General features: G+C 60.9%; 120 protein-coding genes and 6 pseudogenes (1 of these 126 running past the window's edge). 85 read left to right on the forward strand and 41 right to left on the reverse strand.

Going from position 1 to position 110368, the window contains the following annotated elements:
- Positions 1 to 51: 51 nt before the first annotated feature.
- The 8 genes from ACZIRK_RS14165 to ACZIRK_RS14200 form a co-directional block, all read right to left on the reverse strand.
- Positions 52 to 1122, reverse strand: coding sequence for a hypothetical protein (locus tag ACZIRK_RS14165; protein ID WP_463327501.1), 1071 nt, complete (start codon positions 1120 to 1122; stop codon positions 52 to 54).
- A 12-nt stretch (positions 1123 to 1134) separates the two neighbouring features.
- Entirely contained in the window at positions 1135 to 2691 is a 1557-nt protein-coding gene (locus ACZIRK_RS14170; RefSeq protein WP_474418032.1) for a hypothetical protein, read from the reverse strand.
- A gap of 51 nt (positions 2692 to 2742) precedes the next feature.
- On the reverse strand, positions 2743 to 3675 hold the full coding sequence (locus ACZIRK_RS14175) for a hypothetical protein (RefSeq protein ID WP_463327503.1): 933 nt from the start codon (positions 3673 to 3675) through the stop codon (positions 2743 to 2745).
- Between the two features lie 99 nt (positions 3676 to 3774).
- Positions 3775 to 4056: a DUF6876 family protein gene (locus ACZIRK_RS14180; protein ID WP_463327504.1), complete on the reverse strand. Its 282-nt coding sequence runs from the start codon at positions 4054 to 4056 to the stop codon at positions 3775 to 3777.
- 102 nt (positions 4057 to 4158) lie between these two features.
- Positions 4159 to 4374 (reverse strand): hypothetical protein, encoded by a 216-nt coding sequence (locus ACZIRK_RS14185; protein WP_463327505.1) that lies wholly within the window; start codon positions 4372 to 4374, stop codon positions 4159 to 4161.
- Between the two features lie 228 nt (positions 4375 to 4602).
- A complete protein-coding gene (locus ACZIRK_RS14190) occupies positions 4603 to 4995 on the reverse strand; it encodes a hypothetical protein (protein WP_463327506.1) in 393 nt (130 codons plus the stop codon).
- On the reverse strand, positions 4995 to 5294 hold the full coding sequence (locus tag ACZIRK_RS14195) for a hypothetical protein (RefSeq protein ID WP_130226992.1): 300 nt from the start codon (positions 5292 to 5294) through the stop codon (positions 4995 to 4997). Before ACZIRK_RS14195 ends, ACZIRK_RS14190 begins: the two co-directional genes overlap by 1 nt.
- Before the next feature lie 45 nt (positions 5295 to 5339).
- Positions 5340 to 5522 carry a hypothetical protein gene (locus ACZIRK_RS14200; protein WP_130226993.1) on the reverse strand — a complete coding sequence of 61 codons (183 nt, stop codon included), beginning with the start codon at positions 5520 to 5522 and terminating at the stop codon, positions 5340 to 5342.
- Between the two features lie 842 nt (positions 5523 to 6364).
- Here ACZIRK_RS14200 and ACZIRK_RS14205 point away from each other — a divergent pair.
- From ACZIRK_RS14205 to ACZIRK_RS14235, 7 genes are all read left to right on the forward strand, one after another.
- Positions 6365 to 6778, forward strand: a complete 414-nt coding sequence (locus ACZIRK_RS14205) for an SET domain-containing protein (protein ID WP_130226994.1) — start codon at positions 6365 to 6367, stop codon at positions 6776 to 6778.
- 251 nt (positions 6779 to 7029) lie between these two features.
- Positions 7030 to 7692, forward strand: a complete 663-nt coding sequence (locus ACZIRK_RS14210) for a phosphoadenosine phosphosulfate reductase domain-containing protein (RefSeq protein ID WP_463327507.1) — start codon at positions 7030 to 7032, stop codon at positions 7690 to 7692.
- A complete protein-coding gene (locus ACZIRK_RS14215; protein WP_463327508.1) occupies positions 7682 to 8377 on the forward strand; it encodes a ParB N-terminal domain-containing protein in 696 nt (231 codons plus the stop codon). The genes ACZIRK_RS14210 and ACZIRK_RS14215 overlap by 11 nt, the downstream gene beginning before the upstream one ends.
- A complete protein-coding gene (locus ACZIRK_RS14220) occupies positions 8374 to 8514 on the forward strand; it encodes a hypothetical protein (RefSeq protein WP_463327509.1) in 141 nt (46 codons plus the stop codon). The genes ACZIRK_RS14215 and ACZIRK_RS14220 overlap by 4 nt, the downstream gene beginning before the upstream one ends.
- Positions 8511 to 8708: a hypothetical protein gene (locus ACZIRK_RS14225; RefSeq protein WP_463327510.1), complete on the forward strand. Its 198-nt coding sequence runs from the start codon at positions 8511 to 8513 to the stop codon at positions 8706 to 8708. The genes ACZIRK_RS14220 and ACZIRK_RS14225 overlap by 4 nt, the downstream gene beginning before the upstream one ends.
- Positions 8705 to 9067: a hypothetical protein gene (locus ACZIRK_RS14230; protein WP_463327511.1), complete on the forward strand. Its 363-nt coding sequence runs from the start codon at positions 8705 to 8707 to the stop codon at positions 9065 to 9067. Before ACZIRK_RS14225 ends, ACZIRK_RS14230 begins: the two co-directional genes overlap by 4 nt.
- A gap of 63 nt (positions 9068 to 9130) precedes the next feature.
- On the forward strand, positions 9131 to 9484 hold the full coding sequence (locus ACZIRK_RS14235; protein WP_463327512.1) for a hypothetical protein: 354 nt from the start codon (positions 9131 to 9133) through the stop codon (positions 9482 to 9484).
- Positions 9485 to 9517: 33 nt separating this feature from the next.
- On the opposite strand, the gene ACZIRK_RS14240 is transcribed toward ACZIRK_RS14235, so the two are convergent.
- The 3 genes from ACZIRK_RS14240 to ACZIRK_RS14250 form a co-directional block, all read right to left on the reverse strand.
- A complete protein-coding gene (locus tag ACZIRK_RS14240; protein WP_474418038.1) occupies positions 9518 to 9904 on the reverse strand; it encodes a hypothetical protein in 387 nt (128 codons plus the stop codon).
- 164 nt (positions 9905 to 10068) lie between these two features.
- Positions 10069 to 10299, reverse strand: a complete 231-nt coding sequence (locus ACZIRK_RS14245; RefSeq protein WP_474418040.1) for a hypothetical protein — start codon at positions 10297 to 10299, stop codon at positions 10069 to 10071.
- On the reverse strand, positions 10296 to 10430 hold the full coding sequence (locus tag ACZIRK_RS14250) for a hypothetical protein (RefSeq protein ID WP_463327515.1): 135 nt from the start codon (positions 10428 to 10430) through the stop codon (positions 10296 to 10298). The genes ACZIRK_RS14245 and ACZIRK_RS14250 overlap by 4 nt, the downstream gene beginning before the upstream one ends.
- Before the next feature lie 76 nt (positions 10431 to 10506).
- Between ACZIRK_RS14250 and ACZIRK_RS14255 the strand changes: the two genes are divergently transcribed.
- Entirely contained in the window at positions 10507 to 10647 is a 141-nt protein-coding gene (locus ACZIRK_RS14255; protein ID WP_463327516.1) for a hypothetical protein, read from the forward strand.
- Between the two features lie 111 nt (positions 10648 to 10758).
- Here the strand turns inward: ACZIRK_RS14255 and ACZIRK_RS14260 are convergent, their stop codons facing one another.
- Complete coding sequence (locus ACZIRK_RS14260) at positions 10759 to 10998, reverse strand: DUF6894 family protein (protein ID WP_130227002.1); 240 nt, start codon at positions 10996 to 10998, stop codon at positions 10759 to 10761.
- Between the two features lie 296 nt (positions 10999 to 11294).
- On the opposite strand from ACZIRK_RS14260, the gene ACZIRK_RS14265 reads away from it, so the two are divergent.
- Genes ACZIRK_RS14265 through ACZIRK_RS14275 form a run of 3 tightly spaced genes read left to right on the forward strand, consistent with a single transcriptional unit; the run spans position 11295 to position 14546 of the window.
- Positions 11295 to 11732 (forward strand): hypothetical protein, encoded by a 438-nt coding sequence (locus tag ACZIRK_RS14265; RefSeq protein ID WP_463327517.1) that lies wholly within the window; start codon positions 11295 to 11297, stop codon positions 11730 to 11732.
- Complete coding sequence (locus tag ACZIRK_RS14270) at positions 11725 to 13158, forward strand: PBSX family phage terminase large subunit (RefSeq protein WP_463327518.1); 1434 nt, start codon at positions 11725 to 11727, stop codon at positions 13156 to 13158. The genes ACZIRK_RS14265 and ACZIRK_RS14270 overlap by 8 nt, the downstream gene beginning before the upstream one ends.
- Positions 13158 to 14546 carry a DUF4055 domain-containing protein gene (locus ACZIRK_RS14275; RefSeq protein ID WP_463327519.1) on the forward strand — a complete coding sequence of 463 codons (1389 nt, stop codon included), beginning with the start codon at positions 13158 to 13160 and terminating at the stop codon, positions 14544 to 14546. The genes ACZIRK_RS14270 and ACZIRK_RS14275 overlap by 1 nt, the downstream gene beginning before the upstream one ends.
- Positions 14547 to 14866: 320 nt before the next feature.
- Here the strand turns inward: ACZIRK_RS14275 and ACZIRK_RS14280 are convergent, their stop codons facing one another.
- Positions 14867 to 15310: a hypothetical protein gene (locus ACZIRK_RS14280; RefSeq protein WP_463327520.1), complete on the reverse strand. Its 444-nt coding sequence runs from the start codon at positions 15308 to 15310 to the stop codon at positions 14867 to 14869.
- A 1303-nt stretch (positions 15311 to 16613) separates the two neighbouring features.
- Between ACZIRK_RS14280 and ACZIRK_RS14285 the strand changes: the two genes are divergently transcribed.
- A complete protein-coding gene (locus tag ACZIRK_RS14285; RefSeq protein ID WP_455999011.1) occupies positions 16614 to 17036 on the forward strand; it encodes a hypothetical protein in 423 nt (140 codons plus the stop codon).
- A gap of 716 nt (positions 17037 to 17752) precedes the next feature.
- Here ACZIRK_RS14285 and ACZIRK_RS14290 read toward each other — a convergent pair.
- From ACZIRK_RS14290 to ACZIRK_RS14305, 4 genes and pseudogenes are all read right to left on the reverse strand, one after another.
- Positions 17753 to 18898, reverse strand: a pseudogene (locus ACZIRK_RS14290) (TAXI family TRAP transporter solute-binding subunit); the annotation flags it as partial.
- A 1-nt stretch (position 18899) separates the two neighbouring features.
- Positions 18900 to 19658: a hypothetical protein gene (locus ACZIRK_RS14295; protein ID WP_463327521.1), complete on the reverse strand. Its 759-nt coding sequence runs from the start codon at positions 19656 to 19658 to the stop codon at positions 18900 to 18902.
- A gap of 241 nt (positions 19659 to 19899) precedes the next feature.
- Positions 19900 to 20136 (reverse strand): annotated as a pseudogene (locus ACZIRK_RS14300) (IS66 family transposase); the annotation flags it as partial.
- A 190-nt stretch (positions 20137 to 20326) separates the two neighbouring features.
- The gene (locus ACZIRK_RS14305; protein WP_463327604.1) at positions 20327 to 21064 is read right to left on the reverse strand and encodes a Crp/Fnr family transcriptional regulator; all 738 of its coding nucleotides are present in this window, start codon (positions 21062 to 21064) and stop codon (positions 20327 to 20329) included.
- An 848-nt stretch (positions 21065 to 21912) separates the two neighbouring features.
- On the opposite strand from ACZIRK_RS14305, the gene ACZIRK_RS14310 reads away from it, so the two are divergent.
- The 18 genes from ACZIRK_RS14310 (at position 21913) to ACZIRK_RS14395 (ending at position 32955) form a co-directional block, all read left to right on the forward strand.
- Positions 21913 to 22113: a hypothetical protein gene (locus ACZIRK_RS14310; RefSeq protein WP_463327522.1), complete on the forward strand. Its 201-nt coding sequence runs from the start codon at positions 21913 to 21915 to the stop codon at positions 22111 to 22113.
- Between the two features lie 405 nt (positions 22114 to 22518).
- Positions 22519 to 22746, forward strand: coding sequence for a hypothetical protein (locus tag ACZIRK_RS14315; protein ID WP_463327523.1), 228 nt, complete (start codon positions 22519 to 22521; stop codon positions 22744 to 22746).
- Between the two features lie 966 nt (positions 22747 to 23712).
- Positions 23713 to 23898 carry a hypothetical protein gene (locus ACZIRK_RS14320; RefSeq protein ID WP_463327524.1) on the forward strand — a complete coding sequence of 62 codons (186 nt, stop codon included), beginning with the start codon at positions 23713 to 23715 and terminating at the stop codon, positions 23896 to 23898.
- Between the two features lie 169 nt (positions 23899 to 24067).
- Positions 24068 to 24673 (forward strand): hypothetical protein, encoded by a 606-nt coding sequence (locus tag ACZIRK_RS14325; protein ID WP_463327525.1) that lies wholly within the window; start codon positions 24068 to 24070, stop codon positions 24671 to 24673.
- Positions 24673 to 25002, forward strand: a complete 330-nt coding sequence (locus ACZIRK_RS14330) for a hypothetical protein (protein ID WP_463327526.1) — start codon at positions 24673 to 24675, stop codon at positions 25000 to 25002. Before ACZIRK_RS14325 ends, ACZIRK_RS14330 begins: the two co-directional genes overlap by 1 nt.
- Complete coding sequence (locus ACZIRK_RS14335; RefSeq protein WP_463327527.1) at positions 24999 to 25415, forward strand: hypothetical protein; 417 nt, start codon at positions 24999 to 25001, stop codon at positions 25413 to 25415. The genes ACZIRK_RS14330 and ACZIRK_RS14335 overlap by 4 nt, the downstream gene beginning before the upstream one ends.
- Before the next feature lie 8 nt (positions 25416 to 25423).
- Positions 25424 to 25627: a hypothetical protein gene (locus tag ACZIRK_RS14340; protein WP_463327528.1), complete on the forward strand. Its 204-nt coding sequence runs from the start codon at positions 25424 to 25426 to the stop codon at positions 25625 to 25627.
- Positions 25615 to 26922, forward strand: a complete 1308-nt coding sequence (locus ACZIRK_RS14345) for an SGNH/GDSL hydrolase family protein (protein ID WP_463327529.1) — start codon at positions 25615 to 25617, stop codon at positions 26920 to 26922. The genes ACZIRK_RS14340 and ACZIRK_RS14345 overlap by 13 nt, the downstream gene beginning before the upstream one ends.
- A gap of 89 nt (positions 26923 to 27011) precedes the next feature.
- On the forward strand, positions 27012 to 27227 hold the full coding sequence (locus tag ACZIRK_RS14350) for a hypothetical protein (protein ID WP_130228281.1): 216 nt from the start codon (positions 27012 to 27014) through the stop codon (positions 27225 to 27227).
- A 161-nt stretch (positions 27228 to 27388) separates the two neighbouring features.
- On the forward strand, positions 27389 to 28237 hold the full coding sequence (locus ACZIRK_RS14355; protein WP_463327530.1) for a hypothetical protein: 849 nt from the start codon (positions 27389 to 27391) through the stop codon (positions 28235 to 28237).
- 59 nt (positions 28238 to 28296) lie between these two features.
- The gene (locus tag ACZIRK_RS14360; protein ID WP_463327531.1) at positions 28297 to 29301 is read left to right on the forward strand and encodes a hypothetical protein; all 1005 of its coding nucleotides are present in this window, start codon (positions 28297 to 28299) and stop codon (positions 29299 to 29301) included.
- A gap of 55 nt (positions 29302 to 29356) precedes the next feature.
- Positions 29357 to 29680 (forward strand): hypothetical protein, encoded by a 324-nt coding sequence (locus ACZIRK_RS14365; protein WP_463327532.1) that lies wholly within the window; start codon positions 29357 to 29359, stop codon positions 29678 to 29680.
- Between the two features lie 51 nt (positions 29681 to 29731).
- A complete protein-coding gene (locus tag ACZIRK_RS14370; RefSeq protein ID WP_463327533.1) occupies positions 29732 to 30121 on the forward strand; it encodes a DUF4054 domain-containing protein in 390 nt (129 codons plus the stop codon).
- Entirely contained in the window at positions 30121 to 30498 is a 378-nt protein-coding gene (locus ACZIRK_RS14375; protein ID WP_463327534.1) for a hypothetical protein, read from the forward strand. Before ACZIRK_RS14370 ends, ACZIRK_RS14375 begins: the two co-directional genes overlap by 1 nt.
- Positions 30495 to 31301: a hypothetical protein gene (locus ACZIRK_RS14380; protein WP_130228275.1), complete on the forward strand. Its 807-nt coding sequence runs from the start codon at positions 30495 to 30497 to the stop codon at positions 31299 to 31301. The genes ACZIRK_RS14375 and ACZIRK_RS14380 overlap by 4 nt, the downstream gene beginning before the upstream one ends.
- Positions 31302 to 31901, forward strand: coding sequence for a hypothetical protein (locus ACZIRK_RS14385; RefSeq protein ID WP_463327535.1), 600 nt, complete (start codon positions 31302 to 31304; stop codon positions 31899 to 31901).
- 1 nt (position 31902) lies between these two features.
- Entirely contained in the window at positions 31903 to 32796 is an 894-nt protein-coding gene (locus tag ACZIRK_RS14390; protein WP_463327536.1) for a hypothetical protein, read from the forward strand.
- A gap of 3 nt (positions 32797 to 32799) precedes the next feature.
- Positions 32800 to 32955 (forward strand): hypothetical protein, encoded by a 156-nt coding sequence (locus ACZIRK_RS14395; RefSeq protein ID WP_463327537.1) that lies wholly within the window; start codon positions 32800 to 32802, stop codon positions 32953 to 32955.
- Between the two features lie 167 nt (positions 32956 to 33122).
- On the opposite strand, the gene ACZIRK_RS14400 is transcribed toward ACZIRK_RS14395, so the two are convergent.
- Both ACZIRK_RS14400 and ACZIRK_RS14405 read right to left on the reverse strand, forming a co-directional pair.
- Entirely contained in the window at positions 33123 to 34418 is a 1296-nt protein-coding gene (locus ACZIRK_RS14400; protein WP_463327538.1) for a serine hydrolase domain-containing protein, read from the reverse strand.
- A gap of 291 nt (positions 34419 to 34709) precedes the next feature.
- Entirely contained in the window at positions 34710 to 36479 is a 1770-nt protein-coding gene (locus tag ACZIRK_RS14405) for an adenylate/guanylate cyclase domain-containing protein (RefSeq protein WP_463327539.1), read from the reverse strand.
- Positions 36480 to 36688: 209 nt separating this feature from the next.
- On the opposite strand from ACZIRK_RS14405, the gene ACZIRK_RS14410 reads away from it, so the two are divergent.
- The 27 genes from ACZIRK_RS14410 to ACZIRK_RS14540 all read left to right on the forward strand — a co-directional run bounded on the left by ACZIRK_RS14410 (position 36689) and on the right by ACZIRK_RS14540 (position 58159).
- Positions 36689 to 36913 (forward strand): hypothetical protein, encoded by a 225-nt coding sequence (locus tag ACZIRK_RS14410; RefSeq protein WP_463327540.1) that lies wholly within the window; start codon positions 36689 to 36691, stop codon positions 36911 to 36913.
- Between the two features lie 3 nt (positions 36914 to 36916).
- Complete coding sequence (locus ACZIRK_RS14415; RefSeq protein WP_463327541.1) at positions 36917 to 37420, forward strand: GPW/gp25 family protein; 504 nt, start codon at positions 36917 to 36919, stop codon at positions 37418 to 37420.
- Positions 37421 to 38326, forward strand: a complete 906-nt coding sequence (locus ACZIRK_RS14420) for a baseplate J/gp47 family protein (RefSeq protein WP_463327542.1) — start codon at positions 37421 to 37423, stop codon at positions 38324 to 38326.
- Positions 38319 to 39584, forward strand: a complete 1266-nt coding sequence (locus tag ACZIRK_RS14425) for a phage tail protein I (RefSeq protein WP_463327543.1) — start codon at positions 38319 to 38321, stop codon at positions 39582 to 39584. The genes ACZIRK_RS14420 and ACZIRK_RS14425 overlap by 8 nt, the downstream gene beginning before the upstream one ends.
- A gap of 9 nt (positions 39585 to 39593) precedes the next feature.
- Entirely contained in the window at positions 39594 to 41945 is a 2352-nt protein-coding gene (locus ACZIRK_RS14430) for a hypothetical protein (RefSeq protein WP_463327544.1), read from the forward strand.
- Between the two features lie 28 nt (positions 41946 to 41973).
- Entirely contained in the window at positions 41974 to 42177 is a 204-nt protein-coding gene (locus ACZIRK_RS14435) for a hypothetical protein (protein WP_463327545.1), read from the forward strand.
- Entirely contained in the window at positions 42155 to 43309 is a 1155-nt protein-coding gene (locus tag ACZIRK_RS14440; RefSeq protein WP_463327546.1) for a hypothetical protein, read from the forward strand. Before ACZIRK_RS14435 ends, ACZIRK_RS14440 begins: the two co-directional genes overlap by 23 nt.
- Positions 43306 to 43971, forward strand: coding sequence for a hypothetical protein (locus tag ACZIRK_RS14445; RefSeq protein ID WP_463327547.1), 666 nt, complete (start codon positions 43306 to 43308; stop codon positions 43969 to 43971). Before ACZIRK_RS14440 ends, ACZIRK_RS14445 begins: the two co-directional genes overlap by 4 nt.
- 11 nt (positions 43972 to 43982) lie before the next feature.
- Positions 43983 to 44279, forward strand: a complete 297-nt coding sequence (locus ACZIRK_RS14450) for a hypothetical protein (RefSeq protein ID WP_463327548.1) — start codon at positions 43983 to 43985, stop codon at positions 44277 to 44279.
- Positions 44280 to 44301: 22 nt separating this feature from the next.
- Positions 44302 to 44523, forward strand: coding sequence for a hypothetical protein (locus tag ACZIRK_RS14455; RefSeq protein WP_463327549.1), 222 nt, complete (start codon positions 44302 to 44304; stop codon positions 44521 to 44523).
- 40 nt (positions 44524 to 44563) lie between these two features.
- A complete protein-coding gene (locus ACZIRK_RS14460; protein ID WP_463327550.1) occupies positions 44564 to 46321 on the forward strand; it encodes a phage tail sheath C-terminal domain-containing protein in 1758 nt (585 codons plus the stop codon).
- A 43-nt stretch (positions 46322 to 46364) separates the two neighbouring features.
- A complete protein-coding gene (locus ACZIRK_RS14465; protein ID WP_463327551.1) occupies positions 46365 to 46973 on the forward strand; it encodes a phage major tail tube protein in 609 nt (202 codons plus the stop codon).
- A complete protein-coding gene (locus tag ACZIRK_RS14470; RefSeq protein WP_463327552.1) occupies positions 46973 to 47491 on the forward strand; it encodes a hypothetical protein in 519 nt (172 codons plus the stop codon). The genes ACZIRK_RS14465 and ACZIRK_RS14470 overlap by 1 nt, the downstream gene beginning before the upstream one ends.
- Positions 47491 to 50151 (forward strand): phage tail tape measure protein, encoded by a 2661-nt coding sequence (locus ACZIRK_RS14475; protein WP_463327553.1) that lies wholly within the window; start codon positions 47491 to 47493, stop codon positions 50149 to 50151. The genes ACZIRK_RS14470 and ACZIRK_RS14475 overlap by 1 nt, the downstream gene beginning before the upstream one ends.
- On the forward strand, positions 50148 to 50606 hold the full coding sequence (locus tag ACZIRK_RS14480; RefSeq protein ID WP_463327554.1) for a phage tail protein: 459 nt from the start codon (positions 50148 to 50150) through the stop codon (positions 50604 to 50606). The genes ACZIRK_RS14475 and ACZIRK_RS14480 overlap by 4 nt, the downstream gene beginning before the upstream one ends.
- Entirely contained in the window at positions 50607 to 50864 is a 258-nt protein-coding gene (locus ACZIRK_RS14485) for a tail protein X (protein WP_130231237.1), read from the forward strand. It abuts the gene before it with no gap.
- A gap of 25 nt (positions 50865 to 50889) precedes the next feature.
- Positions 50890 to 52224: a phage late control D family protein gene (locus ACZIRK_RS14490; protein ID WP_463327555.1), complete on the forward strand. Its 1335-nt coding sequence runs from the start codon at positions 50890 to 50892 to the stop codon at positions 52222 to 52224.
- 53 nt (positions 52225 to 52277) lie between these two features.
- Entirely contained in the window at positions 52278 to 52622 is a 345-nt protein-coding gene (locus tag ACZIRK_RS14495) for a hypothetical protein (RefSeq protein WP_463327556.1), read from the forward strand.
- Between the two features lie 3 nt (positions 52623 to 52625).
- Positions 52626 to 53987, forward strand: a complete 1362-nt coding sequence (locus ACZIRK_RS14500; protein WP_463327557.1) for an NlpC/P60 family protein — start codon at positions 52626 to 52628, stop codon at positions 53985 to 53987.
- Position 53988: 1 nt separating this feature from the next.
- Positions 53989 to 54297: a hypothetical protein gene (locus ACZIRK_RS14505; protein ID WP_463327558.1), complete on the forward strand. Its 309-nt coding sequence runs from the start codon at positions 53989 to 53991 to the stop codon at positions 54295 to 54297.
- Positions 54294 to 54746: a hypothetical protein gene (locus ACZIRK_RS14510; RefSeq protein ID WP_463327559.1), complete on the forward strand. Its 453-nt coding sequence runs from the start codon at positions 54294 to 54296 to the stop codon at positions 54744 to 54746. Before ACZIRK_RS14505 ends, ACZIRK_RS14510 begins: the two co-directional genes overlap by 4 nt.
- Positions 54746 to 55129, forward strand: a complete 384-nt coding sequence (locus tag ACZIRK_RS14515; protein ID WP_463327560.1) for a hypothetical protein — start codon at positions 54746 to 54748, stop codon at positions 55127 to 55129. Before ACZIRK_RS14510 ends, ACZIRK_RS14515 begins: the two co-directional genes overlap by 1 nt.
- Positions 55126 to 55380, forward strand: a complete 255-nt coding sequence (locus ACZIRK_RS14520; protein WP_130231251.1) for a hypothetical protein — start codon at positions 55126 to 55128, stop codon at positions 55378 to 55380. The genes ACZIRK_RS14515 and ACZIRK_RS14520 overlap by 4 nt, the downstream gene beginning before the upstream one ends.
- Positions 55367 to 55696 carry a Rossmann-fold NAD(P)-binding domain-containing protein gene (locus tag ACZIRK_RS14525; protein WP_130231253.1) on the forward strand — a complete coding sequence of 110 codons (330 nt, stop codon included), beginning with the start codon at positions 55367 to 55369 and terminating at the stop codon, positions 55694 to 55696. The genes ACZIRK_RS14520 and ACZIRK_RS14525 overlap by 14 nt, the downstream gene beginning before the upstream one ends.
- Positions 55697 to 56800: 1104 nt before the next feature.
- The gene (locus tag ACZIRK_RS14530; RefSeq protein ID WP_463327561.1) at positions 56801 to 57274 is read left to right on the forward strand and encodes a hypothetical protein; all 474 of its coding nucleotides are present in this window, start codon (positions 56801 to 56803) and stop codon (positions 57272 to 57274) included.
- A 385-nt stretch (positions 57275 to 57659) separates the two neighbouring features.
- Positions 57660 to 57785: a hypothetical protein gene (locus ACZIRK_RS14535; RefSeq protein WP_283813347.1), complete on the forward strand. Its 126-nt coding sequence runs from the start codon at positions 57660 to 57662 to the stop codon at positions 57783 to 57785.
- A gap of 74 nt (positions 57786 to 57859) precedes the next feature.
- The gene (locus ACZIRK_RS14540; protein ID WP_474418056.1) at positions 57860 to 58159 is read left to right on the forward strand and encodes a hypothetical protein; all 300 of its coding nucleotides are present in this window, start codon (positions 57860 to 57862) and stop codon (positions 58157 to 58159) included.
- Between the two features lie 127 nt (positions 58160 to 58286).
- Here ACZIRK_RS14540 and ACZIRK_RS14545 read toward each other — a convergent pair whose 3' ends face one another.
- Entirely contained in the window at positions 58287 to 58658 is a 372-nt protein-coding gene (locus ACZIRK_RS14545; protein ID WP_130231265.1) for a hypothetical protein, read from the reverse strand.
- A gap of 1026 nt (positions 58659 to 59684) precedes the next feature.
- On the opposite strand from ACZIRK_RS14545, the gene ACZIRK_RS14550 reads away from it, so the two are divergent.
- The 4 genes from ACZIRK_RS14550 to ACZIRK_RS14565 all read left to right on the forward strand — a co-directional run bounded on the left by ACZIRK_RS14550 (position 59685) and on the right by ACZIRK_RS14565 (position 62834).
- Positions 59685 to 59876: a CsbD family protein gene (locus tag ACZIRK_RS14550; RefSeq protein WP_130231261.1), complete on the forward strand. Its 192-nt coding sequence runs from the start codon at positions 59685 to 59687 to the stop codon at positions 59874 to 59876.
- Between the two features lie 632 nt (positions 59877 to 60508).
- Positions 60509 to 60661 carry a hypothetical protein gene (locus ACZIRK_RS14555; protein WP_463327562.1) on the forward strand — a complete coding sequence of 51 codons (153 nt, stop codon included), beginning with the start codon at positions 60509 to 60511 and terminating at the stop codon, positions 60659 to 60661.
- An 851-nt stretch (positions 60662 to 61512) separates the two neighbouring features.
- Entirely contained in the window at positions 61513 to 61725 is a 213-nt protein-coding gene (locus tag ACZIRK_RS14560) for a hypothetical protein (protein ID WP_463327563.1), read from the forward strand.
- A 599-nt stretch (positions 61726 to 62324) separates the two neighbouring features.
- Positions 62325 to 62834 (forward strand): sterol desaturase family protein, encoded by a 510-nt coding sequence (locus ACZIRK_RS14565; protein WP_463327564.1) that lies wholly within the window; start codon positions 62325 to 62327, stop codon positions 62832 to 62834.
- A gap of 215 nt (positions 62835 to 63049) precedes the next feature.
- Here the strand turns inward: ACZIRK_RS14565 and ACZIRK_RS14570 are convergent, their stop codons facing one another.
- The 4 genes from ACZIRK_RS14570 to ACZIRK_RS14585 all read right to left on the reverse strand — a co-directional run bounded on the left by ACZIRK_RS14570 (position 63050) and on the right by ACZIRK_RS14585 (position 66564).
- Positions 63050 to 64810 carry an adenylate/guanylate cyclase domain-containing protein gene (locus tag ACZIRK_RS14570; RefSeq protein WP_463327565.1) on the reverse strand — a complete coding sequence of 587 codons (1761 nt, stop codon included), beginning with the start codon at positions 64808 to 64810 and terminating at the stop codon, positions 63050 to 63052.
- A gap of 202 nt (positions 64811 to 65012) precedes the next feature.
- Positions 65013 to 65468 (reverse strand): VOC family protein, encoded by a 456-nt coding sequence (locus ACZIRK_RS14575; RefSeq protein WP_130230800.1) that lies wholly within the window; start codon positions 65466 to 65468, stop codon positions 65013 to 65015.
- Between the two features lie 63 nt (positions 65469 to 65531).
- Positions 65532 to 66023 carry a DoxX family protein gene (locus ACZIRK_RS14580; RefSeq protein WP_463327566.1) on the reverse strand — a complete coding sequence of 164 codons (492 nt, stop codon included), beginning with the start codon at positions 66021 to 66023 and terminating at the stop codon, positions 65532 to 65534.
- 97 nt (positions 66024 to 66120) lie between these two features.
- Entirely contained in the window at positions 66121 to 66564 is a 444-nt protein-coding gene (locus tag ACZIRK_RS14585; RefSeq protein ID WP_130230804.1) for a VOC family protein, read from the reverse strand.
- 759 nt (positions 66565 to 67323) lie between these two features.
- Here ACZIRK_RS14585 and ACZIRK_RS14590 point away from each other — a divergent pair.
- Positions 67324 to 68136, forward strand: a complete 813-nt coding sequence (locus tag ACZIRK_RS14590; RefSeq protein ID WP_463327567.1) for a Crp/Fnr family transcriptional regulator — start codon at positions 67324 to 67326, stop codon at positions 68134 to 68136.
- Between the two features lie 226 nt (positions 68137 to 68362).
- Here ACZIRK_RS14590 and ACZIRK_RS14595 read toward each other — a convergent pair whose 3' ends face one another.
- The 3 genes and pseudogenes from ACZIRK_RS14595 to ligD all read right to left on the reverse strand — a co-directional run bounded on the left by ACZIRK_RS14595 (position 68363) and on the right by ligD (position 70259).
- Complete coding sequence (locus ACZIRK_RS14595) at positions 68363 to 68947, reverse strand: LOG family protein (protein WP_463327568.1); 585 nt, start codon at positions 68945 to 68947, stop codon at positions 68363 to 68365.
- A 4-nt stretch (positions 68948 to 68951) separates the two neighbouring features.
- Positions 68952 to 69137 carry a hypothetical protein gene (locus ACZIRK_RS14600; protein ID WP_463327569.1) on the reverse strand — a complete coding sequence of 62 codons (186 nt, stop codon included), beginning with the start codon at positions 69135 to 69137 and terminating at the stop codon, positions 68952 to 68954.
- 200 nt (positions 69138 to 69337) lie between these two features.
- A pseudogene (ligD, locus tag ACZIRK_RS14605) lies at positions 69338 to 70259 on the reverse strand (non-homologous end-joining DNA ligase).
- Between the two features lie 402 nt (positions 70260 to 70661).
- On the opposite strand from ligD, the gene ACZIRK_RS14610 reads away from it, so the two are divergent.
- On the forward strand, positions 70662 to 70871 hold the full coding sequence (locus ACZIRK_RS14610; protein ID WP_463327605.1) for a DUF3606 domain-containing protein: 210 nt from the start codon (positions 70662 to 70664) through the stop codon (positions 70869 to 70871).
- A 1214-nt stretch (positions 70872 to 72085) separates the two neighbouring features.
- A complete protein-coding gene (locus ACZIRK_RS14615; protein ID WP_463327570.1) occupies positions 72086 to 72265 on the forward strand; it encodes a hypothetical protein in 180 nt (59 codons plus the stop codon).
- Between the two features lie 270 nt (positions 72266 to 72535).
- Here the strand turns inward: ACZIRK_RS14615 and ACZIRK_RS14620 are convergent, their stop codons facing one another.
- On the reverse strand, positions 72536 to 72673 hold the full coding sequence (locus ACZIRK_RS14620) for a hypothetical protein (protein WP_463327571.1): 138 nt from the start codon (positions 72671 to 72673) through the stop codon (positions 72536 to 72538).
- Between ACZIRK_RS14620 and ACZIRK_RS14625 the strand changes: the two genes are divergently transcribed.
- Genes ACZIRK_RS14625 through ACZIRK_RS14635 form a run of 3 tightly spaced genes read left to right on the forward strand, consistent with a single transcriptional unit; the run spans position 72672 to position 73561 of the window.
- The gene (locus tag ACZIRK_RS14625) at positions 72672 to 72941 is read left to right on the forward strand and encodes a hypothetical protein (RefSeq protein ID WP_456647134.1); all 270 of its coding nucleotides are present in this window, start codon (positions 72672 to 72674) and stop codon (positions 72939 to 72941) included. The genes ACZIRK_RS14620 and ACZIRK_RS14625 overlap by 2 nt on opposite strands.
- Positions 72934 to 73230, forward strand: a complete 297-nt coding sequence (locus tag ACZIRK_RS14630; RefSeq protein ID WP_463327572.1) for a hypothetical protein — start codon at positions 72934 to 72936, stop codon at positions 73228 to 73230. The genes ACZIRK_RS14625 and ACZIRK_RS14630 overlap by 8 nt, the downstream gene beginning before the upstream one ends.
- A gap of 46 nt (positions 73231 to 73276) precedes the next feature.
- A complete protein-coding gene (locus tag ACZIRK_RS14635) occupies positions 73277 to 73561 on the forward strand; it encodes a DUF1488 family protein (protein ID WP_463327573.1) in 285 nt (94 codons plus the stop codon).
- A 988-nt stretch (positions 73562 to 74549) separates the two neighbouring features.
- On the opposite strand, the gene ACZIRK_RS14640 is transcribed toward ACZIRK_RS14635, so the two are convergent.
- Positions 74550 to 74831, reverse strand: coding sequence for a hypothetical protein (locus ACZIRK_RS14640; protein WP_463327574.1), 282 nt, complete (start codon positions 74829 to 74831; stop codon positions 74550 to 74552).
- A 213-nt stretch (positions 74832 to 75044) separates the two neighbouring features.
- On the opposite strand from ACZIRK_RS14640, the gene ACZIRK_RS14645 reads away from it, so the two are divergent.
- The 3 genes and pseudogenes from ACZIRK_RS14645 to ACZIRK_RS14655 all read left to right on the forward strand — a co-directional run bounded on the left by ACZIRK_RS14645 (position 75045) and on the right by ACZIRK_RS14655 (position 76786).
- Positions 75045 to 75290, forward strand: coding sequence for a hypothetical protein (locus ACZIRK_RS14645; protein ID WP_463327575.1), 246 nt, complete (start codon positions 75045 to 75047; stop codon positions 75288 to 75290).
- 699 nt (positions 75291 to 75989) lie between these two features.
- A pseudogene (locus ACZIRK_RS14650) lies at positions 75990 to 76568 on the forward strand (amidohydrolase family protein); the annotation flags it as partial.
- 29 nt (positions 76569 to 76597) lie between these two features.
- On the forward strand, positions 76598 to 76786 hold the full coding sequence (locus ACZIRK_RS14655) for an amidohydrolase family protein (protein ID WP_463327576.1): 189 nt from the start codon (positions 76598 to 76600) through the stop codon (positions 76784 to 76786).
- A 61-nt stretch (positions 76787 to 76847) separates the two neighbouring features.
- Here ACZIRK_RS14655 and ACZIRK_RS14660 read toward each other — a convergent pair.
- Positions 76848 to 77025: pseudogene (locus tag ACZIRK_RS14660) on the reverse strand (SOS response-associated peptidase); the annotation flags it as partial.
- A 110-nt stretch (positions 77026 to 77135) separates the two neighbouring features.
- Here ACZIRK_RS14660 and ACZIRK_RS14665 point away from each other — a divergent pair.
- Complete coding sequence (locus ACZIRK_RS14665; protein WP_463327577.1) at positions 77136 to 77483, forward strand: hypothetical protein; 348 nt, start codon at positions 77136 to 77138, stop codon at positions 77481 to 77483.
- 2 nt (positions 77484 to 77485) lie between these two features.
- On the opposite strand, the pseudogene ACZIRK_RS14670 reads toward ACZIRK_RS14665, so the two are convergent.
- The 3 genes and pseudogenes from ACZIRK_RS14670 to ACZIRK_RS14680 form a co-directional block, all read right to left on the reverse strand.
- Positions 77486 to 77642 (reverse strand): annotated as a pseudogene (locus ACZIRK_RS14670) (SOS response-associated peptidase); the annotation flags it as partial.
- A gap of 18 nt (positions 77643 to 77660) precedes the next feature.
- Positions 77661 to 77984 (reverse strand): hypothetical protein, encoded by a 324-nt coding sequence (locus ACZIRK_RS14675; protein ID WP_463327578.1) that lies wholly within the window; start codon positions 77982 to 77984, stop codon positions 77661 to 77663.
- A 293-nt stretch (positions 77985 to 78277) separates the two neighbouring features.
- Positions 78278 to 78691, reverse strand: a complete 414-nt coding sequence (locus ACZIRK_RS14680) for a hypothetical protein (RefSeq protein ID WP_463327579.1) — start codon at positions 78689 to 78691, stop codon at positions 78278 to 78280.
- A gap of 516 nt (positions 78692 to 79207) precedes the next feature.
- Here ACZIRK_RS14680 and ACZIRK_RS14685 point away from each other — a divergent pair.
- Positions 79208 to 79747 carry a hypothetical protein gene (locus ACZIRK_RS14685; RefSeq protein ID WP_463327580.1) on the forward strand — a complete coding sequence of 180 codons (540 nt, stop codon included), beginning with the start codon at positions 79208 to 79210 and terminating at the stop codon, positions 79745 to 79747.
- A gap of 56 nt (positions 79748 to 79803) precedes the next feature.
- Here ACZIRK_RS14685 and ACZIRK_RS14690 read toward each other — a convergent pair whose 3' ends face one another.
- From ACZIRK_RS14690 to ACZIRK_RS14705, 4 genes are all read right to left on the reverse strand, one after another.
- Positions 79804 to 80073: a hypothetical protein gene (locus tag ACZIRK_RS14690; RefSeq protein WP_463327581.1), complete on the reverse strand. Its 270-nt coding sequence runs from the start codon at positions 80071 to 80073 to the stop codon at positions 79804 to 79806.
- 13 nt (positions 80074 to 80086) lie between these two features.
- Complete coding sequence (locus tag ACZIRK_RS14695) at positions 80087 to 80635, reverse strand: hypothetical protein (RefSeq protein ID WP_463327582.1); 549 nt, start codon at positions 80633 to 80635, stop codon at positions 80087 to 80089.
- Positions 80636 to 80641: 6 nt separating this feature from the next.
- Positions 80642 to 80956 carry a hypothetical protein gene (locus tag ACZIRK_RS14700; RefSeq protein WP_463327583.1) on the reverse strand — a complete coding sequence of 105 codons (315 nt, stop codon included), beginning with the start codon at positions 80954 to 80956 and terminating at the stop codon, positions 80642 to 80644.
- A 281-nt stretch (positions 80957 to 81237) separates the two neighbouring features.
- Positions 81238 to 81543 carry a hypothetical protein gene (locus tag ACZIRK_RS14705; protein ID WP_463327584.1) on the reverse strand — a complete coding sequence of 102 codons (306 nt, stop codon included), beginning with the start codon at positions 81541 to 81543 and terminating at the stop codon, positions 81238 to 81240.
- Positions 81544 to 81710: 167 nt separating this feature from the next.
- On the opposite strand from ACZIRK_RS14705, the gene ACZIRK_RS14710 reads away from it, so the two are divergent.
- A complete protein-coding gene (locus ACZIRK_RS14710) occupies positions 81711 to 82604 on the forward strand; it encodes an exonuclease domain-containing protein (RefSeq protein WP_463327585.1) in 894 nt (297 codons plus the stop codon).
- Between the two features lie 587 nt (positions 82605 to 83191).
- Here ACZIRK_RS14710 and ACZIRK_RS14715 read toward each other — a convergent pair.
- The 3 genes from ACZIRK_RS14715 to ACZIRK_RS14725 form a co-directional block, all read right to left on the reverse strand.
- Complete coding sequence (locus tag ACZIRK_RS14715; RefSeq protein ID WP_463327586.1) at positions 83192 to 83734, reverse strand: hypothetical protein; 543 nt, start codon at positions 83732 to 83734, stop codon at positions 83192 to 83194.
- 187 nt (positions 83735 to 83921) lie between these two features.
- Entirely contained in the window at positions 83922 to 84194 is a 273-nt protein-coding gene (locus ACZIRK_RS14720) for a hypothetical protein (protein WP_463327587.1), read from the reverse strand.
- Between the two features lie 129 nt (positions 84195 to 84323).
- The gene (locus tag ACZIRK_RS14725; RefSeq protein ID WP_463327588.1) at positions 84324 to 84752 is read right to left on the reverse strand and encodes a hypothetical protein; all 429 of its coding nucleotides are present in this window, start codon (positions 84750 to 84752) and stop codon (positions 84324 to 84326) included.
- Between the two features lie 1337 nt (positions 84753 to 86089).
- On the opposite strand from ACZIRK_RS14725, the gene ACZIRK_RS14730 reads away from it, so the two are divergent.
- The 4 genes from ACZIRK_RS14730 (at position 86090) to ACZIRK_RS14745 (ending at position 99427) form a co-directional block, all read left to right on the forward strand.
- Positions 86090 to 86716, forward strand: coding sequence for a secretin and TonB N-terminal domain-containing protein (locus ACZIRK_RS14730; protein WP_207231040.1), 627 nt, complete (start codon positions 86090 to 86092; stop codon positions 86714 to 86716).
- 17 nt (positions 86717 to 86733) lie between these two features.
- Positions 86734 to 87255 (forward strand): RNA polymerase sigma factor, encoded by a 522-nt coding sequence (locus ACZIRK_RS14735; protein WP_245287283.1) that lies wholly within the window; start codon positions 86734 to 86736, stop codon positions 87253 to 87255.
- Positions 87256 to 87262: 7 nt separating this feature from the next.
- The gene (locus ACZIRK_RS14740) at positions 87263 to 88219 is read left to right on the forward strand and encodes a FecR family protein (protein ID WP_130226521.1); all 957 of its coding nucleotides are present in this window, start codon (positions 87263 to 87265) and stop codon (positions 88217 to 88219) included.
- Between the two features lie 216 nt (positions 88220 to 88435).
- On the forward strand, positions 88436 to 99427 hold the full coding sequence (locus ACZIRK_RS14745) for a filamentous haemagglutinin family protein (RefSeq protein ID WP_463327589.1): 10992 nt from the start codon (positions 88436 to 88438) through the stop codon (positions 99425 to 99427).
- Between the two features lie 66 nt (positions 99428 to 99493).
- On the opposite strand, the gene ACZIRK_RS14750 is transcribed toward ACZIRK_RS14745, so the two are convergent.
- A complete protein-coding gene (locus ACZIRK_RS14750; protein WP_463327590.1) occupies positions 99494 to 101191 on the reverse strand; it encodes an acyl-CoA dehydrogenase family protein in 1698 nt (565 codons plus the stop codon).
- A gap of 229 nt (positions 101192 to 101420) precedes the next feature.
- On the opposite strand from ACZIRK_RS14750, the gene ACZIRK_RS14755 reads away from it, so the two are divergent.
- The 8 genes from ACZIRK_RS14755 to ACZIRK_RS14790 all read left to right on the forward strand — a co-directional run.
- Entirely contained in the window at positions 101421 to 102086 is a 666-nt protein-coding gene (locus ACZIRK_RS14755) for a TetR/AcrR family transcriptional regulator (protein WP_165435268.1), read from the forward strand.
- A 300-nt stretch (positions 102087 to 102386) separates the two neighbouring features.
- A complete protein-coding gene (locus ACZIRK_RS14760) occupies positions 102387 to 103037 on the forward strand; it encodes a class II aldolase/adducin family protein (protein WP_349645088.1) in 651 nt (216 codons plus the stop codon).
- A 5-nt stretch (positions 103038 to 103042) separates the two neighbouring features.
- Positions 103043 to 103927: a Rossmann-like and DUF2520 domain-containing protein gene (locus tag ACZIRK_RS14765; protein WP_463327606.1), complete on the forward strand. Its 885-nt coding sequence runs from the start codon at positions 103043 to 103045 to the stop codon at positions 103925 to 103927.
- 553 nt (positions 103928 to 104480) lie between these two features.
- Positions 104481 to 106565 (forward strand): calcium-binding protein, encoded by a 2085-nt coding sequence (locus ACZIRK_RS14770; protein ID WP_130226527.1) that lies wholly within the window; start codon positions 104481 to 104483, stop codon positions 106563 to 106565.
- 192 nt (positions 106566 to 106757) lie between these two features.
- Positions 106758 to 108551: a type I secretion system permease/ATPase gene (locus ACZIRK_RS14775; RefSeq protein ID WP_207231041.1), complete on the forward strand. Its 1794-nt coding sequence runs from the start codon at positions 106758 to 106760 to the stop codon at positions 108549 to 108551.
- Positions 108548 to 109945 (forward strand): HlyD family type I secretion periplasmic adaptor subunit, encoded by a 1398-nt coding sequence (locus ACZIRK_RS14780; RefSeq protein WP_130226528.1) that lies wholly within the window; start codon positions 108548 to 108550, stop codon positions 109943 to 109945. The genes ACZIRK_RS14775 and ACZIRK_RS14780 overlap by 4 nt, the downstream gene beginning before the upstream one ends.
- Complete coding sequence (locus tag ACZIRK_RS14785) at positions 109942 to 110187, forward strand: molybdopterin-binding protein (RefSeq protein WP_245474762.1); 246 nt, start codon at positions 109942 to 109944, stop codon at positions 110185 to 110187. Before ACZIRK_RS14780 ends, ACZIRK_RS14785 begins: the two co-directional genes overlap by 4 nt.
- Before the next feature lie 46 nt (positions 110188 to 110233).
- Positions 110234 to 110368: the beginning of a c-type cytochrome gene (locus tag ACZIRK_RS14790; RefSeq protein WP_130226529.1), read on the forward strand. Its footprint extends 411 nt past the window's final position; the window shows 135 of its 546 coding nt (coding positions 1-135); the start codon lies at positions 110234 to 110236; the stop codon falls past the right edge of the window.

Here is a 110368-nt window from a genome sequence, read left to right on the forward strand (position 1 = left end):
TTACCCAGTCATGGCCACGGGGCGGCAACCCCGTGGCCGATTGGTTTCGTCTTAGATGTTCAGGGTGCCGAGGCGGTCGTAGATTTCCCGCATCAGGCTGTTCTCGTCATAGCCACAATCGCGCAGGATGTCGGTGACGGCATCGGCGTTGCGCTCGACGATGGTCTCCATGTCCGGGATGCGGTGACCCGCGTCCCAGATATCGTCGACATCGTCGTCGTCATGGAGTGCGGACCATCCACCCTTGTCCAACTTGGTGACCGCGGTGCCTTTATTATAGGAATAGCTCTTATAGCCGCCGCGGTAGTAGGACGAGCCATACAGGCCATCGTCCATCCACGACCAGTCGTCCGGATCGACATCGCCCGCCTTGCGCTCGAACACCAGCTTGCTCTGGTCGAGCCTGATCAAGGCATCGCGCATCTCGGCCATGAACTCGGCGTCCAGCGTTTCCTTTGACGAGTGTTGGTTGTAATAGCCGACGCACAGATTGGTGCATTCGCCGACGATGCCGGTGTAGTTGGCGCTGTCGGTGAAGGTGCCGCCGTCACTCTTGGCCAGGTGCTCGATCCCGAGGCCCGAAATCAGCGAGTCCGCGAACGCGCCCGAGCAGCATCTGGCGCCGCCCTGATGGGTGATGACATCGTGCCGGCCCTTGCGGTCGAGCGCGATCACGCACTTGATCTGCTCGAACAGTTCCGGGGTGCGCTTGGCGATGTAGCTCGAACCGGTGCCGCCAACCTCCTCCTCGCGGTGGAAGATGTAGAGTCCGGGCACCTTGGCCCGGATCAGCTCGCACATCAGCCAGACACCGGAGGTGTCATCGGCGCCCAAGCAGTTCGACTGCGACAGCATCGGCAGCTTCATCATGTAGTCGGTGGTGATGGTGACGCGCTGCTTGCCGCCACTCTTATGCACGGTGTCGGTGTGGCTGGAAAAGCAGACCGGGCCGTCGCCGATCTTGAGGATGTAGTTGCCGTAAGCATCCGCCTTCGCCCCCAAAGGGCGGATGAAGCGGTTGATGAACTTTTTCTCGCTGCGCGAGCCCGCAGGCCTTGCGTAAGTGAGCATTTCGCACAGCGTCTTAAGGTCGGCTTCGGTCTTGGTGCCTTCGAATGTCATGGTGATGTTTCCTTAAGTGTGTTCAGCGGAAGCTTCCGCGGTTGCAGGCAAGAGTTCAGCGGACGCGCCGCAGCTGCGGCACGTTTCGTCTTGGTTGGGGTGTTGGTGATTGAGCGGGAAATTCTCGCCGCATTCGGTGCAGGCAAAGCCGTAGCGGTCGAAATATTCCTGCGACCACACCTGGCCATTGGCCATATCCACCCGTTCCTCGTTCGGGTAGCGTCGGCCGGTCATGTCGCAGGTGAAGCCATTCTCGCGGAAGTTGGCGATGTACCATCTCTCGCCATTGGCCATCTCGACAGCGTCCTCGTTGTAGTAGTGCTCGCTGTCGAAGTCGCAGGTGAAGCAGTGGCTGTCGAAGTACCGCTCCGACACGACCTGGCCATTGCTCAGGGTGTAGCTGATTTCGCGGTCATTGCTGTGCCAGCGGCCATAACCCTCGCAATAGAAGCCGTAGTTATCGCGGCAATGCTCGCACCATCGGCCTTCGTTTATGACGGAGCGAAGATCGTCGTCGTCGTCGAACCAGTCGCCACAGCGGTCGCACTGGTAGCCATCGTCGTCCTCCTCCTCGTCGAAGGCGACGCTATACTCGACCGGTGAGCCGTAGCCATTGAGGTTGCAGCCTCTGAACATCTTCGGCTGCGAGCCATCATCATAAATGATCTCAAGATGGCTTCCGCGATCGACGGCCGCGAGCGAACCCATGCCGGACTCCGTCCCCTTGTCGAGGTACGGCAACACCATGGTGTTCATGGACTCGTCGAAATGCCGAACGAGTCTGGCGCCGATCGGGTCGGCGAACTCGTAGCCTTGGGCGGCCAGCAGTTCGCGCATCCGGTAATAGTCCCCGTACACGCGGCTGTGAGTCTTGTTCTTCGGAAAGACCAGTGTCCGCCCGGTGACGTGGCCGTCATGCTGGATGTAGGCGACCTTGAGATCGCCGGCCGCATATACCCGCACAGGATGGAACGGGCTGCTGAAACTGCCGCCACGTCCCCAGCCCTGGGTGCGCCGATAGTCCTCGTTCGACATGCAGGAATGGGGACCGTTGCGGTACACCTCCTCGATCTCGTCAGCGGTCTCGGCGAACAGCAGGACATTCTCCTCGTAGCGCGCCGCAAACTCGCTGGCGATTTTGGCGATCTGTTCTTTGGTGAGAATGCCGGCAAAGAATCGGGTCAGATATTTGCCGGCCTTCATCCGCGTCTGGGTGTCGGTTGCACCACGCTGCTCCGACTCCGTGAACGCGATCTTGCCCGGTTGGTCGGTCGACACATGAGCGAAGTGGTCCCGGTGGAAGTCGGCGTTGTCGCGCCACCAGCGTTCATTGATCCACGGCAGCGGCTCATAGCTGCCGTCGTCGAACCGAGCCTGCTCGCGCGCCCGCCAGTTGGTGTCGGTCTTGATCCGACGCGGCTGGTATTTCTTGCCAGTGGTGGACGACAGGATCTGCGCCCGGTTGGCAGCTGCGCGGCCGTTCGGGAATTCGATCGGCAGCAGAGTGGTTTCGTCCAGCACCGGGGCGAACACGCCCGGTGAGACCATTTCAACCAAGTGAAATGTCATCGCTTGTCCTCTTTGCTTTTGGGATTGCCCCCGGCAAGGGGCGGTGGGTGTTCAGTAGTAGCGGCCGACGTAGACCTTGTAGCTGCCCATTCTCGCCCGCCTCTTGGTGCTCTTGGCCGATGCCCAGCCGTAAGAGCCGTCCTCGTACAGCGGCTCCATCGAGATGGCGAAGTCGATGTACGGCATGACCTCCAGTTCGAGGAAACGCGCGCCGTCGAACTCCTTGCCGCTGTCAGCGGCGCGGTAGCCGGCGCGAGTCAGCATCGAGCGCAGCAACATGTGCTCCTCGCCATAGACGGAGGTGAACACCTTGCGCTCCGGCCAGCAGATCGAGCGGGCGATGATCTCGCCCTCGCGTTCGACATAGGCACAGGCCAGATCGCCGGCGCCATAGGCGCGCACCGGATGTTCTTCGGCATCGCCGTCGCCGCCATATTCGCCCAGGTCCTCGACCGGGCCTGCCATGCACGAATGCGGGCCATGGACGTAGACATGCTCGATCTCGTCCGGTGTCCTGGCCAGCTTGAGCTCGAGACCCAGTTGATCGGCAACGAACAGGTTGGCTATCCGGCTGATCTCGACCGCGCTGACGTAGTCGGACAGGTATCTCTGCAGATAGGCGCCGACCTTCATCTGGGTTTGGATGTCCTGCTCACCCTTTTCGGCACTCTCGGTGAAGGCAATCTTGCTTTCGTCCTTTTTCGAGATATGCAGGTAGTGATCGCGCGGGATGTACATGCCCCACCAAGCGCTGGTGAAGAACGGCATCTGGTATTCACCGCGATCGAAGCGATCCTGCTCGCGGGAACGCCAGTTCAGGTCGGGCACTTTGCGCGGGATCAGCTTGCGATTGAGTGTCTTGGAAAGCTCGGCGGCGAGTTTCTTGGCCATTGCGCCTTCGGCGATGGTCAATGCCGCCTTGGTGGCAGAGTCAACGAACGGCACGAACTGACCGTGCGCGGTCATTTCCACGATCTGGTACATCTATAGTCCTCTTTGCTTAGATTGGACGCCCTCGGCAAAGGGCGTGGTGCATGGGCGCACCGTCGAGCCGTCGTCGGCAAACGACGGCTCTGCGCTGCGTCAATGTTCGCTAGGAAGCAGGATCACGCCGTCTTCCACCCAGATCTCGATCTGGTCGAGCGGGAAGTCGGTGTAGGTGATCTCCTCGAAGTGCAGCAGCCGAGCAGCGCCACCATGCTCCGGCTTGCCGCCGTCATTACAGGTCAGTGCGCCGATGTTGTCCGCGACTTCGAGCTTCCAAACCTGGAATGGTTCGGCCCCGATCTTCGGATCAAGCTGCAACGTCGCGATCTTGTCGAGCAGCCAGTAGGCATTGGCTGGCGGTGGGATTGACTGCGCCAAGCGCGATCGCGATGGCGTCGGAGTGACGTTGACCCATAGAAGGTCTCCTCTTTGCTAGATGCCCTCGGCAAAGGGCGGTTTGGTTTTCGTGGTGGGGGGCGTTCAACTGGCCTTGCGCCAAGCGAACAGCCGCCGAAGCAGAGGCGGCTTTGCCGCATCGCTTGGTCGTGGCGCGCTGTGCTTGGCGAGTTCGTCGGGGCGCAGCGGCTTGTCGGTGCAGAAATCGCCGATGCCGTCGCAGTAGACGAAGTTGCACAGCCTCGTCGGGTTGACGATCGGGCAGTCGCAGTTCGGATAGCGGCACGCTTTATCGGGCATGCTTCAACTCCTGTTGGTTGGGTGATGGCTACAAAGAGGCGGCGTCGCCGCAAAAAGGCGGTCGATTGGGCCGCGGAGTATCGCAAGCGCAGGGCGTGGTATCACAGCCCCGAGCAGCGAATGCGCAACCGGCAGCGCAAGGCGGCACGCCGCCGGCTGGAACGATTGGGAAAGGTGAGGAAGGGCGATGGACGCGAAGTCCATCATGTGGGCGCGCCGCGCCGTGGCTCACTCAAGGGGGTGAGAACGAAGGTGGTGTCGCGGCCAACGAACCGCCGCATTCAACCGAAGCGGCGGCGAAGCTAGGTCAGGCTCGCGGCGGAAGCGCATGACGCCGTGCCTGTCCGGCCGGTCGCTTTCCCGTTTGAATCCGAAGCTCTCGTAATAGACATGCAGACGCTCCACCGAGCTCCAAAGCACGATGGTTGCGCCGGCGCGATCGGCGAGGTGGCATACTTCCGACAGGGCAACGGCTCCGCTGCCCTTGGTCCGGCTCCAGTTGCGAAAGTTCTGGAACAACCAGTAGGATCCTTGCCACTCAATGTCCCACTGGACCTTGAGGTCGCGGAAGTGACGCTGACGCATGTCGTAGAACGCCTTCATCAGCTGCATGTGATTCATCAGAAGTTCTCCCACAGGTAGCTGATCGCTTCGGCGAGGTTCTTGAACGTCTCGCGGCGGCCGCCGCGCAGGTCGCCTTTGTGGGCAAGCACGATCTCGGCTACGCCGGCCTTGTCGGACAGCGAGCAGAGCAGGGTGCCGTTCTTGTAGATGGCGCGGACGTGCCATCCAGTCGCGGTCTTGCCGCCGGACACGCTGCGCAGCGTGGCGCCGGTCGCGGTTTTGAAGTTGACCTTGGCGTGGTAGGGGCGAAGTTGCACGGTGATCGTGCCGAGCGAAACGCGCTCGTTGTGGATCATGGGTGTCCTCTTTGCTGGGAATGACCGCCGGCAAGCGGCCGTGAGCTAGTTCTTGGGCTTGAGATGATCTGGCAGCCGGTCGTGCTTGGCCAGGAATTCGGCCGTCATCTCATCGAAGAGTGCGGCGCGTTCCTGATCCGGGGCACCGCGGGCTTTTGCCTCGGCCAACGCCTTGCGCAGTTGCGCCAGGAATTGCTTCAGGTCTGCTTCTGTCATCGGTGGTGCCATCGTTTGCTCCTTTCTTTTTGATGGGCTTCTGCCTGATCCGCAATGCAGCTGCCTCGCGGGCGGCCTGTTGAATACGAACGGTCTCGATGCGCAGCGCCTCGAACCGTGCGGCGCGGCGCAGCCGGGCAAAACCGGGGCCGTTGGTCATTTGCTGTTCCTGTTGGGTTGGGTTGACATGGGACGTATCCCTTTGCGCCTCGCTACCGAGGCGGGCGCAGAAGGCTAAGTCCCTCCGCAAATCTGCTTCATCCCATCGGTCCGTGCTCAGCGCATCGCCGCGTCGAGGAGCAAGGTGGCCCGTTGATCGGTACGCACGTGTAGGCTGCGCCCCGGCCCGTAATGAGGGGTCGGGGTCGCGACGTTGCGAAAATGGGAATGAGAGATTTGGTGCTTAGCGTTGCAGAATCGGTTGGATTGCGGTTCGCGACTTGATGTCCTTCCCATCACTCCGGCTCTAATGTGACCGGATGCGCTATTATGGAAACCGCCGAAATGCCGTCAGGCGGGCGGGAGACTATGTGGGGGTGTCATCGTTTGCGGGGTGCGAGACCGGAAAATAGAAGGCCCTGTCGGTCTGAGTTGAATGCACTCGCCGCGATCGTACTAGGATTCGGTTGTCAAACAGCCCGGCCATTCGGCCTTGTTTTTACCCAGTGACTCCTGCGCCCGACGCCTCCGGCCCTATGGGGAGGAAATCGACTGGAGAAGGGGGATTATAGGGTAAAAATCCCCCTATAGGAAGTGGATTTATCCCCCTACGAATAAAGGGTTTTTTCTGTCCCTTCCGGTTGTGGGCCGGAACGGCGGTTGTATTTCGGAAAATCCGAAAGGGAGCTGATTCGATGGGAAAGGCGGTACCATACCGCGTGGCGCGGTCGGAAACGGGGCTCGGCCTGTTCGCGACGCGTAGAATCGAAAAGGGCGAAAAGATCGTGGAATATAGCGGCTCACGCATCCCGTACCCGTCCAAAATCCAGAACCGCTATCTGATGGAAGTCTCATCCCGGACCTCGATTGACGGCTCGGTCCGAAGCAACGTCGGCCGCTACGTCAACCATTCGTGCCGACCGAACTGCCGGCCGGTGATGAACACCAGGGGGCGCGTCTACTTCTTCGCCCTGAGGTCCATCCCCGCCGGGGAGGAAATAACCTTCGATTACGGGCGCGAGTATCTCGAGGACTATTTCGCCGGTGGCCGCAAGTGCCGCTGTGCCGCCTGCGCAAGATCAAGAGGCCGTAAACGGTCCGGTCGATGAAGGCCGCGGCAAGCGCACCCATTAAGTGCTCTTGCCGGGGCCTTCGGCAGCGACGACCCCAGATAACTCGGGCCGACGGCGCGGCTCCGCCGAGATCGGTCCGGGGCAACCTTCCCCATATGGAGGACTGACAATGGCCCGAAAGGTCACGCGAAAGACGCGGAAGGCCGCGACGCGAAAGACGACGCGGAAATCCCGAGGTGCCCGCAAGGCGGCCCGCAGGACGGGCGGCGGCGGCTAGGGTGGACTGATTGTCCATCATCGATGAGGCATTGAACGATCTGAGCAAGGCCCGTTCAATCTCAGCTAAAGCCCTCGTCGCTTATTCCGGCGGCAAGGACAGCCTGGTGGTCACAGACCTGGCGGTCCGCTCCTTCGAGAGCGTCGAGGGCTTTTTCATGTACCTCGTGCCGGGGCTCGAATGCGTCGAGCGTCAGCTGGAGGAGGGGCGCAAGCGGTTCGGGATCAAGATCCGTCTGTACCCGCACTGGATCGCGGCGAAGTACGTCCGCGAGGGTGTCTACTGCAATGACTGGCACGGCAACAACGACCTGCCGGAATGGAAACTCAACGACATCTATGCGCTGGCGATGCAGGAGGCCAAGATCCCCTTCATCCTGACCGGCGCCAAGCGGGCCGACAGCGGATGGCGCCGCCGCTTCATGACGACGAACTACAAGGAAGCCGTCCGCAACCCGATCGCCGGCTGGCACAAATACGACGTGCTTGCCTACTTGCGGGCGCGCCACATCCCCGAGCCGCCATCGAGCGGCAAGAGCGCGACCGGCATCGATCTGTCGACGCCCTCGCTGTTGTGGCTGCACGACACCTATCCCGATGACTTCAAGCGGCTGTGCGAATATTTCCCGTTCGCCGAGGCCGTGGTTTGGCGGCGCAAATTTTATGGCATCTGACAAGCAGGCGGTCGCCGATCTGAAATCCCGCGGGTTTCAATCCTTCACGATGGTCAAGGTCCATCGCTCGCGGATCAAGAATGCGCCGTACAACCCGCGCACCCTCGGCGAGGCCGAGAAGCGCAAGCTGAAATCGGTCCTGAAGAAACACGGTCTGGTGGCGCCGCTGACGTGGAATGTGCGTACCGGCAACATGGTCGGCGGCCATCAGCGCCTGTCGCAACTCGACAGCTTGATGGGCACCTCCGACTATGAACTCGATGTCGCCCAGATCGACGTCGACGACACCCGCGAGAAGGAAATCAACATCGCCCTGAACAACCCGAATGCACAGGGTGACTGGGATCTGGAGCAGCTGAACACGCTCCTGAAAGAACCGGGCCTGGACTTTGCCGGCGCAGGCTTCGACCACGCCGACGTGTTTCGGATGTTCGGCGACAGCGTGGTCGAGGCGCGCGACGATCCGCTGGACGAACTGGCTGCCAAGGTGCGCGAGGCGAGGGAGCTTTACGGCTCGATCTCCGAGCGCTCGGCTGGTCGCGACAACGACAATTTCTTCATCGTCGTGGTGTTTCGCGACGAGGCGCAGCTGACCGGCTTTCTCCAGCGGGCCAAGCTGCCGGACAACCGCTACCAGTCCGGAGAGGAGATCATGCGGCTGTGCAACATGGTGGATGACGAATGAACGTGCCGTTGAGGACCAATTTTCATTCGCCGAAGAGCTTCGATCGCGAGGCGATCAAGCGTCACGGGTTTCACGATCAGGGCATTGTTGTGGTCTCGATCCACGATCCGCGCCTGACCTGGGACCAGCGGGGGTGAGGCACAACTGGTCCGAGCCGGTCAGGCTGCTCTATTCCAGTCATCGCATGTGCCAGCGTTGCGCGCTGGTGAAGGTGACGCACAAGGAAGGCGTGGAGGTCTGGATCGAGTGGCGCAAGGCGGACGGCAGCAAGTCGACCGAGACCAGGACCCCTGCCTGCGAGGATGTTGATGCGATGTCGGAGGTGGCATGAACCGCGTTCGCTTCATCCGCGTCACCTCTGACAAGTTCACCGCTTATTTCCAGACCGATGGCGTCATCGCGCGTGCCTCCAAGGTGTTGAGCTTCATGGTCGGCTGGGAGGACGCCAAGGCGCGCAGCGTCATCAAGCGCAATGGCTGGAAGGCCAGCCAGGTCATCACCTCTGAGGGCAAGCAGGAGATGATCGAGGCGCTTGATCTGGCCTCGCCGCCCCCGACTGCGATCGAAGAGCATATCTGCCACTGCGGCAAGCGCGCATCGTTCGGTTACGGCGTTCGCCTGCGGGAGGGCAAGATCGGCACCTGGTACTGCTTCGAGCACCGTCCGGCCGATCAGTGCGCCGCGGCTTGACGTTTTAGGTGGATCGCAACCAGCCGCCCCTTTGGGGCCGCCGTTCCGAAGACGAGCCGACCCATGAAATCGCAGTCCCGATGGACGGATGGCGACACGGCACTGGCCCGGCAGCTGCTGGCCGATGCCTCCGAGGGTGAATTTCAGGCCAAGCTTGGCCGCACCCTTGCGGCGGCGAAATCGTGCCTCGAATATCTCGCACGCCTCGACACCCGCGCCGAGCGCCCTCGCGAGCGGCAGATCAGGATCGAGTCGCAGCAGGGTACAAAGCCGCGGGTGACCCCGCAGATGCTCGAGGCCGAATTGCGCCGGCGGGCCGCGCAGCCGCGCTCGTTGACGGGCCTTTTGTGCGGCGATCCGCCGCCCGGCAATTCGGCTCTCGACATCAGTGCTGGCGAAAAGCGCCGCACCGTTTGACTTCCCGGCGGTGCGGCGCATCTTCTATCATCGCTATTGGACCAAAGTCGCAATCGTCAGGTCCGCAATGACGTGCCACGCGGCGAAAATCGTCACCGATGGCACAGAGGTCATCCTTCGCTTCCATGCGCGAAGGTCGTACAACTTTCGCTGCTGCTCCCGGATAAATGGCGCTATCGCGCTGTAGCTGATCTCGGCCTGCAGGCGCCGCAGCTGCCGCAGGCTTCTCAAGACGCCGGCGCGCAGGCGCTGATAGCGCTCCTCGACCGGCAGTGAATTGAACCACAAAAAGTGCTGGATCGCTGCGAATTCGGCGGTCTTGCTGTTGTTGGTTGGGATTACTTGACGGTACTCTGCGCCGTCCTTCGTGCCATCAAGGCGTCCTTGGCCAGGTTTTGCCGGCCATATGTTCTCGGTCATCGCGTAACGTCCATATCGCAGCCCTAACCAAGGCAAACTTGCGGTCAGGTTGCGGTTTTGTTGGGATCGCATGTTACGCGAATCAAGGTTGGTGGGAGCAAGAATCCACCTGTCCAAAATGGACACTTTGCTGGTGGAATTTCCTTCCTCCCGAGAGGGAGGGTTCAGAGGTCGGCGGAAAACCGCTTCATTGCCTTGATGGAGCCGTCAATCCATTTGCGCCGGTCCTTGTCGACGATCCGATCGCTCAGGTCATAGTTTTTGTCGCGCCGCTGGACGAACTCGCATTGCTCCAGGATGGCGAGTTTGCGCAGCACGGTGGTGCGTGGCAGCCCGAGGAACAGCGCGATCTTGTGCGGTGTCATAAGCTTGTTCTCGACGTGACCGATGGTCACGGCGCACGCGACAGTACAGCCTCGACGTCGTCGAGCCGCCCCTGCGATTGAGGAAAGATGTGCTCATGCATGAGTTTTACGAGCGTGATGAGCAGATAGGTGATGTTGAGTCCGGTTTTTTGGCCAGGCACCTATAGGTGGCTCTCCCTTCGAAGGTGATTACGTCCCAGCGCTACTGATAGTTCCCGGTTCCAAGGGGAGGGCGCCATGCCGTTCAAGCGCATCAAGCGCGGCAAGGGCAGGGGCAAGTGTCGCTCGCCGTCGGGCTGCATTTTTTCTGCCGCGCTGGTGCTCGTTTATTATGCAACCGGGGGCTTCAAACGTCCCGTGCGCAGAAAACGACGATGACGGTGATACTTTCGTCGTAACTGCGCGCTGGCGCGATGATGGCTGCTATGCAAGTTCGCCGCGCCCATTGAGCGGCCGTGGCCGATGGCGCGTCAGCACGTGACCATCATGTTACCGCACCGTGAGGTGTTCGATCTCGAAGCGGAGTTTGACAACTAGGACTGGACCGATGTCGTCACGCACCTCGATTGCTAGGTTCCGGACCTCAGCGCCCGGTAGTACGTCTTTGGCAAGGTCCGCCATTGCCTCGGACGCCGCGTGCTTCACTTGATCGAACGTTCCGATCTCCAGCCCGACTTCGTCGCGAATGAAGGTCGCATCGTCTCGGGTGTCGAAGTAATAGCGGGGCATGAGGCAGCCTTACTCGTTATCCTCAGTCCAAGCCTGCTCGCCACCATCGCACCCGTGTCGCCCAGTTTGGGTCTCAGGAATCTGTGCAGCAGTTTAGAGCACTTGCGGGCTTGGGCAACTGGTCCGGCTTGTTGACGCGTCGAACGCCAATGGCGGTTTCGGCACTCCAATACCCCAAGCGCGCTCTCCGACAGGCGCGTCAAGATGATGGGCGACTGCAGCGGAGAGGCGGTCTTCTGAAATAGCGCTCCAATGGACGCGCGAACCTTGCGGCAATGCCGAGGGAAATTTTGACAATGGCGACAAAATCTACGGTGCGGAACCCAAAGGGAAATCCGTCCGGCAAAGGCGGTAAGGAACAGCGCTATACCGTCGATGAGGTCGAGCGCGCGCTTCGGAACTCGCTTGGCAACGTCTCGATCGCCGCGACCGTGCTCAAATGCGAGCGGCAGACGATCTACGAGTACATGGAGCGCTATCCCGATCGCCTGCGCCCCATTCGCGGTCAGTGCCGCGCCGACATCGCCGACATCGCGGAAGGTCATCTGCTGGTGGCGGTGCGCAGCGGTAAGGAATGGGCGGTCAGCCAGGCGCTGCGGCTGTACGGCAAGTACATCGATGTCGGCGAGAGCCTGGACATCACTTCCGACGGCGCGCCGATCGTGCAGTCGGCGCCGGCCGTGACCTTCAACGTCAGCTTCGTCAAGTCGCGCTTCAAGAAAGAGGATGCTTAACGTTGCGCCGCCAGTTCCTGCATCGCCCATTGCGATCGAACTGGAGACCTCGGAGTGCTTCGAGGACATCTTCTTCAAGAAGTCCCGCTACAAGGGGCTGTATGGTGGCCGCGGTAGCGGCAAGTCGTGGGGCTTTGCCGACGCGCTGATCCTGCGCGGCACTGCCGGCAAGAAGGTCCTGGTCAAGGACCCCAGGACCGGACAGATGGTCGAGGGCGGGCGGGGCCTTCGTATCCTGTGCGGCCGCGAAATCCAGAACTCGATCGACGAATCCGTCAAGCAGGTGATCGAGGACCGCATCGCCCATCATGGGCTGGGCTGGTTCTATCGGGTCACCAAGACCGCCATCGTCGGCCTCAACGGCACGCGCTTCACCTTCTCGGGCCTGTTTCGCAACGTCTCCAAGATCAAGTCGAAGGAAGCCATCGACGTCTTCTATTGCGACGAGGCGCAGGATCTGTCGCAGGACTCGCTCGACAAGCTGATCCCGACCATTCGTCAGCCCGGCTCCGAACTCTGGTTCGCATGGAACCCGGAGAGCGAGAACGATCCGATCGACCAGCTGCTGCGCAGCACCGAGGCGCCGGAGCCCGATCCGGAGTTGATGCAGGGCTATGACGAGTGGCAGATCGTCAAGCGCGTCAACTGGTACGACAACGACTTCTTCCCCGATGTGCTTCGGGTGGAGATGGAGAACGACCGCCGGCGCGACGTCGACAAATATCTCCATGTCTGGCTTGGCCAGTACCGCAAGGTCACCGAGGCGCGGGTGTTCAAGAATGTGCGCCTGGGCACGCGGGAGGAGTTCGCGCAGTTCTGCGAGCCGAACCAGTTCATCGACGGCAAGATCAGGATCGAGCGCTACTATTTCGGCGGCGACTTCGGTTTCGCCCAGGACCCGGCCTGCCTGATCCGCATGTTCATCCATGGCCGGACGCTGTACATCGACCGCGAGGTCTACAAGCCCGGGGTCGAAATCGACCATCTGCCGCTGTTTTTCGGCGGTGTCCGCGACAAGGATCTGCTGCGGCTTAACCGCGAGGTCGCCGAGAAAGCCTTGGCGATCGGCTATCAGGGCGTGCCGCGGTGCCGGGAATATCGGATCACACTGGATTCAGCTCGGCCCGACACCATCAGCTATCTGCAGCGCCACGGCTTTCCCAAGGCCGTCGGCGCCAAGAAGGGCGCAGGCTCAGTCGAGGACGGCATCGAATTCTTAAAGAGCTACGACATCGTCATCTCGGAGGACTGTCCGCACACCTTCAACGAGTTCGTCAGCTACTCCTACAAGATCGACAAGAAAACCAACGAAGTCCTCCCGGTCCTGCTCGACGAGGACAACCACGCCATCGACTCGGCCAGGTACGGCCTTGAGGAGACGCGCAGGGCGAAAGGCGGCTGGACCACCTCCAGAGGAATGTCTTGATGGCTGTGGACGCCAAACATCCAGAGTATGTCGAGCACCACTCGGACTGGGTGACGATGCGCGACTGCCAGGGCGGTGAGCGCACGGTCAAGGCCGAAGGCACCCGCTATCTGCCGATGCCCTCTGGCTTCAAGCTGCAGGAGGACCAGGGCCGGGAGATGTACGGCGCCTATATGATGCGCGCCCAGTACCCGGAAATCCTCGCCCCCACGATCGAGGGCATGGTCGGCATCATCCATCGCATCGAGAGCAAGATCGAGCTGCCGCAGGCGATGACGTATCTGACCGAGAAAGCCACCCGCGACGGGCTGTCCCTGGAGGCGTTGCACAAGTCGATCACCCGCGAGGTGTTGTTGATGGGCCGCTACACCGTGCTTGCGGATGCACCGAAGCAGGAGGAGGGCGGTGGCGAGCCGTATCTGGCAGGCTATACCGCCGAGAGCCTGATCAACTGGTCAAAGGAGCGCGATTTCTACGTGCTTGAAGAAGCGCGCTATGTGCGTACCGACTACAATTGGGAGAAGAAGAACTTCTATCGCGTGCTGCGGCTCGAAGACGGCCACTACACCAGCCAGGAATCGGTGGTCGAGGGCGGCCAGGAACTGCAGAGCGTGGTGACTCCGCGGGCGCAGGGCGGCCAGCCGCTCGAAGAGATTCCGCTGGTGGTGATCGGCGCGCGCAACGTGTCGGTTGCCATCGACGATCCGCCCTGCATCGGCGTAGCCCGCTCGTCACTGGCGATCTATCGTCTCGATGCCGACTATCGTCATCAGCTGTTCATGAGCGGGCAGGAGACGCTGTTCACGGTCGGCCTCGACGTGGCCTCACTGCCCAAGGTATTGGGCGCCGGCGTCACCGTGGCGCTGCCCGAGAACGGCGATGCCAAATATGTCGGCCCGGCTGGCACCGGCATCGAGGCCCACGAGCGGGCGATTGCAGCCGAGCGTGACAATGCGGTGCAGGCGGGCGCGCGTATCTTCGATTCCTCGGCCAAGGCCGCCGAGAGCGGCGAAGCCTTGCGCCTGCGCTATGCGGCGCAGACCGCGACCCTCACCAGCGTCGCCATCGCGGTGGCGCAGGGGCTGGAGAAGGCGCTGCGCTACATCGCGACGTTCCTCGGCCAGGACCCCAATCAGGTTGTGGTGACGCCGAACCTCGAATTCATCGACAACGCGCTCAGCCCTGCTGACGCCGAGGCCTTGGTGCGGATGTGGCAGGGCCGGGCGATCTCCTACGAGACCATGTACGACAACCTGCAGCGCGGCGGCATTGCCTCGGCCGAGCGCACCGCGGCCGAGGAGCGCGCGGTTATCGATGACGAGGAACCGGAGCCGGTGACGGTCGATCCGCTCGATGATGACAACAAGCAGCCGCAGCCTGCCGCCTGAGCGCCGGCGCGGCAGGATTCCTGGTCGGGTGATGCAGCGGCCGTGCCGGCAGAAGTTCCTGAGCGTGCGGCGGTGGTGGCTGTTCTGCATCTCGGCCGGTTCCGCCCGCTCTGACGACGGCAGGCCGGTGATCTTCTTTCCCCATCCGTTCGGTGACCAATGAGCGATATGACCGCGCCGTATCCGGATAGTGGGGAGCGGCTGGTCCAGGCGACGACGTATCGGCCGAGGTGGTTCTTCTCGCTCGATGACATCGACCGCGGGCGGCCCATCTCGCACCTTCCGGCAGAGCGAAAGTTTAACGGATGCACAATGGTGCGCTATGGTGACTTCTGCTGCGTATCGTCCGCGAGCGTTTTGATCGCCCGCATGAGTACCTCGTCTCTCTGTGACGTGGGATTGAGATCCTCTGATGCGCGAACGATAGTTGACCAATTCTTCGTCGCGAAAGCCCGTTCTATTGTGAGCTTGAGCGCCTCCTGACGCATCTGCTGATTCCAGAAATCGCGCGAGATTTGGTACATGACCTCGGCGTCTTGCCCCGTGTAGGAGACATTAGCCCTTGGCCTCTCCATCGCTTTCGTCATTGCATTGGAAATCCACAAAAAGCCAAGCATCGCTCCGGGCACGACAAGGATTGACAGTCCCGCGAACAAATGGACGATGAACGGCTCCGCGAGCTTCATATTCGCGGCCTTGTATAGTCCGACGACCGCGGTCAGCAGAGCCACGACTTTGATTACAAGGTCGGTCGAAAGCTCCATCTAAGCCCCCCGTATCCATCCGAATGGACGAAAGGCCACCCCCGGTTCCGGAGTGGCCTCATCCAAAGAGGAACCGTAACAGTCGGAATTACTACCGCAAGCGGCGAGCAGAAGATTCTTTGCGATTGACGCTCATCGAATCAGATTGGGGCTTTCGTGGATGTTGCCGATGACTTCCCCTTCCAACGTCGGATGCCGGCCCTTGGCGGCCGTTTGCGCGGGCGCAGGGACATGCCCGAAGATGGGTATTAGACCGGAAGTCGCTGGCTGAGGCTCAAATCGGCGCTTTTGACCCGGAACGGACATTCTGAACGTGTTGAAAGCGCCTAGAGTTTCACTAACTCGGCGGGCTGCTGATCAGCGCTGACGATGGCAATCAGTCTGACGCGCATCGCGAAGGCTATGAAATGCTGCGCTATGAAAGGCTGCACCAACTCAGGTTCGATATGGGCAGTGCTTCGTTCCATTAGATGGAACTATCGGCATCCTTCGAAGTTATGGGAAACATTTTCTCGCTCTTTTACTTAAGTAAATCGTGGGGCCCAATCGAAAGGTCGCGATATGGAACCGACCAGTCGAACATCGGACCACATCGACCATAAGACTGCCTGGTCGATCTGTGACGAGGTGGGTGATAGGTTGCAACGGTACTTATCCCTCGAAGCTTCGCCTTTGCCGCCCTACCTCGAACGTCTAGTCGATGAATTGCGCAAACGGGAACGTCATCAAATTGATGGCGTCGGCGCGCCCGCTGACCGTTTCCTTCACGCCATGCGGCGGTAAGTTGCGGCCGTCTGAGCGCGTAATGCAAAAGCCATCGCCGCTCTCAGCCCGGCGGCGGCCATTCCCTTAATCTTGTCGCTGAGGTAATCTTGTCGCTGAGGTAATCTTGTCGCTGAAGCGTCCCGGGCTTGGCGGGCCGGACGCCATGGAGCACATGCTTGTTCGGTGATAGGTCAAGCCGCGCGTGTCGCGTGTTGGCCCATCAGGGAAGTGGCGACACTCCTCATTGAGGTACGCTTACTGGGGCAGAGCGGGCTAGATTTGCTCAGTCTGAGTTTCTTCGCATTTTGACCCACAGCGGAGGTTGCGGTGAACAGATTTACTAGGCTGGGCGTACCGGACCGCTTTGCGAAGCTTCATCAGATCGGAGACTCTACCATCGCCTCTCAGGCAACGGTCGCGCGGTGTTGCACCCGAACTTCCGATTATACGATCGTGCAGCGTTATACACGGGCGCGAATCTCATATTGGCTTTGCAGGCCCGCCGCCCTAGAATTGCAGCGATCGCAGGACGGGCGAAATGCAGTATGTTTGCGACGCGCCGAAGGGTAAGACCTGGTTCCGTATCGAGACGGAAGGTGAAGCGGCGCATGAGTCGCGCCTGATGAGCCACACAGTCGAGAAATATTTCCGCAGCGAGCGCGAGAAGGCAGTCCAGTCCTGGCGTCCGGAGCGGCCCAACGCGATCGAGCGCGACATCGGCCTCGAGGCCCATGTACAGCGCGAGATGCCGATTTTCCTCACATTGCGCGACAGGGAGGGCAATGCACTGGCTACAGCGATGCTGCCACCGGGTGGCAAGGATCGCGGCGGGTTCCGGATCATCATCGTTGCCGCATCCAATGCCGATCCTTATCCTGAGCAGGACGCGGCCATCGCTGCGCTGGGAGCGCATTTCGGTCTCAGACTCGATCGCCACCGCTGCTTCCCCTACGGCCGCTAAGGAGCCTGACAAGTATCGCTGCTTGATTGGAGCGATGTCGGCTCATGGCCCCTCTGCGACATGCCTACCGCTATGATGAATGTCCGCATTCGAGGGCAAAGCGAAAAAGACGGGCTCACACTAAGTTCTTCTCAGTTTGACCCATATGAGACATTCGACGACCTGCTGCATCACCTGTCGTGCAATACCTGCAGACGCCAAAGTGGCGACTGGTATGGGGAAGCTGGCGCCGCGGAGTACTTTCGCGTTGCCTGTGATACCGCCTCCTCAATCCGCTGAAGAGCTCGAGCCGTCTGCGCATCAAGTCTGGGGCGCCGACGCCGGGCATCAGTGTGCGGCGTTTCTTGAAGGACGGTAGTCGTAACAGCGCCACGGCGCCCGCTGACGAACATCAGCTCGCGATCGGAGGGCTTCCGCTATCTGCGGACAGGCTGTCTCCCATCGAAGCCGCCAGACGGATGATCGGTAGTCGAGATGCCTTGGGTGGCGCCGGTGAACGGAGTGGCGCCGGAGAACGGGTTCCGCCAGGCGTCCTCGCTTGCTCGGTTGCAGGCGTCCGGGTCGGCAGAGCTGCGGCGGGAGCCATGGTGCTTGCACTCGGCCACCGTGCCTTGCTCGCCAAGTGTCCGCCTTGCAAGGTGCAATCGGCGGGGCGGATGGCGTGGAGGGGGAGCTCGCGTTGCGGACCGAGAGGCATGGTCCCGGTCTCGAACCTCCTTGGAGCCCACCTGTGCCTGCGCGTTCCGCCCCGCGTCCCAAGCCTGAAATTGCCGGAATAGTGCTTCCTTGTCGGCGTCCGACTGGATGTTAGCGGCAGCGGGGTTCTCTTGCAGGAATGCCTCAAAGCGTTTTAGCTTTGCCGGTTCGATGCCGTGTTTGTCGAGCCATTGCTGTGCGAGCGGCAGGCGATTCCAGCCCGCGAGCGGTGCCGGCAGGGAAACCTCCTTCCACTTGGGATGAAAGGGCGGGTTCTGCAAAGCCGCGAATTTCGTGAAGAAGGCGTCGACGAATAGAGCAAGCTTGCGACGGCGTTCAGTGTTGGGCGGCCAATTGTAGGCTGCAAGCACCGACGGCACTGCGATCGTTTGCACCGTCTCCCCCTCGGAAATCAGGTTCGGATAGTCGTTCGAAGTCAGCGTCGCCGGCAGATAATCGCTCTGCAGGGGCTTCGAATAGTCCACCGCAGCGAGATGAAAGCGGCCGTCATTGTTGAAGGTGGTGACGGACACGTACGGCTTACCGCCGACCACGATGACGGCGTCGAGCTCGCCCTTCTTCAATTTCTCCATCGCGATCCGCTGCTCGACGTAGACGAAGTTCGCCTTGATCCCGAGCCGCTCGAACACCGTCAGTGCAGTCACAAACGTGCCGCCATTGGGCAGATCGACGCTCACCGTCTTACCTTCGAGATCGTTCAGAGTCTTGATGGTCTTTGGTGCGATGACCTGCATTTCCTCATTGTAGAGCTTGGTCACATAGGTGAACTGCTTCTTGATGTCGTTGGCGAAGCCCTTCTTCTCGAGGAAGTCGAGCGTATCGGCGCGCACGATGCCAAGATCGACGCCCTTTAGGAAAAGGACGTCGGCGACGCCCTGCACCGAACCTCGACCGATGATCGGCAGGACGCGCAGATTCCCGCCGTCGTCGAGCACGGAAGCGAGGTCGGCACCGAACTGCACATAGGTGCCGCCGATCGTGCCAGTCAGCAGCGTGACCGTGTTGGCGTTCAGCGCCTTCCTGGTCGAGACCGAACCGAATTGGAAGATCGCCCTCAGGCTGTCGCTGACCTTCGTCGGATCATACTCGGTCTGTTCTGCATGGGCCGCAACGCCGGAAGCCATCAGGATCATTGCGGCAAACATTCTAAGGTGCTGACGCACGGCATCCTCCCGATAGGTGGGGATTGTTCTGAACTTGAGTGAGACGCTGTTGCGCGTCCGCCGAGCCAAAGCTGGCGGCCTTGCAGTACCAGTCGCGCGCCATCACAGGGTCGGCTGTGATAATTCGCGTATCGCGCACTCGGAGCACAGCCGGATCATAGGTCTGTGCCAGCAGGAAGGCCGCAGTTGCGTCCTGCGCATTGGCGGCGCGTTCGAGTAGCAATCGCGCCGCAGCAATGTCGCCGAACCCCAGCAGCCTCTTGGCACGTGTCATCAGCGCTGCCAAGGTTTCGGCATCGAGCGTTTTCGACGGCGCAGAGGCTTCATTCCCTGGAGGCGCGGCCGGGGCCAGACTCTGCAGCCCGGCGTGATCGGCGCTTACGACAGCCTCGCGGCTCGGTGTTTTTGATGGCGGCGCGCTCGCATTGGCGCTCGCCAGCATCATTGGGTTCGATACGCGAGCCGGATCGAATACCGCGACCAGGGTCGCGATCGCCGAAACCACCAGTCCACCAGCCACAACCTGCGTTAGGATGCTCGTCCGTTGGCTTGCCGCCAAAGGCGCAAATTCCTGCGGATCAGGTTGACCATGCAGATCGGACAGAAACAATGGAAGGGAATTATCAGAGGAGAAATCCGTTGATGGCCCGGGTGCGTGCTGCGGATCTCTGCGGGGTTCGTCGAACGCCCAAGCCTTCGAACCCAGCGACAAGCGATATGTCGTCCGTTCCATGGCGCTCATGCTTCCCTCCCTAAGCAACACCGGGGGGTCCCCGGGCGCTAACGCGCCGGGGTCATTCACACACACAGGTGCCGGCGGGTACCTGGCACATCGACGTAACCTCCCCGACGGTTGATCGTTCCTAGCAGACGGCCTGACGGCGGCGCGCTCGCAGCAGCAGAAATGCCGCCGCTGTTCAAAGATTGCTGCGCGTAAGCAGCGCTACCTGGCGTGTGCTTCCCAAACTCAACGTCGTGGCCGTCAAGTACAGCGAGCGAATCGACTCGTTCACCTTGCAGGTTTCGATCAGCGAAGCGATGATGGCGCAGTGCTCGGGGCCGTCGTCGAAGCCTGCGAAGAGCGCAATTCTTCGGTTGAGGGTGATCGGACGCATGGAGCGTTCGACGGGGTTGTTGTTGAGCTCGATACGGCCGTCATCAAGGAAGTGCGTCAGTCTCTCCCAGCGCGAGAGCGCATGGCGGATGGCATCGGCGAGCTCGGCGATGTGCTTCAGTGTTCAGCGTTCGCGAATGTCCACACTTGACCTCGAGCCGAAGTCGCTCGAATTGGTTCGAATGTTGGCAACCGCGGGTAGACCGGACGTGACGTGCGCTAGGCTTAACCGCCGCTCCTGACCCTTCTGCGACATGGGCAACTGGATTTACTGTGATGCAAAACCACGCTTCCCTTCAGGGGATACGCCCTTCATCTGGCACGGCCAATGAGATAGGTCGGGCCGTGTTTATCGCGAAGATCTTTTCGAGTTCGAGTCGCATATTGCCGTGGCATTCGCACGCCGCGGCCGCGAGCCGCAACCGGTCGATCTCGATTTGGCCTCGTCGATCAGATTTGATCGCTCCTGATGCGCGCAGATCGCGCATCAGGAGCGTCACCGTCGTTCGTCGCACACCGAGCATTTGCGACAAGGCCTCCTGGGTGAGCGGAAGAACGTCGTGGTCGATGCAGTCGCAAAAATGGAGTAGCCACCTGACCATGCGGTCTTTGACCGGATGCAGTGCATTGCAGGCCGCGCCCCGCTGAAACTGCATCAGCATCGCCCTGCCGTGCATCTGGACCGCGTGCCGGATCGCAGGGCTCCGGTTGAAAGCGGCACGAAATCGCGACGCGGGGATTTGCGAGGCGGTGCCCGCTGCACGAACGACCGCGGTAGTGGCCGAAGGTGACGACCCGAGCACCGAAAGAAGGCCAAGTGCCCCCTCGCGCCCGACGACGGCAGTGTCGACCGTCTGCCCGTCCGCCATGTCGATCATCAGCGAGACGGCGCCGCTGTGAGGGAAGAAGACATAGTCGATCTCGTCCCCCGCTCGCGCAAGGATCGCGTCCTGATCGAGCGCGACCGTCTCCAGCGCGGGCCGCAACAGATCGAGATCCGATACCGGCAGTGTTGCCAGGAGACCGTTAGGCATTCCGCCCGGACGCGTCACTGCAGATGACCCGCGGTGAGGCACTTCATTCCGGGCGGTGCGAAGCGGCGGCCTCAACATATGTTTAGATCTGCTGTCGCTACTCGCGCTGAGATCCAACTCACTTGCAAATTCGGATATTCCAACTGGATGTCGGCTCAAGCGTGAGTCCTCATCGACACGAACGGATCAATTTTAGGGGCTTGCCCGCGCCATAAGCGCGGCGAGTAAGGGAAGAGAGTCAGTGCAAACGGCAGTCTCGATGCAGTTGCAGCGCGAAAATACGCAAGCTGCAAAAGGTGCTCTTCTCCACCGGCGTTGGGTAGCACCGATCTTCGGTTCCACCCATATCGAATATGAAGGGCAGCTGGCCTTTGGCGCATTCCGGGTGTCATACAATTGTTATAATTGGACCGGTGCGTCGATCGATAGGGACGGGCGAACAGTGCTGACGGGTGGTGGACTAGCCGCTCCCCGCATTGGCACGATGGCGTTCTGATCGCCAAGAGGTAACAGATTTAGCGGCTTCCGGTTATGGCCCGTTTGAGACGCGCCGACGGATACCAAGAATGTCCGGTTATTGGGAAGACGAGAAGTAGACGGCGCCTGTTGAATTCGACGCGAATGACCCATCTCAGACAGCAGGCCGGACGCCCCCGCCTGCTGCGCCGTCTGACGTATCCTCCGATTTGAATTAAGCAGCCCCCAATTTAAACGTTAACAGTTCGGCAACGGCCGCAACCATCCGGGTTCCAAAACGTTAACTGTATCACCGCTCTTGGGCCGTCATCGGTGATGAGAACGCCAATTGCGCTCCCGCCTTTGCGCGCAATCGGGAAAGGAGCGCCGTCATGAAAAGACGCCGTTTTGATCAAACATTCCCATTGAATGAGCACTTAGAAGAACAGGCCATGCGTCTGCGTAAGGAAGCGCAGGGTACCCCGCCCGGTGTCGAGCGCGAAAAGCTAATCCGCCAGGCGCGTAAGGCCGAAGCTGCCGCTCGCATACAGGAGTGGCTGTCGTCTCCCGGCCTGCAGCCACCAAAGGGGTAAAGTCCCCCAGGGTCACATCCGAGGAGCAAAACATGACCCTACAAATCCCCGAGGTAGTTCCCGCTAGGATCGACTGGCGTGTCTTCGCGATCATGGGCAACACGATGCCGCCCTGAGATCCTGATGACGACGAGGACGAGGACGAGGACGAAGAGGAAGACGACGAAGAAGAGAACCGAACCGAGGAACCGCCGGTCGTGCGCGAGCCGGACGAAGACTAAGCAGGATGCTTTGGGATTGGCATAGCCTGAGCTTCGAGGGCGTGATCCGCGGCCCATGTGCGGCGCTGCCGCGTCCGGTGGCTTCCAAGGGCCCTTCTAATCCCGAGAGCACCGGCCAGACGTCGAATGGACGACGGTTCTCGGTGGAGCAATTTCTTGGCGTTCACTGGCGCAGGAGACGAGCATGACCCTCATATGGCTTGGTGTGCTCCTTGTTTTCGGCGGCGTGCTGCAGATGGCGTTTCGGCCGATCTGGCGAGGCCGACTAAGCGGTGGAAGGCGGCTTCGCTCCGGGCGTGACACGCTCGAACCTGAGAGACCGGGTAGCGGCTTCGAAATCAAATCCAATTGGCCTGGACTTGTGCTGGTCGCGCTCGGCGGCGCTTTCTTGCTGACTGGGGTCGCCATCTGAGTTGAAACGAACCTCGTTATCGTCTCGGGCGTTGCGCGTTATCTAGCCGGGTCTTCAGTGCTGAAGCCATGTCTCTTCCTGCCCCAGCCGACCAACTTCTCTCTTCCCGGCCCGAAGCCGACCAACTTCGCCGCCAGCGGCGAGTCTGTTATTGAGGGCAGTGCGGAGTTCGCATCAGCAATCCTTCGACCGCCGCTCGTGACCCACATCGGAAATGGTCGATAATTTTGCTGTGGTGCGCAGGCAGAGCAGTTCTCGCTTCAAAAGCGCGCTAATTCATCCTCGGCTGAGGACGAATCTCGACGATGGAAATAATTTTAGAGTATCTGATTTCTGCCGGCATAGTCGGCTTTGGCGTTTGGATCCTTGCCTCCGCCAATGCTGGATCGGACTTACACTCCATTTGGATCTCGCTCGGGTTCCTGTCTATCGCGGTTGGGTTGATTAGCCTGTACGGCGTAATTAAGCACTGACCGCTTAAGCCTCTGGCGGCCTCGCCCACGTAATTTTCGATGGCTTCACGTCGCCAACGTCGTTGCAGGGGGACTGACCCAGACCGTGCCATGCGAAAGCGCCGCCAAGCCCGACTAAAGAGTCCTTCGAGCAAGCTATCTCCTAACCGGGGCGGCTATTCTTCAAATCGCGTCGAACGGAGCGATTACCGCGTTAGTCCGCAAAGTTTTTGCGCGTCAAAAGATGCTCGATTGGAGATGCTGCTTGCTGCGGTGCATGAGTCCGGAGATGGCCCTTGGCTGCCATCACGACCGCCGAAGAGTAGGTCAGCTACCGGGTGGAAAGCGGTCCAAAATGCGCTGGCCCGCCAATTCCGAATCTGACCCTCAACGGACGTTCGGTGGCATCCTTGCTGCGTTCAGGCAAGGAGTCTCCCTAAAGGTACGTGGATGGGGAATTTAGGGTACCTCAAGGGGTATATCTTTCCGTGAACTGAATCCCATGGGAGCGTTCATGGACAGCGCGCAACGTTGCTTGGATCAGGCGGCTGAATGTCTCCGCTTGTCGAAAGCAGCAAGAAGCGAGGCCGAAGCCAAAATCTTGAAGGAACTTTCTCAAAGTTGGGCGAGGGTCGCCGGCCAGATCGATCGATACAACGCGCTCATGCGTGAACTGGCCCGCCACGTCGTCCGGGAGTAAGGCCGCCTCAGTGGGCGGCCTCTTTCATTTCGAATGTCGGCTGTTGGCCCATTGCGACATATTGCGATGCCGCACGAACTTGGTCGTCATAGGGGCAAAGCGGACGTAGTCTTCGTGCATCACGTGGCCGGTTTTATGGGTACAAGGCCATGACAGCGCGCTATCGACGATGAGTAAGCTGCACGACGGCCAGATCGACCACCACATCGGTCTCCAGCACGTCGCAGCGAGCCTCGCCAGGCAGGCGCTGGCCAAAATCGATGTGCACGACCACCGCATCGTGATGGAGCTTGGCAAGTTCGCGGCATCCGCGATGGAGCGAATTCCGGTCCAGCACCGCGACGCGGCGATCAAGACCATCGGCCAGATCAACGCCGAGGCCTATGCCGAGCTGATGGAAAGCCTGTGGCGGGAGCTGTTGGCGGTGGCGGAATACGAGGTCGAGTTCTGTACACGGATTCTGGGTGAGAGCGGCGTCGAGGCTAAGGCGGTGTTCAATCCGGACGCCTTGAAGGCGAGGCGCTTCATCCGCGGCCAGACCGTGCATCAGGCGTTCGAGAGCCAGCGCGACAACAAGTTCAGGTTCTTGCGCAAGGTGATCGTCGCGGAGGCCGAGCCGATCGCCCTGATCCGGAAAGTGCGCGGCACCGAGGCGCGGTGCTTTAAGGACGGCGCACTGGCGATGGCGCGTCATGCGACCGCCCATCTGGTGCGTTCGGCGGTCAATCACACCGCCAATGCGTCAAGGATGATGCTGTGGCGCGAACTCGATTGATGGTGACAGCGACGCTGGATTCCGACACCTGCGTCGAATGCGGTGCAAAGGACGGCACCTTCGTTGGGACTGAGGATGATGGGCCGCCGTTCCACAACGGCTGCCGCTGCGCTCTTCTGTTTCTGTTGCCGGGCGAAAAGCCGTATCGGCAGACCTTCCGGCAATGGCTGAAAGCGCAGGAGGCCGCGACCCAGGACGAGCTGCTCGGCAAGGCCAAGGGCAAACTCTATCGCGCTGGCAAGGTCAGCGTGTCCGGCTTTGTCGATGTCCGCGGCAACGAACTGACTCTCGAACAGCTCAAGCGCAAGGAGCGGCGCAAATCGACATGACGATCAGGATCGAATCCGACGGCACTCAGCACGGCACCAAGGTCATGGTGGGTGATGCCGACATCTCGCCGATCGTCACTTCTATCACATGGGCGCATAGCGGCGGAGAGCGGCCGGTGGCCACTGTTCGCCTGGGCATCCTTGATGCCGCAAGCCTGGGCGCCGGCCAAGTCAAGTACATTGCCGCCGATGGCCGCAAGATCATCTCGATCGCGTTCGAGGACGGTCTGTCTTTGACCTCCACCTTCGATCCGCGCGATGTCGGCGCGGTAAAGGTTGAGAAGGACCACATCGAACTCTTGGCGCCGGGGCCGCTCAGGTTGGACGAGGCCGCCGCGATGGCACTGTCGCGACGGCTGTATGCCGCTGCCACGGAGCTTGCGATCCGTAACGACGAGAACCTGTCGAAGTAGGAGTGGTCATGGCCAGCAAGAAGCAAGTCAAGTCGGCTGCCACCGTTGTGATCCGCGACGCCCAGGACATGACCGAGCGCGGCCGCAAAGAGGTGGCGCAATGGCTGCGTCGGCAGGCCCGCTTCCTCGAGAAGCACGCCGATCAATTGTCGCGCCGCTACCGCGCCCGGTATCTGTACCGCGAAGGGAGGCCCATACGATGGCATTGCTAGGAAAGCCGCGCGAGCGGCGCAGGCGGCGACAGGATGGGCAGGTGAGCGGCGTCTGGCCTGCAGCTCGGTTCGAACTGCTCTATGGCGAGGACGAACAGGACCATGGCGCGCCGCCTCCATCTGCGCCTCCGCGTCCCTTGCTGACCCTCAATTCCCGTTGGGTGGCCGAGGGCGACAGCATCACCGCTGGCTCCAACGGTCCGCAGTGGGCCACCTATGCCGACATCGGCTCGCGCGGCCGCTTCTTCCGCCCGCTCAATTGGAATCAGGCGACCGGCGGCCAGACCGCAGCGCAGATGGCGACGCAGATTGCTCAGGTCACCGCGCTGAACCCGAAGGTCGTCACGTTCCTGGCTGGCACCAACGACCTTGGCAGCACGTCGGACACGCCTACGGCCATCTACGCCAACATCCGCAGTTGCGTGAAAGGCTACCTCGACCGCGGCGCCCAGTACGTCGTCGTGTCGCGCGTGCTGCCGCGCAATGACACCACGTGGACAAACCTCGGCACGCAGCCGCAGCGCGAGGCCGATCGGAAGGCGCTCAACACGCTGATCGAAGGCCTGCCCGGTGATCTGTCGGCTTACAGTGGCCGCGTGGTCATCACGCCGACCCTTGAGACCACATGGAATCCGGCGACCGACTCCATCGAAGGGCTGCATCCGAATTACATCGGCGCGATCAAGCTCGGCAACTCGTTCGCGGCCGCGCTCAACAGCATCAGCGACACCTCGCTGTTCTCGGATCTGTATCTGGACCCCAGCAACGCGCTGCTCGCGGCCGACAACCCGCAACTCGCTGGCACCACAGGCGTCTTGACCGGCGCGACTGGAGAGGTCGCCACCGGATGGACCGTGTCGCAGAACGACACCATGACGGTGGCCGTCTCCAAGACCACCATGGGCGCTGCAGCTGCGCAGCGCATCCAGGTTTCGGGCACCAATGCCACCGCAGGCCGCGTGGTCAACTTCTCCAATCCGTGCCAGATCGCCGGCGCGATCGGTGACAGCTTTGAGGCGTGCATCGACTTCATCCTGGCTGCCGGCTCGAAGAATCTGCGTGGCCTCACGCTCGGTTGCGGCTCCACAGGCCTGACGCCGCTTCCCAGTTCGCCTCCGCTGTACGATGGTGCGCCCGCTCTGAACGGCACCCTTCGTACCCCTGTGATCGCCACCTTGGCGGCCGCGGTGACCTCGGTGACCGTGCAGGCAACCCTCACATTCGCTGCCGGCACGGTGGCTGCCGATGTCACCTGGTCTCGCCCGTACTTCCGCAAGGTGCCGGCCGGTCAGTGAGATAGGAGGAAAGGGGGAGGGAAATCTCCTTCTTCCATGCAGGTGTTGGCCGGATAGAATCGATCCTCGTTGTTTTCTTCGAGGATCACATGACCCATCCGGCGATCTTGAGACAAGAAACGGCGCAGGTGTATCGCGCGCTGCGATTGCGGCCACTTACGGTGAACAGCATCGTGCTGATGACCCGCCTGCATGAGATCAAGGTGATGCGGGCCTTGGTCAGGCTGTTGGAGGATGAGAGCATCACCAGCATCCATGGGCTGTATATTGCCAGCCGCGAGGAGCCGGCCTGGCAGGTACACTGAAGCCCCTGCCACCTTAAGCCCAACAAATCAAGCCGCCTTCGGGCGGCTTTTTCTTTGAATTGCGTCCGGCTCAATCGGGGTCGGGCGAACGAAGCGGCATGTCCGCAAAAAGCAAAGGCCGTCAATGACGGCACCGGCAATGCCGGACAACGGAGACCACCATGGCACTTAAGGCACTTCTGGAAACCCTCGACGATGTCGCAGAGGCGTTCCACTCGGAATACAAGCAGGTCAAGGTCAAGGGACCGGACGGTCAGGAAAAGGAGATGTTCGCGCTCGACATCGTCGAGCCACAGGCCCATCCCGACGTCCTCGCCCTCAAGACCGCGTTCGATCGGGTCAAGAACGACAAACAGCGCCTCAACACCGAATTGACCGAGGCGCGCAGGCGGCTCGAGAAAATTCCCGAAGACTTCGACCCTGACGAATATCAGCGACTGCTGGATGAAGAGGTCGAGCGCCAGAAGGACCCCAACTACAAGAAGACCGACGACGAGAAGCTGCAAGCAGCCCGCAACATGTACGAACAGCGCATCAAGACGCTGGAGACCAAGGCCGCCAACGATCTCAAGTCGAAGGACGAAATCCTCGCCAAGAAGGACAAGTTCATCAACGCCCTCCTGGTGGATGACGGCCTGACCCAGGCGTTGGTGGCTGCCGGTGTCGACAAGGCCTACCTCAAGGCGGCCAAGGCGATGCTGCGCGACAACGTCAAGGTCAAGAACGAGGGCGACAAGTATGAGGCCGTGGTCGAAACCGATCTTGGCGAGCAGGACATTCCGAAGTTCGTCATGAAATGGGTGCAGTCTGACGAGGGCAAGGCCTTCGTGACCAAGCCCTCGGGCGGCGGTGCCAATGGCAACGATTCACGCACTCTCGGCGACAACCCTTGGGACACCAAGGGCGGCAAGGTGAAGCCGAACCTCACCAAACAGCAAGAGCTGATCCGAACCAACCCGGAAAAGGCACGGCAGCTGGCACAAGCCGCTGGCGTGACCCCGGCCTGGTAAGCCCCAAGCCAACGGCAAGGCGAGCCGATTTTTTCCCTCAAGAATGAAAGGACAATCCGATGGCGGTTACTCGCCTTACCGATGTCATCTATGGGCCGTTGTTTCTGCCCACCGTGATCCAGCGCATCCAGACCCTGACCACGATCCGCACCTCGGGCATTGCGTCGTCCGACCCGCAAATTCAGACCTTTGCCAATGGTCCCGGCGACATCGTGCAGCTGCCGTTCTGGAACGACCTCACCGGACCGTCCAACGTCTCCAGTGACGATCCGGCGCAGAACGCGACCCCGAACAAGCTGAACCAGGGCCAGGACATCGCCCGCAAGATCCGCCGCAACTACGGTGTCTCGGCGGCCAATCTGGTGTCCGCACTTCTGGCGGAAGATCCGCTCGACGTGGTGGCGCAGCTGATCGCGGAATACTGGGTACGTGAGGAGCAGATCATCCTCGGCTACCAGCTGAACGGCGTGTTCGCATCGCCCTCGATGGCCGATCACGTCCTCCCAGTCGCCTCGGAAGATGCTGCAGGAAGCGGCGTGCTGCTCGATGCCGACGTCTCCTCGAACGCCCACGCACTGCTGGGCGATCAGGGCCAAAGCCTGGTCGCGGCGATGATGCACTCCCGCGTCTATTGGAATCTGCGTGCGCAGCGGGCGATCTACTTCAAGAAGGACCCGGTCACCGGGCTCGACTTCGAGTTCTGGGACGACAAGCGCATCATCGTCAACGACGCCTGCCCGCGCGTTCCCGGCACCACCAACGGCTACAAGTACTCCACGTATTTGTTTGCGCTCGGTGCGCTGGCCTATGCGGAGGCGACCGGTGGCGGTGGTCCGGCCATTCCGATCGAGTTCGACTCGGCACCCGCCGCCGGCAACGGCGAAGGCGTGCAGACCGTCTGGTATCGCAGGCACTGGGTGATGCACCCCCGCGGGGTCAAGTTCACCTCGGCCAGCATCGCCGGCGAAAGCGCCACCAACGATGAACTGGCCAATGGCGCCAACTGGTCGCGGGTCTACGACCCCAAACTGGTGCGCGTCGTCGCGGTGATCACCAACGGCTGAGGGCTGCCCGGCTAAGCCGGGCGCCCTTTCGGGTTCAACAAACAGGAGAAGTCTGATGGCTAGGAAAGCCAAGCCCCTCGATCCGCAGGCTCTGCATGAGCGTATCCGTGATGCCGAGCAGGCCTCGCGTGCCGCCGAATCCCTCGCCAACGCGCTGGGCGATCGCCAGATCCCGGACGGTGCAGTCGAGCGCTCCAAGGAGAAGGGCGATCAATTGAAGAAGCTGATGGAGTTGTCGGCGGTGGTCGACCGCGCCGGCACGCCGCCGCCGCTCGCCGGCGAGAGCGACGACGATAGCGACGAGGCCGAAACCGAAGAGCCGGAGCCGACCAAGGAAGAGCCGGTCAAGGAAAAGGCGGCCGAAAAGGCCCGCAAGTGACGAAAGCTGCCCGGTCTTGAACTGGGCAGGTTTCTTTTGAGAGGGCCGAGCATGGCGACCGACGAGGAACTGGCGCAATTCCACCTGCGCTTCAAGGCGATCACCGCCGATATGGCCGATGACGACGAGGTCAGGATGTACATCGACGATGCCCATCGCGTGGTCGATGACGACACCTCTTGGCGCGAGGCCGATCGTCCGATCGGCGTGCTGTATATGGCAGCCCATCTGGTGATGATGGCGCGTGCTGCCGACACCCAGGCCAAGCAGGGCGGCGTCCAGACCGGCGCGGTGACGTCCATCACGGTGGCCGATCGCACGGTGCAGTTCGACACTTCTTCCCAAGAGACGACCAGCGGCAGCGGTCTTTCGCAGACCATCTACGGTCAGCAGTACCTGATAATGCTGCGGCGCAATCCGGTCTTCATCATGAGGGCGTGATGCCGGGCTTCGATGATTATGCGCTGGTGCTGGAGAACGCGATCGACGGCTTCTACGGCGAGGACATCGAGCTTCGGCCCATGATCACCGGCAGCTATCTGTCGCAGCCGATCGCCGACTCTTCACGCGTGATCGTGCCGGCCAGGGGCGTTGTGGTCTCCAAGGGCGCCATGCTGCGGTCGGACTCCGGCTTCATCGCCAAGCGCCTTGAATCCGATCTGCTCTTGGAGGTGCAACCGAGCTATATGGCGGGCATTCGGGAGGGCGATCGGGTGCTGCTCAAGAAGACCGGTGGCCTGTTCGAGATCTCCTTCATCGAGCCTGCGCATTATGGCCGCCCGGTGCTGCACCTGCTCACGGTGAAAGACAACCCGTGAGCCTGATCCGCATGGTGTCGCGGATGTGTGCAGTTGCCGCCTTGATGGACCGCACCTTCGCCGAAAAACGGGTGTACGATTCCGACAACACCCCGCTGCTCGATGCGATTCAGAACGAGCGCAAGCCGTACATCACGGTCTTCACCGACAACGACACCACGGAAGGCATCTTCGGCCGCGACATCTATTGCGGCGATCACCGTATGTCGGTGGTGTTCGAGTTCGGCATCGCTAGCGCCGCAACGGTCAAGAACAAGGGTACCGTCCTCAACATTCCGCAGACCGATCAGGCGATGGAGGCCTTGGTCGACATTCTGGAAAGCCAGATTGTCGCTGCGGTCGTCTCCGATCCCACTTCGCCGTTCGGCGAGGTGTTCCGGCAGCTGGTCAACAAGATCATTCGCACTCCCTCGGTGCGCGGCGGCTCGCATGACCGTGGCACCCGCTGGGCGGCGCGGCAGTTGACGTTGATCTGTGACACCATTGCTGCTCCCGCGCCGGGCGTGGTGCTGGACGACGATCATCCGATCCGCCAGTTCATCGCCTTCGCACGCCGCGACGAGTTTGCCGCGCTCGGCATGAAGGAGGCGGCCGATCTGGTCGAGCGGGTCCTGAACGAGACCGCTTCGCCCGACTGGCGGCAGCAGCAGGCTTGGCTGGGCCTCACCGAGGCCGGCATTCGCGGCACCGGTGTTGCGCCGATGCCGGATGGCGACGAGGCGGGGCATCCCCTGACTTTGGCAGAGCCGGCGTTCGATGCCGACCTGACCTTCTTTCCGCCGCTTGAGCCGGACGATGGTTAAATGGCCATCAACGTCAGGATCGACAGCGCCGACCTCGTCAAGTTCATGCAGAACACCGAGAAGGCGCCGCAAAACATCAAGGGCATAGCTGCCAGGGCCTTGAACAAGCTCGGCGATCAGCTTCTGGATGACGTGGTCGAGGTGGTCGCGGCACAGACCGGCATGGACGATCGGGTGCTGCGCCGGGACATCGTGGTCACCAGAGCCTCTCCCGGCAACCTGTATTACTCAATCGACGCATCGGCCGCGCTGATCGAGGCGCCGGCCACGCGACCGATGCCGGGCGCCAGACGGTTCAACCGCCGTCCCGACGATTACTTTCACGCCGAGGAATTGGTCAACATCGTCACGATGGGCGACGAGGAGGTCTGCAAGATCTGCGAGGCCTTGGAGGAGGGCGGTCCCTACAAGATCGAGGAAGCACGGACCTTGCTTCCGGCCCATCCGCACTGCCGCTGCGTGGTGCAGCCCTATCGCTCACGGCGGGAATTGCCGGTGGCATTTCGGAAGGGCCAGAGCGGTGAGCTCGCCAGCGTGACCTTGGAGCGGCTGAGGGAACGGCTCCGAAACGAGATCAAGTTCAGCTTGCGGGTGTTGTGACATGGCCGCCAATGATGCCATCGACAAGATGATGGCCGAAATTGCCTCGCTGCGTCGCATCGTCGGCAACATGATCCGCCCGGCCACCGTGTATGAGGTCAAGGGCGATAAGATGCGTATGGTGCTGGGCCAGGACAAGAACGGGCAGGATGTGCTCGGGCCATGGCTCGACACCATCAACCACCGCGGCGGCGCGCGTGAACGGCGCTTCTACAAGAAGGGCCAGAACCTGACGCTGTTCTGCCCCAACGGCGACATGAGCCAGGCGATCGTCGCGCCGTTTGCCCCGAACAAGAATTTCGAGCATCCGGACCACGCCAACAAGTCGGGGCAGAACGAGGAGACCTATCAGCAGGACACCATCCGCTCCAAGACCAAGCCGGATGCGCAGGAGTTCTGGATCGCGCCGGAATCGACCGACGACGATGAGCAGCAAAGCGGATCGGCCTCGACTTCGCAGCAGAAAAAGAAAAAGCAGTTCGATCCGGACAAGGATGCCTTGGTGCTGGTGCGCACCGGCGAAATCCAGAAGGACGATGATTCCGAGGAGCAGGGCTCCCAGGCTGCGCAGCAGAAGTATCAGTCCAAGCCGAAGGGCATGTACCACGTCCGGGTCAAGAAGAAGGGCGGCCAGCTCTCCGAGGACAAGCCGCAGGAAGGCCACATCCTGTTCGAGGCCTCCGACCAGATCACCTTCAAGGTCGGCAATTCGACCATCACCATGCTCGGCAACAAGATCACCCTGACGTCCGACGAGATCGTCACCGACGGCAAGACCCTGCTCGGCGACCCGGAAGCCGACAGGCCGATCTCGGGCAAGGGCACCAAGGATACCGGCGGCTACCAGGATCAAGGTCCCGTGTCGAAGAACGTCTACATCAAATTCGGGGAATAGCTGATGAGCATGAAAACCCAGCTCTACTTACGCTTCGCAGCCCGCATCAACATGGTCTTGAGGCCGCTCGGGTTGTTGCTCATGGCGACGTTCGAGGGTGATCCGCCGGAGCCGGTGGAAGTCGTCACGCTGCATCTGCGGCGCCTGTATCGTTACTAGGGCGTGTACTCATGAACCCCTTGCGTCTGCTTTGAGGCACAAACCGGAACACATTTGCTCGGTCTGAACCTTACCGCTTTTGACCCCGTTGCGGACCTCGGCAATCCGCTACTGCACGTCGCCGCGCGGCAGCGGTCGCCTTCGGTATTCGACAAGATGCGAAGAACTCAATGTTGCGAGATATTCAGCGCTCCGTACGTCAGATTGCGCATCGCCGTGAAGTAATCGCTGACCTTTTCTGGTGCGACCTGGATCATCTGTACAGCGATCACCTTCTGCGCCGGATCAACCCAGAACTCCGTCCCCCAAACTCCACTCCAGCCAAAACTGCCGACTGACCCGCCGGGACTACTAAGGCTCGATGTTCGACTGGTGCGAATGGCAAAGCCGAGGCCAAACGTTGTCCCATGGTCTGGGCCGACACTGCGGCCCACAAAGCTAACATCGTATGGTAGCGCGTCGGCGGTCATCAGCTTCACTGTCTCAGGCGCGAGTATCCTAACTCCGTCGAGCTCACCGCCATTGAGCAACATTTGGCAGAAGCGCAAGTAGTCAAGAGCCGTCGAGGCAAGTCCGCCGCCACCTGAAACGAGCTTGCGCGGCCTTGTGATGTCAAATTGAGGAGGACGCGTCGTTGGTGCCTCGACCACGCGGCCGAGCTTTTCGCTCGGTACATAGAAGCCGGTGTCAACCATCCCGAGGGGCTTGAAAATGCGGCTCTGCAGGAATTGATCAAACTGCTGGCCGGAAGCAACTTCGACAACCCTCGCCAGAACATCTACGCCCCAGCTGTATTCCCAGACCTCACCCGGTTGGTGTGCCAGCGGCAAGCTCGAAAGACTTGTCACAAACTCGGCGAGGGAATTGTCCGGCTCGAAAGCGGCCTTAGCGTAGAGCCTGTTGATCGGCTCATCTACAAATTGCGGCGGATAGACCAAGCCGGAAGTATGACGAAGCAGGTCGCGCACGGTCATTGGTCGCTTCGGCGGTTCTAGCGCAATGTCGATCTTCCCTGACGCCGGGTTAGGCTTCGCGGTCGCGACTTGCATGGTCTTCAGCTCGGGCAGGTATTTCGCGACCGGAGCATCGAGATCGAGCTTGCCGTCGTCTACCAGCATCATGGCTGCAACACTGGTGATCGGCTTGGTCATCGACGCGATCCAGAAGATCGAGTCGGTCGTCATGGGAATGGTCTTGGCGCGATCTTGGAAGCCAATGGGTTGAAGATAAGCAAGCTTGCCCTCTTTAGCTATGGCGATGACTGCGCCCGACAGGTCCTCGCCCGAAGGGTCGACCGCATCAATCCGTTCCTGGTACCAAGAGGTAATTTGCGAAAATCCCCCTATCGAAAAGTTCTTGATCGCAGGATCGATAGGTGTCGAGAGCGCGACGGTCAAAAGAACACATCCGATTGCACTGAAGAATGCCAGGGCCTTTGTCAGGGAGTGTTGCATATGCGTCATGGCGTGCTCCCGCGAAGATAAAGTGGCTCGCTCTGCGTGCGCTTGTGGCACGTTCAGCATATCGATTTGAATGAGGTTTGCTACTGTCGTTACGGTGCGCAATGTCGCTTATTGGCCCATCAGCGAAGTGGTGGCACCTGTAATAGAGGTCCGCTTAGCGGGGCATTAGCGGACCAGATTTGCTCGCGCTGAGTTTTTCGCATTTTGACCCATAGGCGACTTTTCGGCTTCTCAGCGAATGTCCGCAGTCGGGGCGCTTGCATGAAGGCACGTATCCCGGCAATCCAAAAGTCACTCCGGAATTCCTGCTTTGCCAAGGCCATCGGCTAGCTTGGCGAGATCCTCAGGTCGGCGAAACGGAGTTAGATTTCTGAGGTTTGAGAGGCGCAAATCGGGATCACATTCGAGGACTTTGGCAATTGTCCTCCTTGCTTGTTCAGCCCGACCAGCCAGCGCACTACTGGCGGCGAAGTTGCACATGGATAACAGAAAGTTTGGATGCTCGCGCACTGATTTTTCTGCCCACAACAAAGCGGCACCATAATCGCCAGCAAGAAAATGAGCATATGCCATCGCACCCTGCATACCGAACATCGCCGGATCAATCGGGCTCTGGCGCATAGCATAAGCAGCGTGCTCCAACGCGACATCTGGCTCGCCTCTCCAGATTCTCAACCAAGCGCTGAGGTTCCATGCTTGTGCTTGGTTACGATTGACTGCGAGGGCCCGGTCCATCACATCAGCGGCATCGTCGAATTCATGGGCCATATAGGCAAGAGCATATCCGCCCATGCACAGCGCTGTGGCGTCACTTCTGTCTAGACGGGCCGCTTTCCTTGCCAGCCGCGCAGCTTCTGAACACTCATTTTCAGGATCGAGCATCCAGCCATTTGCCTTGCGCCGGACATAGCACCACGCGGCCATGCCATACGCAGAAGCCAAACCAGGATCAAGCTCTGTCGCTTTGTAAAACAGTTGAAGCGCTTCGTTATCGGCCTCTCTGGTCCACCGATGGACCCTCGCCAGACCACGCATGTAATAATCGTATGCATTTAGGTTTTCGGGCGGCTTCCGCCTGACCCTTTTAATCTCGGCGCGCTGAAGGTTCGGTGCTATTGCATTTACGACACTGGCAGTCACTTGGTCCTGGAGATCAAACATATTTTCCAGCGCGCCATCAAAACGGTCAGCCCATAGATGTACTCCAGATCCGGCATCGATCAATTGACCGGCGATTCGAATTCGGTTGTCGGCCTTCCGGACGCTACCTTCCAGTACGTACTGGACTCCTAGCTCGCGGCCGACTTGCTTCGCGTCAACGGGGCGGCCCTTGTAGGTAAAGCTTGAACTACGTGAGATCACAAACAGCCAGCGAAAGCGCGGCAGCGCCATCGTGATATCCTCCACGATGCCGTCAGCGAAGTACTCCTGCTCGGGATCTGCGCTGAGGTTCTGGAACGGCACCACGGCAATTGATGGTTTATCCGGGCGGGTTAGCATCGGTCTTTGTCTTGCTGCCGCAACGCGATCCATAACTTTAAAAACACGGACTGGCCGCGCAATATTCTTAAGGTGCTGCTCGCCCAAGTCGACGAACTCGACCGTGATTTTTCCCACAACCTGATCGTAGGCTGACGACGATATAAAGATAGCGCCTGGTTCCGCGATGCTCTCAAGCCTTGCCGCAATATTCACGCCGTCGCCAAAAATGTCATGCGGTCCGACAATCACGTCGCCAATATTGATGCCGACTCGGAGACGAAGACGCGTGTCTTCAGCGTCTCCGATTGTAAGTTTATGAATACGGGTCTGAAATAGTATCGCAGCGCGAACCGCCTCGACCGCACTCGAAAACTCCGCCAAGAACCCGTCCCCGGTGTTCTTGACGATGCGGCCGCCGTGTTCGGCAATCGCAGGCGTGACAGTGTCTTCAAGGAGCGCTGTCAGCTTTGCATGCGTAGCCTCTTCGTCATAGTGCATGAGCCGCGAATAGCCAGCCACATCGGCGGCCAATATCGCCGTCAGCCTGCGCTCGACCCGAACTGGCCGCTCATGCACCATGGCCCGCAATCCAACTCAGCACACTGTACGACGGATTAAAGAGGGTGCCAAACGCGTTTTGACGGGGGTAGCCATCCAAGCTGATGTCGGCACATGGCCCAAAGCGGCAGTCCCGGATGTCTGCTCTCGCGCCGCTGTTGGGGGCTAAGCGGACATCACCCCCGCTCTAGATTTATGAGTACACGCCCTAGCTAGTGAGGAGCACGACCATGGTGCAAAGGAAACCGGTCAACGAGTATCATGTCTACGATGACAGCTTGAAGCGGATCGCGGGCGTCGACATCATCGAGCGGGATGGGGCGCGCGTGGTGCGCTTATCCGCCGGGCAGGCTGCTTACCTGATCGACCAGGGCACCATCGGCGTGACGCCGAAGGCGCAACTGTCGGCCGCCGCAAGCAGCCTGATCAAGCAATTCCACGGTGCGAAGGCTTGAGCCTTGGCCAAGGTCGGCGAACTGTACGATCCGCGCTATGAGGCGTGGCCGGAACTGCGGCAGGAGACGCGCGTCCTGGCGCCGGTGCGCGTCGGCATCGATCGCTCGACCGGCAGGATGATCGTCGGCTGGAAGCACGTCCGGCAGAGCATGGCGATGATCTTCATGACCCGCTTTCACGAGCGGGTACTGCGGCGCTGGGTCGGCTCATTCGTCCCGCATCTACTCGGCGAGAACGCGGTGGAGCGGACCATCACCCGTTTCTATTGGGCGATCGCCGCCTCGATCGACTTGTGGGAGCCGAACTATTCGATCACCCGCATCAGGGTCTCAAAGCGCGCCGACGGCTCGGAATTGACCTCGTCCGACGAGCTTCGGACCGGCCAACTCCAGACCCGGAACGAAGGTATCTACAAGCCGCGCGGTCACTTAGGTGATCCGACCCCGGAGACCCGTCAGCCTTTCGGGCTGGTCCGCTCGGCCAGCGGCGGGTGGGAGCAAGCCTAAATGACGGCGCGCTATTCGGTCATTGACCTGTCGCAGCTCGGCACGATGTCCGTGCTCGAGACCATCGACACCGAGGCCATCATCGCCTCGCGCATGGCCCGCTTCAAGCAGGTGTGGGCCGAGAACGACCCGCCGGCTGCGGCGCAGTACGATGTCGGCGACCTCGAATTCGATCCGATCAAGATCAATCAGGAGAACTCGACCTATTTCGAGTTGATGCTGCGCGACCGCGTCAATCAGGCGGCGCGCGCCACCACGCTGGCGTTCGCCACCGGCACCGACCTCGATGCCGTCGCCTCGCGCTATCCCGGCGGGGTGCCGCGGCTCACAGGCGAGGACGACGACCGCTACCGGCATCGCATCTGGGCGTCCCCGAATCCGCTCTCGCCCCATGGCGTTGCCGAGAGCTACGAGTTCTGGGCCTTGAGCGCACTGAACGGCGCCTTGCGCGATGCGACCGTGGTCAAGATCAGGCCATCGCTCGCCGAAGATCCGGTCGTCGTCGTCACCTGCATGCTGGAGGGCGACAATCCGGTGCCGTCCACGGCGCAGCTTTTGCAAATCCGCAGCTACATCATCGACGAGAAACGGGCAGGGACCACCGACGTGATCTCGATCCGTGGGCCGATCATGCGCGACATCGCCTATCGCATTGGGCTGTATCTGTATCCGGGGCCGGATGCACCGACCATCGTCGCTGCGGTCAAGAACAGCCTGAACGCGCTGGCTGAAAATCTGCGCTGGCTCGGCGAGGACCATACCTTGATGCAGATCAACAAGGCGATTGCGCTCACCGGCGTGCATAGCGCGGTGATCGAGTCCCCAACCGAGGACGTCAGGGTCGATCCGACCGGACTAGTGCGGGTGACCTCAGTCGACGTCGAATATCGGGGCCGGCGTGAGTGATGGCTTTGGGGCGCAGCTGCTCTATCGGGCGGCCACCGGCTTTGAGCGCGCCATGGCGGATGCCGATGCCGAGCGATTGCTCGCCGTCAACGCCGAACTGATCATCGAGAACTGGGACCCGTACCTCGTTCAGACCAAGAACCTGCCCTTCCTTGCTTACGCCATGGGCGTGACGCTGTGGGAAGATGACTGTTGGAGCGAGGGGCAGAAGCGGGAATGGGTCGCCAACCAGTGGCTGTTCAAGAGCCTGCGCGGCACCGTCAGCGGCATCCGCATGGCGCTCGATGCTTCGAACTATGTGCTCGACCAGCACGTGACGCCGCCGCAGGGATTCTATGCCTCGCCGGACCTGACGCCGGCGCAGTGGAACGCCTGGATCAAGCAGATGCCGGAACTGCGGCTGACTTACGCGCAGCGCGAGGGCACGCGGGGGCTGGACGAATTCTTCCTCGATTGGGGATTTGCTGACCAGGACGCCTGTTCGATCGACGATGGCTTTGCGCTCCGCGGCCGCTATGCGGTGCTGCGGCATCTGGGAGTAGACACCCCGCTCGCGTTCGTCGATTACCGGCCCGGCTTCAAGGATGCAGAGGCGGTCGATTACGAGCGGCTGTCGACCGCAGGCAAGTCCTCGCTCGGCCTGATCGTCGAGGAAGATTATTCCGATGACGATCGTTACGTCTGTTTCGAAGAGGTCACGCCAGATCTGTACACGCTGCGCCTCGATCGCAGCTACAGCGTCGATGCTTCAGAGGTGACGCTGACCATCGTGACGCCGAGCCAGGAGCCGATCACGCCGAGCTACGAGATCAACTCTGATGTCGGCAGTGGCAACGGGATGGTGTTCACCGAGGATTATTCCGACGATCGCTATGCCGACCAGCCGGATGGCGGCGACAAGTTGCTCGCGCAGCGCATCTATCTGCTCGATCCTGCTGTTGCGGCGCCGATGACCATGGGCATCAGCTTCTCCGACGCCACCCGCGTCGGGATGCCGTCCTATACCGCCGAACTCATGGTCGATCTCTTCACCAGCGAACCGTTGCCGGCGCAGTTCATCGAGGAGACCGAGGCTGGTGAGGGCTTCGCCATCGACGAGGACCCCACGCATATCGATCGAGCGCTGCGCGCCATCAACGCCGGCAAGGCCTTGCGCGACACCGCGCTGGTGACGTTTGCCGTCAAACGACCGGTCGCCATGGGTGACTATCTCGCCGACACGACCGCGGCCACCGATTGGGTTGCGGATATACTGTAGGAGAACGCTGTGGAGAAACGAGTCCTTATCGACACGTGGCAGAAGGTCGTCCGCGATGACTTTCTGAAGTTCGGCACCTTTCCGCGTGACAGCTTCGACACGATCGTCGGCAAGCTCCTGATCCCCGATCGCGCCTTTGAAGGCTTCAACGTTGTCCAGTCGGGTCCGGCCGAGGTTACGGTCGGCTCTGGCCATCTGTTCAACAATGGCGCGGTGTACTTCAATGACACCGAAGGCGGGACCACGATCGACCTCTTGTCGCGTCTGCCTGCGGTCACCCGCCGCATCGTCGCCATCACGGTGTGGGGCCAGGAGATCGACTCCAAACTGGAGCCGCGCACCTTCCTGACCGATGCCGAGACCCGCGCCACGGTCGCTCGCGCGACTGCAACCGAGCACTGGCGCTGGGCCAACATCGGGCCAGTGAGCGGCGTCGAAGGGCCAGACCCACAGCCGCCGGCGGTCTCGGCTGACGTGGTGACGGTGGCCTATGTGACGCTGTCGACCACCGGCATCGAGTCCATCATTCGGGCCGATGAGAACCTGACGCCGACCTTGCGCCAGGCCGACAACCGGCTCAACGAGTATGACATCTGGCGCAAGGTCATCGGCACGCTGGTCGACACCCTTCGCTCGGATCTCTTGGCAGTGGCTGCCAAGCTATTCGGGCTGGCGCCCTGGGAATTCGTTCGCGCGGTGACCGCCGACGTTGCCCGCATCAAGGACAAGATCAGGCTGCCGTCGACCTATACCGCATGGGCGGCCGACCATTTCCTGACCACGGACTATTCCGACACTGCGCATCCGGACTGGCTGGCTTCGATCGAGGAAGGCGTGCGCTTCCCGGCGGCGGCTGGCTTCGACGCGCAGCTTGGCCTGCTGAATCCGCTCGATTCGTTGGTGACCAACACCAACAACGTGATCCTGCCGGCCTGGGACCCGGCGATCCGCATTTCCAACGTCGGCTTCGACGACGAATGCGCGATCGCGCAATACAACTACCAGACCGTCGACATGGTGCAGAAGATGATGGCGCGGCAGGTGACGCGCTACGGCACCCCGTTCACGGTCTGCTCCAACAGCCAGTTTTGGCAGACCGGCACCTTTGACTACGCCAACTGGACCTTCAACCGTGGTGGCGAGGTGTTCCAGGTCGAGGGCGCGGTGACGCTGGACGTCATCGGGACCGCGTGGGGCGGCTTTGCCCATAACGTCGTTCGCCTGCAACAGGTCTGGCAGGACACGGTGATGGAGCCGTATTGGGACCGCGTGGTCACCAACTATTCCGTCAACGGCGCGGTGATCGCCGAGACCTTCCCCAATTCGCAGGATGGCTGGCTGTGCCAGATCAACCTGTTCTTCTCGCGCGTGGCGGCCACCGGCGACGTCACGGTGCTGATCTGCCAGTTGACCAACGAGAGCCCGGACCCGAGCAAGATCATTGCGCGCTCCACCTTGCCGGCCGGCAGCTTGAGGACCGCCACCGGCGCCAATCCGGTCGGGACCACGTTCCGGTTCCAGCCGACCTTTCTCGGCAAGGGCCGCTACGGCATTATCGTCATGACCGCCGGCAACCATTATGTGTGGCGGCTGAAGAACACCAACTACATCGCCGGCACGTTCTTCTATTCGACCGACGGCCACTGGTTTCAGGGCGACCTGACCGAAGACCTCGCTTTCGAGGCCTACTTCTGCAAGTTCCGCTCCAACCTCACCAAGGTGCAGCTCAACCCGGTGCAGCTGCAGAACGGCATCGCGGCGATCGACATCAATGCCGACACCATCGTGCCAGACGGCACCAGCCTCTGGTATGAGGTGCAGAAGGATGGAGTATGGACCGCGCTCACCGGCGAGGGGCAGGCTGCCTCGCTGTTTGCTGGCTTGCCGCCGCTGCTGCCATTCCGGGCCTGCTTCCAGGGTTCGGACTCGACCCAGCCCGCACTCGGCGTCTCCTCCAACTCGCGCGTCACCACCTGGCGCCCGCGCTCGGACTTCCGTCACATCTCGGCGGTGCGTGGTCCGATGTCCACGATCAACAAGATCACGCTCGACGTGCGGCTGGAGTCCTGGCGCGATGCGGCCGACTATGTCGCAGCCTCGAACTTCTCCAGCAACAACCACCATCACTTCCGGTGCTTTCTGCTGCATGGCAACAACTACGCGACCATGCGGCCGGCCGACGTGGCCACCGCGGAGGTGGCGCCGGACGATCCCAACGCCGTGATCTTCCATCTAACGTACTACGGGATGGGAAACCTCACGTCCTATCGCTTCCGGATGGAGGGCACCACCGACAACGTCCTGACGACCTATCACGTCGCCGAGCGGCTCGACGTGGCGTTCGTCTATTCCGGTTCATAATCAGCAATCGCTCATCAGGAGCACAGCAATGGCAGATTTTGTCGACGACAAATACTACAGGGTCGAGCTTTTGCGAGCGGTCGACTTCGGCGGGACCATCTTCCGTCCCGAGATGTCGGTCACCGTGATGCGCGGTGGTGTCATCAATCTATTGATGCAGGACCCGAAGAACAAAGGCGCGTTCGGCACGACCACCGAGGTCAAGGACTATGGCGCAGAAGGCGCTCAGTGAGCAGTTTGCCTTTGGTCGGGACACCCCGATCATCGGCAACTTGACCAAGCTGGTGGCGGCGATCGACGCGAGGTTCGCGGCGCTCGAGCAGATGGAAGAGAAGGTCAATGCCACGCTTGACGGCGTTGTCAGCCTGGCATTGCAGCGGCTGAACGAGACCTTCACGCCACTGATCGTCGAGGCGCAGCAGCGGCTGGAGCAGTTCGGGGCCGCCTTTGGGGCGACTTCGCAGTCCACTCTCGACGTGTCGCTGGGCGTCAAGACGCTCGTGATCGATGAAGATCGTCGGGTCGGCTTCATCTATTCCGACTATGTGGCCTTGCGCGCGATCGAGAACGACGCGATCAGCATGCTGGCTCATGTCACAGATTACCAGCGCGACTCCGGCGAGTTGTCGGTCGATGTTGTGCAAATCCCGGAAAACGCTGGCGCCTCCTACACCGGATGGAAGGTCAACATCTCGGCAGCGCCCGACCTTGCGCACGCCGGCCGCACCGACAACCCGCACCATACCACGGCCGAACAGGTGGGCGCCTACACCACCACCCAGACCGATGCCGTGGTGGCCAATGCCATGGCCAGCGCGCAGGACGCGATCAACAACTACATCAACGGCCTCGGCTTCATGCGCCAGTCGCTCAACCTGAGCGATCTGGTCGACAAGGCGGCGGCGCGCGCCAATCTTGGTGCGCAAGTGGCCGGCAACTATCAGGCAGCGCTCGGTTATACGCCGGTGAACAAGGCCGGCGACACCATGTCCGGCAGCCTCACGGTCAACGGCGATCTCGCTTCGCGCCGTGCCGGCTCACCGGGCACCGGCATCTTGTATCTGGGCAACTCCGGGGCGCGCTATCTACATTTTGACGGCGCCAACTACAGTCTCCCCGGTGCTCACGTCTACTCGGCCGCCGGGCGGTTGTTGGGCACCGGCTCTGATGCCGGCCTCGTCATCAATGGACGCCTGGCCTATGCCGCCGACACTTCCGTCAACGCCAACGGCATGAGCGAGCCTTACGGCGGCGCGGTGATGACCGGCTTCGGTTGGGTCAGCGGCGTCGCGACGCAAGCACGCTTCCGTTACATGCAGCTTCAGAATCTGGCCGGCGGCTGGTGGACGATTGGATACGCATGACGACAATCATCAATCACGGCTCATGGGAACGCTACGTCCCTGACGAGTTTCCGTCGGGCGCTCCGGCGAGCACAATGTTCTGCAAGAGAGCCGATGACGGGATGGACTGGTACGCCTACACGCACCCGCCGGCCACAAACTTCGCGCCGACGTCCGTCAAGGCGACGGTCTACGACAACAGGCTCGTCGCCGTGGTCCGCGATGTGTCGCTGCTGTTTCCCCAAGGGGCGACCGTCATCGAGATCACCGACGACACCGCGACGGAAGACGTGCTGGCGGTCTATGGCGGGCAGATTTACGACCCGGTGGCCAACACGTTGTCACCACCGCCGCCGCAGGAGCCGGCGCCATTCACCAATCGCAGGCCGACGATCGTGGCGGCGGCTTTCAACATCCATGTCGCGGATTTTGACATCCCATCGATCGACGGCCTGTTCAACATCGCCGCCGCCGTCTACCTCGACGTCGGCAGCTACATGGTGTTCTTCGTCCAGCCGCAGCCCGATGCGGCCTATTACGCCGTCATCACCGGCGATGCGCCGGCCGCGCGATTGAGCGATCAGGCGCCCGAATACTTCACCATCGAAACCAAAGACGGACCGGGCGGCAACCCGATCGATCCGGCCATCCTGTCTGTCCAGATCATGAGGATCGACCAATGACGGAGCCGACTATGGGAAGACTCGTGTGTTTTTTGAATGCGCTTGGCGAGGATCGTGTGCGGGTGATCACCACCATGCCGGGCACTGCTCCCTATCTCATTCGCAACATCTTGAGCGACGGCAAGCCGTACTGGTACTGGGAGACGATCCCGCTCGGCACGGTGGTGGGTGCCGACTTCTCCAATGCGCCGCTCGGCACGGCGAACATCCAGGTCAACCAGCAGAACATCAACGCGATTACGGTAAAGCCCGAGGACGTGCTGATCTACGATCCCCCTTTGGGGTCCACGGCGCCGTCCGTCGCCTGATCGCGTGGCTTCGAGGCCTGACATGGGCAGCATTGCAACGCTCACGCAAACGCTCGAAGTCTCCGATGTCGGCGACATCGTGATCACGACCATCGAGCAGGACGCTGACGCCGGGGACTATGTCCGGGAAATCCGCGTGTTCGGGACCGCCACGACCGGCAACCCGCCGTCGCTGGTAACGCTGCGCCTTCGCTCGACGACCCGCCAGTCGTTGGAAGTGACGGCGCCGGCGAGCGAGTTCTGATCCAACACCCACATACTTTCCACACAAGGAGACCATCACGATGGGAGATCCAGTCTTTGGCGTCGTCATCCGGCCGGTTGACGAAGAAAGCAGGCCGATCATCGGCGCCGACCTGTCCACGATCGGCATTATCGGGCCGGCCGCGGACGCGGATGCCTCGGTGTACCCCCTCGACACCCCGGTGCTGGTCTACAGCAACGACACCACCAAGACCAAGAAGCTCGGCACCAAGGGCTATCTTGCAGACGGCATCACCGGCATCAATGACCAGCTTGGCGAGATGCAGTTCGCCGCCCGCGTGGTGGTGGTGCGCACCGCGGACGGCGTCGATGTCGATCCTGCCATCAAGCTGCAGAAGACCATCAACAACATCGTCGGCTCCTCGCTGGACAATACCGGCATTCATGCCTTCCTGAAGTCGGTCGGCATGCTGGGGCTGACGCCGAGGCTGATCTGCGCGCCGGGCTACACCGGCCAGTTGGCCAACTCGGTCAATACGCTCGAACTCGAGAGCGGTGGCGAGGGCTATGTTGAGGGCCAGGTCTATCCGCTCACCTTCTCGGGTGGCGGGGTCAATGCCGTGCAGGCGGTTGCAACTGCGACCGGGCAGGCTGATGGCACGCTCGGGGAGGTGATCCTGAGCCAGCCGGGCGCGTGGTATTCGACGCCGCCCGATGTGGTTGCGCCCTCGGCCGGCAAGCGCGTCACCGCGGTAGAGGTTGAGGGTGCCGGCTCGGGCTATGCGGTCAACGACATTGTCACGCTGCCGGGTGGCGTGTCGGTGGCGGTGACGACCGTTGATAATGCCGGTGCCATCACCGCGGCGGTCCTCGCGAGCCCCGGCCTGATCGCTGCGGACGCGGCGGCGCCGGCAAACCCGGTGGGGGACGTCTCCAGCACCGGCTCCGGCCATGGAGCGACGTTCGAACTGACCTGGACCGCTTATGAGGCTGCAACCTTTACCGCGACGGTCGCACAGGGCGCCAATCCGGTGTGCGCGGCGCTCAATTCGGTGCTTGATCAGCTGCTTGGCCACGCGGTGGTCGAGTCCAAGGGCAGCTCGCAGGCTGACGACGAGAACTGGCGCGAGACCATCTCTTCAAAGCGTCTGATCCCGATCTCGGGCGGTTGCAAGGTGCTCGATCCTGTGACTTCGGATGTGGTGTACCGCCCCTTGGCGCCGCGCATCATCGGGGTTGGGGTGCGGCGCGATCAGGAAAAGGGCGCACCGTTCCACTCCTGGGCCAACCAGCCGATCCAGGGTGTCGTCGGACCGGCCCGCGACATTACCTATGCGCTCACCGACGACGCCAATGAGGCGCAACAGCTGCTCAAGAACAACATCGGCGTCATGGTGCGTGGTGAACTCGGCAACGAGTTTGCGATCGCCTCGGGCGGTTTCATCTTCATCGGCACCGACAATGCCGGCGAGGACGAGTTGTGGCGGTTCTACAACATGGTTCGCGGCCGCGATTACATCCACCTCTCGCTGCTGCGTTCGATGCGGTACTACCTCGGCCGCTTCAACATCACGATCCAGACCGTGCAGGCGGTCATGAACGGCATGAAGATGCTGCTGCGTGACCTCGCTGCCGATGGCCACATTCTCGGCTACACGGTCAACTTCTCCGCCGCCAAGAACTCGTCCGACGAGATTCGCATGGGCCATCTCACCGTCGGCTTCAAGGCGGAGGAGGCGGCGCCCTTGCGCAAATTGACGATCGAGTCCGCGCGCTACCGTGAGGCGGTGGACGCGATGATCGCCGAGCTTGCCGCCCAGATGCAGCTGCAGGGCTAATTCGCCGCCGTAGCGCCTCACATCTTTCCAAGGAGAACAGCCCATGTATGTCTACACGATGGAGAGCGTCAATCTGGTCTGCGGTGACAACGACGCCGGTCAGAACCAGCCGGGCACCGCGACCTTTCTCACCTTGCGGCAACTCAAATTGCCGAACCTGGAGGAGAACTATGTCGAGCACGTCGCCGGCGGCGCGATCGCGGCGATCGAGGTGTTCACCCACATCAACCGCCTGGAAGCGACCTTCACGCTGGCCGGCTGGCAGCCGCGCGTGATGGGGCTATTGGCTCGCGGCAACGCCTCGCGTCAGGCCCAGCGCTATACCGCTCATGGCGTGATTCGCGAGCAGCGCACCGGCAAGCCGATGAAGGCGACGGGAATTCTGTGGGGGCGGCTCGGCGCCGTGAACCCGACCGCGTTCCGCCGCGGCGACCTGATGGAGCACGAGTTCTCCATCAAGGGCATCACCCACTATGAGTTGTGGATGGAGGAGAACGCATCGGCGGACGGCTCGCAGAGTTCTGTCACCCAGCTGTACTACTGGGATTTCTTCGAGAACGTGCTGATCGTCGACGGCTACAACGTGTTTGCCCAGGAGAACGCGATGATGGGCATCACCACTGATCTGACGGGTCAGGCCGAAGCCGGTTAATGAGCGTGATCGACCGGACGGGCGGGCGCAGGATTTTCCTGCTGCTGCCCTTCAAGCATGAGGGCAACTGGATCAGGTCGATCTATCTGCGCCCGATGGCGTGGGATCATACCCTGAAATGGCAGGATGGCGATTACGCCAGCGCGATGGATTTGCTGTTCGACATTGTCGAGCAGCCGGCTGAGGTCGTCAGACAAATCCGCTACCCAGATGTCGACCGGGTGATGAACCAGTTCTTCGAGATGCTGCCGCCGGACATCCGCGACCAGATCGCCGCCGGCCAGATCCCGCAGAAGGTGGTGCCGCTTCAGCACGATCCGGAAGAGTCGACGGCACCCGATCCAGAACTCGAGCCCGAGTTGCCGTTTGACGAGCCCTACGATCCGTACCGGATGCCGACCAAGGAGGAGATCGAGGCGGACATGAAGGCGCATCCGGTGCCGCCTGAATTGCAGCAGCCGTTCCCGCCAAAGCAATCGGACAGTCAAGGCAGTGGTCTCGGCTTTGAGGTCAACTGATGGCGAACGACGAATATAAGATCGTCCTGCAGGGCGAGGACCGCACCGCCCCCGCCTTCAAGTCGGCGGCGAAGAACGCGGCCGACCTGAACAAGGTGCTCCGGACCGGAGCTGCGGCTCAGGGCAAATACGGGCTCGATTTTCCGACGATTGCCGAGATGGAGCGCCGCGCGGCAACAACGCGTAGACAGGCGCGCGAGCAGGAGGCCCTGAACCGCACGGTGGATCGCGGCTCGACGTCGCTGCGCGGCATGGCCTCGCGCTACACCGCGCTCGGGTTCGCTGCGCACTCGGCCTATCAGGGCGTGATGGAGTTCGCCAAGAACGAGGAGCAGCTGCGCGTCCTGCAGGCGCGGACCGGCGCCGTGGCTACCGATGTGGCCAGACTGAGGGCAACGATGCGCGACGCCTCGCAGCAGTTCGGTGTGCCGCAAGAGCAGGTTGGTAAGACCTTCGAAGCGATCCGCGACGCCGGCTATATGAGCGAGGAGCAGGCGCGGGCGCTGGCCCCGGCCGTCACCTCAATGGCCCGGCAGTTCGGCGTGGCCGGCGATGCGCTGGGCAAGAGCCTCGGCGAGTTCATGCAGGGGCTTAAGATTGCGCCGGATCAGGGCGAGCAGGCGCTGAACATCATCGGCCGCGCCGCCAAGGAATTGCGGCTCGATCTCGATCAGCTTGGCCGCTCGGCGCCCGAACTCGGTCACCAGATGGCCGACCTTGGCGTTACCGGGACGGAGGGCTTGAGCAAGATCCTGTCCACGATCGGCCTGTTGCGGGAGAAGGGCTTTGGCGACACCGCGCAGGCGGCGCGGACGCTGGTGCGGTCCATGCAGGAGATTCATCGCGGCGGCGGCGTCGCCGGGGCGCTTGGTCTGGACGAAGAACAATGGTCCGGCATGATGAACCGCAACATCGCGGCCGGCGGCAACTTCTTCGATTTCTACATCTCGCGCATTGCTGAGGCGCGCAAGCGCGGCACGGAATGGGGCAAGCTGTTCTCCGATCCGCAGCAGCAGAAGTTCTGGAAGATGATGTTGGACTCCTCGGGCCGGTACAGGGAGCTGCAGGCCAGGGTCCGCGACGGAATGAACGACTTCTCCAATCGCTTTGTGGGCTCGGCCAACGATGCCCAGCTGGCGCTGGACCGGCTGACGACCTCGTTCGATGAACTGAAAACGACATTCGCCTCTCTCGCTGCCAGCGGGGGAGGCTTGAGCTTTCTGCGGGATGTGTCGGCCGAGCTGAAGAACATGAGCGACAGCCTTGGCAAGGCGCGGGACCTTATCGACCGGATCAATCGCGGCGAGACCTCGCTGTGGGGCGCGGTCAAGGAAATCGTTGGCGGCATGCACTTCCCGACGCCGCAGTCGGTTGCACAGGGCCTGATCAACGGCCCTCGTGGCATCATGGGCAATCCGAACTGGCAAGGTCCTCCGGTGCCGCCCGGCTTTACGCCGCCGACCTCGGTCCCGCCGCAACGCGCGACCGGCGGCCCGGTCAACCGCGGCCAGACCTATCAGGTCGGCGAGCACGGTATTGAACTGTTCACCCCATCCACCTCGGGACAGATCACGCCGCTGGATGCCGTCTCCACCATGCGCACCCTGAGCGACGTCGAACTCAACACCGAACGCTCGCTCGCGGTCCTGACCCAGATTCGCGACATGATGCGCAAGCAGGAGCAGGAGAATGAGGGTAGAGGCGGCGGTGGCGCCAGTCTGCCAGGCGGTTACGGCGGCGGTGGTGGTCCGGGTTCGCGGCCGGGCGGCGGCTATAACCCGCCGGATGGCGGCATCCCGGGCGGCGCGCGCGGCGGCGAAAGCGTTGGCGGGCAGGTGCCGCGCGCATTACGGCGTCGCGGCGCCGGTGGCAACAGCGCGGCTGGCAGCAGCGATCTCGGGATTGGCGGTGACGTCGGCGGGAATGCCAGCCTGGCCGAGCAGCGCGCGCCGCTGTGGGCCGACGTCGAGCGCGATCCCGCCACCAAGCACTTGATGTACCAGATGATGGCCACCGAGGGCGGCGGCTCCGCGACCGTCGAGGCGCTGTTCAACCGCGTGGCCATGATCAGGAAGAAGGTGCCGGGCTACAGCATCAGCGACGAACTGCGCAGCGGCTTCTACGGCCCGATCAATACCGGTAAGGCGCAGCGCACCGCCATCACGCCGGCGATGCGCCAGCGCTATGACCGAGAGATCGCAAGGGTTCTCGGCGGCAGCAACATCATCCAGGGCCGCACCGATCAGGGGACGTTCGGCGATCCAAATGCGAACGGTCCGGGCCGCGTGTTCTTCCCCGGCATGAGCCGGCGCGAAATCTACAATTTCTGGAAAGGATCGCGCCGCGGCCGGCAGTTCACCTATCAGGACTCCGCGCGCTTCGCCGAAGAGCAGAATGCGAGGGCGCCTGCCAGCGACGGCTTGAACCAGCCGGCGCTGACCCAGCGTCCGGAGATGCCGACTGAACCCCCGGCTGAACTGAATGCCGATTTGCAGAAGATCAAGGATCAGCGCGCCGAACTCGAGAAGCCGATCACCATTCGCGCCCAGCTGGACCGCGGCCAGGACAACCAGTTCCGCCGCGCCTCGATGCGCCGCGAGGTCAATCGCGAGGTCCGGGAGGCCGCGTATAATTCCTACAACGACATCGGTGCCGCATGAACACGACGCTGTATCAGTTCGGCCTGATCCAGTGGCAGGTCTGGCCGTTCAACCTCTCCGAGGTCATGCACTCGACCGCGACTGACTGGTCGCGCAAGGAGATTGCAGGCGCTCCGATCTTCCGCGAGTGGGTCGGCGAGGGCGACGAGGAAATCGAGATGCGCGGCCGGGTGTTTCCGCACTTCTTTGCCACCACCGGCCTGAACCAGGGTTCGGGCATGGGCCATCTCGACGTGCTCGACGAGATGCGCCGCTACGGCAAGTCCAACATCCTGATGCGCGGCGACGGCCTCAATCTCGGCTGGTACGTGATCGAGCATCTGTCGCGCGGCCATTCGTCGCTCGATCGCTACGGCATCGGTCGGCAGATCGAGTTCGAGGCGCGTTTTCAACGGGTGCCGGTGCCGTCGGCCGATACGTTCTATCGCGACACCACCTTCTTTGCGACGAACTAAATGGCGGTGACATCCTACGAACTGGTGACGGTGACGGGAGATTTCGTCACCGCCGACCTTCTGGTGTGGCGGCGCTACAAGACGCCAGCCTACGGGATCGTTGAAAAGCTGCTCGACGCCAACCCGCATTTGGCGAGGCTGCACAAGCAATCGCCCTTCCTGCCGGTCGGCACGCAGGTGCGCATCCCGATCGACAGCGACATTCTGCGCGGGCGTCCGCAGCCGCAGCAGATTCGCAACGTGACGCCGATCATCTGAAAGCATCGATCTTAAGGGACGACTCATGCCGCAGCAGTGGCAGCCGGCGGTCGCGCCGACCTATCGCCGCCGAGCCAACGTCAAGATCGTGATCGCCGGCAAGGACATCACGGATGCGATGGCGCCGTACCTGATCTCGGTGCAAGTGTTGCTCAAGGATTGGGGTCCGGACACCGCGAACATCGAACTCGACGACCGCAACGCGGAGTTGCCCATCCCGCGCGACGACGAGCCGGTGAAAATCTACATGGGCTGGGCCGGCAGCGGCCCGTCCTTGCCGCTCAACCAGCATGTCGAGCACATGTACAAGCTCATCATTCCCGACCAGTATGTCGATGGCTCGCCGATCAAAGAATTGCCATATCAGGCCTCGGGCTATCAGATGGTGTTCGGCGGCATCGTCAAGTCGGTCGAGAGCGGCTTTGCGCGCGCCGGCGGCGGCCGCAGGCTGTGGGTGGAGTGTACCTCCTACAACGAGAAGGGGGACGCCAAGGCGCCATCCCTGATGACGGTCGGGCAGGGGGATTCGCCTGACGGCGACGGCCAGGACGTCAGCCTCAAGGACTTCCTCGGCAACGTCATGCAGAAAAACGGGCTGACGCTGTATGCCCACGGGGTCGACGACATCAAGCGCAAGTTCTGGATTCAGGACAATGAGAGCCCGATGTCGCTCGGCCAGAGGATCGCCACTGAACTGGGGCTCAGCTTCAAGATCATCGGCAACAGCGCGCTGATCGGCCCGCGCGAGCAACTGCCGAACGGCGATCTTGCCCCCACCGTGGAGGCGGTCTGGGGCGTCAACTTGATCTCGTGGCGCATCAAGCCATTCTCCGGCCGCCCGCAATGGGCCGGCGCCAAGCAGCGCTTCTTCGACATCTGGAACGGGATGTGGAAGTCGGTCACGAAAAGCATCGGCGGATCTGTGCCGTTCGGCAGCGCCACCGCTGTTGCGATGATGCACGGCGCTGCACCCAATGAGCAGGCCGGTCAGCAGTACAATGAAGGGATGGCCGCCGACAGCCAGGAGAGCCGCGGCACCGGATGGGTCATCATCAACGGTGAGCCGGCGGCCCAACCCAACGGCAATGTCGTGATCTCGGGGGCGCGGCCCGGCGTCGATGGCCGCTACGCGATCTCGGAAGCCGAGCACAACTACACCCGTGGTGGCGGCTACACCACGCGCTGCAATCTCAAACGTCCGCAGTTGATCAGCGACGATTACTGGTCGTGGAGCAGCAAGACCCCGGAGCAGATGGTCAAGCAGCAGCTTCGCGATTTCCCGTCCGAATTGTGGGGCGACATGACCCCGGTTGAGCCGCAGTTTCCGCCAGAGGTCAGCAACCCTCCGACCTCGCCCTAGCCGCTTTCCTCAAAAACCCAAAACCGAACGTCGTTCACGCGGGAGCACCGTCGATGAAAACAGCCATCTTTGTCTTCCTGACGATCGTTGCGCTTCTGATCGTCTATCGCATGGTGAAATACTACTACCTTGCCGAGGGCTCGGTGTGGGATCGCCTGCTCGCCACCGCCAAGTATAGCGCCACCGTGCTCTGGAGCATGATCGTCGCGCTCGGTGCCTCGATCCTCGCGGGCATTTCCTATCTCGCCGAAGCACTCAACCTCCCAGACGTCAAAGCCTGGGTGACCATGCTGCCGGCGGAGTGGGTCGGCTTCGTGGTCGCCGCGATCATGGGGCTGACCGTGGTGTCGCGCCTGAGAAGCCTTCCCAACCAGCCCAATCCCGGACAGAGGGCTTGAACGATGGCGGATCGATTTCGCAGCCTGACGGGCGGCTACTTCTCGGCCAATCCGGACGACAAGTCGCTGCCGGTGACCATCCGCTTCAACAATCCCGGCGCGATCAACGGCGCGTCGTGGCAGCACTCCTATCCCGGCTATGTCGGAGAAAAGGAGACCACCCCCGGCAATCGCTCGACCATCGTGGCCTCGCCCGAAGAGGGTGTGGCGATGTGGTGGGAGTTGATGCGGCGCTACCGTTCCTCGAACGTCGTCACCATGGCGCAGATCATCAACCGCTATGGCGGCGGGCAGGACTATTCGAAGTATCTCGCGCAAGTCGGTGTCTGGACCAAGTTGCCGACGTCGACCGAGATCAAGCTCTATGGCGACGACGATGCGCTCCTGAACTTCGCCAAGGCGATGTTCCGCTACGAGGCGGGACGAACGCTGCCGTGGTCGGACGAGCAGATCCGGTTCGGCTTCGATCTGGCGCGCAGCCACGCCGCCGGCAAACCGCAGGCGGCCCCGGCACCTGCGACTATCCCGCCGCCAACCTCGCATCCTTCCGTGCTGCAGACGATTCTGTCGGCCATCGGCTCCTACTTCCTCCCGAAGGCCGCGACCGCAGCCGAGCCGCCGCTGAAGCTCACGCGGGTCATCAAGTTCGGCTCCAGCGGCGATGACGTCAAAGCGGTGCAGCGGCGGCTCATTGCGCTGGGCCACAACGACGTTGTGGTCGACGGCATCTTTGGCCCGGTCTGTCAGGCGGCCGTGCGGAAGTTTCAGACCGCCTGCAACCTCGATCCGGACGGTGAGGTCGGCGACCTGACGGTGATGGAGTTGAACAAGGGCAAGCGGCTCGGCACCGTCGACCCGCCGCTCAACCAGCCGCCCGCCACCGCGACCAAGCCCGCTTGGTACGCGCAGGCCGAGAAGTGGATCGGCTGGCACGAGACCGGTGAGAACCGTGGACTCGAGACCTTCATCAAGGGCGCCCACTGCGGTCAGGAGGGCGATCCGTGGTGTGCGATCTTCGCGAACTACTGCCTGGAGACCTCCGGCTTCAAGGGCACGAAGTCAGCTGCCGCGAGGAGTTTCGAGACTCATCCCGAGTTCACCAAGCTCAAGCTCCCGGCGCTGGGCTGCATCGTGACGATGTGGCGCGGCTCCAAGAGTTCAGGTCAGGGCCACGTGTTCCTGTACGACGGCGAGAACTCAAGCGGCGTGCGCGGCATCGGTGCCAACGAGGACGATCAGGTCCAGCGGTCGATCCATGATCGCAGCCGGATCGTCGGCTACTACTGGCCGAAGTCCGCGCCGGCGCCGAAGGAAGCGGTAATCGCGGTCGGCGACAATGCAGGGCGGGCGACTTCCGAGGTCTGACATGATCAACGACATCATCACCAGCATCGAGGATCGCTTCATCGCATCCTTCGAGTGGCTGTTCGATCCTTTGGTCTACTGGTTCGGCATCGCGCTCCTGATCCTGATCGCGTGCATCGTCATCAGCTACTTCGCCCCGTTCAAGTGGATCAGGGCGGCGCTCGGCGGGGTGCTCGTCATCACCGGGGCATTTTTGGCCGGTGGGGTCGAGATGCACAAGATCATGAACAGGAAGCTGCAGGAGGAGAAGCAGAAGCAGCGCGAAGCCGAAGCCAGGGCGAACGACGGTGGTGGGTGGTTTAAGTGGTGAAAGACAGGAAAAGGGTGATCAAGCGCGTGTTGCTAATGCTGTGGAACACGGCGGCGCTGATCGCGCTCTCTCTTGATGCCGGCTATCTCATTCTCCTCGCCTTTGCCGGCAGCGGCCCGGTTTGGATGGCATCCAATCTTCGTGTCGGCTCGACCCGCGTGCCGGTTCACGGCAGCATCACCTATACGATCGATATAGAGGCGCGGGAAAGCTGCCCCGGCCAGGTGGTCCAGGTGATGGTCCTGCTCGACAGCGATCCGCCAGCAACCGTGACCTTCCGCCGTCCGGTGGTGCTTCCCGGCGTTTCGCGAGACGACGTTGCCGTAAGCATTCAGCTGCCCGATGCCGTGCATCCGGGTCGTTGGCGCTTCACCGCCAGCATCGAGAGCAACTGCGCGACCCGCCAGCAGCTTGATGACCTCGCAGCGTTCGACGTGGAGGTCTATTGATGGGTTTTTGGGTACAACTCGCCGATGCGCTCGGAGCGGACCGCTACAGTCAGCACGCGATCTGCCTGACCAACGATCCGGTGATCGTTTTTCTGTCGGTCTCGGCCGACCTTGTGACCGCCGGATCTTACTTCGCCATCGGCTTGTCGCTGCTCTACTACCGGACGCGCACGGTTGAGTTCTCGGCGCTGGCACGGGGCCTGTATGGTGCGTTCATCTTTTTGTGCGGTCTGTCTCATGCCTCGGAGGTGTTGACCATGTTCAGCGGCGTCTACAGACTCGACGTGGCGATCTCGGCGGCCATGGCGATCGTATCTGCTCTGACAGCGGTGCTGACATTGGGAGAAGCCCGCGGCACCTCACTGTCGGAATCAGAAACTTGATTGCATTTTATATCGATAAGCCGACCCTATTCATGGTGGCAGCCGTGATTACGATTGCGGCCATCAGCGCTGTGCTGGTGGTGCGCTATGCGCAATCGAGCCTCGTGTATCAGATCAAAGGCGACATCGACACCGAGGTGCGGGTTCGACGGTCTCGTCTGCACGAGGAGCATGAGCAGTCCATGAAGGACTCGAAGGTGGGTCGCCACCGCAATAACCCGCCCGAGACCAGCAATAATGGATACTTCTAATGCGCTGTCCTCGCTCGGGACGGCCGTGGCCACGGTCACCGTCACGATCATTTCCGGGGCGTTCATGTACTTCGCCGGCCGGCCCAAGGCGAGAGCGGACGTGCAGGCGATGTTGAACGATGGCTTCAACAAGCTGATCACCGACCTGCAGGACGAGCGCAACCAGTTGCGCGAGATCATCAAGCAACAGGGTGAGCACATCACCTTGCTGGAGGGCGACGTGCGCAATCTGCAGCAGGCGAACGATAGTCTGAAGCACTTCATCGAGGCGCACGGGCTGACACCGCCTCGCGGCAGGATCAGATCATCATATTAGAAGGGTCTCAGAACAGCCCTTTCGAGGCTCCCCGAAAGGGACCTTTCACCCCGTCGGTCCAGTGGGCCGGCGGGGTCTTTTTTGCGTTTTTGGGCTGTGTACCCATAAATGATCACGTCGGCTTACCCCCGAAGAGCGGCGCAAAAGCGGACATGCAACTTTTGACGAGATGGGTCAACAGGCGACATAGGGCGAAACCCGAAGTGCGAACCGCTTAATGCGTCAACTGATTTCGATATCTGGAGCTGCGGTCGTACGGGGCGGTAACATTATAACATTACGTGTCGGATCGGCTTTTGAGTTTGCGCCCCTTGGCGGCGTTGCCTTTCGCACCATTTTAAGTGGGCCGGGAACCACATGCATATGGAGCATGCTGATGGCCACTTGCACCGAGAAACACCATGAGAACCACCCTCATCGCCATGGCCCGAATTGCGGACACACCGCGGTTCGCCATGACGGCCATGTGGACTATCTTCACGATGGTCATCTTCACCATATGCACGAGGATCATGTGGACGAACATGTCATCCCGATCGATGCGGCAAATCCCGTGAACTGCACCCCTCACGTCCACTGCTCACACACTCACGGTCCAGGCTGCGGACATGAACAGGTGCCGCATGGAGACCATGTCGATTACCTCGTAGACGGCAGGTTGCACCGTCCACACGGTGATCATTGCGATGATCATGGGCCTCTGCAGTTAGCCTGAGGACGCCAAGGACTACCCATCGAGCCGCATGAGCGCAATCGGCGATCTGCCCAAAACGACCTGACCGGGGCCCGCTGGGGATCGGTATGTCTCAGTTGCGGCCTACCGTTTCCGCGTTACCTCCGGAAGCTGACAGTTTGAAAGCCGCGGTGGACTCCGCATTTGGGCCAGTAGGCGACATCGCGGCGACGCGCTGAGAGGCCGACACTGGGGTGGCCTCAAGCGTGATCCTGCCGAGGGAACGGCGGGTCCGAGTATTTGGGCCCTATAAATCCCGACATGAGAATCAAATAGGTACCAAGCCGGACCTAAACTTTTTAGAGCGGTCGGAACGAACTCGTTCTGAGGCGGTTTAGCGTGAATGATGCGTCGCTTCAGAGGAGCTGAGCATGAAGAAAAGCATTCTTGTTGGTCTTGCTATCCTCACTGTCTCCACTTCTGCCGCTTCGGCATGGACTCATCAAAGCTACCGGAATAGCCACCGGCCTCACTATGGTTCCGCCTACGGCGCGACCAGGGCCGCCCAACGCGAAGCCATGACCAACCGCGCTTACAACGCTTACAACAACGGCTATTATGGTCCGAGTTATGCGCGTTCAGGCCTCTGGCCGGCCGATGCAGCCGGCGCAGCGATTGGAACGGCCGGCGCCATCGCTGCTGGCGCGGTCAATACCGCAGGCGCCATTGCAACGGCACCATTTCGGCCGGCCAATTCCTACGGCTATTACCCGGCTAATTCCTACGCCATGGCTCCGGGCGGTGTGAGCAGCAAGGACCACGCGCAGTACATGAAAAATCTGCGCGAGTCGGGGTATGATCGGAAGAGCGACTTCAACGCGAACGGGACCATAAAGACGCAATAGCGCCAAGTCTCGTCGAGCACCGAAACTAGCGATGCCAAGAATAAAAAGCCCGGAGGCGGAAGGCCTCCGGGCAGCGGGCTTTGCGTGCGCAAAGCCTTTGCCGATGCTGCGCCTTGTCATAGGCGCGGCTGGCAAGCGCGGCGTCAAGAAACGGCAACAGGCTCAAAGCGTCGGCAGCTATCGGTGACCTCACAAGCAACTGGCTCCCGTATCCTCGGCTGGTACGTAGCACTTCAAGCAATCGATGTCTCTTGGGTCAAAATGCGACTTTGCCTCGGCCGCCGAGCATGTCCATTTCGAACTTGGAATCAGACATACGGCCAACCCTAAAGTGGTCTTGACGTCACAGATCGGATTACCGAAGAGATCGAAGCCAAAGCGCGAGATGGCGATCGGTCTCGTCGGCAACAATCTGCTCAACGAGAACATCCGCAACTCCGTCTCCTACACCAAGGACCAGGTGCTGCTACCGGACATCGGCGTGCGCGCGTTCGCGAACCTGAAGTTTTGAGCCGAAAGGCCGAAAGGAGAACTATCGCTCACAGCCGGAAGACTCTCAAGATGAGTGGCAGAGGTGGCGCAGCAATGGCCGGTCGCTTGCCCGGTATCGGCGCCGAGACCGGGCCCCCGAATGCTGCGGAACTCGCGAACTGCGGCTGGCTCGTCGAGGTTCACTTGGTCGGAGAACGCGAGCCCGATCCCAGGTTCTTCGCTGTTGGAACACACGACGCCGGTGAGGCGGAAGAGGCGATCCTGCGCTTTCCGGGTCTCGTGCGCGAAGACAAGAGAATCGCGCGGCGACGCCTTACCGATGAGGAGATCGCGTGTCTCGGACTGAGAGCGGGTGGCGTGAGGCCGTATATTTTAGGGCCTAGCTGGGAATGATCACCGCAAGGCAGTCGCCAAAGCGGGCTTCCGGCAGTGGGGGGCATCGAACGCTGAGTAGAAATCCGCTACTCAATGGATTTCCGGGAAATGCCACCTCCCGAGGTGACGCAAATGACGATTGCGATCAGTCGTCGTCGTGGCCGTAATAACTTCTCTGGAGCCGGTAATGTTTACCCGTAGAGATGAACTCCTGTCGCAGGCAACTGGTACCGGTGCAAAACCGTGCCTGCTTGTCACAATGCAGATGTTCGAAGTGCAGCTTGATCAGCCGTGAATTGTCGAAAAAGGTTGCAAAGTAATGAGCGGCCGTCGCATTTCCGCACATGCGGGTGATGGCACTTCGAACCTCGGGCGGCAAACGATCGATACGTTCCGAATTCCAGGGATCTTCGTGCCCTACGGGACTGCCGCGAGCGAACGTCAGTGGCTGATTGGCAAGCAAGGGCAGCAGAATTACGGCCGCGATTGGCGAACGGCGTAGGTAACGCACCGACATGCCAGCAACCCCATCCATAGTGGAAGATTTGGCATCGCAGTCGCCGAGGCAAAGAGTATCAGAAGTGCCAGCCAGCGCCAGTGGTGATGAATTGTTCAGAGTATGTGCGGCGCATTAAATTGATCAACTTCCTTGACGTTCGAGGTCAGTTCTGGGTCAGATTCGGAATTGGCGGGCCAGCGCATTTGGGCCGATTTCCGCCCGGTAGCTGACCTACTCTTCGGCGGTCGCGATGGCAGCCAAGGGCCAGTTTCGGAAGCCGACACTCGTTCGATCACACGATCGGAAAGCGAGATCGATTTGAGACGTGATCTCGGCTTTTCGAGCTGTGCGCAACATAGGAGCGATGGCCGACACGGATCTATCCAAAGCAGCCAAGCGGCAGCCCAACTGATTTGTGGTAGCCGCCCGGCAGTGCCGAGGGTCCCGTTCAGCGGGGCGTCGGCTTCTTGCCGCTCTTCTTGCCGTAGTTGGGCGAATTGATGCCCCTGCAAACGCGATCAGAGCACCCATAGAACTTGCCGTCCATTTTGCTCGCGTATGAGCTAGACGAAAGCATTGGTGCTGAAATCGAAAGAGCAAGGATTGCCAGAGCTATCGGCGCTAAAAGACTTAATGAAATCCACTTCATTTGATTTCCCCGGTTGGTTGAGACCATCGGCCAGAATACGACGGCGAAAGCATCCTAAGGCACAATGATGGGTTGTTGGAAGCGGTCAGAATTCGTTTCGGCGGCAAGCCGCCCCTCGGACTTGTTTGGCCAGCGATGGACCAATGGCACCAAGCAGCCTCAAACGCGCGATCAGGCTTGATGTCTCAGTTGGGTCAGGTTCGGAATTGGCGGACCAGCACAGCTTGGACCGCTTTCGACCCGGTAGCTGACCTACTCCTCGCGTTCGCGATGGCAGCCAAGGGCCCAATTCAGAAGTCTTCGTGTGCAGGGCCGGACCCGTGCTTGTTCTCCGAGGAACCACTGCGTAACTCTTTCGTTGTGCTGGTCTTCCGCACAGCAAAAGGAACACGGCCATGGATCGCGAACATGTGAAGGGCGCTGCCGACAAGGCAAAAGGCGCCATCAAAGAAGGTGCCGGTAAGCTCACTGGCGACAAGGAGATGGAAACCGAAGGCAAGATCGACAAGGCGAAGGGATCCGCACACAACGCCGCCGGAGATGTGAAGGATGCAGCGCGGGACGCCGCTGGCGCCCTCAAAAAATAAGCACAAGAGGGAAGACCAAGAACTAGCCGCCTCCGGGCGGCCTTTTCTTTTGCCACAGGGCGGTCGGGCTGAGTGACGAAGTCTGCCTTACCTCTAAGAACCGACCTTTAGCTTGGACGTGCCGCTATGCCCTTTTCGGGGCAGGAAGTGGCATTCCAAACGAAAGACGCCGCCAACTGCGGAAAGATCGGTAGATGAACGGCTCGGGAAACCGACGGATGCGACTGGAGGCGGCGAGGTATGTCGCCTTTAGGACCATTCACGGAAGTGCACTTCAACGGTCTGAGTTTAGCTGCCCCTCTCGCGCATTGGCTTTGAACCCCGTCTCAACCCGCGACGTCAAACCTAGGCTTATAAAGGAGCTCGACGTAGTCCGGTCTACCTTCCACATCGGACGTTGCAGCGCTCGCGGCAGATCGACGCAAAGGGCCAACACCGGTCATTCCGCAACCGCGTAGATGAGTGCTGCCCTCACCAGGAAGCGAGGCGGCGCATCGGGTGGAGGTACAAACGCCGCAAGCCATTTGAAGCGCCTCGCCTTTACGTTTTCGGTACACAGGCTTGACCTTGACGCCCGCGCATCGCAGGTTTTGGGCGCGGCTCGCGCGCCCAACGGGCAGGATCGATCTCTCATGGCATTCGTGCAGTTCACGCAACCGGAAGATCAGCCCATCGTCATCAACACGGATAGGATCGTGACCGCCACACCACTGCCCGACGGACAAGGCACGCGCATCACCCTTCAACAACGGTGGCCATCAGGACGTGAAGCAACTCATCGCTGACGTGCTGCGGCAGTTGAACATAAGCGCGTAGGCTCAGGACATCGCCGCCTGGGCGAACCATTCCGCCGATCAAGTGAGATCGTGCACTTTCTTGAGTGCTGCCCAATGTCGCAGATGGGTCATTGAACAAAGCAAAACGGCCTCAGTGTGCGCACATCTGAGGCCGTTTGAGACCTCCCGCCGGGCATTGGGCAAAATGTCGACCGGTCGGTGGCTTGGCTTTCGGAGATAGAATCGCCGATTGCCGAGGATCAAGACCAGCCCAAGGTGAATCGTTCCGTCCCAATCTGAAATATTTAGCGTCCTGATCGCACCGCGGATGGCGCGCTGGCTCCTGTTTTGACCCTTGAATCGCTCTGTAACCACTAATTCGGCAACCGAACACGAATTAACTGGCTATTTGGTTCGATCGGGATCCACATGGCTCCATCACCGTCGCACCACGGGCATCCACCGGTGACAGAGAGTGTTGCGCTCCCGCCTATTCGAGGGGAGGCATCATATGCCCCAATCTCAACGCATGTCGTCCGCCATTCCGCCGGTTGCATTTGGGCGCCCCGCCTGTCCGAAGTGCAAGGCCGAGATGATGCTTACCAGCATCGAGCCAGCACGCCCAGGCGTCGACTTGCATACGTTTAAATGTGCTGTCTGCAATCACGTAGTTACGGCCCTGGCCGCGTATGAAGATCCTATGAAGTCCAAGGCTCTTGGACGCTGGCTTCAAGGCGATTTGCACTCGCCAACGTAACACAAAAGGGCAAATTAGGCCTCGAATTCCCGGGAAACTCCGGTGCGACTTTCGACCCACCGACAAAAAATTGCGTAGTGAGCAAACGCAAAAGGAGGAGGAAATGAGGGATTACACATACGAACGTCAGGTGCCCACCGCTGCCGTGCGTAAGGCACGAAAGGCCTTCAAGGAGGCGGACGTCAAGGTAGCGATGGCCGAGTATGAACGCACGCAAAAGGCGTTCCATGCAATCCGCGAGCGGTTAAAGGCGGAGCGATTGGCTCGCGACGCCGAAGCAGCGCGGAAGCTCAAAACCTCGGTCAAATCTGAGTAGCTCCTCGAACCTGTTAGGCTGAAATATCTTGCCGTACTCGTCGGTGATCTGCACCTGCCATCCGGCCCTAACTAGGTGCGAGCTTTCGCAACCGCCAGCATTGGACTGGCGTGGCTCGCAACGAGGTTTCCCGTCCTCGCCTCGCATGAATGCTGAACGTCATCGCATCCTCAAAAGAGAAAGGCCGGCGGGCGTTACGCCGCTCTGCGGGACTATTAGCTGCAAGCACTGATGGCCCGGCACCGCCTGGTCATACGTTGGTCGGTATCTGCCCCTCAGCGAAAGCCAGCATAGATGCGTGCGCTCGACACCCGTCCCTCTCACCATCGCGTCACTTTGACCGTGCGCCGGTGACTTCCGGTCTTCCCCAATAAGCGGACAATCCAGGAGCCGGTCGGCATGTCTCAAAGGTGCCAGATCCCGAGCTGCGCCCCGTGTAGACGCGTAAACGACGGCCGGATTGAACCGCCAGGAGCGGGGGGTTACGACGCTTTGCGTTAAGGGCCTAAAAATAGCTGACTACGAGCGCCGTCCCATGCGCCAATCGCAGGTAAAGTGCGTTATAATAGCTTTAGGGACGGCGGGAGGCTGCTGCTTCAATGACATTGTGGCTACTTCTTAACGTCCCGCTCTTTCTCCTGACCGCCATCGCTACGCATTTGATTATGTCATTTGCGCAGACGGTGATGCATTATAAACTCGGCCACCATCCCATGGGCGGCCGATTCTTTCATAATCACATCGACTTCCATCACACCTATTATTCCAAAGATCATCTCGTCTCACGAACCTACCTCGGTGACGAGGGCAACAACACACCGTTTTTCTTTATCCCTTTGTTTCTCGTCGGCGGATGCGCTTATTTCCTGCTGCCGCTCAGTCTTTTTGTGACGATGGTCATTGGAAGCGCGGCATCGTTTTATGCGCACGTCTTTTTTGATAAAGAATACCACGTGGAGGGATCGGGGCTTCAGCGATTTGCGTGGTTCAGACGGATGCAGGAGCTGCACTTCATTCATCACCGGCACGCGAACAAAAATTTTGCCGTGATCCACTTCTTCTGGGATAGGCTTCTCGGCACCTATCGAGGGCCGGATGCCAGTGCATAGCATCAGACGACTCTAATATTTCAGTTCAACAGGACCCTAAAGGGCGGGAATTCTACGTGACGCATGTCCGTTGTGGGTCAAAAGCGCCGCTTGGAAGGTCGACCAGTCACTTCCGCTCTACCTCGATAAGCAGACCATTTCAGAACCTGCGCGGACTTCGCATTAGGGCTAAAACCGGAACAGCAGCGAGAGCCACATGCCGACGCAGTCGACCGTCATTTCGGCAGCCCCGCCTTGCGTAGGCCATCCAGAAAAGTGTTCATCAGCTTCGCGTCAAAAATGGGCATGCGTCGGCGGAGGGTCGAAATCGTCAAGCCGGGCTCCAGCCGGAGCAGATGCGCTACCGTTTCACGCGCCTCGCTCAGTCGACCGAGCTTGACCAAACAAACCGCATGAAAGCGCAGAGCGGGCGCAAACGTTGGCCGCTGCCTCAGAGCACGGGACGTCCATTTGAAGGCCTCGTCAAAGCGCCTGGCCATCAAGTAGGCGCACCCTAGAGCCGACATCGTAAAGAATGCTTCCGGATCGAATGGGCTGAGACGGAGGGCTTGCAGAAGCGCTGGGACTGCCTCGTCGAGCCGTCCGGCAGTTGCGAGTGCCCAGCCGCGCAGGGCAAGCGCCTGCGCGCAGTTGGCATTCAGGGAGAGCGACCGGTCGTACAGTTCGAGGGCACCCTCGGGGTCGACGCGCAGCTGCCACATCACGAAGCCCACCATCCACAGCACGGATGGATCGTGGTCGCCATCCTGCAGCGCCTCCCGGCCGAGCCGGACTGCGATCGCCTTTTCTTCTTCCGGCACGGTTGCCCAGCCCTGAGGATTGCGCCACGCATAGCAGCGCGCCGCAAGCGCCTTCGCCAGCGCAAAGTGCGGGTCGATCGCAATCGCCTGGCCGAGGAGCACGATCGCTTTATCCAGGCTCTCGCGATTCAGCGTGTAAAAGTGTGGTAGCGCCCGGAGGTACCACTCGTAGGCGTCCAGCCGCTCGGTCGGCTTGCAGCGGGCTCGGGCGATTTCGGCCTCACGCAGAGAAGGCTCGATAGCCCCGACGACGCTGGACGTCACTTGGTCCTGCAGGTTGAAGACATCCGCAAGTTCACCATCGAACCTATCGGCCCAGATGTGCCGGCCGGTCTCCGCTTGGATGAGCTGGCCTGTGATGCGCACCCGCCCTCCCGCCTTGCGCACGCTGCCCTCGAGCACGTAGCGAACGCCAAGGTCGCGGGCGACCTGCTTCACGTTGACCGGCCGGCCCTTGTAAATGAAACTGGAGTTCCGGGCTATGACGAAGAACCACTTCACCTGCGAAAGGGCCGTGATGATGTCCTCCACCATGCCGTCGGCGAAATAGTCCTGCTCCGGATCGCCGCTCATGTTCTGGAACGGCAATACCGCGATCGACGGCTTGTCTGGAAGCCCGAGGGGTGGAGCAGTCTCGGTCGTTGGCCTTACCGACTCTACCGTAGAAGAGTTCGTGTCAATCCGCGAACGCCAGGCGCGCATCGGCTCGGCGATATTCTTCAAGCTTTGCGATCCCATATCGTCGAACGTGATGTCGACCTTGCCACGAATCTGCCGATAAGCATCGTCGGAAATGCAGACACCGCCGGGCTCCGCGATGCCTTCGAGACGCGCGGCGATGTTTACGCCGTCGCCAAAGATATCGTTGTCGTCGATGATGATATCGCCGACGTGAATGCCCATCCGGAATTCGATCCGGCTCCCCTGCGGCACATCGGCATTTCGTTCGGCCATTTCGCGCTGGGCTTTAACTGCGCATCGCGTCGCGTCGACCGCGCTCGCGAACTCCACCAACATGCCGTCGCCGGTCGTCTTGACGATGCGTCCGCGGTGCGCGGTGATCGCAGGATCAACGTGCGTTCTTCTCAGAGCCTTTAAATGCGACAGCGTTCCTTCCTCGTCGAAGCCCATCAAGCGGCTATAACCGGCCACATCCGCCGCCAAAATGGCTACCAATCGCCTTTCTACGCGGTCACTCACGTCGTACCCCGGCTCGGGAAACCCGCGCGCCAACATAGCACGCTAGCGACCCGCTGTCCGGCTAGGCCTAACGCCGAAACGGGTCAAAACCAGTAAGGCGCGCAATGAGCACAAAATTTCCAGTCCCCCCGAAAGCGGACATTCCGCGCTCTTCGCGTTTATGAGTACAGGCCCTAGTCTAGCCGTAAGCAACGCCAGGATTGCTTTGCCCAACTTCTATAATATAGCCATCAGGATCGCGAATGTAGCATCGCGTCTCGCCGTATTTGGGCTTCGGCTCCGTGATGAACTCGGCTCCTCGACTTCGCCACAGTTCATAACACGCTTGAATATCTGCAACGCGGATATTCATAAAGCTGCTGACCAAATCGGGATCGGCGGGGACGCTGAGCGTTACAGATGGTTTGTCGGGTGTCGGACCGCCCCCGGGGTTAACAAGGAGCCACGTGTTCGCGATCTGGATGTACCCCGGTGCGCCGCTGCTGTCGCCTCTGCTCAGAATGACACCTCCGAAGACCGTCTCGTAAAATCGCAGCGATCGCTCGACGTCGGCGACGGTGAGAAAGTGCGCGACGGTAAACCCATCCTCCGGCGGCATCTGATAGCTTTTCTGCTCGACTTGTACTTGGTTCATAGATGACCTCCAATTTGGATATCGTATTTCTCAGTCCGCCCGAAGCTGCATTGGACCTCTCACTTAGCCAATCCAGAGCTTCAGAAGCTGATCGATGGAAACCGGGCCAGCACCGGCCGCAATAAAATAAAGCAGCATCAACGCGTACATCACTTCCGGCTGGTAAAGCCAATCGTCGACACGATCTGCCCGATCAATCGGCTTGTAGCTCGCAACTACCGTTGCAGAGTTCGTAAAGAGGGCTACCGCACAAATCACCAGAAGGCCAAGGGCTGCCAGCGGCGTGAGAAATCCGACTGCGACGCCTAGGCCGCCAAAAAATTCAACTCCGGGAACAAACCATTGCAATATGCCAACGTGTGGGATGTTAAGGACCCTAAGCGTCTCTACAAATGTCTTATGTCTTTCCCTATTCGTAAGCTTATGAAATCCGGACAAGACGAAGAACGACCCGAGCGCAAAGCGCATCGCCGCGATCGTGGGCAATGTTCCTCCAATTCCGTCAAGCATGTCTCGCACGGTTAAGTACCTTTGCGCTTCGACGATGCCGGTCACCTGACCAGGACCGGCTTGGTATCCGGCGTATCCTGATATTTCATCCGTGCCGGACTGCGTGCGCGGTCACTGAAGATGTTTTCATGTGTCGTACCGTTTAGCCGTAAGCGAACCCCGGCTTGCTTTGCCCAACTTCTATAATATAGCCATCAGGATCGCGAATGTAGCAGCACGTCTCGCCGTACTGTTCCTTCGGCTCCGTGATGAACTCGGCTCCTCGACTTCGCCACAGTTCATAACACGCTTGAATATCTGCAACGCGGATATTCATAAAGCTGCTGACTAAATCGGGATCGGCGGGGACGCTGAGCGTTACCGATGGCTTGTCTGGTGTCGGACCGCCCCCGACGTTGACAATGAGCCACATATTCGCGATCTGGATGTACCCCGGCGGCCCTCTGCTCAGAATGCGACCCCCGAAGACCGTTTCGTAAAATCGAGCCGATCTTTCGATGTCGGCGACGGTGAGAAAATATGCGACGGTAAACCCATCCTCCGGCGGCATCTGATAGCTTTTCTGCTCGACTTGTACTTGGTTCATAGACGCCTCCAATTCGGATCTCTATGGTATTCCTATTCTGGCTGCCGTATCTGCCTGACGCGCTTTTTTTTCGGAGCGTGTCTCGTTCCTGCCTCGGAGGCTTGGTCTCTGCTTCCTCTCGGAGTCGCTCGGCTTCCTTCGCCAGCCGATCAGGAGAGGTCGAGAGGTCAATGTGTTCGTGAAACGGCGGCGTTGCATGGCGCCACTCCCTATGCGGGTGGGCGGGAGCCGACCTCTCTCGGTCACCGATAGAAGCCAAGGGCCGGGCGGTGATGTGAGAAACCGTACTCCTTAAAATCCGGTAGCGCGACCGATTTATCGGCAGTTCGCGTAGGACAAATTAGGAAACTGGCGAGATCCTTCTGAATCTTGGGTGCGACCTTCGGATGTCTCCTCAGGGGCAAAAGCGCCGATTGGAAGGATCGACCAGTCACTTCCGATCTACCCCGATAAGCAGACGATTTCCGATCCCCCACTTCGCATTCGGGCCAGACTCGGAAGTTCCCGATTTTTGCGACGCTATTGCCCTCCACTTGCGAAAGTCGCCCAGGAACGGCGTTACCTCTCTTCAGCTTAGGGGCAGATACAACGGCAAAACCAACTAGGGAGCGGGCAATTGCCGAAACCAACGCCCGAGGTAAAATCGATCGATGCACCGAGACCGCTACTAATCTTACTCAAACGGTTGCTATCCGACTTTAATTGTCAGTATCCGGGATACCCGACGAATACCGACAGCTTTGCGCGGAGGATGATCCGATGGGGTCCAACAGTGCAGCTTCGATACTAGACCGCATTCTTGATACGGCGGCGGACAATCTCAGGATCGCAAAGATTCTGGTTCAGATGGGTCTCGATCCGAACAACATCACCTACGACGCACTATTCATCTGGCTGCTGGAAATCGTGCTCGCCAACATCACGCTCGCCAACATGTTCGCTCTCGTTGGCGCCATCTTTCTTGCCGCTACCTTGCTGATGCAGACGATAGTGCCGCTGCGCGTCGCAAACATGGTCGGCTGCATGTTCTTCGTTGCCTATGGCGCGCTCTCTGGAAATGTCGGGGCTTTCATCCTCTATCTGCTCTTGCTGCCGATCAATGCAATCCGCCTCCGTCAAATGCTCAATCTCATCAAAAGGGCACGTATCGCGACGGAGGGCGATACCTCATTGGAATGGCTCAAACCGTTCATGACTGAGCGCAGATATCGCCGGGGAGACATATTGTTCAAGAAGGATGATGCAGCTTCCGAAATGTTCCTGACGGTCACAGGAACGTTTTTGGTCAGGGAAATCGGCGTCGAGCTTCCGCCGGGACGTCTCATGGGCGAACTCGGTTTCCTTACGCCCAATCGGCGGAGAACCGCGACCGTCGAATGCATCGAAGACGGGCAAGTGATGACTATTACTTATGAAAAGCTGCTCGAGATTTTTTTTCAGAATCCACAATTCAGCTATTACTCTCTTGTGCTGACCAGCCAGCGCTTGCTCGAGAACATATCGCGGCTGGAAGGAATTATCGCACAAGAAAAGACCGCGCGGCAGATTTTAGCCACGGATGACATAGCTTAACCCTTTGATGTCCGGCACTTTTGGTAACAGGACATCCCGACGCAGCGCAGGTCTCGCGATGCAATGACGTCCGGTTTGGGGTCACAAGCGGCATTTGACGCCGCGCTGAGCGGCGTCCGGTCTACCCCGGTGAGCTGACGTGGCGATCTTCAATCCAGATTTCGGCCATGGGCCAACAGCAGAAGCCAACGGCACCCGGCCTCATTACGCCCGAGGACGCAGAAATCTACATCTTGTCGATGATCGACGAAACACCGTCTTCGGACGCGCTTTCTTTAGCAGCGGCAGCGACAATCGCGGGGATCACGTCCTCGGCACGATCAACGACAATGGGTTGAAGCAGGTGGTCTCTGTGAAGGAAACCTGCGCTGCGTATGTGGTCCAGCATCGCCATCATAGGCGCCGAAAAACCTTTGATGTTCACCAAGACCATCGGCTTACGGTGCTGCCCAAGCTGGGCCCAAGTCATGATTTCCACGATTTCTTCGACGGTACCGATGCCACCCGGAAGTGCCACGAAGGCATCAGAACGCTCGAACATTCTGTGCTTGCGCTCGTGCATGTTGTCTGTGATCGTCAAGTCTTCGAACATCTTGAGCGCATCAGTCGTCGTTTCCCAGTTTGTGAGAAATCTCGGAATGATCGCGCCGACCTTGCCGCCGTTATTCAGTGTGCCGCGAGCGACCGCGCCCATCACACCATGGGTTCCGCCGCCGTAGATCAGCGTTAATCCCGATGCAGCAAGTGCGCGTCCTAATCGTTCGCCTGCCTCAACGTAGGCAACATCGTGACCGGGCGAGGTAGTTTTCATCGCTCTAGCTCCTTTCATCCGCTTTCGGCACCCCATATCGATCGGCCGACCCGGCGGGCAACGGCTCGCCTATTTGGTGTTCGATGGCCACACCCACCGGATCATTTTCCTTAAGCCACGCCTGCGCCTCATCTTCGGTATCGAATTTTTTGAAGGTGTCCCGTCCTTCGTAGATCCAGACTGTTGTCATCAGAGAGACTCCTCAATCTAGGTCATCGTCCGCCGTTACCGTCGCCTCGAAGTCCTCCGGCATCTCGGGAGGATTACCTCTGTTGCACCACGGGCACGGGGCGCCGGCTCCGCCGCATGTGCAAGCTCGCGGCCCTTCCCACGGCCTATCCAGGTGATTCTCGCACACAAACCGGCAGTTATCGCAACGCGCGCACCATCTCATCGCAAGTCCTCCCGCAAGCCTTTGAAGACTGGATGCCGCACCTTGCCCTCCGCCGACTTGGCGCGATACTCGATCTCGGCGAGCAGCTTCGGCTCGACCCAGATGCCCTCGTGCGCGATCCGTTTGGTGTAGGGTTGTGTCTTCCGGATCAGCGGCTTTAGGCGCTTCTGCAAGTCGGCCGCGGATGCCTTGTCGAAGCCGTGGTCGACCTTGCCGGCGTAGATCAGCTCGGCGCCCTTGCGCCGCGAGATAGATACCGTCCCATTTTCCTTCGTCCAGGGCAAAGCCGGCGATCGTCAGCGTCTCCCGCTGCGCACACGGTGTCTTCACCCAGTTGCGGCCGCGGCCTGAGACATAGGGGGTGTCGGCGACCTTCGAGACTACGCCCTCGTAGCCGACCCTGCAGGCGTGCTCGAACATCGCTCGGCCGTCGACCTCGAAGCTCTCGCTGAACTGAATGTCGGTGCCGGCGACGAGTTTCTTCAGCTCGGCTTTGCGCGTGGAAAGCGGCAGTTTTCGCAGGTCGTAACCGTCATGATAGAGAAGATCGAAGGCGACCAGGACTATCTTTTTCGATCGACCCTTGAGCTCGTTCTGCAGCACCGAAAAATCCGTGGTGCCGTCTTCGGCCGGCGCAACCACTTCGCCGTCGACGATCGCGCTGGCGGCGGAGATGTGCCAGGCGTCGTCGGCGATCTTGCGAAACCGCCTGGTCCAGTCGTTGCGGCGGCGGGTGAACACCTTGATCGTCTCGTTGGCGAGGTGGACCTGGACGCGGTAGCCGTCGAACTTGATCTCATGGATCCATCTGGCGTCGGTCGGTACCCGCTCGATCTCGGTGGCCAGCGCCGGATCGATGAAGCCGGGGTAGGGAGCCTTGGTGCCGAGCGCAGCCGGCTTCTTACGCTGGAACGCCACCGCACGGAACTCCGACGCCACTCACGATTCAAAGTGGAGCAAAACAATTCGTTCCGAAGTTTGCAACCTGTCGACAGCCTCGTAGGTTGTTTCCCTGTGGCATTACCGTCCCATTCAGGAGGCGACACCCTTGGTCCCAGTTCTCTTCCCCCGAGAGAGCTGGGACTTTTTTCTTCCACGGCACACTAGGAACGGACGCTTTCGGAGCCGAGTTATGTGGAGGCACACACGGTCCCCTGACGTGTGTGGTGCAGTGGCGTGAACGGCAGCTCGGTCCCACCCTTGGCCGGGCTGCTTTCTTTGAGTCCCGTGCAGGATCGGTCGAACTTCCGATCTCGGAACCAGCGAGTCCGTCCTATGTTTGCGTCATGACAACATTGGAGGCCAGAATGGCGAAAGCGAATAAGCAAACGCCCTAAACAGGACCGCGCGCGAGTTGCCGGCGGGCAGCGCTATGAGATCGATTACGAACCCAAAAAGACTGGTCGATCCGCACCGGCGGTGAAGAAGGCAGTCAAGAAGGTTGGGAACAGCGGGTCGAAGAGCGGCTCGCGCGAAGGTGATCTAAAGAAACGAACAAATCAGCTTACGCCACGTTTGTTCTTCGCATGACCTCGGGTTACGAGGCTCGGTCTCCTAGGCACGCCGGGCCTCGTCTCTTGCGAGGTAACGTGAGCCACCATCGCGCCCGGCCGCTAGCTGCGGCGTTCTTCCGCCTCCCGGGCCATCCTCATCCACTCGTCTGCTAGCCGTAGCCAAGCTTCCTTATCGAGAGGGCTGATCATCTTCTTAGCCCATCGTCGGCATTCCTCGGCCTGCTTTCGACACTCCTCCACGTCAGCCGCCGTCATTATTGAAGTCACCATCTCGAATTGCGTTCAGGCTCTGCCAGAACACGAAGGTTGAGCCATCGTTCCAGCGCTGGCTTCTGGCTCCGTTCCAACTCTGGAACTTTTGCAAGCGTTCTAGGTTCTTCGGCCGGGAGGACGATTCTGGAGGAAGATGCCCATGCATGAGTATCGCATTTTCGTTCTAGGTCGGGACGGACGCATTATGGACCGACACGAATTCCTGGCTCCTGACGATGACGCGGCGCAAGAGCGCGCCAAGCAGATGGTGGATGGCCACGACATCGAGCTATGGGAGCGAGGGCGAAAGATAGTGGAACTGAGAAGCAAGGAGGGCGGAGAGCGATGACGATGGGAGCTTGCCCCAACTTGTCTTTGCCGCGGTGCTGCGCCCACGCACCACGATCATCAATGCGCACCGATGTGCCTACCGCTGCGGTGGCTTGCGCGCAGAGAAAATCCCGTATCCCGCTGTCGTGCAGGCAAACTTAACGTCCACGGCTGCGGGCGGTTACTCTCGATGCTCGGTCCAGCTTCGCTCCCCGCACTGGCATTGGTAGATGCGTATGGTCAGCCCTCCCGTCGAGTCTGGCATCTGATGTGCAAGCTCTGGTTGAGCTTTCGTCATGGTTCCTGGATGCGTGGAAGCTGGGAGATCTGGGGCGTGTCGCCCATAACCGACCAAACGACCTATCAGCGGCTCAAGGCGTTCGTCGAGGATTTGGGAGAGAGCCTACAACGGCGCTTAGCTGCGCGCCGGTCCAAGCAAGCAATCAGGGCTCGTGCCCACGAACTCTGGGAACAGCACGTGCGGCCTACGGGACGGGATCTAGAGTTCTGTAGGCAGAGCGGGAACTTAGCGAGGATGAAAACGAGTGAGCGCGTATTCCGAAGTGGACGCACCTTAGCTAAGCGAGAGTTCTGGCCGTCGTTTCTTAGAGCGCGTGCTATTGTGTCGGCACACAGGAGGGAGACGCGATGTCGACGTCAAAGAAGCCGCTGAAGCCCGATGATTTTCCCGTGAGTGCCGAAGGCAAAACGATCAAGAAGCAGGACGGCACGCCGGTCGCGACGACGGAAGATTCACCTATCGCTGATGACGTGGCCGAGCGCCTCAATGAGGACGAAGCCCGCCGCGAAGAAGATAAGTGGGCCTGATCTTCCGTCGTCGACGGACGACGGGCGGCCGCGTGCGATCAGTCATCGATCAGCGTGCCGATCTACGTCGATAAGGATGACGGTCTTCGTGCTTTGACCGATTGACGGAGTGAAAATCTCTCGAGGGACCAGGCGCCGAAGGACGCGGTAGTCAGCGGATTTCGCCAATGCTGCGGCCATGGCTGCGAAGGATAGGTCGGTTTCGAGCATTTGGCGTCGCGGTCCTCCGGCTACGTCGCCCATGCGACGCCAGTGCCAAATCAAGTCCCCTCAGGCGGCAAGAGCGCGCAGGAACGGGCGTGGTGCCTTCTCGTCGCGTGCGGCAACAAAGCGATGGCTATTGCGGTTCGAAGGGCGCATGCTGCTTTTGAGGCCGGCGCCAAAGTATTGCGAAAGGTAGGCGCGCATGACCATCCGTTCCCGACGCGAAGTCGTCACCTTTAAGCAACCGTTCCGGATAAGGGGGATTGATCGCCTGTTGCCCGCCGGCACCTATGAAGTCGTCACCGACGAGGAGACGATCGAAGGGCTATCGTTCGAGGCGTTCCGCCGCGTCGCTACTATGATCAAGTTGCCGGTGGAGGGCTCGCGCGGCTTGGCGATGGAGGTGGTCTCGATCGGCTCTGTCGATCTCGCCGACGCGCAACGCGTGGACGCGAGTGCTTCCGATGGCTGACGAGCCGTTTGATCTCGACAGCCACCGCGGCATGGCGGCGCAGAAGGCAACCGACATTCGTCGTGCGCTGGCGGAGGTCGAGACCCATGCGCAGGAGCTGCGCGAGCACCGAGCCGCGGTGGAAGACCACCTGTTGTCGGCTCCCGCCGCGTCATGGCCGGAGGCAGCCGCCAAGGCGCGCTATGTGCTCAAGCTGTACGCCGCGGGCCTGCCGCCGGAAGACACAAGGCATCGCGATCTCGTCGCAGCCGTGCTTGAGGATTTTGCCCGGCTTACCGAGCAGGGTTGAAGGCGGATGCCGTGGCAGGGCCGCGACTCCCGAAGGAGCATGTGACATGACGCTCACGCACGGTCGTTTCATCGCCTACGAATACGACAGGATGGTTGTCCTGTTCTCGATGCTCGACGGCGAAAAGGAGATTCCCTGCGCGGTCTCGACCTCCGCCATGGATGAACTGGAAGGTATTGTGCGCGCGAGAGCGAGCCAACGTGAAGCGCAGTTCATGCGGTTGCGCGAGCGCATCGAAGCCTGCGCCGCCGGGAAATATCAAGCGACTGAGTTCGAGGGCACACCGCCAAGCATCGTTTTGCGCAGCATCGATTTCCGGAAAGAGCGATAGCAGCTTTCCCGGGAGACAAGCGCTCAGAGTGGGCCCCAAAAGAGAGGAACTATATCGCAGTCCGAACGGAGACGCGTGGTTCCTCGGGCGCGAGCCGACAGGTGGAAATGCGTTCATTATCCATCAGCCGAATGCGCCTTCCGGCGGGCGGCTGTCGCACATTATCCGCGCCGGCGCTCCGCCGGCCGGGAAATTTCACGGGTGGCCGCGCTGCATCGGCATTGGATCAGACGGCGAGCCATAGAGCCATCGCAACCAGCACCACAACAAGCAAAGCGTATTCGAGTTTGTGGTTGTAGGAACTGAGAGATCTCCTGTTCGATATCATGTCAATTCCCCTTGGCTGAATTTCCGGCAGCGCGTACACGAAGCGCCGGGCCGGGCGTTGACCCGTTAGAAGGTCTACTGCGTTGGCTGCCACCTATCGGCATGGGGCCGATCCTGCGGCTTCTCGCCGGGGGTTTAGCACTGGGAATTTATGTCGGGGCACGCATTCCTGGCGACGTCAGCCACTTATTGACTTCGGTGGCCGCATCTATCTGGACTGCCTTTCGCAAAAGCTCGTCACGACGGATGCTGGGCGGCATGCCGTCTCCCTGCTCGATTGGGCGGGAGCGCAATTGGCGGTCTCGTCACCGATAGAAGCCATGAGCCGGGCGGTGATGCGAGCGATTGGACACCTTTTTCATCGGGGAGTCGACATAATTCGCATCAGGCGCTTCGAATGGTCACATCGGACATCGAAGCAAGTAAAACAGGGCGCTATTCCCTTCGATCTGAGCCGTTTCCCGCGAAGTCTCCTGGCCGCTCATCAGAAGCATGTCGTCGTCCCAGACCTGCCACTCCCACTTCTGCGGGAGAAGAGCGATCAGCCTCACGTCAAGCATACGCCGCATTGAGGGAAATTTGGCCATACAGCCTCTATGCGCTCCTGACCGTCAACATTCCAGTGGTCTATAGCAGCCTTCGGGCATTTCGACCCCCGAGCCTACGAGGCTGGCCGCGTGTTGATCCTTGCGAGCTCTCGACGCTCGTCATCCGATAACCGCCAGCCCTTGCACTGCCCGCAGAGCTGCCTAAAGATGTCATACAGTTTGCTTCGCGCAACTTCGACGACCTCGGTGTCGTCAAATTCGCGGGAGTTCACAAAGACTGGCAATGAAAAACGGATCTGACCGCTCTCGAACTGAAACGCCAAGCGAACGTCCTCACCTCGTTCGTTGGGCGAAACCATCTCGATGCGCACGATCTTGATCTTGAACTTGTCCATCGCGTCACCTCCCTGGAGGGCCCCTGAATACCATTTTGGCACACAACCGCGAAATGGGTATTGACCGATGGATAGTGAGGGACTCCAACCGTCGTAGAGGACCACGAAGTGTGGGAGTCGCGCTAGATTTGGCTGGCTCCATCTTTAAGTTGATTTTTTCAGCATCCTAATTTGGCTTTTGAACCAAGCAACCGCCATGGCATTAGGACGTTCATGGCTGAGTCATTCGGCACCGAATTTACAATTGTTGAAGTAACGGCTGATGATGCGGTGATCCGCCCAAGCAAGCAACTTTGGGTCGCTGCAGCTAAACCGAGCCAAGCGCTTACCCTGGTTCTGACAGCGATTCCAGAAGGCTGGACGGTGGAGTTAGCGACTGGACGCCTGACGCGCCAGCAGTTGAAAGAGCTGCAAAACCTACACCTCAAGCCTGGCGAAGTGCACAAGCTGACGATGTAAGGGCCGCCTCAGTCGGGTCATTTCGGCCGCCAAGCCCGCTCCTTGCTAAGTAACGAGCTAATAGACCCCGCCGCACAGCAGCAGCGCGACGAGCGCGCTGACCGCCACGACCAGCGCCCAATCCCGTTTTGTGAGCAGTTCATATTCAAACATCGTGATATCGCTAGGCAGCCTCACTTGGTGCTCCCCCCTCTCGGCGAACAACTCCGCACCGGCCGGCGTGATCTTCACGTAGGTTCGTCCATCCATAGCTAGCCGCGGTGGAGCGTGAGCTTGAGGCCGGAATGTCGATTGTAACGCGAATCTGGCGAAGGGAAATAATCGTGTAGCGCTCCCTTGCTAGAGCTGCGCTCGGAACGCGTGTGATGGGTCGCTTCAAGATAGCGCCAGCGCGGGCCGGAGAAACATATGATCACCGGTTCGATCTTCCACAGAAGGAAGGTGCTCAGTGGCCTCGTTCTGCTAGCGCCGCGACGATGTCGGCGGTGGCCCAATCTCAGGCTCAGCACGTGAGCGACCCCATACGGAGCGGCGCGCCGCTGTTGCCGCGCATCGATGTTCATGCCCACTACCTGCCCGCACTATACCGCGAGGCAGTACTCGCGGCGGATCGGCACCCGGATGGTATACCTGGCCTGCCGTCCTGGGATAGTCGGACAGCCATCGAGGTGATGGACCGACTGAACAATACGCGCGGCGATGTTATCGATCTCTTCGCCCGGCGTGCATTTTGGCGACAACGCGGCGGCGCGAATCCTGGCACGCCGGGTCAACGAGGAGGGGGCAAAAGCGGCGGCCGATCATCCAAAGCGCTTTGGATTCTTTGCTTCCCTCACTCTGCCTGACGTAGACGGAGCGCTCGCGGAGGCGACCCACGCACTCGACGTGCTGAAAGCCGATGGTGTGACGCTGGAGAGCAATCATCGCGGCATCTACATGGGCGACAGCCGGTTCGATCCGTTATTTGCTGAGCTCGATCGTCGGCGGGCGATAGTGTTCATGCACCCGACGTCGCCCTTTTGCCCCTGCTGCCAAACGGCCGGGCTAACCTATCCTCGGCCGATGCTCGAGTTCATGTTCGAGACCACGCGCGCCGTCTCGAATCTTATTCTGACAGGCACGCTCGACCGCTTCCCCAATATCCGGTTTATCGTGCCACACGCCGGCGCCGCCGTACCGGTTCTGGCCGACCGCATCGTGGGTCTGGCCCCGGCGCTGCAGCTGCCGAATCCCATCGAGGCGGATCGGGTCTTCGCCCGCCTGCGCGGCCTCTACTATGACTTGGCTGGGTTTCCGCTCCCGCGGCTGTGCCGGCGCTGGAGAAGATCGCGGATCCGGGACGCATCTTGTACGGCAGCGATTGGCCGTTCACGCCCTTGCCGATCGTCACACGCCTGGCTCAGGAGCAGGATGCAACGCCGCTCCTCGATGATGTTCGCCGGCGGCACGTCCTCTATGATAATGCGCTAGATCTGTTCCCGAGGTTGATGAACTGACGAATTGAGACGCTCCGAGGACAGCATGGCCAACAATAGCGAATTGTCAGAGGTGATCCAGCTAGGCCACGAGTTGATCTTCCTTGTCGGGACCGCGCATGACGATCTTCAGGGCGTCATCGGGCAAGGCCGCTGGGGTGCCTTGGCCTCATCCCACGGCGCGCGCAGCCAGACGTCGCGCTCCTCATCGTGGTCAGGATCATCGGCATCGCTTTCGGATGGATCGGCGCGAGCTGGGCGAGAGAGTACGCTGGCACAGGTCACTATGTCGCATCAGCTTCGCAGGAACTCCTTGGGCGGTACAAGCGTCCCGTGGGCTCATGGGGCCTTGTATTCGGAGGAAGCGACAATGAGGAAAGAATTGATAATCACGGTAGCGGCGGGCTGCCTGATTGGCTTGACGAGCCTTTCGGCCCTTGCGGCAAGCGCTTTCGAAGGCGTGTGGAAGGTCAAGGACACGGCTGGGAAGCCCTTCGAGATTACTCTGTCGAGCGGCGGCGCAGCCACAGCAACGCGAGGTGAGGGCATGACCGGTACATGGAAGGAAGAGGGTGATGCCGCGCTGATTACCTGGAACACCGGCTGGACAACAAAGATCACAAAGCAAGGCAATCAATATCACAAGGCCGCTTATCGCAAAGGCCAGTCACTCGACGCCGCGCCGGCCAATAGCTCGGACGCACAAAAGGTCAAATGACGGCATCGGTTTTCCGGTTTGAGCCATCCACGCCAGGATGTTGGTGACCGGCGGGCCGCCCGTGTGCGGCGGTGGCGGCATGCCCCAGCGCATCATTGTTAGCGCGCATCCATCGCCGGCACTGCGGACAATCGGCGCGGCGTAGTCCGGGAACACCCCTATGGGCGACATCATCCGCTATGGTGCGACGGACGGAATGTTTGTCGACTCATGGGTCAGATCCAGCGCCGCGAGCCGGTTCAGGCTGCCAAGCTGCCGTGCCGGGTCCGCCGAGTCGGCAAGGGAGCCAAGCAGCCGCCGATAGGCTCGCTCGGCAACCGCCGACGGCAGCGGCGCTTCGTCGAATTCCTCGATATACTTGCCGACGATGCCATCAAACAGGGCGCACATCGCCCGTTGCTCGGGGTGATCAGCGGCAAGCCGCGAAAGTTTGAGCTGGAGGGCTTTGAAGGTCTTGAGACCTGGATGCTGGCCCGAAAGCCAAGCGTATAATTCCTTCATGGACAGCTCCTAGGAAGAAGCTGCAAACTTGTACATGAGCGGACGACGCTCGAATAGCGGCTTTAGGTACAGGGGCCGTGCGAATTCGCAAGTTGGAATGGCGGCCCGAAATGGCGGCTATTGGAACTTTGCCGCTGCGTTCGCGGTCGTGGTGTCCGCTGCAGCCCTCCTCGCGAGAGCACTTTGAATTCTGCCGGCTAGCGTACTCGGCTCTAAGCCCCTCCCGTAATCCTTCCATATGTGTTGCTTCCTTTTCGGGAGCGTACTCCCTTGGAATTTAAGAAGCTGCCGTACTATCGCTCACCCGGCCACCATGTTGAGGGCGGATCGCTAGCAGAAATCTTGTTCGGCCGCAGCGCCACCAGATGGCTGCGCTTGTAGGGATAGCCGCGTTCCTCCGAGCACAGCTTGCACCTCATGTAGCGCTCTAGCTCGTGGATCGGCGTCGTCTTCCGCCGCCGGATGATGTCGAGGGCGACCGTCTGGTGCGTCTCGCAGCCGAGGCACTTCACTTCCAGATAGGTATATCCGGCGTTGAGCGCATCGCTGAGCGCAGGCGAGGGCTGGGCAGGACCCTGGAAGGCGAGCATCCGCTTATTCCATGCCTCGCAGGCCAGCTTGTCGGCCTGCTTGCGTGCCTCCGCAGCGCGCTCCGCTGCCGCGCGCACAGAGGCGCCGTAAATGGTTTCTCGGGATTTGGTGCCCATGCCCCCAGCATCGCGCCCGGTCGTTGCTGGAGCAAGCCGCTAGAGCTTGTGGATTGACGTGGAAAAGCAACCCGGCGCAACCATAGGCTACTGCACTTGGCGGTTCGCGGCTTGATTGCGTGGGTCTTTTTGTTCGGATAGTCTCAGGCTATTCTGAATAGGATTTCCAATAAAAATCAGAGGCTTGGGGGCTGAAACGTGATTCTTTTGAAGCTGCGGGGGAACCCTCTACAGAGATTTCTGTTGACAGGTGTCAACAGAAATATACATTTGGGCTCGTGATGGCCAAGAGGCCAGCGCACCCGAACAAAGAGATTGAGGCTGCCGTAGTGTACGCCGAATCCCTGGGTTGGAGGTTCCGCAAAATGGGGCATTGGGGTCGCCTCTTTTGCGCTCAAGCAAATCAAGACGGCTGCCAATTCGGCGTGAACGGCACTCCGCGGAGCGCCGACGCGCACGCGCGCCAGATTCGCCGGGCGGTTGATCGCTGCCCGCACAAGGAAGAGGAGTAGAACGATGAAAACGTTTGAGTTCAGCATCATCGCTTCGGGCCTCGATCCGAATGCGGAGAACTTTGAGGCGCGCTTCTACAAAGCCGGCTGCGATGACGCGTTGATAGCTTTCCAAAAGGGCCACATCATAGTGGATTTTGCCCGGGAGGCGGCGACGATTCATGAGGCCATAGCGTCGGCTGTGGAAAACGTTCGCCAAGCGGGAGCCCGCGTTGACCGAATTGAACCGGATCCGCTTGTGAACCTGACGGATATCGCCGCTCGTTCTAAGCTGACGAAACAAGCAATTTCGAACTACGCCAAGGGCACGCGTAAGGACAACTTCCCGGCACCCGTCGCCCGCGTTACTTCGGAGGCGCCGCTCTACGACTGGTCTGATGTTTCTCATTGGCTTGCCAAAGAGAGAAAGATTGACCCTTCGGAGGCAATCTTTGCCAGCGTAGTGAAAGAGGCAAACGACGCAATCGAAAGCGGCGAGACCCAGCTTGCTCCTCGCCTAAAGAAGCGCGCGGAGGAAGAAGAGCGCGCGCTTGAAGCGGCATAAGTTTCGTGGCTTGGAAAATAAGCGAGGCCGCCCAAGGCGGCCTCGCAAAACATCCGCTAGTTTTTAACCTCGGGAGCGCTGTCGGTAAGAACAGCCTTAATGGCGAGGTCCATCTTCTGAATTCCTTGCTCGAACTCCGGGCGGCCGCTCGCTCCCAGCCTCAATATGGCCGTCGAATTATCTACACGGGTTTTGATTTCGGCTCGAACATCTGCGGCGTCGCGCTCGGCAAGCTCGGCGACTAGGTCAATGATTGCTCTCAATAGATGCGTGGTTGCCAAATAGCGGCCCACCTGAGCCGGCGTTTCCTGCATCTGATCAGTCATCAAGTTCCCGCCTTCATGGACGCGGAGAGCCAAGCGGCGCGGCGGTAATCTTGATCACCGCTGCCTTTACATCGAAAATCCCAAGCACAAAGCACGCTAAAGAGGCGATTCCCACCAAGATCGCCAAAGCGTGAAAAACCCGTGCGGCCCACAACAAACTTTGTGACCGAGGTGTCGGTTTCACCCAAGGATGGTCCCATATTCGCTGTTTTGCAGCAACGCTGTCGGCTTGCAACAAATTGACGACGTATGCTGCGAGCGTCGCCAATAAAGCGAATGCGACGCCACCGGCAAACCACAACAGGCTATTCGCGACAGCACTGATCTCCCCGCTTCCGACGCGCCCCTGCGCGGCCAAACTCCCTACAAATGCCAGTAGAGCAATCGCAGCGCCCCCGTTTACCAGGACGGCCGATCGGAGCGCCAAGTTTGCCGCATCAGTCGCCGCCTTGTTCCTACTCGCCCACTCTTCGTGGTGCTGATCGTGCGCGCGTTCGGCGTCCTTCTTTGCGAGCTCGTGAGCCCATTTGCGTTTTTCGAATTCGTCATGGTCGGTCGCCATGGTGCCTCACGACAAAATAGCCAGCCAAGCTCGGTGGAGGTTCTCGACGGCAGCGGCAATTGTCGTGAAGCCAGAGGACATGGTGACAAGCTGGGTGAAAAGCGTGCCGATAACAGTTTTGCTGGGCGACTTACTAACGACCTGATCGGAAATCGCGGTCGTCACTTCGATCAGTTCTCGCTTCAACTCTGCGCTTGCAGTCTGTTCCGCGGCGACTCGCTCAACAAGATCCTTCAGCCGCGCCGCAAATTCAGCGCGCTCGGTGCCTTCGCTTATCGTGATCGCAGCGTCGATGCGCGCAAGATTGCCGGTGTTGATCACTCCGACGTTCGAATTCGATATTCTAATGTGATTGTACGTTCTCGACATTGATGCTGCTCTGGCTAGCGCCTCGACCGGAATTCGACCGCCAGTGCGACCAGATCCGACCATGAAATCCATATCGTCCAGAGCCTGATTAGAGCTGGCAGACAACATCAAATATTGCCGAAATCTGATGTCCTCTAAACGGCCATAGCACGCAAGACACAGAGGTGCGCCACCTTCGCTCTCATCGTCACCGACCAGGTATACCGCCGGCGTGGGGCACTGTGAGCACTTTGTCATACGTTGATATCAGCCGTGTCTGGCGGGAGAGGGCGTTCGCCATCGAAGTCGGCGTGCGTCAGCAATGCGCCGAGACCGAACAGTACCATGCCGCCGATCCAGATCAGGCTTGTGGCCGTGAGATATGCCGACGTTCCGACTCCGACCGAGCCCGTGAGTCCCATCAGGGTGCCAGCGTTGAACACAAGTCCAACCAAACCCCACAACCAAAAGAGCATGGAAAGAAAATGCCGCCCGACGCCCTGACGGCCTCGGAGGCGAAATGTCTGCTCCCATTTTTGCTCGTGTGAAAACGACCCCATTAGGACTTCCCCAGTGCCCATATTCGCGGCGGCATCCAACCGCAACCGCAGGGCGAAGGCAAGGGGACGTTCGTCTCATATCCTCCGGCATCCAATACCTCCCGGAATTCCTTGCGACGAGCGACGATTTGCTCGATCTTGGTCGAGGGCAACGGGCGAGGGCCACTATGGGGGTTTCAGATTTCATCGCATTAGACGTTGAGACGGCCAATGCCGATTCGGCCAGCATCTGCTCGATAGGGCTAGTGCACTTTCGGCAGAACGAGGTTTTCAAGTCGCTGACGATCCTGGTAGATCCGCAGGACTACTTCGATCCAATGAACATTTCGATCCACGGCATCAGGCCGGACGATGTCGCCGGTAAGCCGACGATGGACAAAGTGCTGCCGGTCATCAGCTCGGTACTCGAAGATACAGCAATCGCTCACCACAGTCCCTTTGACCGGACGGCACTGGCGCGCGCGGCCCAGAAATACGGAGCCAAGGGCCTTCCCTGTGTGTGGGTTGATACTCTGCAGGTAGCTCGCCGGAGTTGGGAGCACTTCCGAGAAGATGGCGGCTATGGCTTGGCAAATCTGGCTCGAGCGTTCAGCATCGACTTTCGACACCATGATGCCTCCGAGGATGCTCGGGCGGCCGGTCTATTGCTGCTACAGGCCATCAAGAATGGCGGAAAGACTTTGCAGAATTGGGTAGATGAGGTCGGCTATAAATCTACGGCAGAGACGCCGACTCCGAAACGTATCAACCCAGTTCGGTATGAGCGGATCGCCCGTGATGGGAATCCTGATGGCCCACTGTGGGGCGAGACCATCGTGTTCACCGGCGCCCTACAAGTTAAGCGTTCCGAGGCTGCTTTAGCCGCAGCCGAGGCCGGCTGCACGGTGGCTGACTCCGTCACGAAAAAGACCACAATCCTAGTAGTCGGCGATCAAGATCTCCGGCTCACCAAGGGGCAAGAAAAGAGCTCGAAGCACCGTAAGTGCGAGAGTCTGATCGCCGCCGGCGCGGCCATTCGAATCGTCGGCGAGAGCGACTTCATGCTGATGGTTGGGCATTAGGTGCAAGGTCGCCCTTCATCTGGCCTTCACATCAGCTCGTCCGTCTCTCTCTCTTGATGGTCGGAACGCGAGGACGCTACGAGTGCGGAATGCCTCCGATTTCCATTGTTTTCGCCTTCCAGTAGATGCCATCAAGTTGATGTCCCAGTACCCACTGTCCGTTTCGGTCGAAAGCGTGTCTTGAAGGGTGAACGTGCCGTCGGCCGAGAGCGGCGCGTCGAGTGATCGTGGGTTCAAAGAATCAGAAGCAAGTTGTTGTGCTGCCCACGGTGTTGCAGGTCACGGAACCTGGGCCGCGCGCCAGGCAGCGGCGGCCGTACTTTCTTGGGCCGCAACAGATCTGTTCGCTAGATTTCGGCGCTGCTCGTCCGCGGTAATCTGCGAACGGGTTTGCGGCATCCGGAGGTCAGCTTCGGCGCGAGTGATCGTCTTTGCGTCCAGTTCTTCAGCCAGCAGGCTACTGGTGGCCCAATTCTGATCGAAGAGGTCAGGGTAGGTGAGGAACGGTCTCACGCCTTGAGCCGCGGCATAGGCGCACTTGTTACGAACAACATCCGATCAAATTGGATGAGGCGATGACATCGTGGTCAAAGGACGCTTATGATGCACTGAAGTAAGCTAACCGTCATAGCCTTCGCGGTCGGTAAGAAAAAGTACATCTTATCCCGTATCCCGTCGTTCACCAGGGGCTGGGCGCGTTTTCGGTCGGCGGACAAATATTCAGGCATTTTCTCCTGAAGCTCGCCAATCCTCGATAGCACGACCACCAAATAACGAGCTTGGTCGCGGCCTCCGGCACTCCTGGCGGCATTGAGATTCTCTAGAGCAACCTTTGCTTCCTCGTGGAACTGAAACGCGGCATAGAAGCGTCGGCCTGCGACGGCATTGAAGCGAGCCGCATTTTGCTGCTCCAGCGCTTTCCCGGATTCAGATCGAATATACTCCGCCTCGTCAGGCGGCACCGTTTCAACAGCGTCCACAACGCCGGACAGGGCTTTTTTAATCTTATCAACCGCCATCGCCGTGTAGGTTGGATCTTTGCAGCGGGTGTCCCCGATTGACTGCCCCAATGCTGCAGAATCCATGATGCCCAGCGAAACGAATACAACGGCGACCCATCTCATCATCATGGGAGCAGCCCCCTGTTCCTAAGCCACAGCACGCCGCAGGAGATGGCGAACAGGACCGCCGCGAAGATGATCGTCTGCACCCCGTCAGTGCGCTTCGGTATCACAGCACATCTCCAATCAGAATTGCGAGCAAGTTGCGCGCGGTCATTTAGGCTTCGCCTCAGCTCGAGCCGGCGGCAAATCCGCACTAATTGTGTGTCCTTGCCGTCAGCTCATTCTTGAGGGCTACCGCAGCCGTTGCCGGGTGGTTTAGGGGATTTTTGACGCAGTAGTTATCTATCCAAGCGTAGTAGGCCACAGACTGCGGTTTTGGATGCATAAAATCGATGTCGCTCACCATGTTAAAGCCAGACAGAAAGCCATCGAGCCAAGACTGCAACTGGAGGGTGGCTGGCTTATCGCCGGTCGCCCGATATTTCTGCCATTCGGCGCACGTCAGCATTCCGGCGCCATATACCATTCTATTCTCGTCTGCTCGCGCTGGCTGTGACGCCACGAGAAGGCCGAGCACCAGTGCGGACGTTCCAAACTTCCCCGCCATCTATTTCCCCCTCTTCAGCCCGATATCGACCAGCCACCGGATGGCAAACTAGGGTTTGCATCGGTAACGGTAGGCCCGCGAACCTGCTTCATCCGCCCACGACCAGACCATTGAGCCGCTGATGCGATCAAGCACAATCGAGGTCGGCACCCCCATTCGAATTGCCGCCATGCTCATTTTTGAGCCGAGGAAATATAGCAGGACCTTGTCGTCGGTCATTCCTTTAGCTTGCCGGTTTCGGAAGCCGAAATAGACTTGGTCGGATGTCCCCATCGTCTGCGCTACGCGAAGCTCAACTGCCGGAAGCTCTGTATCGATATAGATCTGATTCACATCTTTCTCGCGTTCGGCGCCACCTCGCTCGCTACCCTCGAATTTGCAAGGAAGCGTCAGTTGCTCAGCCCAGGAGGAGGTCGGGCCGGTTAGCGCAGCAACCGCGATTAATAAAATTGCCGCCGTTCTTCGGTTGATTGCCATTGTTTCTTTGCCCCCTGAGTTTTAAGCCGCATCGTCCGAAGTGATGCACCGGAATCCCATTGCGTCCCACCAGCCCGCCGGTATGTCGTGCGGGTTCCCCGGAGGGTGCGTCACCTCATAGGCTTCGTTCGGGTCGTTGGCAGGCATCATCAAAGCTCGTGGATCGTGGATGTGGGGGGTAGTGAAAGGGGATCGCCCTAGGTGCGTTCTTTTTGGTTCCGGCGGAGAGGGGGAGGGAGCGGCGGGGCGGTTTCCTCCACATTTCTCGCTGAAATCCACCTCGATTTTGCCCCCGAAAAAATTGTCTAATCGAATTGTACCTTACCCGCTTTTATCGCACCAAACTTGCCGGCTCGCCGTCCTAACGGGTTGAAACTACAACAATTCCGAGTAACCTCCGAGCGCACCAATGGTCTAACCCATTGATATAAAAGGCGTTTTTTCCGTCCCTTGTTCCCGCATTGTTACTCGCAGCGAATGTTAGTACCAGCGAGTGTTCAGCGTCTCACGCGCTTTCGTGTGGCTCCTTATGAGTTGGTCACCTCCGGAGACACTCGCGTTGCAGCCTGTTGTCCAAGCCTTGTACCCAGTGTCTCTCGAACAGAGTCCGGCGTTTGCTCCCGTGGTTCTCGCATCTCTATTTGAACGAAGATCCGGCGAGACAAAAGCACTGTTTCCTTGCGAGAGAGTTGCGGCGTAGCTCAGCGTAGAAATCGGCCGGCTCTTCTCGCATGTATAATCGCCACGAGGCCCGAGCAGCGTTCGATCAAGGACAATCGGGCAGGGTGCGGTTGGGCATATTGTGCGACCCTGTTCTTCAGCGCGCGCACCGCCGGACGTCGATGCTGGCCTTTGCCGCCAGTATAGACTAGAGGCCAGAATGTTTGCGTCCTGGGTTCGAGTCGTCCCCCGCTACCATCGAGATCTGTAAGAATAGCTTAGTCCCACACACTTCCTAGACGTGCGGGTCTCGGAATTTGTTCCGATACCGAGCGTACCTACCGTCGCGGAAAGGGACGCGATCGATCTGCGGCCCCTGCTGCGCGCTGCCCGCCATTTCGACCAGCAAGGCCGGCAGCTTCGCTGGCCTGCGCCGCGATTCAGCAGGTTGCGGTGCCCGGTCTTGCCGCATCAGGGCGGTCAGGGGCGATCCGGCGGAACGATGGCTGTGCGGGGACGCTCGTGCCGTCATAAAAATGTAATGGTCCCGACCTAGCTACCGTGCCGCAGATCGCTGCGTTTGTAAGGGGGCAGGGCGTTTGATGCGAGATGCGCTCGCAACCGCGCGCGTCCGCAGGGCATGTACCTGCCGGCCGCTCAGTCAAGGATTGGCGCTGATGCTCGCGCTGTCCCCGATCGGCGGGGCGATGGCGCGCGAGCGGCACATCAACTTTGATCTGGCCGCGCAGCCGCTCGGCAGCGCCTTGGTTGAATTCGCCAATCGGACAGGCATGACGGCGCTGATCGACGGCGAGTTGGCGAATGGGTTGCACTCGCCGCCCGTCAAAGGTCGTTTTTCTCCGACCGACGCCCTGCAGGTGCTCCTTGCCGGAACGGGCCTTGCGATCCGCTACGTCGGTGCCAACGCTTTCACGGTAGGCCCGCCGCCGCCGAATCCAACAGTCGGCATCCCGGGATCGCAATCGACGCATCGCTCTGACGAGAGTGCCTATTTTGCCGAGCTTCAGAATTCCGTCGAGCGCGCGTTGTGCCGTAATGACGACACGCGGCTTGGCACTTACCGCGCTGCATTTCAAGTGTGGATCGAAGAGAGCGGGCGGATACGGGCCCTGCATCTCCTTGGTTCGACCGGCAATGAAAGCCTCGACGCGGCGATCACGACGCGAATTACGAGTGACACCGTCGTGCCCCCGCCACGGGATTTGCCGCAACCGATCACGATAATCCTGCGCGCCGCGTCGTCGAATGGTGGTTGCTCTCGCTCCGCGGGGGCACGACCATGACCGGCGCGCGAGCACGAATGATGAAGGTTTTCGAAGCAAGCTATCAACGGTTTCGCGAACGTCTTCGCTGGAGGCTTGGCTCGGACGCGTTGGCGACCGAGGTGCTGCATGAAACCTGGCTGCGAATAGCGCGCATAGACGATGTCGGCTTGGTGCAGCAGCCCGAGGCCTATCTGTTCCGGATGGCTCTCAATGTCGCGGCGGATCAAAGGGAGAAGGACAATCGGAAACTCACCGCTTCTGAGATCGAAGCGATTCGTCACACGATGGATGGCGCGCTTGATCCAGAGCGCATAGCTGAGGCGCGAGCGGAGCTTGCGATGCTCCGGGCTGCACTGGAAGAGCTGACGCCGCGCCGCAAAGCCATTCTGCTTCTCGCGCGGCTGGATAATGTGAAGCACGAGGAGATCGCAGAGCGGTTTGGCATTTCTCCCCGGATGGTCGAGAAGGAGCTCTTGAATGCGCTGCGGCATTGCTCCAATCGGCTTGAAAGAAAGCTGAATCGCAGGTTCAGTTCTGGTCCCCGAAAAGGGTCTTAGAAGTGCTATGCGCGAAGACGATCCGATCACACCGCCCGACATGCGGGCGACCATTAAACAAGAAGCACAGCAATGGCTGGTGCTCCTGACCTCCGGACGCGCCACCGTGGCCGATGCCGCGGCGTTGAAACGCTGGTGCGAGCGCAGCGAACTGCACGCTGAAGCCTTCGCGGAAGCGAACCTGCTCTGGGACAACATCGCATCGGCATCGCGACGTCCCCGGCGCGCGGTCTTCAACCGACGCACGATGTTGGCTGCCGCGGGGGCATCTGCGGCGGCTGCGGCACTCGGCTACTTTGTTGTGAAGCCGCCGCTTGATCTTTGGCCGTCGGCCTCCGAGTTGCGGGCGGACCTGCGGACCGCAATAGGCGAGCGACGTCGGATTGCGCTGCAATCGGGCGCCTCGATCGATCTCAACACGCGTACGAGCCTCAACATGCCACACGCGGCCGGTGAAGGGCCGCTGGAACTGGTGTCGGGTGAAGTGGCCATCGTCACAAGCAAGTCGCTCGATGCGCCGCTGACGATCACGGCAGCAGGCGGCCGCATCCGCGCTGTCGACGCGCATTTCAATGTACGCTGCGAAGGTGTGCGGGCGACCGTGACCTGCGAACGCGGCTCGGTGGCGATCGACTACTCCGGAAACTCCGTCACGCTGTATGAAGGCCGGCAGGTCGCCTATGCCCAAGGCGCTTTGGAGCCCGTTGTCGCGGCCGATGTTGGAGCCGTCCTGGCTTGGCGCGAAGGCCAGTTGGTGTTTCGTCAAACCCCACTTTCAGAAGTGATCGGCGAGGTCAACCGCTATCGGCCAGGGCACATCATGCTCATGAACGAAGCGCTTGGTCGGCGTCGCGTGGAAGTTCGGCTTACGCTCGACCGTATCGACGATCTCATTGCGCTTATCCAGGACGTTTATGGCGCGCGCATTACACAACTGCCCGGCGGTGTCGTCGTTGTGTCATAGAATACGCCGAATGCGTGTGCGACGAGAACATTCCCTCTCCTTCGAATTTTTTTCTCCGGCGCGGTTCAGTAACGCGCTGCTCGGCCGGTCTTACCGGGTGACATTGAGGGGATAGGCTCAAGACGCGTTTGTAGCGGGCATCCGACAGTTGGATGTCCGGGCGGCGTCGTCTGAACGGCATGTTCCCGACCGATTAAGAACCGTCGAGGAATGATCATGGCGTCGAGCAGTCGCAAGTCGCAGTTCACAATACGTCGTGCCAAGTTGTTTGCGACCGTCAGCGCTTTGGCTCTCATTGCGACTGTGCCGGGCGCAATGGCGCGGCCTCTTGGCGGACAACCATCGTCTCCCACGGCCGCTGCGGTCGCGGCCGCTCAGGCCGTCCAGCTCGAGGCTTCGCAGGCGGCGCGTGATGCGCAGAATGCCTTGAAGCGCGCGACACTTGCGGTGCAGGCCATGCAGGCAAGCCAGCAGGCCGCTCGCGATGCGGCGCGCGTCCAGCTCGGCGCCACGCCGGATATCGTGCCCAATGGCTTGCGGCCGGGCGGTCTTCAGGTGGCTCCGGGCGTGGCCACAAGGGCGAACCTGTGGCAGGGGGCGGAGCTCCCGACCGAGACCGTCAGTGGCGGCAACGCCAACGTCACGATCAAGCAATCGCAGCAGAAAGCCATCCTCGAGTGGAAGACCTTCAACGTCGGCGGCCGCACCCAGCTCTATTTCGACCAGCGCGCAGGCGGTTCAAATGCGTCGGATTGGATCGCGCTCAACCGCGTTCTCGATCCTTCGGAGGCACCGAGCAGAATCCTCGGCTCCATCAAGGCCGAAGGCCAAGTCTATATTATCAATCGGAACGGCATCATCTTCGGTGGCGCGAGCCAGGTGAATGTGGGGGCGCTCGTTGCTTCTTCGCTGGCCTTGTCCAATGAGCAGTTCCTGGCCGGTATCAACAAGCAGCTTTACGGTACCGACGCGAGCGGCAACACCTACGTCTACAAGCCCCAGTTCGGTTATCTGGAGCAACGGCAGCCGAACCAATTCGTCTCCGTCAACGACCCCAGTCAGGTTCCGGGTGCGGTGATCGGCGCGGCGCCGGGCAACGTGAGCGTTGAGGCCGGCGCTCGGATCGAGACCGCGAGCGCCGGCAAGGTCATGCTGTTCGCGCCGAAAGTGATCAATTCCGGTCAGATCTCCGCCCCGGATGGCCAAGTGATCATGGCTGCCGGTGAGCAGATCTATCTCTTGACCAGCCAAACGGGCGTGCGCGGTCTGGACGTCGCCGTATCGTCACCGATGCGCTGGCTGTTCGACTATTATGCGATGCAGGCCGCGACCAATCCGTTAGCTCCGACCAATGCCTTCACGCAGGATCTGCGCGACATCGTCTTCCCCGAAATGGCGGCGAGGGCGGCTTCGGTCGGCTACCGCGTCGCCAATGACGGTGTGATCCAAAGCGACCGCGGGAATATTACGATCATGGGTCGCGAGATCGTACAAGACGGCGGGCTTTTCACGACCACAAAGCTGAACAACCGTGATGGCTCGATCCGGCTGCTCGCCTGGGATCAAGGCATGATGGCGAACGGCAGCTCGTTCAGCGGTTCGCCCCTGCAATACTGGTCGACCGGAAGTCTGACCCTGGGCTCGAACAGCGTCACCCTGGCGACACCCGACCTGAGCGACGTCGAAGAGATCGAGCAGACATCGCTCAAGACACGTTATCAGCCCGGCCGCGTCGAGTTGCGCGGAAACCTGATTGATGTGAAGGCAGGCGCAAGCGTGATCGTTCCGGCGGGCAAGATCAGCATCGTGGCAAGCACCTCGCCGCTTTCGGGGGAAGAGCCGATATCCGGCGAGCCGACCGTTCGCGACGGCAGCCGCGTTTACATCGGCGAAAATGCCTACTTGAGCGTCGCGGGCCTGCAGGACATCGCGGTGTCGATGGACCGCAACTTCGTCGAGGCCCAGCTCTACATAAACGAGCTGCGCGATACGCCGCTCTATCGTGATTCCTGGTTGCGCGGCCTCAAAGTGATCGTGGATCGACGGCGATCGGGTGACTTCACCAGCGGGCCCATGGCCGAGGTCAATTGGATCGACGGCCAGCCCGGCCGTTGGGTAGGCACGCCTTTGGCCGACGTCTCATCCTGGGTCGGCGTGGGCAAGACTGATCTTGCCGAACTCTCCACCAAGGCCGGCTCGATCGTAATAAAATCCAGCGGTTCGATCATTACCCGCGAGGGCTCATTGCTCGACGTCTCGGGTGGGTCGGTGCGCTATACGGATGGTTGGAACACGACCACCAAGCTGCGCGGCGCCGATGGACGAGTCTACAATATTGGCGACGCCTTGCCCGACCAGCTCTACACGGGGGTAGCGGGGGGCTTTACCCGTCGCCATGACCGGTGGGGTATCAGCGAAACATGGACTGACCCGCTCGGCAAGTCAGCGCGCACGTTCGAGAAGGGATACACCGAGGGGCGTGACGCCGGTGAGATTCAACTCTTTGCAGCCGAAGCACTCGTTCTCGAAGGTAGCTATTGGGGCGGCGTGGTTGTCGGCGAGCGCCAGGCGGCGCTCGGTAATCCAGCGAAGGCTGGTACGTTAAAGATTGGCGCCAACAGCGATCCGGCCCGGTTGTGGCTACCCGGCGAGCTCATCATCGCGAGCGATCCGGTTCGCTTGGCTGATGATTTCAACGTCTCGAGCCCGCTCGACACCATCTGGTACGATCCGAATTCGGCCAATCCGCATCGTGACAAAGTCACCTATCTCGATCCCGCCGTGCTTGCCCAGTCCGGCATGGGTTCCTTCGAGTTCTATGTCGCCAAGGGTTTCACGCTCGGTGAAGGCGAAGCGCTCGAACTCCTGCCCGGAGCCAAACTGAACGTTATCTCCAACGTGCCGAACAACCTGCCGACCACATTCACTATCGACGGGACGATCCGTATCGCCGGCGGCGATATCTGGTTCGTCGGCCAGCACAACACTTTCGGGGCAAATTCGCGGATCGACGTCAGCGGACAGTGGATCAATGAACTTTTGAACCCGGCAGCGTCGCTCTTTCGGAAGATCGATGGCGGTACGGTTCAGGTCGCCGGAGACTTCGAGCAAGGCGCTGTTATCGACGTTTCTGGCGGGGCAAAGCTCAGCGGTGGCAGCAAGCCCAGCATCACAGCCGGTGACGCGGGACGTATCAGGCTGGGAATTGCCGATGCCGATATGCTGTCGAATATCGATCTTCGCGGCTATGCGGCGGGCTCGGGCGGCGAACTGGAGCTCATCACGAGCTCCGATGTCGAATTGGGCGGCGCCGGCACAAATACCGCCGCTTTCCATCTGAACGATTCTCTTTTGGGTGATCGCGGCTTCCGCTCGCTGGCGATCACGACGCAAGGCACGATTACGGTTACCGAAGGGGCGAACATCGACCATCGCGTCTCCAATCTGGTGATCGATACTAAAAAGGCATTCGCTGCCGAAACGGGGACGTCCATCGCGGCTCTCGGAACGCTTGCCGTTCTGCCTGTCTACGAGCGGGTCGAACGCAAGCCCAATGCTCTCAGTCTGGCAGGCGGAACCAATGTCACCGTCGGTGCTGGCGCCGTCGTCAGGACTGACATCGGCGGCACCATTTCTCTTGCGACCTCCGAAACCGGCAGCCAGGTTGTGGTCAAGGGCACGCTGGATGCCCCTGCAGGAACGATCCAGCTTTCGGCGAACAACGGCGACGTTATGCTCGCTGATGGCGCCGAATTGCTGGCGCGTGGCGTATCGACGCTGGTCAAGAACGGAAACCTTCAACCTGTCGTCGACGTTCGTCCTGGCGGCTCCGTGGGCATCAAAGGCGTCATGCTGGACCTCGATGCCGGTTCGCTCATAGACGTCTCGGGCGCGAGCGGTATTGTCCAGGTTCCGATAGGGGGCCTCCAGCACAGCAACCTCGACTCCCGCATCGATAGCAACGGCGGTTCGATCTCGCTCACGCTGCAATGGGGTGTGATTGCAGGTCGTCTGGTCGCTAAGGCGGGCGGCCCTGGTGCGGTTAACGGCAAGATCTCGATAAACGCGGAGGTCTCGGGCGGCTTCAATCCGATCGAGGCGATCAAGAACGATGCGGGGCTCGGACAACTCGATCCCGACTGCTGGGGATATGCGGCCAACGGTGCGTGCGACTACAACCCGCTCGACGTGATCGGGTTCGACCTTGCGCGAATCGCCCGGGATTTGGGGATTCCAGCATCGGGCTCATGGCTCATTTCAAAGGAAATGATCGAAGCCGGAACCGGCGGAAACATCATCATCACCTCCGCGCCACCGGCAAGTGGTAGCGGTGTTGATCCGAGAAATTACGGCTGGACCGACGCGACCATTCAAGAACTCCGGGATACTGTCGGGACGGACTTGCTGGCGATTTTCCCGTCCACTGTGCAGGTTCGCAATGCGTACATTCGACCGGGTGTGCTGGCGTCGGGCTCTTTCGCCGACGTGTCGCTGACGACGGCAGCAAGCATCAAGCTCGACAACGCGGTCGTCAAAGCGGATCGTTCTCTTCAGATTTCGGCACCGCTCGTCAATCTCAACGGCGGCCGCTCCAGCCTGATCGCGCCATACATGTCATTGACTGGAACCGGACAGTCCAGCACCAGGCGCGAAGGCGGGCTCACATTGGTCGCATCCGTGATCGACGTGAACAGTGAGATGAATATCCGCGGCTTCGCGGAAACGGCCTTCGATACATCCGAGTTGCGGCTCAATGCACCGTTCGACGCCAGCATCCCGCCGCTCTCTGTTCTCGATGTCGATGGAGCGTTGGTTTTGAGAGCCGGGCAGGTCTATCCGGCGACGGGCACCAAGGCGACAATCAAAGCGTCCGATCGGATAACGGTCGACCGGAAGGACGTGGTCGCTCCGCCGTTGTCGGCCGGCGGCAGTTTGACTCTGGCGGCGCCTGTCATCGAACAGAACGGCGTGCTTCGAGCGCCGTTCGGGCAGATAACGCTGAAAGCAAGCGAGCGTCTGATCCTCGGTGCCGGCAGTGTGACATCGGTGTCGGGTGCTGGGCTCACCGTGCCATATGGAAGTCTGTCCAACGGAGAGAACTGGCTCGATCCGACCAAGCCAGGTGCGGTGGGCGCCGACGGTGTTCTGACCTCGCCTCCCGAGAAGCGGATTTCGCTTGAAGCCCCGGTTGTCGAGAGTCGGGCGGGGTCGGTCATCGACGTCCGCGGCGGCGGCGACCTCTACGCCCGTGAGTTCGTGCCTGGGCCCGGCGGTTCGCACGACATCCTGACGTCGGCCAACGGCTATGCGGTGATCCCCGGTTTCAACGGCGCGGCACCGGGCGGCATGGTCGGTGATCGAGTCTGGCTTGCTGGCGGCAATGGTTTAGCGGCCGGTTGGTACACGCTGCTGCCGTCGAGCTACGCGGCGTTGCCCGGCGCTTATCTCGTCTCGCTCGTTTCCCCGGCGACGACCACGCCGCTGGCGAGGCCTGTGAGCCTTGCCGACGGATCGGTCATGATGAGCGGTCGGCGCGGCGATGCGTTGCTAGGCAGCGAGGACCAGCTCTCGTCAGTCTGGCGGGTGATTACGGGCACGCAGTTGCGCCGGTACACCGAGTACAACGAGGCCTTCGCCAACACCTTCTTCGCCTCCGATACATTCAAGCTCACACAATATCGCTTGACCGGGCTCAATGTGGTGACGCCGCGGCTGCCGCTGGATGGCGGCGCCGTCGTGTTCAAGGCGACGCGGCAACTGATCCTCGACGGCAGCCTGCAAGCGCAGACCCCGGAAGGGGGCCGCGGTTCTCTTATCGACATCGCCGGAACCAAGATTGCGATCGTTGGTGCAGGCGTTGATCGCTCGGATCTGCGCGCCGACGGTTACCTGGTCATCGATTCCGCGAGCCTGTCCAGGTTCGGCGCCGGAAGTCTGTTGATCGGCGGCACGCGCACAGGGGATCCTCTCGGCTTGCGTCTCGACGTGACCGCGAGCGACATCCTCGTCCGGAACGACTCCGGTTCGGCCCTCACCGGGCCGGAGATTATCCTTGCGGCGAGCGGGCTGGTCGACATCGGCGCCGGCAGCGTGATCAGGGCGGAGGGAACGGCGACGCGCGGCGCCGGCAATCTGATCATGAAGCCGCAGGTGGCGGCGCGCTACGAGGATCCCGACGGTTGGGACGACGGCAACCCGGCCGACGACGTCATGGTGGCGCCGTCCAAGGACTATGGCGCGCTGATCCGCGTGTCGAACGGTGATGTCGTCCAGGTGATCCGCGAGAACGTGGACACGACGATCGGCGGCACGGTGCGGGTCGGCGAAGGCGTTCGCCTTACGGCTGACCGTGCGCTTCTGATCGATGCGACACAGACGACGGAGCTTGCCGGAAGCGCGGTGCTGTCGGCGGCCTCGCTGTCCGTCGCGTCGGGCCGGATCGGCTTTGGCGGCGGCACCAACGGCCTCGTCCTGTCTCTCGAATCCTTAAAGCAATTGAATCGCGCCGAGAGCCTGACGCTCCGCAGTTATACGACGCTCGATTTCTATTCCTCGTTTAACCTGAGCGGCGCCGGACTTGCCTCGGTGACCTTCGATGGCGCCGGCCTTGCGGGATATGGCGCCAACGACATCGAGGTGTCCGGCGGCTCTATCGCGCTCATCAACAGCGGTGGAGGAACTGCGACTGCGGGCACCGGATCAGGCACGCTGACGCTGGCCGCGGACCAGCTCATTCTCGGGGCCGGAACGAAAACGATCTCCGGTTTCGATCATGTCGTGATGGCGGGACGTCGCCAGATCACAGGGCAGGGCAATGGCGGGATCGACACCGGCATGGCAGCACTGACGATCGACACCCCCTTGCTGACCGGGCGCAGCGGCGCTGCGCAGTCGTTGATCACGGGCGGCATGCTACGGCTCGCGGGAGCCGGCACGGCATCGACGAGTCTCGAGGAGAGCCTCGGCACCCGGCTTACGCTCCGCGGCCAGACGATTGAGGTCGCGACCCGCATTGCCGCGCTCGGCGGCGCGGTCGAACTGACGGCCGGCGCAGGTGGCGTGACGTTGTCCAACGGCGCGGTGATCGATGTCGGCGGCTTCGCCAAGCAATTCTTCGACGTCAGCGCCTATGGCGATGCCGGACGCATCAGCCTGACCGCCGTCGACGGCGGCAATGTTGTCGTTGGCTCTGGCGCGATCTTGAATCTGGCTGCGCACGCTGGCGGTGGCAATGCCGGCAGTCTTGCGGCGACGGCATCTGGTGGCGGCACGGTTGTACTCGATGGCGCGGTCGCCGCGCAGGCCGGAGCGAACGGGAAGGGCGGCACATTCGTGCTCGACATCGCCGAGTTGCCGGAGTTTGCAGCTTTCGCCGACCGCCTTAATGCGGCGGGCTTCACCCGCTCGCGCCAGTTCCGTATCCGATCCGGCGATGTCGTCGTTTCCGGCATGACCAAGGTCGAAGACTTCCAACTCGCGGCCGACCAGGGACGGGTGACGATCGCCGGTAGCGTTGATGCGCGCGCGACTTACGGCGGCAATATCTTGATCTCGGGTGGCAATGGCCTGGTGATGGAGAGCTCTGCCCATCTTCTTGCCGGTGCGACCGACGCCACACTTGGCTCTGGCCGAGTAACGCTCGAGGCGGCGGGCGGAAGGCTCGATGTCCGCGGCGGCGCGATCGATGTCGCGGGCGGCGAGGCCGGCCGGGTGCGCTTCCGCGCGCTGCAGAACGCAGGCCACGATGGCATCGCCGTCGATGCTTTGGCGGCCCATATCATCGGCGCTCGCTCGGCGGTGCTCGAGGGCGTGAGCGTCTATACCGGTGCGGCCACCAGCGCGGTTCAGGTCCAGGCGGTTAGCGATGCCCAGACGTTCGGTACCCATGCTGGTGTTATCGCGGCTGCCTTAGGGCTCAGCTCACGCGGCATCGAGCTCATGTCCGGGATCGAGATTCGCAGCACCGGCGACCTGTTGATCGACCAGGCCTGGAACCTGTTCGCCGACTTTGGAGCCTCACAGCGTGAGGGCACGTTGACGCTCCGCGCTGCCGGCAATCTGATCATCAACGGCAACCTCAGTGACGGCTTCGATCGGGCCGACCGGTCCGGGGTGTTGCAGGATGCCGCATCCTGGAATCTTCGCCTCGTCGCCGGGGCCGATCTCGGCTCGGCCTCGGCGATCACCACGATGCCGCTCGCCGGTCTCGGCAGCAATTCTGGCACGATCACGGTAGGTAACAGCAGCAGTGGCATACTGGTGCGCACCGGCACCGGCGATATCGATCTCCGCGCCGGGCGCAACCTCGACCTCGCTCACTATCAATCGGTCGTCTACACTGCGGGGCGCAAAGATACGACGACCTGGGACAACTTCACTGCGCCCTCAGCGGCGACCTACGGAATCGAGGGTGGACACCTTACGATCGCCGCGGGAGGCAGCATTTCGTCGGCGCTTCCGGCCAACCCGAAGGACAACCAGCTCTTCGTTGAATGGCTCAAGCACGTCGGCGGCACGGATCAAGACTATGTCTTCCGTCCGGGCGAGCAGAGCTCCTGGTGGATTGACTACGCAAACTTTGCGCAAGGCGTTGGCGCGCTCGGTGGCGGCAATGTCTCGGTCTTCGCCGGAGGCGATCTCGACAATATTCTCGTGGCTCTCCCGACCAACGGTCGGGTGCGCGGCGGTCGCACGAGCGGCGAGGCCAAATCGTTGGAAATGCGCAATGGCGGTGCACTGACTGTCGACGTCGAAGGCGCGCTCCGCGCTGGCTACTACTATGTCGGCCGTGGCACAGGCACGGTCACCGCGGGCGAGACTGCGACCGGGCGATCCGTAACCATCAGCGGACGCGCCGCCGGAATCTACAACATCGCCCCTGTGTTCGCTCTCGGCGACGCCGAATTGAGTGTGCGCACGGCCGGCGATTTGATCGTCCAAACCGTGCTCGATCCGCTGATGCTGAGCGGTGACCCTCTGTTATTGGGCGGTATCGCTCGTCAGAGCGCGATCATGAGCGGCTATACAAACCGCACCGCTCTCAATCTGGTATCGATCGGCGGCGACGTTCGACTCGTCAATCAAGGTCAATTCCTGTCGAAGGACCTGAACCTCAGCTACGTTTTCGATGGAGATTCCGACTACGGTGCGATCGGTCTCTTCGCCACGAATCTCTATCCTGCGATCACGAACGTGCTCGCGCTGAATGGCGACATCGTCAACTTCGGGAGGCTCTACACCGCGCCCGGTACACATCCGGAGCTGCAGTTGCTCGCCGACCGGGACATCATCCTGGGCTCGATTACCCAAACGCGCGCCATTCCGGAGATGATGCCGTCTCCGTTCCAGCCTGTGGACGGCATCAACGGTGTCGTAATCAGTTTCGCGGGCTCGCCTTTCGACGACATATTCCAGAATCCGCGGCAAAGCGGAAGCAGCTTCCACTTCATGCTGCAGAATGCCATTTCTACCGACCGGGTCACTTACGGAGTTCACGGTCTCTTCCTGCAGAGCATTCGCAACCCCGCGGTGCTGCCCAACGCCGAGGACTATGAGCCGAGCCGCATCTACGCCCGTCGTGGGACCATCTCCAACGTGCTCCTGCGGAACGACGGCGATCCACTCTCGACGCAGGTCATGACCGCGGAGCAGACATGGTTCCGTGCCGGCACGGATATTCGCGACATCAACTATCAACTGCGCAATCTGCATGCGACTGACGTCTCGCTTCTGGAGGCCGGCAACGACATCATCGGCGGCACCATGCAAGTTCAAGGACCGGGGCTGATCACGCTGAGCACAGGCCGCGACGTCTACGGAGAGGCTCTGTCCATTACCACGACCGGCAATCGCAGTTTCGACGGCAATAACCGGCCGGTCGTCGGCACCGACATCAGAGGGCTACCGGAGCAGGGCGCCTCGATCTCTGTGATGGCAGGCCTGCAGGACAAGCGGCCATCCTACGATGCTTTCATCGCCGCTTATCTCGATCCCTCGCGTGTCGCGGCCATGCCGGCCTATTTGACGACAACACTGCCGGACGGCACGTTGGTGCCGCTCTATCTCACCGATCGGAGCGAGGAGCGCGACGGCCAGCAGAAGCTGCTCAGATTTGGCCTCGTTTCTTTCATCGAAGAGAAGACCGGCGAGACCCTGTCGCCGCTCGACGCGTGGGCGCGCTTCCTAAGCCTGCCGGAACTGGTTCGCCATGCGTTCGTCTATCGCGTCTATATGCAGGAGCTGCGTGAGGCCGGCCGCGATCAATTGACGCCCGACAGCAAGGGCCGGCCGCTCAATGGTGGATACAACCGCGGCTACGCAGCGATCGCGGCGTTGTTCCCGGGCGAGGGCTGGAAGGGCGATGTGCTCGGCCAGTCGCTGACATTGCGCACCATGGCCGGCGGCGGCATCGAGGTGCTGGCTCCCGGCGGTGGATTGCAGGTTGCAGCACTGGGCGCAGCCATCGGGGACGGGCAAGGCCTCGTTGCGCTCGGGCCGGGCGATATCAGTGTCTTCGTGAAGAAAAGCGTCACGGTGAATCGGTCGCGTGTCCTGACGTTTGGCGGTGGAGACGAGACGCTATGGGCTACACTTGGCGATATCGATGCCGGTCGCGGCGCAAAGACGGCCCGCGTTCCTTCGGCGCCGGAGGTTGCCACTAGCGTTGATGCGGTTACCCGTGTCCAAGAGCGGGCGGATATTTCCGGTAGTGGCATCGGCACCATCATCGGTTTTGCTGGCGTGGTTCAGGGCGATGTCGACCTCGTTGCGCCCGAAGGCACGGTGAATGCAGGGGATGCGGGCATCCGGGTTGCGGGCAATCTCAATCTCGCGGCGCTGCATGTCCTGAACGTCGCCAATATCGAAGTCGGCGGCCAGTCCAAAGGCGTGCCGGTGATCGAGCCGCCGAATATCAGTGGACTGCCGGAAGCCGGAAACCAGGCCGGGGCCGCGGCCCGGCAGGCGGCGCCCCCGCAGCAGCGGGCCAACGAACCATCCTCCGTCATTATCGTCGAGTTCCTCGGATTCGGCGGCGGCGATGGCGAGGAAGAACGTCCTCGCAAGCGCGAGCAGCGCTCACAAAACCCCGATAGTCCGGTGCAGATCGTCGGCGCGGGTAATCTTGGCCCAGGCGCGCTGCAACGACTGACGGTGGAAGAACGCAAACGGGTCGTGCCGGCGAGTAGCGACGACGGACTTGTCCACTAAGACCATGCGGCCGGTGCGAACCGACTATGACGATCAAACTCGTTGCGTACACATACGTTCCTCAATTCATTCGACGACCACGGCGCGGCGCATGACTTTCTGCGCCTTCGCCTGGTCGACGCTGAACGCCAGCGTCCCGTAATGCGAACCCCATGACCCCGATGCGTTCGGTGCGCGGGTGGCGAGGAAGAGGTCGACGACGTCCTGCGTGCTGTGACGCAGGAGCTCTGCACCCTGCAGGACGCGTGCGACCGCTTCGGTCATCGGACGGGCGACGAACTCGTCCTCAACGGCTTCGCGAACCAGTGTTTCGGTATGAAGGACCAGCGCGTCGAAGCGGGCGTCCTGACCGAGCAGGGGACGGGTCTCGTCGAAGAGTGCCTGGATCGTGCGCGGGTCCTTGGCCATCGCCCGACGGACATCCATGCACATCATGTTCGCCGTGCCCTCCCAGACGCTGTTCAGCGGCGCTTCGCGGTAGAGACGCGCCATCGGATTTTCTTCGATGAAGCCGTTCCCACCATGACACTGGAGCGCTTCGTAGGCGATGGACGGGGCGCGCGAGCAATTGAAGAGTTTGGCCGCCGGCGTGGCTACGCGGGCGAGCAGCCGTTCGTGTTCGGAGGCCTTCATCTGGTCTGTCGCCTTTGCGACGCGCAGCGCCAGAAGCGTGGCAGCTTCGACTTCGACGGCCATGTCGGCCAGCACGTTGGTCATCATCGGTCGGTCCGCGATGGAGGTGCCGAACGCCCTACGGGTGGTGGTGTGCTGCAGGGTCAGCGTCAGCGACTGACGCATCAGACCGGCGGAGCCAATCGCGAAGTCCAAGCGGGTCAGGTGCGCGTGCGAAAGTATCTCGCGGATACCGTGGCCTTCCTCGCCGACGCGGATCGCCATGGTGCCGGCGTACTCGACTTCGCTGGAAGCGTTGCTCTTGTTGCCGGCCTTGTCCTTCAGACGCTGGACAAAGAAGTTGTTGTAGCTGCCGTCGGGCAGCGTACGCGGCAGGAAGAAGCAGGTCACGCCGCCATTGACCTTGGCGAGCGTGAAGAAGCCGTCGCTTTGCGGCACCGAGCAGAACCACTTGTGGCCGGTCAGTTCGTACCAGTGCGCCGTCTTGCCGTGATAATCCTCGGAGTGGGAGAAGCGAGCAGTCGTCTGTGTCTCGCGGAGATCGGAGCCGCCTTGCTTTTCGGTCATGGCGTAGCCGATCACGACCGAAGGCTTTTCGCTCACCTCGCGGCGGCTGAATTCGTATTCGGTCCCCTTGACCTTCTCCGCCCAGATCGCCAGCGCGGGCTCGGCCTCGAAGCCCGCGTACGAAGCGTAAGCCATGCCGGTCGGACAGGCGGTGCCTTGTTCGACCTGATTCCAGACGTAGGACAGCACGGCGCGGGCGTAGTGGCCGTTCTTCTGGTTGGTGCGCCAGGCGAGGTTCGGTACTTCATGCTTCCACGCCAGTGACATCAGTTCGTGCCAGCTCGGATGGAAGTCGACCCAGTCGATGCGGTTGCCGAACCGATCGTGGGTCTTCAGTTCGGGCAAGTGGCGGTTGGCGAGGCGGGAGAGCTCCTGCACATCCTCGTCGCCCGCGACCGCGCCGAGGGCCTCGCAGCGGTCCGCGGCCCAAGGAGCCTCGCGCTCGATCGCGGCGCGCAGCACGGCGTCGCCGGTAAAGGCATTGAAGCCGGCGGCGGGCTTGGCCTGGTTTAGGACCTTGTGGGTGCCGTAACGGCTGGCGGGAGCTTCGAGTGCTTGGGTCATGGGACGCCTCCAATTCGTTCCTAGGTTCGTGGCTCGCTGCGTTGGCGAGCATTCTCGAAACCGAACCGACCCTCAGGCAGGGTCGGAAAGTCCACCAAACTGAAGCGATTGTTCAGTTTCAGATCGGCTCAAAAGCGCTGATTTTCACGCGAAATTACATCATCTCTTGACACCGATCGATTTCCAAATCAAGATGAAAATGAATTCAACTTCATCTTCGGGTGACGAGATGGCGACTAGACAGGTCCGTTCCCTCGACAAGAAGACGCATATCCTGCGGGCCGCGCGCGGCGTCGTGATGGATGGCGGATTCCAGGAGCTTCAGATGAACGCGGTCGCGGCCGCAGCCGACGTCGCGGTCGGAACGATCTATCGATACTTCCCGTCACGTGCGGATCTCTGCGCCACCATCGTCAGCACGGTTTCGCAGCGCGAGGTCGACGTTCTATCGGGGATCGCCGTCGCGGAAGGAGAGCCGTCGCAGAAGGTGAGGGACGCGGTCCGCACTTTCGTGCTGCGAGCCGTGCGCGGCAAGCGCCTCGCCTACGGCCTTATCTTCGAGCCGATCGATCCGGAAGTGGAAAGCACGCGACTGAAGTATCGACTTGCCGTCGCGCGCGTCTTCGAGACCATTATCAAGGAAGGCCTCGCCGCCGACGAATTCCGCAAGGTCGACGTCAGGGTCGCCGCAACCTGCCTCGTCGGAGCCTTCATGGAAGGTCTGATCAGCGTTCTCGCGCCCGGAGCCAGCGGCGTCCCGGTGCAGACCGAAGAGTTCGCGGATTCCATCGCGGATCTATGCCTCGCCGCGGTCGCGAAGCCGGACAACCCCCTGCTCGAGCGAGAGCGTCCCGCGACCGGTGCGGTGGAAGCCGTCTCTCTGAAGAAGTCCTGAGCGGCCGAAGAGCGAGGGGCCGACGGGGGCTCCCGCGGCCATCGGCCGACTGCTTCGCCCGATCAATGGACGCGGTAACGCGTCGGTTCACTTGGAAAGGACAACACAGATGGGCAACATGAAGGTGCTTTCCCTCGCCGACATCAAGTCGGCGGTCTCGCTCGATGAGTGGCAGACCCGGATCGATCTCGCCGCCTGCTACCGATTGATGGCCGTCTTTGGAATGACGGACCTGATCTACAACCACATCAGTGCGGCGTTCCGGGCGAGGAAGGAAGCTATCTCATCAACCCGTACGGGATGCTGTACGAAGAGATCACGGCGTCGAACCTCATCAAGATCGACGTCGACGGCAACACGCTCCTGCAACCCGATCACGGCTACAACGTCAACGTCGCGGGCTTCTATCTGCACGCTCCCATCCACAGGGCGCGACCGGACCTTCACTGCATCATCCACACGCACACCCGCGCCGGCACCGCCGTCAGCGGTCTGAGCGAAGGCTTGCTCCCGTTGTCCCAGACCGCGATGCGCTTCCACGGTCGGGTCGGCTACCACGAATTCGAAGGACCGGCGATCGGCGGCGAGGAGTGCGATCGCGTCGTCCGCGATCTGGGCGAACACGACGTGCTCCTGCTGCGCAATCATGGGCTGCTCGCCTGTGGCCGGACGATCCCGCAGGCCTTCAACGCCATCTACTGGCTCGAGAACGCTTGCCGGATCCAGGTCGATCTTCTGGCCTGCAACCGGCCGGTCCATCAGCCGTCTCCCGCCGCGATCGAGAACACGGTGACGTGCTTCTCCGGCAGCGAGATCACGCTGCTCAATGAAGCGGACACGAACCCCACGCTCAACGAAGGCGCGAGGCGGAATTCGGGCGGGTACGGTTCGCTCGAATGGGCGGCCCTGCTGCGCAAACTCGACCGGCTCGATGCCTCGTTCCGGAGCTGATCGGGATGCCCAGCGCAAAATTCGGATTCATCGGGTGCGGCAGCGTCGGACGCACGCTCGCACAAGCCTTCAGTCGGGCGGGGCATCAGGTGGCCGCCGCCTGGAGCCGGGGCGGCGAGGGCGCGCTCCAAATGCAGCAGGAAGTCGAGGGGCTGCGTGCGCTGGCGAGCGCGCAGGCGGTGGCGGACACGTGCGACTTCGTCTGGCTGACCGTATCGGACGATGCCATCGCGCGCGTCGCCGACGGCATCGCCTGGCAGTCGCATCATAAGGTCGTCCACTGCAGCGGCGCGACCGACATTGAAGCGTTGGCGAAGGCGAAATCGGACGGCGCGACGATAGGTGGCTTCCACCCGCTGCAGATGTTTACCGATCCGGCCGTCGCTCTGCGGGGCTTGCCGGGCGTGACGGTCGGCGTGGAGGCCGCCGAACCCGCATTCCTCGAGACGCTCAAGCGGCTGGCCGGCGACATCGGCTGCACCACCGTGGAGGTACCCCGAGGACAACGCGCGATCTACCATGCCTCGGTCTATTACGTTGGCCCTTTCTTCATCGCGCTGCTTTCGGAGGCCGTGTCGATCTGGAAGTCCTTCGGCGCCAGCGAACGTGACGCCTTGAACGCCCTGCTGCCGCTTCTCGCCGGAACCACCTCGGCGGTCACCAGCAGCAGCCTGGCCAAGGGAATGGGCGGCTGCGTCGCGAGAGGCGATGTCGGCACGGTGCGACGGCACATAGCCGCGATAGACCTCTTCAGCCCTAACGCCGGTGAATTGTATCGCTCCTTGACTGAGCGAACCATTCCACTTGGGCTTGCGCGAGCAAGCCTGACGACATCGGTCGCGGACCAGATCCGAGAAGCGTTGTCGACCGCCCCGACAGCGAAAGGCTGAGAAGAAGCCGGCATCCCGAGAGAAGGAAATGCAGTGGGTGCCATTCCGGGACTAGGTTATGCCCAAAAGTATCGCTTGCTCCTTGAGTATGCCTAAGGCTTCAAGCCGCCGTCGGGAATGTCAGCCAAATTGGAATCGTATGCCGGGTACGGCAATGGGGGCTCCGGCCAAGCTCGGAGAGGGCGGTACAACGGCTGTACGAATCTTGCGGCGTCCTTAGCGGACCGCTGCTGCAGCTCTGATCGAGCGGAGCGGTACGGCTTCAGTGGTCCATCGATGCTTCGCGGATTTAGGAAGGGTCATCTGGATTGGGTGTTTGCATCCCGATCGATGAGACTCTCGGCTCGCGCGCTGAGGGCGACGTTACAGTTTGGTTACAGCGATCCGCTCCTCGCATTACAGATGCAGCCATATCGCCCTGAACTCTCCGAAAAGAAAGCATACGAACACGTGAGGGCGTCGGTTCAGGGCCCGCAGGATTCTTTGTCAACCTGCAACTCGCCGAGGCCCCGCATGTGAAGCTGAGGCCCACATCTGAAAGGGAGAATGCCTCATGTCCAATCTCACGGGAACCAACGGCGACGATATCCTGACCGGCACCGATGGGCCGGATCATATCTTCGGCCTTGCGGGCAACGATACGATTGACGGCAACGGCGGCAACGATACGCTGTCAGGCGATGACGGTGATGATACGCTCAACGGCGGTGATGGTGACGATCATGTCCTCGGCGGCGCGGGCAACGACGTCATCACCGGCGGCAACGGCAACGATCTTCTTGAAGGCGGATCGGGAAACGACCACATCAGCACCGGAGCGGGCAACGATGTCGTGTTCGCCGGTGACGGCATCGATACGATCGATCAGATGGCCGGTCACGACGTCGTACACGCAGGTGCGGGCGACGATCTGATCTCGTGGAACGACAAGGTCGGTGATGTTGTCTTCGGCGATGAGGGCAACGACCGGATCATCGGTTCCGACCCCGCGGCCGACGAGAGCCATGGCGGCGACGGCAACGACTTCATCCAGGCCTTCACGACTGACGCCGCGCACGCCACCGCAGGCGACAAGATCTTCGGTGATGCCGGCAATGACACCCTGATCGGCGGCGACGGCAACGACCACATCGAGGGTGGCACCGGAAACGATACCATCAACGGTGGAGGTGGCAACGACTACCTCGATGGCGGCAACGGCGATGATCACATCAGCACCGGTGCCGGCAACGATACGGTGTTTGGCGGCGATGGCAACGACACCATCGACCAGATGGCGGGCCATGACGTCGTCCACGCCGGCGACGGGAACGACACGATCTCCTGGAACGATGCCGTCGGTGACACCGTCTATGGCGACGGCGGCAACGACAGGATCATCGGTTCCGACACGGCGTCCGATGAAAGTCACGGCGGCGACGGTGACGATTTCATTCAGGCCTTCACCACGGATGCCGCACATGCGACGGCGGGCGACCGGATGTTCGGCGACGGCGGCGATGACACGTTGATCGGCGGCGATGCCGCGGACCACATCGAAGGCGGTACCGGAAACGACACGATCAATGGTGGAGGCGGCAACGACTACCTCGATGGCGGGTCGGGAAATGACCACATCAGCACCGGGGCCGGCAACGACCTGGTTTACGGTGGCGACGGCAACGACACCATCGACCAGATGATGGGACACGATGTCGTTCATGCCGGCGCCGGCGATGACGTCATCTCCTGGAATGATGCGGTCGGAGACACCGTCTTCGGCGACGGAGGCGATGACCGGATCACCGGTTCCGATACCGCGTCCGATGAAAGCCATGGCGGCGACGGTAACGACATCATCTCCGCGTTTACGACGGACGCGGCGCACGCCACGGCGGGCGACAAGATCTTCGGTGATGCCGGCGACGACACCCTGACCGGCGGTGACGGCAGCGACCATATCGAAGGCGGCACCGGAAACGACACCATCACTGGAAATGCCGGCGCCGACATCCTTGATGGCGGTGACGGCGACGATCACATCAGCGGCGGCGGCAGCCATGATCAGATATTCGGCGGCCTTGGCAACGACGTGATCGATCATATGGGTGAGCACGGCTTCGCCGATGCGGGTGACGGCGACGATATCGTACAGTGGACCGAAACGTTCGGTGACGTGGTTCATGGGGGAGCCGGCAACGACAGGATCACCGGTGAACTCGCCTTCAATCCGCCGCTCGGCGGGGAGGCCGCTGCTGAGATCCACGGCGATGCCGGAAACGACTTCATCCAGGCAGCCAGTTCAGGCAGCAGTACGGTGTCTGACAAGCTCTTCGGCGACGAAGGCAACGACATCATCATCGGAGGCAGCGGCGCGGACCGCATCGATGGCGGTGTGGGCAACGACACTATGACGGGCAACGGCGGTGCCGATACCTTCACCTTCCAGATGTCGCAAGCCGGGCACGACGTTATCACGGACTTCGACGTGAACAACGACGTGATCAATTTGTCGGGCTTCGGCCCGAATTTTGATGCGCTTGCGCACGTGCATGACACCGCCAACGGCGCCGTTCTAGACCTCGGCGCCGCTGGGGACGTGACATTCCAGGGCGTCCATGCCGCGGACCTCTCTCACCACGACTTTGTCCTGAGCTAAGTCCACTCAGGATTGCCTGTCCTCGAAGCGACCTAGCCGCGCTTCTGCCAAATACGGTCGCCCTCCTGTTTGGGAAGGACGACCGTACTGGATGGGTTTTGAAGTCGCGACGTGCCTGTCAGATACGGCAGGAGCGCCGAGACTCGAATGTCACGACGAAGACATCAGAATTGGAAAAGTGGGGCGCCGCATATGAAGCCGATGTCGAAGCTTGCGGTGGTCGATCCACATGAGGAAAGCGAGACAATCCTCAGCCTCGCCATCGGCTGTTGCAAGATTCAGCTGCTGGCGGTGGGCCTGTTCAGCGGCGTGGTCAATCTGCTGCAGCTCACCATCCCGATCTACATGATGCAGATTTTCGACCGCGTGCTGACGACGCACAATGTCGATACGCTTCTCTATCTGTCGCTGATCGCGGGTGTGTCCATCCTGTTGCTGGCTATTCTGGAAATCTCGCGCAATCAGACCCTGCAGCGCGTTGCAACCTGGGTCGAGCAGAAGGCCGCGCCGGAGGGCTTTGCGAGAGCGATGGAGAGCGTGCTCGCCGGTCATTCCTATCGCATGGAGGCACTACGCGATCTCGCCATTTGCCGCGGCTATCTCGGCTCGCCTGCTTTGCTTGCCCTCTACGACCTTCCCTGGGTGCTGATTTTTCTCGCCGTGATCTTCGTCCTGCATCCGGTGCTGGGTTGCATCGCGACGGCAGGAGCGATCGTCCTTTTCACTCTCACCTTGCTGAACGAACTGACCACGTCGCGGCTGATGAAGGAGGCAAATGTTGCGGCGGCTAATTCGCAACGTCGCGCCGACAGCATCGCGCGCAATGCGGAAGTGATTGACAGCATGGGCATGTTGCCGGCGGTGATGCGCCGCTGGCAGGAGGCGGTGGCCGAAGTGCTGCCGCCGCAGCGGCGCGCGGCGCAGCGAGCCTCCGTTCTGCTGGCAATGGCCAAGTTCGCGCGCCTCTCGGTGCAGATCGCCGTACTTGGCGCGGGCGGCTATCTGGTGCTGCAGCATGAGCTGACATCGGGCGTGGCTGTTGCCGGCTCGATCATCATGGGCCGGGCACTTGCGCCGGTGGAAATGCTGATCGGCGGCTGGAAGCAGCTTGTCCAGGCCCGGCAAGCTTTCTTTCGCTTGCAGCATTTTCTTCGCCAGCCTCGTCTTCGTCCGCCCGGACGGCCATTGCCGGCCCCGGTCGGTCGCCTGTCGGTGGAGCGTGTCACGTACGGCTTGCCGGGTTCGACGTCCCCGATCGTCAAAGGCGTGCAGTTCGCGCTATCCCCAGGTGACAGTCTTGCCGTCATCGGCCCCTCGGCGGCCGGCAAGACCACGCTGATCAAGATGCTGATCGGCACGCTTGCGCCAAGCGCCGGCACCGTGCGCCTCGATGGCGCCGACGTCCATCGCTGGATGCGTGAGGATTTCGGCCGCTACGTCGGCTATCTGCCGCAATCCGTCGAGCTGTTCGAGGGTTCGGTATTCCGCAACATTGCACGGATGGGAGAGGCGACGCCCGAGCAGGTTTACCAGGCCGCGCAGCTTGCGGGCTGTCACGACATGATCTTGCGGCTTCCGTGCGGCTACGACACCGAGATCGGCGAGAACGGGCAGTATCTGTCCGGCGGGCAGCGGCAGCTGATCGGCTTGGCCCGCGCACTGTTCCGCAATCCGAAATTCGTGGTGTTGGATGAACCCAACAGCAATCTCGACGGCGATTCCGAGGCCAATCTGGCCGACACATTACGGAAGCTCAAGGCGCGCGGCACCACGGTGATTCTGGTCTCGCACCGTCCGCGCTTGGTGCAGCATGTCGACCTAGTCTTGCTGATGCGGGATGGAGCGGCAGAAATGTTTGGACCGCGGGCCGAGATCCTGAACCGCGTCGTCGCCCCGGCGCCTGACAACCGCCCAGAACTCAGCGAACCCCGCATCGCCAGAGCCGCCGTACCCGCCCGACGCGAACAGAACCGTGTTGCATCATGACCCGCGCTCTCACCTCTCCATCCGGGCGAGCCGTCGTCGCTGACGGCCACGGCCGATCGATCGCGTCGCCTGCGCCACCATTGATGGAGGCGCCTCATCCGTCAACACGCGGCGTGATCCTGCTCGGATTGATGGCCATGGCGGTCTTCATCGGCGGCTTCAGCGTCTGGTCCGTCTCCGCTCCGCTGGCGGAAGCGGCGATCGCGAATGGTTTGATCGAGGTCGAGGGGCAGCGTCGCGTCATTGCGAACCAGGAGGGGGGATCGGTTCAGGAACTGCTCGTGCGCGAGGGCGATCATGTGCTTGCCGGTCAGGTGTTGATGCGACTGAACGACGTGCAGGCGAGCGCGACGGCCGAGACGGCGCGAGCCGAGCGCTGGGCATTGCTTGCAAAATTGGCCAGACTGGATGCGGAGACAGCCGGAAGGAGCGATATAAGCTTTCCTGACGATCTGCTGGCGGCGGCGAGCGGGCAAGGCTTCGACGCCCAGCGCGCCGCCGATGTGGTCAGCGGGCAGCGCGCGCTGTTCGAAGCGCGCACGGTCAGCTTGAAAAGCCAGGTCGCCGTGCTGCGAGACCGGGTCGATCAGCAACTTGGCGTGATTGAATCGGCAGAACAGCAGCAGCGAGCCACCCGGCAACAGCTCGAACTGATACGGCACGAGGCCGAGATCAAGCAGGGGTTGTTGACAAAGGGCTTGGCGACGCTGTCCGTCGTGCTGGCCTTGCAGCGAAACCAAGCCGGATTGGAAGGGACACTGGGTGACCTGAGCGGACAGATCCAACGCGCGCGGGCAACGATCGCGGAATCTCGTTCATCCATGCAGCAGATTCAAGACCAGCGGCTACAAGATGTCTCGAACGACATACGGGAGGCCCGTATCAGGCTGAACGAGGTGGACGACAAATTGCGCGCCGCGCAGGATGTCGCCGTGCGTCGCGATGTGGTGGCGCCCGAGGACGGCACGGTCCTTGGCATGAGGGTGTTCAACAATGGCGCTGTCGTCAAGCCCGGCGATACGGTCATGGAACTACTGCCATCGCGCGACCGGCTGGTGGCCAACGTGAAACTTTCGCCCAACGATATCGATGTCGTGTATCCCGGCCTTGAAGCACAGGTGCGTCTCCCCGCGTTCAAGCAGCGCCTCGTACCGTTCGTTGCGGGCCGCGTCACTTTCGTCGCCTCCGACGTCACCGCCGATGAGCAGACAAAAAGCAACTACTATAAAGTGCAGATCCTGATCGATCAGGACCAGCTTGTTCATCTTCCCAACGTCCGCCTCACGCCGGGAATGCCGGTGGAGGCGATGGTGCAGCTTGGGGAGCGAAGCTTCTTCCGCTACATCACGCAGCCAGTTCGGGACAGCTTTCACCGCGCCTTTCACGAGCAATGAGTGCGTGGTCTGCGCGAAGAGCGTGCAAGGTCGAGATTTCGAGCGATGGCGCCAAGAGCTGGAAGGATGCGCAGCTAAATCTGCCGGTATTGCCGAAGGCGCAAACGCGCTTTCAGATGGATTGGACCTGGGACGGTAAGCCGACCAAGATCGTCAGCCGTGCGACCGACGATAAGGGCAATGTCCAGCCCGACCGGAAATCCTTTGTCGGCGCAATCGGGACCAACGCAACTTTTCACTAGAACGCGCAGCAGACCTGGAGCATTGAAGAGACCGGGAGGGTTCGAAATGTCCTCGACTAGCAAGGCACTCCTCACTGGCGCTATTGCGCTCGCGCTCGCTTCTCCCGTACTTGCATATGATTTCGGCCGTCCCGCGACACCCGGCGAGATCGCGCTATGGGATGTCGACGTCAGGCCCGAT

It is taken from the genome of Bradyrhizobium sp. Leo114 (assembly GCF_055229415.2).

Bases quoted from the DNA above. Each gene is read 5' to 3' on its own strand.
- ACZIRK_RS14285 (WP_455999011.1), top strand. From the start codon at position 16,614: ATGCAGTATGTTTGCGACGCGCCGAAGGGTAAGACCTGGTTCCGTATC.
- ACZIRK_RS14500 (WP_463327557.1), top strand. From the start codon at position 52,626: ATGGCGGATCGATTTCGCAGCCTGACGGGCGGCTACTTCTCGGCCAAT.
- ACZIRK_RS14410 (WP_463327540.1), top strand. From the start codon at position 36,689: ATGGTGCAAAGGAAACCGGTCAACGAGTATCATGTCTACGATGACAGC.
- ACZIRK_RS14695 (WP_463327582.1), bottom strand. From the start codon at position 80,635: ATGGCGACCGACCATGACGAATTCGAAAAACGCAAATGGGCTCACGAG.
- ACZIRK_RS14255 (WP_463327516.1), top strand. From the start codon at position 10,507: ATGCCGTTCAAGCGCATCAAGCGCGGCAAGGGCAGGGGCAAGTGTCGC.
- ACZIRK_RS14680 (WP_463327579.1), bottom strand. From the start codon at position 78,691: ATGGGCACCAAATCCCGAGAAACCATTTACGGCGCCTCTGTGCGCGCG.
- ACZIRK_RS14710 (WP_463327585.1), top strand. From the start codon at position 81,711: ATGGGGGTTTCAGATTTCATCGCATTAGACGTTGAGACGGCCAATGCC.
- ACZIRK_RS14190 (WP_463327506.1), bottom strand. From the start codon at position 4,995: ATGAATCACATGCAGCTGATGAAGGCGTTCTACGACATGCGTCAGCGT.
- ACZIRK_RS14195 (WP_130226992.1), bottom strand. From the start codon at position 5,294: ATGATCCACAACGAGCGCGTTTCGCTCGGCACGATCACCGTGCAACTT.
- ACZIRK_RS14590 (WP_463327567.1), top strand. From the start codon at position 67,324: ATGGGGTCCAACAGTGCAGCTTCGATACTAGACCGCATTCTTGATACG.
- ACZIRK_RS14490 (WP_463327555.1), top strand. From the start codon at position 50,890: ATGCCGCAGCAGTGGCAGCCGGCGGTCGCGCCGACCTATCGCCGCCGA.
- ACZIRK_RS14755 (WP_165435268.1), top strand. From the start codon at position 101,421: ATGGCGACTAGACAGGTCCGTTCCCTCGACAAGAAGACGCATATCCTG.
- ACZIRK_RS14365 (WP_463327532.1), top strand. From the start codon at position 29,357: ATGGCTAGGAAAGCCAAGCCCCTCGATCCGCAGGCTCTGCATGAGCGT.
- ACZIRK_RS14370 (WP_463327533.1), top strand. From the start codon at position 29,732: ATGGCGACCGACGAGGAACTGGCGCAATTCCACCTGCGCTTCAAGGCG.
- ACZIRK_RS14185 (WP_463327505.1), bottom strand. From the start codon at position 4,374: ATGCCCGATAAAGCGTGCCGCTATCCGAACTGCGACTGCCCGATCGTC.
- ACZIRK_RS14460 (WP_463327550.1), top strand. From the start codon at position 44,564: ATGGGAGATCCAGTCTTTGGCGTCGTCATCCGGCCGGTTGACGAAGAA.
- ACZIRK_RS14295 (WP_463327521.1), bottom strand. From the start codon at position 19,658: ATGAGCGCCATGGAACGGACGACATATCGCTTGTCGCTGGGTTCGAAG.
- ACZIRK_RS14705 (WP_463327584.1), bottom strand. From the start codon at position 81,543: ATGGGGTCGTTTTCACACGAGCAAAAATGGGAGCAGACATTTCGCCTC.
- ACZIRK_RS14540 (WP_474418056.1), top strand. From the start codon at position 57,860: ATGGCCGGTCGCTTGCCCGGTATCGGCGCCGAGACCGGGCCCCCGAAT.
- ACZIRK_RS14685 (WP_463327580.1), top strand. From the start codon at position 79,208: ATGAAAACGTTTGAGTTCAGCATCATCGCTTCGGGCCTCGATCCGAAT.
- ACZIRK_RS14635 (WP_463327573.1), top strand. From the start codon at position 73,277: ATGACGCTCACGCACGGTCGTTTCATCGCCTACGAATACGACAGGATG.
- ACZIRK_RS14465 (WP_463327551.1), top strand. From the start codon at position 46,365: ATGTATGTCTACACGATGGAGAGCGTCAATCTGGTCTGCGGTGACAAC.
- ACZIRK_RS14730 (WP_207231040.1), top strand. From the start codon at position 86,090: ATGCTCGCGCTGTCCCCGATCGGCGGGGCGATGGCGCGCGAGCGGCAC.
- ACZIRK_RS14200 (WP_130226993.1), bottom strand. From the start codon at position 5,522: ATGGCACCACCGATGACAGAAGCAGACCTGAAGCAATTCCTGGCGCAA.
- ACZIRK_RS14725 (WP_463327588.1), bottom strand. From the start codon at position 84,752: ATGGCAATCAACCGAAGAACGGCGGCAATTTTATTAATCGCGGTTGCT.
- ACZIRK_RS14470 (WP_463327552.1), top strand. From the start codon at position 46,973: ATGAGCGTGATCGACCGGACGGGCGGGCGCAGGATTTTCCTGCTGCTG.
- ACZIRK_RS14765 (WP_463327606.1), top strand. From the start codon at position 103,043: ATGCCCAGCGCAAAATTCGGATTCATCGGGTGCGGCAGCGTCGGACGC.
- ACZIRK_RS14645 (WP_463327575.1), top strand. From the start codon at position 75,045: ATGGCTGAGTCATTCGGCACCGAATTTACAATTGTTGAAGTAACGGCT.
- ACZIRK_RS14445 (WP_463327547.1), top strand. From the start codon at position 43,306: ATGACGACAATCATCAATCACGGCTCATGGGAACGCTACGTCCCTGAC.
- ACZIRK_RS14270 (WP_463327518.1), top strand. From the start codon at position 11,725: ATGCTTAACGTTGCGCCGCCAGTTCCTGCATCGCCCATTGCGATCGAA.
- ACZIRK_RS14320 (WP_463327524.1), top strand. From the start codon at position 23,713: ATGGACAGCGCGCAACGTTGCTTGGATCAGGCGGCTGAATGTCTCCGC.
- ACZIRK_RS14625 (WP_456647134.1), top strand. From the start codon at position 72,672: ATGACCATCCGTTCCCGACGCGAAGTCGTCACCTTTAAGCAACCGTTC.
- ACZIRK_RS14395 (WP_463327537.1), top strand. From the start codon at position 32,800: ATGAGCATGAAAACCCAGCTCTACTTACGCTTCGCAGCCCGCATCAAC.
- ACZIRK_RS14550 (WP_130231261.1), top strand. From the start codon at position 59,685: ATGGATCGCGAACATGTGAAGGGCGCTGCCGACAAGGCAAAAGGCGCC.
- ACZIRK_RS14435 (WP_463327545.1), top strand. From the start codon at position 41,974: ATGGCAGATTTTGTCGACGACAAATACTACAGGGTCGAGCTTTTGCGA.
- ACZIRK_RS14495 (WP_463327556.1), top strand. From the start codon at position 52,278: ATGAAAACAGCCATCTTTGTCTTCCTGACGATCGTTGCGCTTCTGATC.
- ACZIRK_RS14545 (WP_130231265.1), bottom strand. From the start codon at position 58,658: ATGTCGGTGCGTTACCTACGCCGTTCGCCAATCGCGGCCGTAATTCTG.
- ACZIRK_RS14665 (WP_463327577.1), top strand. From the start codon at position 77,136: ATGAGGAAAGAATTGATAATCACGGTAGCGGCGGGCTGCCTGATTGGC.
- ACZIRK_RS14530 (WP_463327561.1), top strand. From the start codon at position 56,801: ATGAAGAAAAGCATTCTTGTTGGTCTTGCTATCCTCACTGTCTCCACT.
- ACZIRK_RS14215 (WP_463327508.1), top strand. From the start codon at position 7,682: ATGGCATCTGACAAGCAGGCGGTCGCCGATCTGAAATCCCGCGGGTTT.
- ACZIRK_RS14220 (WP_463327509.1), top strand. From the start codon at position 8,374: ATGAACGTGCCGTTGAGGACCAATTTTCATTCGCCGAAGAGCTTCGAT.
- ACZIRK_RS14775 (WP_207231041.1), top strand. From the start codon at position 106,758: ATGAAGCCGATGTCGAAGCTTGCGGTGGTCGATCCACATGAGGAAAGC.
- ACZIRK_RS14385 (WP_463327535.1), top strand. From the start codon at position 31,302: ATGGCCATCAACGTCAGGATCGACAGCGCCGACCTCGTCAAGTTCATG.
- ACZIRK_RS14440 (WP_463327546.1), top strand. From the start codon at position 42,155: ATGGCGCAGAAGGCGCTCAGTGAGCAGTTTGCCTTTGGTCGGGACACC.
- ACZIRK_RS14280 (WP_463327520.1), bottom strand. From the start codon at position 15,310: ATGGAGCTTTCGACCGACCTTGTAATCAAAGTCGTGGCTCTGCTGACC.
- ACZIRK_RS14770 (WP_130226527.1), top strand. From the start codon at position 104,481: ATGTCCAATCTCACGGGAACCAACGGCGACGATATCCTGACCGGCACC.
- ACZIRK_RS14600 (WP_463327569.1), bottom strand. From the start codon at position 69,137: ATGACAACAGTCTGGATCTACGAAGGACGGGACACCTTCAAAAAATTC.
- ACZIRK_RS14240 (WP_474418038.1), bottom strand. From the start codon at position 9,904: ATGACCGAGAACATATGGCCGGCAAAACCTGGCCAAGGACGCCTTGAT.
- ACZIRK_RS14230 (WP_463327511.1), top strand. From the start codon at position 8,705: ATGAACCGCGTTCGCTTCATCCGCGTCACCTCTGACAAGTTCACCGCT.
- ACZIRK_RS14345 (WP_463327529.1), top strand. From the start codon at position 25,615: ATGGCATTGCTAGGAAAGCCGCGCGAGCGGCGCAGGCGGCGACAGGAT.
- ACZIRK_RS14165 (WP_463327501.1), bottom strand. From the start codon at position 1,122: ATGACATTCGAAGGCACCAAGACCGAAGCCGACCTTAAGACGCTGTGC.
- ACZIRK_RS14630 (WP_463327572.1), top strand. From the start codon at position 72,934: ATGGCTGACGAGCCGTTTGATCTCGACAGCCACCGCGGCATGGCGGCG.
- ACZIRK_RS14640 (WP_463327574.1), bottom strand. From the start codon at position 74,831: ATGGACAAGTTCAAGATCAAGATCGTGCGCATCGAGATGGTTTCGCCC.
- ACZIRK_RS14675 (WP_463327578.1), bottom strand. From the start codon at position 77,984: ATGAAGGAATTATACGCTTGGCTTTCGGGCCAGCATCCAGGTCTCAAG.
- ACZIRK_RS14350 (WP_130228281.1), top strand. From the start codon at position 27,012: ATGACCCATCCGGCGATCTTGAGACAAGAAACGGCGCAGGTGTATCGC.
- ACZIRK_RS14505 (WP_463327558.1), top strand. From the start codon at position 53,989: ATGATCAACGACATCATCACCAGCATCGAGGATCGCTTCATCGCATCC.
- ACZIRK_RS14715 (WP_463327586.1), bottom strand. From the start codon at position 83,734: ATGATGATGAGATGGGTCGCCGTTGTATTCGTTTCGCTGGGCATCATG.
- ACZIRK_RS14565 (WP_463327564.1), top strand. From the start codon at position 62,325: ATGACATTGTGGCTACTTCTTAACGTCCCGCTCTTTCTCCTGACCGCC.
- ACZIRK_RS14355 (WP_463327530.1), top strand. From the start codon at position 27,389: ATGGCACTTAAGGCACTTCTGGAAACCCTCGACGATGTCGCAGAGGCG.
- ACZIRK_RS14420 (WP_463327542.1), top strand. From the start codon at position 37,421: ATGACGGCGCGCTATTCGGTCATTGACCTGTCGCAGCTCGGCACGATG.
- ACZIRK_RS14690 (WP_463327581.1), bottom strand. From the start codon at position 80,073: ATGACTGATCAGATGCAGGAAACGCCGGCTCAGGTGGGCCGCTATTTG.
- ACZIRK_RS14405 (WP_463327539.1), bottom strand. From the start codon at position 36,479: ATGGTGCATGAGCGGCCAGTTCGGGTCGAGCGCAGGCTGACGGCGATA.
- ACZIRK_RS14475 (WP_463327553.1), top strand. From the start codon at position 47,491: ATGGCGAACGACGAATATAAGATCGTCCTGCAGGGCGAGGACCGCACC.
- ACZIRK_RS14740 (WP_130226521.1), top strand. From the start codon at position 87,263: ATGCGCGAAGACGATCCGATCACACCGCCCGACATGCGGGCGACCATT.
- ACZIRK_RS14480 (WP_463327554.1), top strand. From the start codon at position 50,148: ATGAACACGACGCTGTATCAGTTCGGCCTGATCCAGTGGCAGGTCTGG.
- ACZIRK_RS14620 (WP_463327571.1), bottom strand. From the start codon at position 72,673: ATGCGCGCCTACCTTTCGCAATACTTTGGCGCCGGCCTCAAAAGCAGC.
- ACZIRK_RS14265 (WP_463327517.1), top strand. From the start codon at position 11,295: ATGGCGACAAAATCTACGGTGCGGAACCCAAAGGGAAATCCGTCCGGC.
- ACZIRK_RS14340 (WP_463327528.1), top strand. From the start codon at position 25,424: ATGGCCAGCAAGAAGCAAGTCAAGTCGGCTGCCACCGTTGTGATCCGC.
- ACZIRK_RS14335 (WP_463327527.1), top strand. From the start codon at position 24,999: ATGACGATCAGGATCGAATCCGACGGCACTCAGCACGGCACCAAGGTC.
- ACZIRK_RS14330 (WP_463327526.1), top strand. From the start codon at position 24,673: ATGGTGACAGCGACGCTGGATTCCGACACCTGCGTCGAATGCGGTGCA.
- ACZIRK_RS14780 (WP_130226528.1), top strand. From the start codon at position 108,548: ATGACCCGCGCTCTCACCTCTCCATCCGGGCGAGCCGTCGTCGCTGAC.
- ACZIRK_RS14170 (WP_474418032.1), bottom strand. From the start codon at position 2,691: ATGACATTTCACTTGGTTGAAATGGTCTCACCGGGCGTGTTCGCCCCG.
- ACZIRK_RS14305 (WP_463327604.1), bottom strand. From the start codon at position 21,064: ATGCCTAACGGTCTCCTGGCAACACTGCCGGTATCGGATCTCGATCTG.
- ACZIRK_RS14720 (WP_463327587.1), bottom strand. From the start codon at position 84,194: ATGGTATATGGCGCCGGAATGCTGACGTGCGCCGAATGGCAGAAATAT.
- ACZIRK_RS14750 (WP_463327590.1), bottom strand. From the start codon at position 101,191: ATGACCCAAGCACTCGAAGCTCCCGCCAGCCGTTACGGCACCCACAAG.
- ACZIRK_RS14595 (WP_463327568.1), bottom strand. From the start codon at position 68,947: ATGAAAACTACCTCGCCCGGTCACGATGTTGCCTACGTTGAGGCAGGC.
- ACZIRK_RS14555 (WP_463327562.1), top strand. From the start codon at position 60,509: ATGGCATTCGTGCAGTTCACGCAACCGGAAGATCAGCCCATCGTCATC.
- ACZIRK_RS14375 (WP_463327534.1), top strand. From the start codon at position 30,121: ATGCCGGGCTTCGATGATTATGCGCTGGTGCTGGAGAACGCGATCGAC.
- ACZIRK_RS14315 (WP_463327523.1), top strand. From the start codon at position 22,519: ATGACCCTCATATGGCTTGGTGTGCTCCTTGTTTTCGGCGGCGTGCTG.
- ACZIRK_RS14560 (WP_463327563.1), top strand. From the start codon at position 61,513: ATGAGGGATTACACATACGAACGTCAGGTGCCCACCGCTGCCGTGCGT.
- ACZIRK_RS14260 (WP_130227002.1), bottom strand. From the start codon at position 10,998: ATGCCCCGCTATTACTTCGACACCCGAGACGATGCGACCTTCATTCGC.
- ACZIRK_RS14360 (WP_463327531.1), top strand. From the start codon at position 28,297: ATGGCGGTTACTCGCCTTACCGATGTCATCTATGGGCCGTTGTTTCTG.
- ACZIRK_RS14735 (WP_245287283.1), top strand. From the start codon at position 86,734: ATGATGAAGGTTTTCGAAGCAAGCTATCAACGGTTTCGCGAACGTCTT.
- ACZIRK_RS14205 (WP_130226994.1), top strand. From the start codon at position 6,365: ATGGGAAAGGCGGTACCATACCGCGTGGCGCGGTCGGAAACGGGGCTC.
- ACZIRK_RS14515 (WP_463327560.1), top strand. From the start codon at position 54,746: ATGGGTTTTTGGGTACAACTCGCCGATGCGCTCGGAGCGGACCGCTAC.
- ACZIRK_RS14525 (WP_130231253.1), top strand. From the start codon at position 55,367: ATGGATACTTCTAATGCGCTGTCCTCGCTCGGGACGGCCGTGGCCACG.
- ACZIRK_RS14585 (WP_130230804.1), bottom strand. From the start codon at position 66,564: ATGAACCAAGTACAAGTCGAGCAGAAAAGCTATCAGATGCCGCCGGAG.
- ACZIRK_RS14390 (WP_463327536.1), top strand. From the start codon at position 31,903: ATGGCCGCCAATGATGCCATCGACAAGATGATGGCCGAAATTGCCTCG.
- ACZIRK_RS14450 (WP_463327548.1), top strand. From the start codon at position 43,983: ATGGGAAGACTCGTGTGTTTTTTGAATGCGCTTGGCGAGGATCGTGTG.
- ACZIRK_RS14760 (WP_349645088.1), top strand. From the start codon at position 102,387: ATGCTGTACGAAGAGATCACGGCGTCGAACCTCATCAAGATCGACGTC.
- ACZIRK_RS14455 (WP_463327549.1), top strand. From the start codon at position 44,302: ATGGGCAGCATTGCAACGCTCACGCAAACGCTCGAAGTCTCCGATGTC.
- ACZIRK_RS14325 (WP_463327525.1), top strand. From the start codon at position 24,068: ATGAGTAAGCTGCACGACGGCCAGATCGACCACCACATCGGTCTCCAG.
- ACZIRK_RS14615 (WP_463327570.1), top strand. From the start codon at position 72,086: ATGTCGACGTCAAAGAAGCCGCTGAAGCCCGATGATTTTCCCGTGAGT.
- ACZIRK_RS14535 (WP_283813347.1), top strand. From the start codon at position 57,660: ATGGCGATCGGTCTCGTCGGCAACAATCTGCTCAACGAGAACATCCGC.
- ACZIRK_RS14485 (WP_130231237.1), top strand. From the start codon at position 50,607: ATGGCGGTGACATCCTACGAACTGGTGACGGTGACGGGAGATTTCGTC.
- ACZIRK_RS14400 (WP_463327538.1), bottom strand. From the start codon at position 34,418: ATGACGCATATGCAACACTCCCTGACAAAGGCCCTGGCATTCTTCAGT.
- ACZIRK_RS14310 (WP_463327522.1), top strand. From the start codon at position 21,913: ATGAAAAGACGCCGTTTTGATCAAACATTCCCATTGAATGAGCACTTA.
- ACZIRK_RS14575 (WP_130230800.1), bottom strand. From the start codon at position 65,468: ATGAACCAAGTACAAGTCGAGCAGAAAAGCTATCAGATGCCGCCGGAG.
- ACZIRK_RS14275 (WP_463327519.1), top strand. From the start codon at position 13,158: ATGGCTGTGGACGCCAAACATCCAGAGTATGTCGAGCACCACTCGGAC.
- ACZIRK_RS14235 (WP_463327512.1), top strand. From the start codon at position 9,131: ATGAAATCGCAGTCCCGATGGACGGATGGCGACACGGCACTGGCCCGG.
- ACZIRK_RS14785 (WP_245474762.1), top strand. From the start codon at position 109,942: ATGAGTGCGTGGTCTGCGCGAAGAGCGTGCAAGGTCGAGATTTCGAGC.
- ACZIRK_RS14175 (WP_463327503.1), bottom strand. From the start codon at position 3,675: ATGTACCAGATCGTGGAAATGACCGCGCACGGTCAGTTCGTGCCGTTC.
- ACZIRK_RS14745 (WP_463327589.1), top strand. From the start codon at position 88,436: ATGGCGTCGAGCAGTCGCAAGTCGCAGTTCACAATACGTCGTGCCAAG.